The organism is Serratia sp. CY84636 (genome assembly GCF_052166245.1).
In the GTDB taxonomy this organism is placed as follows: Bacteria; Pseudomonadota; Gammaproteobacteria; order Enterobacterales; family Enterobacteriaceae; genus Serratia; species Serratia nevei.
In genome coordinates this window covers 170,219-285,561 of record NZ_JBJNOX010000004.1, presented here as the reverse complement: position 1 = coordinate 285,561, position 115,343 = coordinate 170,219, and the positions used below count along the sequence as shown (strand labels likewise).

General features: G+C 58.5%; 104 protein-coding genes, 1 tRNA gene and 1 CRISPR repeat array (1 of these 106 cut by a window edge). Of the genes, 63 read left to right on the top strand and 42 right to left on the bottom strand.

Going from position 1 to position 115,343, the window contains the following annotated elements:
* Together ACJ8QI_RS15615 and ACJ8QI_RS15610 are read right to left on the bottom strand one after the other, a co-directional pair.
* Positions 1-401 carry the 5' portion of a CoA transferase subunit B gene (locus tag ACJ8QI_RS15615; RefSeq protein ID WP_025305151.1) on the bottom strand. 253 nt of this gene lie to the left of the window's left edge, so only the first 401 of its 654 coding nucleotides appear in the window; its start codon is at positions 399-401; the stop codon falls past the left edge of the window.
* An 11-nt stretch (positions 402-412) separates the two neighbouring features.
* Complete coding sequence (locus ACJ8QI_RS15610) at positions 413-1,111, bottom strand: CoA transferase subunit A (protein WP_049212496.1); 699 nt, start codon at positions 1,109-1,111, stop codon at positions 413-415.
* A gap of 168 nt (positions 1,112-1,279) precedes the next feature.
* Between ACJ8QI_RS15610 and ACJ8QI_RS15605 the strand changes: the two genes are divergently transcribed.
* Positions 1,280-2,197, top strand: coding sequence for a LysR family transcriptional regulator (locus tag ACJ8QI_RS15605; protein ID WP_063991524.1), 918 nt, complete (start codon positions 1,280-1,282; stop codon positions 2,195-2,197).
* On the opposite strand, the gene ACJ8QI_RS15600 is transcribed toward ACJ8QI_RS15605, so the two are convergent.
* Both ACJ8QI_RS15600 and ACJ8QI_RS15595 read right to left on the bottom strand, forming a co-directional pair.
* The gene (locus ACJ8QI_RS15600; protein WP_019453270.1) at positions 2,187-2,486 is read right to left on the bottom strand and encodes a helix-turn-helix domain-containing protein; all 300 of its coding nucleotides are present in this window, start codon (positions 2,484-2,486) and stop codon (positions 2,187-2,189) included. The genes ACJ8QI_RS15605 and ACJ8QI_RS15600 overlap by 11 nt on opposite strands.
* A gap of 3 nt (positions 2,487-2,489) precedes the next feature.
* Positions 2,490-2,840 carry a type II toxin-antitoxin system RelE/ParE family toxin gene (locus tag ACJ8QI_RS15595; protein WP_060440839.1) on the bottom strand — a complete coding sequence of 117 codons (351 nt, stop codon included), beginning with the start codon at positions 2,838-2,840 and terminating at the stop codon, positions 2,490-2,492.
* Between the two features lie 406 nt (positions 2,841-3,246).
* Here ACJ8QI_RS15595 and ACJ8QI_RS15590 point away from each other — a divergent pair, with 406 nt between their 5' ends.
* The 5 genes from ACJ8QI_RS15590 (at position 3,247) to ACJ8QI_RS15570 (ending at position 6,033) form a co-directional block, all read left to right on the top strand.
* Positions 3,247-3,699, top strand: coding sequence for a putative T6SS immunity periplasmic lipoprotein (locus tag ACJ8QI_RS15590; RefSeq protein WP_442532784.1), 453 nt, complete (start codon positions 3,247-3,249; stop codon positions 3,697-3,699).
* 111 nt (positions 3,700-3,810) lie between these two features.
* On the top strand, positions 3,811-4,815 hold the full coding sequence (locus tag ACJ8QI_RS15585) for a hypothetical protein (RefSeq protein ID WP_442532783.1): 1,005 nt from the start codon (positions 3,811-3,813) through the stop codon (positions 4,813-4,815).
* The gene (locus ACJ8QI_RS15580; protein WP_084826902.1) at positions 4,815-5,204 is read left to right on the top strand and encodes a hypothetical protein; all 390 of its coding nucleotides are present in this window, start codon (positions 4,815-4,817) and stop codon (positions 5,202-5,204) included. Before ACJ8QI_RS15585 ends, ACJ8QI_RS15580 begins: the two co-directional genes overlap by 1 nt.
* Before the next feature lie 27 nt (positions 5,205-5,231).
* Positions 5,232-5,624 (top strand): hypothetical protein, encoded by a 393-nt coding sequence (locus ACJ8QI_RS15575; protein WP_123893274.1) that lies wholly within the window; start codon positions 5,232-5,234, stop codon positions 5,622-5,624.
* 13 nt (positions 5,625-5,637) lie between these two features.
* A complete protein-coding gene (locus ACJ8QI_RS15570; RefSeq protein WP_442532782.1) occupies positions 5,638-6,033 on the top strand; it encodes a hypothetical protein in 396 nt (131 codons plus the stop codon).
* On the opposite strand, the gene ACJ8QI_RS15565 is transcribed toward ACJ8QI_RS15570, so the two are convergent.
* Positions 6,024-6,341: a hypothetical protein gene (locus ACJ8QI_RS15565; protein WP_089186802.1), complete on the bottom strand. Its 318-nt coding sequence runs from the start codon at positions 6,339-6,341 to the stop codon at positions 6,024-6,026. The genes ACJ8QI_RS15570 and ACJ8QI_RS15565 overlap by 10 nt on opposite strands.
* A gap of 245 nt (positions 6,342-6,586) precedes the next feature.
* Here ACJ8QI_RS15565 and ACJ8QI_RS15560 point away from each other — a divergent pair, with 245 nt between their 5' ends.
* The 9 genes from ACJ8QI_RS15560 to ACJ8QI_RS15520 all read left to right on the top strand — a co-directional run bounded on the left by ACJ8QI_RS15560 (position 6,587) and on the right by ACJ8QI_RS15520 (position 16,309).
* Complete coding sequence (locus ACJ8QI_RS15560; RefSeq protein ID WP_197762754.1) at positions 6,587-7,957, top strand: glutamine synthetase family protein; 1,371 nt, start codon at positions 6,587-6,589, stop codon at positions 7,955-7,957.
* Positions 7,958-7,986: 29 nt separating this feature from the next.
* On the top strand, positions 7,987-8,397 hold the full coding sequence (locus ACJ8QI_RS15555) for a GNAT family N-acetyltransferase (protein WP_060440842.1): 411 nt from the start codon (positions 7,987-7,989) through the stop codon (positions 8,395-8,397).
* Between the two features lie 13 nt (positions 8,398-8,410).
* Positions 8,411-9,100, top strand: a complete 690-nt coding sequence (locus ACJ8QI_RS15550; RefSeq protein ID WP_087762978.1) for a trehalose-6-phosphate synthase — start codon at positions 8,411-8,413, stop codon at positions 9,098-9,100.
* Between the two features lie 595 nt (positions 9,101-9,695).
* Positions 9,696-11,306: an ABC transporter permease gene (locus ACJ8QI_RS15545; protein WP_204275924.1), complete on the top strand. Its 1,611-nt coding sequence runs from the start codon at positions 9,696-9,698 to the stop codon at positions 11,304-11,306.
* 15 nt (positions 11,307-11,321) lie between these two features.
* A complete protein-coding gene (locus ACJ8QI_RS15540; RefSeq protein ID WP_060435450.1) occupies positions 11,322-12,113 on the top strand; it encodes an ABC transporter ATP-binding protein in 792 nt (263 codons plus the stop codon).
* A gap of 32 nt (positions 12,114-12,145) precedes the next feature.
* A complete protein-coding gene (locus ACJ8QI_RS15535) occupies positions 12,146-13,228 on the top strand; it encodes a porin (protein ID WP_070915075.1) in 1,083 nt (360 codons plus the stop codon).
* 584 nt (positions 13,229-13,812) lie between these two features.
* Entirely contained in the window at positions 13,813-14,592 is a 780-nt protein-coding gene (locus tag ACJ8QI_RS15530) for an ATP-binding cassette domain-containing protein (protein ID WP_197786113.1), read from the top strand.
* Between the two features lie 112 nt (positions 14,593-14,704).
* A complete protein-coding gene (locus tag ACJ8QI_RS15525) occupies positions 14,705-15,397 on the top strand; it encodes an MgtC/SapB family protein (RefSeq protein WP_060440845.1) in 693 nt (230 codons plus the stop codon).
* Between the two features lie 27 nt (positions 15,398-15,424).
* The gene (locus ACJ8QI_RS15520) at positions 15,425-16,309 is read left to right on the top strand and encodes a LysR family transcriptional regulator (RefSeq protein ID WP_442532781.1); all 885 of its coding nucleotides are present in this window, start codon (positions 15,425-15,427) and stop codon (positions 16,307-16,309) included.
* A 186-nt stretch (positions 16,310-16,495) separates the two neighbouring features.
* On the opposite strand, the gene ACJ8QI_RS15515 is transcribed toward ACJ8QI_RS15520, so the two are convergent.
* On the bottom strand, positions 16,496-17,287 hold the full coding sequence (locus ACJ8QI_RS15515) for a nucleotidyltransferase domain-containing protein (RefSeq protein WP_060422081.1): 792 nt from the start codon (positions 17,285-17,287) through the stop codon (positions 16,496-16,498).
* Between the two features lie 313 nt (positions 17,288-17,600).
* Here ACJ8QI_RS15515 and ACJ8QI_RS15510 point away from each other — a divergent pair, with 313 nt between their 5' ends.
* The 3 genes from ACJ8QI_RS15510 (at position 17,601) to yjiA (ending at position 21,186) form a co-directional block, all read left to right on the top strand.
* Positions 17,601-19,781 (top strand): carbon starvation CstA family protein, encoded by a 2,181-nt coding sequence (locus ACJ8QI_RS15510; RefSeq protein ID WP_060448212.1) that lies wholly within the window; start codon positions 17,601-17,603, stop codon positions 19,779-19,781.
* A 217-nt stretch (positions 19,782-19,998) separates the two neighbouring features.
* A complete protein-coding gene (locus tag ACJ8QI_RS15505) occupies positions 19,999-20,202 on the top strand; it encodes a YbdD/YjiX family protein (RefSeq protein WP_004953088.1) in 204 nt (67 codons plus the stop codon).
* A gap of 21 nt (positions 20,203-20,223) precedes the next feature.
* On the top strand, positions 20,224-21,186 hold the full coding sequence (gene yjiA, locus ACJ8QI_RS15500; RefSeq protein WP_442532780.1) for a GTPase: 963 nt from the start codon (positions 20,224-20,226) through the stop codon (positions 21,184-21,186).
* A gap of 42 nt (positions 21,187-21,228) precedes the next feature.
* Here yjiA and ACJ8QI_RS15495 read toward each other — a convergent pair whose 3' ends face one another.
* The 5 genes from ACJ8QI_RS15495 to ACJ8QI_RS15475 form a co-directional block, all read right to left on the bottom strand.
* Positions 21,229-21,561, bottom strand: coding sequence for a contact-dependent growth inhibition system immunity protein (locus ACJ8QI_RS15495; RefSeq protein WP_442532779.1), 333 nt, complete (start codon positions 21,559-21,561; stop codon positions 21,229-21,231).
* Positions 21,558-21,845, bottom strand: a complete 288-nt coding sequence (locus ACJ8QI_RS15490) for a contact-dependent growth inhibition system immunity protein (protein ID WP_197783628.1) — start codon at positions 21,843-21,845, stop codon at positions 21,558-21,560. Before ACJ8QI_RS15490 ends, ACJ8QI_RS15495 begins: the two co-directional genes overlap by 4 nt.
* 115 nt (positions 21,846-21,960) lie before the next feature.
* Complete coding sequence (locus ACJ8QI_RS15485) at positions 21,961-22,281, bottom strand: contact-dependent growth inhibition system immunity protein (protein WP_126192066.1); 321 nt, start codon at positions 22,279-22,281, stop codon at positions 21,961-21,963.
* A 4-nt stretch (positions 22,282-22,285) separates the two neighbouring features.
* Entirely contained in the window at positions 22,286-23,110 is an 825-nt protein-coding gene (locus ACJ8QI_RS15480) for an RNase A-like domain-containing protein (RefSeq protein ID WP_169318006.1), read from the bottom strand.
* Between the two features lie 149 nt (positions 23,111-23,259).
* Positions 23,260-23,673, bottom strand: a complete 414-nt coding sequence (locus tag ACJ8QI_RS15475; RefSeq protein WP_442532853.1) for a putative T6SS immunity periplasmic lipoprotein — start codon at positions 23,671-23,673, stop codon at positions 23,260-23,262.
* Positions 23,674-24,080: 407 nt separating this feature from the next.
* Here ACJ8QI_RS15475 and ACJ8QI_RS15470 point away from each other — a divergent pair, with 407 nt between their 5' ends.
* Complete coding sequence (locus ACJ8QI_RS15470; protein ID WP_442532778.1) at positions 24,081-24,398, top strand: hypothetical protein; 318 nt, start codon at positions 24,081-24,083, stop codon at positions 24,396-24,398.
* A 230-nt stretch (positions 24,399-24,628) separates the two neighbouring features.
* Entirely contained in the window at positions 24,629-25,747 is a 1,119-nt protein-coding gene (locus ACJ8QI_RS15465; protein WP_442532777.1) for an HNH endonuclease, read from the top strand.
* A gap of 436 nt (positions 25,748-26,183) precedes the next feature.
* Here the strand turns inward: ACJ8QI_RS15465 and ACJ8QI_RS15460 are convergent, their stop codons facing one another.
* The 9 genes from ACJ8QI_RS15460 to ACJ8QI_RS15420 all read right to left on the bottom strand — a co-directional run bounded on the left by ACJ8QI_RS15460 (position 26,184) and on the right by ACJ8QI_RS15420 (position 36,842).
* Positions 26,184-27,560 carry a restriction endonuclease subunit S gene (locus tag ACJ8QI_RS15460; RefSeq protein WP_442532776.1) on the bottom strand — a complete coding sequence of 459 codons (1,377 nt, stop codon included), beginning with the start codon at positions 27,558-27,560 and terminating at the stop codon, positions 26,184-26,186.
* Positions 27,557-29,146 carry a type I restriction-modification system methyltransferase gene (hsdM, locus tag ACJ8QI_RS15455; RefSeq protein WP_080491048.1) on the bottom strand — a complete coding sequence of 530 codons (1,590 nt, stop codon included), beginning with the start codon at positions 29,144-29,146 and terminating at the stop codon, positions 27,557-27,559. The genes ACJ8QI_RS15460 and hsdM overlap by 4 nt, the downstream gene beginning before the upstream one ends.
* 71 nt (positions 29,147-29,217) lie before the next feature.
* Complete coding sequence (gene hsdR, locus ACJ8QI_RS15450) at positions 29,218-32,730, bottom strand: type I restriction-modification system endonuclease (protein WP_337660809.1); 3,513 nt, start codon at positions 32,728-32,730, stop codon at positions 29,218-29,220.
* 468 nt (positions 32,731-33,198) lie between these two features.
* On the bottom strand, positions 33,199-34,521 hold the full coding sequence (locus ACJ8QI_RS15445; protein ID WP_442532775.1) for a type II toxin-antitoxin system HipA family toxin: 1,323 nt from the start codon (positions 34,519-34,521) through the stop codon (positions 33,199-33,201).
* 4 nt (positions 34,522-34,525) lie between these two features.
* Positions 34,526-34,822: a helix-turn-helix domain-containing protein gene (locus ACJ8QI_RS15440; RefSeq protein ID WP_182074793.1), complete on the bottom strand. Its 297-nt coding sequence runs from the start codon at positions 34,820-34,822 to the stop codon at positions 34,526-34,528.
* A gap of 343 nt (positions 34,823-35,165) precedes the next feature.
* The gene (locus tag ACJ8QI_RS15435) at positions 35,166-35,546 is read right to left on the bottom strand and encodes a putative T6SS immunity periplasmic lipoprotein (protein WP_060426772.1); all 381 of its coding nucleotides are present in this window, start codon (positions 35,544-35,546) and stop codon (positions 35,166-35,168) included.
* A gap of 96 nt (positions 35,547-35,642) precedes the next feature.
* Positions 35,643-36,023, bottom strand: coding sequence for a putative T6SS immunity periplasmic lipoprotein (locus ACJ8QI_RS15430; RefSeq protein WP_442532774.1), 381 nt, complete (start codon positions 36,021-36,023; stop codon positions 35,643-35,645).
* Positions 36,020-36,544: a type IV secretion protein Rhs gene (locus tag ACJ8QI_RS15425; protein ID WP_442532773.1), complete on the bottom strand. Its 525-nt coding sequence runs from the start codon at positions 36,542-36,544 to the stop codon at positions 36,020-36,022. Before ACJ8QI_RS15425 ends, ACJ8QI_RS15430 begins: the two co-directional genes overlap by 4 nt.
* A 213-nt stretch (positions 36,545-36,757) precedes the next feature.
* Positions 36,758-36,842, bottom strand: a tRNA-Leu gene (locus tag ACJ8QI_RS15420).
* Between the two features lie 279 nt (positions 36,843-37,121).
* On the opposite strand from ACJ8QI_RS15420, the gene deoC reads away from it, so the two are divergent.
* From deoC to ACJ8QI_RS15395, 5 genes are all read left to right on the top strand, one after another.
* Positions 37,122-37,835 (top strand): deoxyribose-phosphate aldolase, encoded by a 714-nt coding sequence (deoC, locus tag ACJ8QI_RS15415; protein WP_442532772.1) that lies wholly within the window; start codon positions 37,122-37,124, stop codon positions 37,833-37,835.
* 65 nt (positions 37,836-37,900) lie between these two features.
* Complete coding sequence (locus ACJ8QI_RS15410) at positions 37,901-39,430, top strand: xylulokinase (protein ID WP_442532771.1); 1,530 nt, start codon at positions 37,901-37,903, stop codon at positions 39,428-39,430.
* A complete protein-coding gene (fucP, locus tag ACJ8QI_RS15405) occupies positions 39,427-40,758 on the top strand; it encodes an L-fucose:H+ symporter permease (RefSeq protein WP_049271155.1) in 1,332 nt (443 codons plus the stop codon). The genes ACJ8QI_RS15410 and fucP overlap by 4 nt, the downstream gene beginning before the upstream one ends.
* Position 40,759: 1 nt before the next feature.
* On the top strand, positions 40,760-41,152 hold the full coding sequence (locus ACJ8QI_RS15400) for a VOC family protein (protein ID WP_084826917.1): 393 nt from the start codon (positions 40,760-40,762) through the stop codon (positions 41,150-41,152).
* Positions 41,153-42,400: 1,248 nt separating this feature from the next.
* Positions 42,401-43,045: an acyl-homoserine-lactone synthase gene (locus tag ACJ8QI_RS15395; protein WP_049187813.1), complete on the top strand. Its 645-nt coding sequence runs from the start codon at positions 42,401-42,403 to the stop codon at positions 43,043-43,045.
* Here ACJ8QI_RS15395 and ACJ8QI_RS15390 read toward each other — a convergent pair whose 3' ends face one another.
* On the bottom strand, positions 43,046-43,762 hold the full coding sequence (locus ACJ8QI_RS15390; protein ID WP_033636878.1) for a helix-turn-helix transcriptional regulator: 717 nt from the start codon (positions 43,760-43,762) through the stop codon (positions 43,046-43,048).
* 189 nt (positions 43,763-43,951) lie between these two features.
* On the opposite strand from ACJ8QI_RS15390, the gene ACJ8QI_RS15385 reads away from it, so the two are divergent.
* Entirely contained in the window at positions 43,952-44,710 is a 759-nt protein-coding gene (locus tag ACJ8QI_RS15385) for a DeoR/GlpR family DNA-binding transcription regulator (RefSeq protein WP_442532852.1), read from the top strand.
* A gap of 61 nt (positions 44,711-44,771) precedes the next feature.
* On the opposite strand, the gene lptG is transcribed toward ACJ8QI_RS15385, so the two are convergent.
* Both lptG and lptF read right to left on the bottom strand, forming a co-directional pair.
* Positions 44,772-45,842: an LPS export ABC transporter permease LptG gene (gene lptG, locus ACJ8QI_RS15380; protein ID WP_019453290.1), complete on the bottom strand. Its 1,071-nt coding sequence runs from the start codon at positions 45,840-45,842 to the stop codon at positions 44,772-44,774.
* The gene (gene lptF / locus ACJ8QI_RS15375) at positions 45,842-46,936 is read right to left on the bottom strand and encodes an LPS export ABC transporter permease LptF (protein ID WP_019453291.1); all 1,095 of its coding nucleotides are present in this window, start codon (positions 46,934-46,936) and stop codon (positions 45,842-45,844) included. The genes lptG and lptF overlap by 1 nt, the downstream gene beginning before the upstream one ends.
* A gap of 282 nt (positions 46,937-47,218) precedes the next feature.
* Between lptF and pepA the strand changes: the two genes are divergently transcribed.
* The 5 genes from pepA (at position 47,219) to ACJ8QI_RS15350 (ending at position 54,838) form a co-directional block, all read left to right on the top strand.
* Positions 47,219-48,730, top strand: coding sequence for a leucyl aminopeptidase (gene pepA / locus ACJ8QI_RS15370; RefSeq protein WP_033636874.1), 1,512 nt, complete (start codon positions 47,219-47,221; stop codon positions 48,728-48,730).
* 231 nt (positions 48,731-48,961) lie between these two features.
* On the top strand, positions 48,962-49,411 hold the full coding sequence (locus ACJ8QI_RS15365; RefSeq protein ID WP_442532770.1) for a DNA polymerase III subunit chi: 450 nt from the start codon (positions 48,962-48,964) through the stop codon (positions 49,409-49,411).
* Positions 49,412-49,423: 12 nt separating this feature from the next.
* Positions 49,424-52,300, top strand: coding sequence for a valine--tRNA ligase (locus tag ACJ8QI_RS15360; RefSeq protein ID WP_060426754.1), 2,877 nt, complete (start codon positions 49,424-49,426; stop codon positions 52,298-52,300).
* 199 nt (positions 52,301-52,499) lie between these two features.
* Positions 52,500-53,003: a GNAT family N-acetyltransferase gene (locus ACJ8QI_RS15355; protein WP_004933360.1), complete on the top strand. Its 504-nt coding sequence runs from the start codon at positions 52,500-52,502 to the stop codon at positions 53,001-53,003.
* Positions 53,004-53,230: 227 nt separating this feature from the next.
* A complete protein-coding gene (locus ACJ8QI_RS15350; RefSeq protein WP_442532769.1) occupies positions 53,231-54,838 on the top strand; it encodes a GMC family oxidoreductase in 1,608 nt (535 codons plus the stop codon).
* A 15-nt stretch (positions 54,839-54,853) separates the two neighbouring features.
* Here ACJ8QI_RS15350 and miaE read toward each other — a convergent pair whose 3' ends face one another.
* Both miaE and rraB read right to left on the bottom strand, forming a co-directional pair.
* Positions 54,854-55,618, bottom strand: a complete 765-nt coding sequence (gene miaE / locus ACJ8QI_RS15345; protein ID WP_063991571.1) for a tRNA isopentenyl-2-thiomethyl-A-37 hydroxylase MiaE — start codon at positions 55,616-55,618, stop codon at positions 54,854-54,856.
* Between the two features lie 52 nt (positions 55,619-55,670).
* A complete protein-coding gene (gene rraB, locus ACJ8QI_RS15340; RefSeq protein ID WP_025305115.1) occupies positions 55,671-56,096 on the bottom strand; it encodes a ribonuclease E inhibitor RraB in 426 nt (141 codons plus the stop codon).
* 162 nt (positions 56,097-56,258) lie between these two features.
* Between rraB and argF the strand changes: the two genes are divergently transcribed.
* The 6 genes from argF (at position 56,259) to ACJ8QI_RS15310 (ending at position 64,480) form a co-directional block, all read left to right on the top strand.
* The gene (gene argF, locus ACJ8QI_RS15335) at positions 56,259-57,278 is read left to right on the top strand and encodes an ornithine carbamoyltransferase (protein ID WP_197658034.1); all 1,020 of its coding nucleotides are present in this window, start codon (positions 56,259-56,261) and stop codon (positions 57,276-57,278) included.
* 195 nt (positions 57,279-57,473) lie between these two features.
* Positions 57,474-59,042: an ABC transporter substrate-binding protein gene (locus tag ACJ8QI_RS15330; protein ID WP_442532768.1), complete on the top strand. Its 1,569-nt coding sequence runs from the start codon at positions 57,474-57,476 to the stop codon at positions 59,040-59,042.
* A gap of 298 nt (positions 59,043-59,340) precedes the next feature.
* Positions 59,341-60,276, top strand: a complete 936-nt coding sequence (gene pyrB, locus ACJ8QI_RS15325; protein WP_102985531.1) for an aspartate carbamoyltransferase — start codon at positions 59,341-59,343, stop codon at positions 60,274-60,276.
* A 12-nt stretch (positions 60,277-60,288) separates the two neighbouring features.
* Entirely contained in the window at positions 60,289-60,753 is a 465-nt protein-coding gene (pyrI, locus tag ACJ8QI_RS15320) for an aspartate carbamoyltransferase regulatory subunit (protein WP_038879023.1), read from the top strand.
* 157 nt (positions 60,754-60,910) lie between these two features.
* Positions 60,911-61,297 (top strand): 2-iminobutanoate/2-iminopropanoate deaminase, encoded by a 387-nt coding sequence (gene ridA / locus ACJ8QI_RS15315; RefSeq protein WP_004933379.1) that lies wholly within the window; start codon positions 60,911-60,913, stop codon positions 61,295-61,297.
* A 204-nt stretch (positions 61,298-61,501) separates the two neighbouring features.
* Entirely contained in the window at positions 61,502-64,480 is a 2,979-nt protein-coding gene (locus ACJ8QI_RS15310; protein ID WP_442532767.1) for an amino acid adenylation domain-containing protein, read from the top strand.
* A 36-nt stretch (positions 64,481-64,516) separates the two neighbouring features.
* Here ACJ8QI_RS15310 and ACJ8QI_RS15305 read toward each other — a convergent pair whose 3' ends face one another.
* Together ACJ8QI_RS15305 and mgtA are read right to left on the bottom strand one after the other, a co-directional pair.
* Positions 64,517-66,910 (bottom strand): beta-N-acetylhexosaminidase, encoded by a 2,394-nt coding sequence (locus ACJ8QI_RS15305; protein ID WP_442532766.1) that lies wholly within the window; start codon positions 66,908-66,910, stop codon positions 64,517-64,519.
* Positions 66,911-67,121: 211 nt separating this feature from the next.
* Positions 67,122-69,830, bottom strand: coding sequence for a magnesium-translocating P-type ATPase (gene mgtA, locus ACJ8QI_RS15300; RefSeq protein WP_442532765.1), 2,709 nt, complete (start codon positions 69,828-69,830; stop codon positions 67,122-67,124).
* Between the two features lie 423 nt (positions 69,831-70,253).
* Here mgtA and treR point away from each other — a divergent pair, with 423 nt between their 5' ends.
* The 3 genes from treR (at position 70,254) to treC (ending at position 74,486) form a co-directional block, all read left to right on the top strand.
* Positions 70,254-71,201, top strand: a complete 948-nt coding sequence (treR, locus tag ACJ8QI_RS15295) for a trehalose operon repressor TreR (RefSeq protein WP_442532764.1) — start codon at positions 70,254-70,256, stop codon at positions 71,199-71,201.
* A 137-nt stretch (positions 71,202-71,338) separates the two neighbouring features.
* Positions 71,339-72,754: a PTS trehalose transporter subunit IIBC gene (treB, locus tag ACJ8QI_RS15290; protein WP_049198760.1), complete on the top strand. Its 1,416-nt coding sequence runs from the start codon at positions 71,339-71,341 to the stop codon at positions 72,752-72,754.
* A gap of 67 nt (positions 72,755-72,821) precedes the next feature.
* Positions 72,822-74,486 carry an alpha,alpha-phosphotrehalase gene (gene treC / locus ACJ8QI_RS15285; protein WP_049232432.1) on the top strand — a complete coding sequence of 555 codons (1,665 nt, stop codon included), beginning with the start codon at positions 72,822-72,824 and terminating at the stop codon, positions 74,484-74,486.
* Positions 74,487-74,514: 28 nt separating this feature from the next.
* On the opposite strand, the gene ACJ8QI_RS15280 is transcribed toward treC, so the two are convergent.
* Positions 74,515-75,039 carry an NAD(P)H-dependent oxidoreductase gene (locus tag ACJ8QI_RS15280; protein WP_060427301.1) on the bottom strand — a complete coding sequence of 175 codons (525 nt, stop codon included), beginning with the start codon at positions 75,037-75,039 and terminating at the stop codon, positions 74,515-74,517.
* 106 nt (positions 75,040-75,145) lie between these two features.
* Between ACJ8QI_RS15280 and ACJ8QI_RS15275 the strand changes: the two genes are divergently transcribed.
* The 4 genes from ACJ8QI_RS15275 (at position 75,146) to ACJ8QI_RS15260 (ending at position 80,899) form a co-directional block, all read left to right on the top strand.
* Positions 75,146-76,060, top strand: a complete 915-nt coding sequence (locus tag ACJ8QI_RS15275; protein WP_060431034.1) for a LysR family transcriptional regulator — start codon at positions 75,146-75,148, stop codon at positions 76,058-76,060.
* A 244-nt stretch (positions 76,061-76,304) separates the two neighbouring features.
* Positions 76,305-78,443, top strand: a complete 2,139-nt coding sequence (gene nrdD, locus ACJ8QI_RS15270; RefSeq protein ID WP_442532763.1) for an anaerobic ribonucleoside-triphosphate reductase — start codon at positions 76,305-76,307, stop codon at positions 78,441-78,443.
* A gap of 169 nt (positions 78,444-78,612) precedes the next feature.
* Positions 78,613-79,077, top strand: a complete 465-nt coding sequence (nrdG, locus tag ACJ8QI_RS15265; protein WP_442532762.1) for an anaerobic ribonucleoside-triphosphate reductase-activating protein — start codon at positions 78,613-78,615, stop codon at positions 79,075-79,077.
* Between the two features lie 463 nt (positions 79,078-79,540).
* The gene (locus tag ACJ8QI_RS15260) at positions 79,541-80,899 is read left to right on the top strand and encodes a hypothetical protein (RefSeq protein WP_226908220.1); all 1,359 of its coding nucleotides are present in this window, start codon (positions 79,541-79,543) and stop codon (positions 80,897-80,899) included.
* A 463-nt stretch (positions 80,900-81,362) separates the two neighbouring features.
* Here the strand turns inward: ACJ8QI_RS15260 and ACJ8QI_RS15255 are convergent, their stop codons facing one another.
* The gene (locus ACJ8QI_RS15255; RefSeq protein ID WP_442532761.1) at positions 81,363-82,418 is read right to left on the bottom strand and encodes a permease; all 1,056 of its coding nucleotides are present in this window, start codon (positions 82,416-82,418) and stop codon (positions 81,363-81,365) included.
* A gap of 227 nt (positions 82,419-82,645) precedes the next feature.
* On the opposite strand from ACJ8QI_RS15255, the gene phnF reads away from it, so the two are divergent.
* From phnF to phnP, 11 genes are read left to right on the top strand one after another with little or no spacing between them, the layout of a single operon-like run.
* Positions 82,646-83,374, top strand: coding sequence for a phosphonate metabolism transcriptional regulator PhnF (gene phnF / locus ACJ8QI_RS15250; RefSeq protein ID WP_015376439.1), 729 nt, complete (start codon positions 82,646-82,648; stop codon positions 83,372-83,374).
* A complete protein-coding gene (gene phnG / locus ACJ8QI_RS15245; protein ID WP_019453314.1) occupies positions 83,375-83,818 on the top strand; it encodes a phosphonate C-P lyase system protein PhnG in 444 nt (147 codons plus the stop codon).
* A gap of 3 nt (positions 83,819-83,821) precedes the next feature.
* Positions 83,822-84,403 carry a phosphonate C-P lyase system protein PhnH gene (phnH, locus tag ACJ8QI_RS15240; protein ID WP_442532760.1) on the top strand — a complete coding sequence of 194 codons (582 nt, stop codon included), beginning with the start codon at positions 83,822-83,824 and terminating at the stop codon, positions 84,401-84,403.
* Entirely contained in the window at positions 84,403-85,488 is a 1,086-nt protein-coding gene (locus ACJ8QI_RS15235) for a carbon-phosphorus lyase complex subunit PhnI (protein WP_442532759.1), read from the top strand. Before phnH ends, ACJ8QI_RS15235 begins: the two co-directional genes overlap by 1 nt.
* Positions 85,481-86,341: an alpha-D-ribose 1-methylphosphonate 5-phosphate C-P-lyase PhnJ gene (locus ACJ8QI_RS15230; protein ID WP_016929301.1), complete on the top strand. Its 861-nt coding sequence runs from the start codon at positions 85,481-85,483 to the stop codon at positions 86,339-86,341. The genes ACJ8QI_RS15235 and ACJ8QI_RS15230 overlap by 8 nt, the downstream gene beginning before the upstream one ends.
* Entirely contained in the window at positions 86,341-87,129 is a 789-nt protein-coding gene (gene phnK / locus ACJ8QI_RS15225; protein ID WP_038879071.1) for a phosphonate C-P lyase system protein PhnK, read from the top strand. The genes ACJ8QI_RS15230 and phnK overlap by 1 nt, the downstream gene beginning before the upstream one ends.
* 16 nt (positions 87,130-87,145) lie before the next feature.
* Entirely contained in the window at positions 87,146-87,850 is a 705-nt protein-coding gene (gene phnL / locus ACJ8QI_RS15220) for a phosphonate C-P lyase system protein PhnL (RefSeq protein WP_063991586.1), read from the top strand.
* Positions 87,850-88,986, top strand: a complete 1,137-nt coding sequence (gene phnM / locus ACJ8QI_RS15215) for an alpha-D-ribose 1-methylphosphonate 5-triphosphate diphosphatase (protein WP_015376433.1) — start codon at positions 87,850-87,852, stop codon at positions 88,984-88,986. Before phnL ends, phnM begins: the two co-directional genes overlap by 1 nt.
* Complete coding sequence (phnN, locus tag ACJ8QI_RS15210; protein ID WP_043148232.1) at positions 88,986-89,555, top strand: ribose 1,5-bisphosphokinase; 570 nt, start codon at positions 88,986-88,988, stop codon at positions 89,553-89,555. Before phnM ends, phnN begins: the two co-directional genes overlap by 1 nt.
* A complete protein-coding gene (locus tag ACJ8QI_RS15205; RefSeq protein ID WP_225529150.1) occupies positions 89,552-90,154 on the top strand; it encodes a DapH/DapD/GlmU-related protein in 603 nt (200 codons plus the stop codon). Before phnN ends, ACJ8QI_RS15205 begins: the two co-directional genes overlap by 4 nt.
* Before the next feature lie 12 nt (positions 90,155-90,166).
* Positions 90,167-90,949: a phosphonate metabolism protein PhnP gene (phnP, locus tag ACJ8QI_RS15200; RefSeq protein WP_442532758.1), complete on the top strand. Its 783-nt coding sequence runs from the start codon at positions 90,167-90,169 to the stop codon at positions 90,947-90,949.
* Here phnP and ACJ8QI_RS15195 read toward each other — a convergent pair.
* On the bottom strand, positions 90,906-91,538 hold the full coding sequence (locus ACJ8QI_RS15195; protein ID WP_164134811.1) for an NAD(P)H-binding protein: 633 nt from the start codon (positions 91,536-91,538) through the stop codon (positions 90,906-90,908). The genes phnP and ACJ8QI_RS15195 overlap by 44 nt on opposite strands.
* Before the next feature lie 30 nt (positions 91,539-91,568).
* Positions 91,569-92,009, bottom strand: a complete 441-nt coding sequence (locus tag ACJ8QI_RS15190) for a YhbP family protein (protein ID WP_015376428.1) — start codon at positions 92,007-92,009, stop codon at positions 91,569-91,571.
* 433 nt (positions 92,010-92,442) lie between these two features.
* Between ACJ8QI_RS15190 and speFL the strand changes: the two genes are divergently transcribed.
* From speFL to ACJ8QI_RS15170, 4 genes are all read left to right on the top strand, one after another.
* Positions 92,443-92,547, top strand: coding sequence for a leader peptide SpeFL (gene speFL, locus ACJ8QI_RS15185; protein WP_004933443.1), 105 nt, complete (start codon positions 92,443-92,445; stop codon positions 92,545-92,547).
* Between the two features lie 274 nt (positions 92,548-92,821).
* On the top strand, positions 92,822-94,984 hold the full coding sequence (speF, locus tag ACJ8QI_RS15180; protein WP_048232506.1) for an ornithine decarboxylase SpeF: 2,163 nt from the start codon (positions 92,822-92,824) through the stop codon (positions 94,982-94,984).
* Positions 94,985-95,046: 62 nt separating this feature from the next.
* Complete coding sequence (gene potE, locus ACJ8QI_RS15175) at positions 95,047-96,363, top strand: putrescine-ornithine antiporter (protein ID WP_047571695.1); 1,317 nt, start codon at positions 95,047-95,049, stop codon at positions 96,361-96,363.
* 86 nt (positions 96,364-96,449) lie between these two features.
* Positions 96,450-96,743 carry a GIY-YIG nuclease family protein gene (locus ACJ8QI_RS15170; protein WP_148045842.1) on the top strand — a complete coding sequence of 98 codons (294 nt, stop codon included), beginning with the start codon at positions 96,450-96,452 and terminating at the stop codon, positions 96,741-96,743.
* A gap of 88 nt (positions 96,744-96,831) precedes the next feature.
* A CRISPR array of direct repeats spans positions 96,832-97,099; the repeat unit is 28 nt; unit sequence TTTCTAAGCTGCCTATACGGCAGTGAAC.
* Between the two features lie 335 nt (positions 97,100-97,434).
* On the opposite strand, the gene ACJ8QI_RS15165 is transcribed toward ACJ8QI_RS15170, so the two are convergent.
* Positions 97,435-97,938: a GNAT family N-acetyltransferase gene (locus ACJ8QI_RS15165; protein WP_063918031.1), complete on the bottom strand. Its 504-nt coding sequence runs from the start codon at positions 97,936-97,938 to the stop codon at positions 97,435-97,437.
* The gene (gene ubiT, locus ACJ8QI_RS15160; protein WP_039567957.1) at positions 97,932-98,453 is read right to left on the bottom strand and encodes a ubiquinone anaerobic biosynthesis accessory factor UbiT; all 522 of its coding nucleotides are present in this window, start codon (positions 98,451-98,453) and stop codon (positions 97,932-97,934) included. The genes ACJ8QI_RS15165 and ubiT overlap by 7 nt, the downstream gene beginning before the upstream one ends.
* A gap of 258 nt (positions 98,454-98,711) precedes the next feature.
* Between ubiT and ubiU the strand changes: the two genes are divergently transcribed.
* The 3 genes from ubiU (at position 98,712) to ACJ8QI_RS15145 (ending at position 102,552) form a co-directional block, all read left to right on the top strand.
* Entirely contained in the window at positions 98,712-99,707 is a 996-nt protein-coding gene (gene ubiU, locus ACJ8QI_RS15155; protein WP_015376422.1) for a ubiquinone anaerobic biosynthesis protein UbiU, read from the top strand.
* Positions 99,708-99,718: 11 nt separating this feature from the next.
* Positions 99,719-100,597, top strand: a complete 879-nt coding sequence (locus tag ACJ8QI_RS15150; RefSeq protein WP_442532757.1) for a U32 family peptidase — start codon at positions 99,719-99,721, stop codon at positions 100,595-100,597.
* Positions 100,598-101,310: 713 nt separating this feature from the next.
* Positions 101,311-102,552, top strand: a complete 1,242-nt coding sequence (locus ACJ8QI_RS15145) for a hypothetical protein (protein ID WP_442532756.1) — start codon at positions 101,311-101,313, stop codon at positions 102,550-102,552.
* A gap of 1,198 nt (positions 102,553-103,750) precedes the next feature.
* Here the strand turns inward: ACJ8QI_RS15145 and ACJ8QI_RS15140 are convergent.
* Genes ACJ8QI_RS15140 through ACJ8QI_RS15130 form a run of 3 tightly spaced genes read right to left on the bottom strand, consistent with a single transcriptional unit; the run spans position 103,751 to position 106,994 of the window.
* Positions 103,751-104,890 (bottom strand): ABC transporter permease, encoded by a 1,140-nt coding sequence (locus ACJ8QI_RS15140; protein WP_442532755.1) that lies wholly within the window; start codon positions 104,888-104,890, stop codon positions 103,751-103,753.
* Entirely contained in the window at positions 104,887-106,041 is a 1,155-nt protein-coding gene (locus ACJ8QI_RS15135; protein WP_087763015.1) for an ABC transporter permease, read from the bottom strand. The genes ACJ8QI_RS15140 and ACJ8QI_RS15135 overlap by 4 nt, the downstream gene beginning before the upstream one ends.
* On the bottom strand, positions 106,023-106,994 hold the full coding sequence (locus ACJ8QI_RS15130; protein WP_060440881.1) for an HlyD family secretion protein: 972 nt from the start codon (positions 106,992-106,994) through the stop codon (positions 106,023-106,025). The genes ACJ8QI_RS15135 and ACJ8QI_RS15130 overlap by 19 nt, the downstream gene beginning before the upstream one ends.
* 231 nt (positions 106,995-107,225) lie before the next feature.
* On the opposite strand from ACJ8QI_RS15130, the gene ACJ8QI_RS15125 reads away from it, so the two are divergent.
* Entirely contained in the window at positions 107,226-108,239 is a 1,014-nt protein-coding gene (locus ACJ8QI_RS15125) for a luciferase-like monooxygenase (RefSeq protein WP_442532754.1), read from the top strand.
* A 38-nt stretch (positions 108,240-108,277) separates the two neighbouring features.
* On the opposite strand, the gene yedF is transcribed toward ACJ8QI_RS15125, so the two are convergent.
* The 6 genes from yedF to pnp form a co-directional block, all read right to left on the bottom strand.
* Positions 108,278-108,517, bottom strand: a complete 240-nt coding sequence (gene yedF, locus ACJ8QI_RS15120) for a sulfurtransferase-like selenium metabolism protein YedF (RefSeq protein WP_004933486.1) — start codon at positions 108,515-108,517, stop codon at positions 108,278-108,280.
* On the bottom strand, positions 108,514-109,728 hold the full coding sequence (gene yedE / locus ACJ8QI_RS15115) for a selenium metabolism membrane protein YedE/FdhT (protein WP_033648664.1): 1,215 nt from the start codon (positions 109,726-109,728) through the stop codon (positions 108,514-108,516). The genes yedF and yedE overlap by 4 nt, the downstream gene beginning before the upstream one ends.
* Positions 109,729-109,874: 146 nt before the next feature.
* On the bottom strand, positions 109,875-111,803 hold the full coding sequence (locus tag ACJ8QI_RS15110) for a DEAD/DEAH family ATP-dependent RNA helicase (RefSeq protein WP_442532753.1): 1,929 nt from the start codon (positions 111,801-111,803) through the stop codon (positions 109,875-109,877).
* On the bottom strand, positions 111,793-111,867 hold the full coding sequence (gene yrbN / locus ACJ8QI_RS15105; protein WP_223182019.1) for a protein YrbN: 75 nt from the start codon (positions 111,865-111,867) through the stop codon (positions 111,793-111,795). Before yrbN ends, ACJ8QI_RS15110 begins: the two co-directional genes overlap by 11 nt.
* A gap of 122 nt (positions 111,868-111,989) precedes the next feature.
* Positions 111,990-112,874 (bottom strand): lipoprotein NlpI, encoded by an 885-nt coding sequence (gene nlpI / locus ACJ8QI_RS15100; protein ID WP_004933495.1) that lies wholly within the window; start codon positions 112,872-112,874, stop codon positions 111,990-111,992.
* A 128-nt stretch (positions 112,875-113,002) separates the two neighbouring features.
* Positions 113,003-115,120, bottom strand: a complete 2,118-nt coding sequence (pnp, locus tag ACJ8QI_RS15095) for a polyribonucleotide nucleotidyltransferase (RefSeq protein ID WP_047729246.1) — start codon at positions 115,118-115,120, stop codon at positions 113,003-113,005.
* Between the last annotated feature and the right edge of the window lie 223 nt (positions 115,121-115,343).

Sequence of the window (115,343 nt, the reverse complement as noted above, 5' to 3'; positions counted from 1 at the left end):
CCCGCCACCAGATCCATCGCACCGCCCATGCCCTTGACCATCTTGCCGGGGATCATCCACGAGGCGATGTTGCCCTCGACGTCCACTTCAAACGCCCCCAGCACGGTCAGATCGACGTGGCCGCCGCGGATCATGGCGAACGACTGCGCCGAATCGAAGATCGACGCGCCGAGGCGTGCGGTGACCGTCTGCTTGCCGGCATTGATCATGTCTGCGTCCAGCTGCTGCTCGGTCGGGAACTCGCCCATCCCCAGCAGGCCGTTTTCCGACTGCAGCATCACGTCCATGCCCGCCGGCACGTAGTTGGCCACCAGCGTCGGGATGCCGATGCCCAGGTTGACGTAGTAACCATCCCTCAGCTCTTGCGCCACGCGCTGCGCCATTTGTTCACGGGTAAGCATGCGAATTCTCCTTATGCCCGCAGGGTGCGTTGTTCGATACGCTTCTCGAAGGTGCCCTGGATCAGCCGATCGACGTAGATGCCGGGGGTGTGGATCGCCGCCGGATCCAGCTCGCCCGGCGCGACGATCTCTTCCACTTCCACCACCGTGATGCGCCCGGCGGTCGCCATCAGCGGATTGAAGTTCTGTGCGGTGTGGCGGTAGATGACGTTGCCGAAGTGATCGGCCTTCCAGCCTTTAACGATGGCGAAATCGCCGGTGATGGCGGTTTCCATGATGTAAGGGCGGCCGTTGAACTCGCGCACCTCTTTGCCTTCGGCGATCGGCGTGCCGTAACCGGTGGCGGTGAAGAACGCCGGGATACCGGCGCCGCCGGCGCGGATCTTCTCCGCCAGCGTGCCCTGCGGCGTGAGATCCACCTCCAGTTCGCCGCTGAGCGCCTGCTGCTCGAACAGCGCGTTTTCGCCGACGTAAGATCCCACCACCTTGCGGATCTGCTGGGTTTCCAGCAGCCGCCCGAGGCCGAACCCGTCGACGCCGCAGTTATTGGAGACCACCGTCAACCCGCGCACGCCGCGCCGGCGGATCTCTTCGATCAGGTTTTCCGGAATGCCGCACAGGCCAAAGCCGCCCGCCAGCACCGTCATGTTGTCCGTCAGGCCTGCCAGCGCTTCCTGGTAGCTGCCGACGCGTTTGTCGAGCCCTGCCATATCGTTGCCCCTGCATGTTGCGGCGCAGGGCGAAATGCCCTGGCTTGCGTGAGGGCATCTTCAGGTCACAAAAATGATTTGTTAATTTTGTTTTTATGCCGCATTCATTTAGAATTTTTATTAATCAGTCGTTAGCCGACAATTAACAAAGAGTTAACGCCAGCCAAAATGAAAATGAGCATCAAACAGTTACGCGCGTTTTTAGCGGTAGCTCACACTCTGAACTTCGCCCAGGCCAGCGAGCGGCTGAATATTTCTCAGCCGGCGCTCAGCCTGGCGATCCGTGGGCTGGAAGACGCGCTGGGCGGGCCGCTGCTGCTGCGCACCACCCGCCGGGTGACGCTGACGCCGGAGGGCGAAACCTTCTTCCCGATGGCGCGCCAGCTGCTGGCGGATTGGGATAACGCGGAAGAGGCAATGCGCCAGCGCTTCACCCTGCAGATGGGCAAGGTGGCGATCGCCGCCATGCCGTCGTTCGCCGGCAACCCGCTGCCGCCGATCCTCAAGGCGTTTCGCGATCGTTACGCCGGCATCAACGTGGCGGTGCACGACGTCATCAACGAGCAGGTGTTTGAAATGATCCGCGAAGGGCGGGTGGAGATGGGCATCGCCTTCGAACCGGAGCCGAGCGACACCCTGCACTTCACCCCGCTGTGCCGCGATCGCTTTCTGGCGGTGGTGCCGAAGGATTCGGCGCTGGCGCGCAAGGCGCAGGTAAGCTGGAAAGAGCTGCTGACGCTGGATTTCATCACCCTGCAGCGGCCATCGGCGGTGCGGCTGCTGCTGGAGCAGGAGCTGGCCCGCAGCGGGCGAACGCTGGAGGTGGCGTTTGAAAGTCACCAGCTGGTGACGGTCGGGCGCATGGTGGCCAACGGCCTCGGCGCAAGCGCGGTGCCGGCGCTGTGCGAGAAACAGATGGATGAGCTGGGGGCGGTCTGCGTGCCGCTGATCGGCCCGATCATCGAACGGCGCGTGGGCCTGATCCGCCTGGCGCAGCACCAACTCTCATCCGCCGCGCAGGCGCTGGCGACGGTGATCGAACGGGAAATGGCGGGGAGTGGCGCACAGCCTGCGCTTAAACCGTAAACCCGACGTGCTTGCCGCCCGGCAGCTCAACGTCCAGGCGCAGCGTGCCGCCCATCGCTTCCACGTAGCGTTTCAGGGTCGAAATCTTCAGCTCATTGCCGCGCCCTTCGATGGCCGCGACAGAAGGCTGGGAAATGCCCAGCGTTTTCGCCAGTTCCTGTTGGGAAATATTCAGCGCTTCCCGCAGCTGGTGCAGGTGCGCTTCAAACAGCATCTCTTCGGCCATTTCCTCGATGCGCCGGCGGCTCTCCGGGGTGCGGGAGGCCAGCAGTTGCTTTAAGGTGCTCATGGGTTACTCCTTGAAATAACACATCAAATATTGGGTGAACTGCGCATCCGCGATGGGCAGCATCACTTTATAAAACCGCTTCTCATTACCCGTTTTGTCGCCCGCACACAGCACAATCGCCTGCCGCGCCGGATCAAAGGCGAAAAAAGCGCGAATCGGCCGCCCTTTGTGCTGAATACGCAGCTCTTTCATGTTGGAATGCAGCGAGCCTTTCAGCACGTCGACAAAAGGCCGCCGAAGAGAAGGCCCTGCACGCTCGAGCATCACCAGCGCGGCCAACACCTTTTCCTGCGTCGATTCATCCTGTTCACAGAGCCACCGATCAAACTCTTCCGTTGTCATTACCGTCCACATGGCATCTCCTGATTATAGAGTACAATCTATGACAAGACGATAGACCGGAATATATAATTTTCTCCAGACCGCCGTTGGCGTTTTGCCTGGCAGCTCGAAAAAACAGTGGTGATTGCCTTGCGGCTTGAGCATGGAATGCGACGAGATACGGGAACAGCGGAATCAGTATCGGCCAGAGAAGAAAACATGCGGATTTGACGAGGCATTAAAGCACGCAACCCGGCGTTTTTATTTTTGAATATATATAAAAGAAATAAAATAATTTTTCATATCAATCAATAGATTGCACCCAGCATCCATTTGCCTTTCCATCTTGTGAGCGAACGCAAAAGATTGTGACAAAGTGGGTTAATCATGTCTGAACTTTCGCTATGGTGTTTTTTTCATGTTTTAACGGATTAAAACCATGGCCACAACTCAAGGAAACGCCAGAAAAATTACGGCCGATGAACACCGATTTTATCTCTCTTTGCTATGCGCACTGCTACTGAACGGCTGTCAATCCACTCACCCCTGGTACCGTCCGTTGGATGTCTCGCTCAAAGACAATCAACCTTGCTTTGCAGTGCCTATCAACAGCGTTCGCAGCGGCGACAGCCTGCAAAACCGGGGAATGATCGTCTCACGACAGGAACAACAGCAATGGCATATCGTCTGGACCTCACCAGAAGTCACTCCGTTGCCTGACCTGAAACCAGGACAATGCGTCACTTATCCGCAGGTAAACTGGGCTGCGGGAGAATACTCGGTCTTGCTCGGCGTCTCGATGAATAACGATACGGAAAGGCGTAAATACATGAGAACATTTACTTTAAGCATCGAGCGTAATGGAAAGACACTATTACGTAGCGATCATTAAGCTACCCATCGTTGCATTTTCAGATGATTCTCCGATCGAGAGCGTGAGCCAGAACCTGTTACCACCCTGTAGAAAATGTTAAGTTTCCTAAAAATAAGGAGGCTTTTCGACATGGAACAGAAGTCCAGCAGCATCGCACCGGGCTATTGCATCGCCCAACAAACCGGCCCGCTCGCCTTCCACGCTAACTACCTGTTCGGTGGCAAGCCATCGGAAGCGGCACGCTTTTTTATGCAGCTCAATGCCGATACGCCGCTGGTTCAACCGGGGCAAATGCTGATCGTCGCCGATCCGCGCAATCATCATCAATCTACGCAGATCGCCGCCCTGATGCAGGCCAAGAGCCGCACCAGCAAAGCGGTGAAAGCCGGTGACAGCGATTTCTCTACCTTCTTGCATCGCAATTACGCCGCTATCGCCGCCTTCACCAGCTATGGGGAAACGGTCGTCGGGCTGGCTTCGGATGCCGGAGAACGCTACTTCAGTCAGATCAAAAATATCCTGGTCGAAATTGAAAAAACCTACCAAAATCAGTTCCGCACGAGTGGCGCTTTGATTGGCACTCAGTTTCAGGTGGAACGAGCGCGGCTGTTCGGTACATTAAAACCGTTACTGAATCGCCTTACTCGTGCTCAACTCAATATGAAAGAGTATGCGCAAATCAAACACGCGCTGGGGCTCTCCAGTAAATCGCTGGTGCATGAATGGAGTACCGCTGGCGTCGGTGCCATCAAGGGCTATTCGAACTACGTCGACAGCGCCAGCCGTGCGGCCAAGTTTATGAAAGCCGGCGGCTGGATCGGCATCGGATTGAGCGGGCTGAATACCACCAACGACGTCTACAATGCCTGCACCACCGGCCGCGAACAGGAGTGCGCCAAGATCGCGGTGAAGGGGTACAGTCATTTTGCGGCAAGTACTGCGGCGGGGATTTTGGGGGGTGAAGGTGGTGCGATGTTAGCAATGACAGCTTGTAGTATCGTCTTAGGCGCCTCCACATTTGGTACCGGTATTTTAGCTTGTGGTATAGCAGGCGCTGCTCTGGGTGGCGCAGCTGGCAGTTGGGGTGGCGGTGCAGCCGCCGACAGCATTACTGGTTTCATTTTTGGTGAATAATGAAAATCGCTATCGTTCTGTTCTTCACTCTGACATTGATTAGTGCCCTGGTTCAGTACTTTTACTATCGGCGCTATAAAGACGAATTTTCTAAATTCTATCAACGCTATGTGCAAAGCACCCACCCCCTGCCTCCATTTGTCATCTTCGCGGATAACCTTGGTTTGCTCGGTGTATCTATCAAAGCGCAATGGTTCCGTTGGATATTGAATGGCAGAAAAATAAAGATAGGGAAAAACGCTTTTCTGAGCCCAAAAACCTACGAATTCGTGAATGAAAACACATCTCAACGCCTCAAAAACTGGCTTCGAAAAGACTTCATCTTAAGCGTGCTGAAAATGGGGTGTTTAGCGTTGATGTGTATCTTTGCTTTTTTGAGTAAGGCATAACGCCCCTTGAACCTTAGCCGGTGGCTTATGAAAACAGCATCACTTATTGCAGCCGTGCTGCTCTTACTTTGTTGGCTTGTTCAATATATTTACTCTCGTCGCTATAAACGTGAGTTCGATGTTTTTTATCAACGCTATACCCAACAGGGCCACTTTGTCCCTGCTCACGTCGCGATTGCCGATGGCCTTGGCTCTTTAGGTACTTCCATCAAAGTCCAATGGTTCAGATGGATCCTTTGCGGCAAGAAAATCAAGGTGAAGAAAAACCAATATCTTCCCGCCAAGACCTATGAATTTGTTCGTCTTTCATCATCTGAACGCTTGCAGACCTGGATGAAAAACAACGGCACGCTTTTGGCGCTGGAAGGCGTGCTCTTCATCATGGCATTGATCTTTATGATGATAGCGAGAATATCGTGATTCAGGCTACTCAATGAAAACCCTTGTCATATTATGCTTAACGCTGCTGGTTTTAAGCGCCTTCATCCAGTTCATTGGTTACCGTCGCCATAAAAAAGAGTTTGACGCTTTCTATCAACGTTACGCCGGCAGCGGACATTTTATTCCGCCCTACGTCGCCTTTGCCGATAGCCTCGGCATGCTTGGAACCTCATTGAAAGCACAGTGGTTTCTTTGGATTCTGAAAAGGAAAAAAATAAAAATAAAGGATCAAGTTTGGCTCGATGCGAAAACCTACGATTTCGTGCAAAAAACAGCCTCTCCTGAGCTACAGAAGTGGCTGGCGATGGATTTTATACTTTTGCTCGTAGAGGCCGTTATTATCGCCGTGGGCTGTATTTTTATTTACCTCATCAAGCATCAAGGTTGAGCAGACGCGTTGCTCCCCTCCACCGCCTGCACCGCCGCCTTCTGCGTGGCGCGCTGATATAAGCACAGCTCCCTGCCCGGCTTGTTTTTCATAAACGGCTGCGGGTAGCGCCCGCCGATAAACAGCGCCGAATAGCCGACGTCATCGCCGTAGTGAACGATCGCCCCTTCCACCCTGGCGTTTTTTAGCCCGCTGGCTTTCAGGCAGGCGGCGCGCATCGCCCGCTCGCTCTCGGCCCACGCCTGTGGGGAAGACGCGGTGGCGTTGAACGCGGCCAGCGCGGCGATAAGCAGCCCTATTTTCTTCATCGTTATCTCTCCTTCCACGGCCCGTCTCGCCAGTATAGACCGTGCCGGCGCGGCCAACCCGCCAACGCCGCCGTACTCTTTACGGCATTTTTATTCCGCGCCCCGTTAACGTTACGGCGTTTTTACAGACAGTTTTTGCCGCCGCAGATACCCTTTTCACATCGCCGCTATGGCCTCACAAGAGAGTTGTCCCATGCGTTTATCCCTGCCTCTGGCCGTGATCGGTCGCCGTTCTGGAGCGCGCCATGCATGCTAATATCATCGGCTTCAATCCGCTGCTGGCGGAGCTACCCGTTTCGCCAACGCGCGCCTTCCACAAAGAGCTGGAACACTACCTGCAGCGCTATCCGCAGACCGAACAGCTGGATATTTATCTGCACGATCTGAACGGCCAGCTGCGCGGCAAGCGGCTGCCGATCGCCGAAGCCTTTGGGCTGGAGAAAGGCTGCTACTTCCCGCTGTCGATCTACGCCCTGGATCTGCACGGCCGGGTGATTGAAGAAAGCGGGCTGGGGCAACGGGCGGGCGAGCCGGACCGTCTGTGCCTGCCGGTGCCCGGCACGCTGCGCCCCTGCGCGCGCGATCCCGAACGCCACGCCCAACTGCTGCTGACGATGCAAAACGCCGACGGCGGCGCCTGCGAGCTGGAGCCGCGCGTGGTGCTGCAACGGGTGCTGAAGCGCCTGCACGAGCGCAACTGCTTCCCGGTGGTGGCGGCCGAACTGGAGTTCTACCTGCAGGATCCGCAGCATCCCGCCGAGGCGGAAACCTGCCCAACGCAGAGCTTCGCGGTGGATGCGCCGGAACGTCACCATGCGCTGCTGAGCGACATCGAACGGCACGCCCGCCTGCAAAACCTGCCGTTGACCGGCGTGGTGGCCGAAGCCGCCTCTGGCCAGTACGAGCTGAATCTGCATCACAGTCGGCGTGTGCTGGAAGCCTGCGACCAGATCATGGCGCTGAAACGCCTGACGCGGCAGATTGCCGAGCAACATCACCAGCACGCCTGCTTTATGGCCAAGCCCTGCGCCCACGCCGCCGGCAGCGGGCTGCATTTCCACATCAGCCTGCAGGACGAGCACGGCGAGAACCTGCTGACCGGCGCGCCGGGCGAACTGAGCGACAACATGCAGCAGGCGATGGCAGGCATGCTGGCGCTGATGCCGGCGTCGATGGCGATCCTGGCGCCCAACATCAACGCGTTTCGCCGCTTCCGCCCTGGCATGCACGTGCCGCTGCGCGCTTCCTGGGGCCACAACAACCGCACGGTGGCGCTGCGCCTGCCCTGCGCCGACAGCGCCAACCAGCGCATCGAATACCGCCTGGCCGGCGCCGACGCCAACCCCTACCTGGCGCTGGCGGTGATGCTCGGCGGCCTGCTGCACGGGCTGGAACACCCGCTGCCGCTGCCACCCGCCGCCAACGGCTGCGAGAGCGACAACGCCGCGCCCTTGCCGCTCGGCCAACAGGAGGCGCTGGCGCTGTTCCGCCACAGCGATCCGCTGCGTGAGCTGCTCGGCCCGGCGTTTTGCACCCTGTGGCACACCTGCAAAAGCGCCGAACTGCGCCGCTTCGAGGAACAGGTCACCGCCGCCGAACTCGGCTGGATGCTGTAACCACCCGGTTCATTAACCTAAGGATAATCATGAATATGCAATCGCAACGGGCGCCCGTACAGCCGCTGCTCTGCTGGCGCAAAGGCGTTTTTCATATCAGCACCGATCGGCAGCTGTTGGATATCGAGGCGATCCAGCGTTTCCTCAGCCTGCCGGATCGGGCGGCGGCCGAGCGCCTGGTGCACCACGGCCTGTGCTTCGGGCTGTATCGCAAGCGCCACCTGCTCGGCTTCGCCCGCATGGTGACCGATTACGCCACCTTCGCGTCGGTGAGCGAACTGTTCGTCAGCGCCGAATACCGCGGCGTCGGGCTGGGAAGCTGGCTGACGCGCTGCTGCCTGGCGCATCCGGCCTTGCGCGGCCTGCGCGTCACGCTGCCCGCGCTGCAGGCGCCCTGGCGCGCCGATGGTTCCGCGCACGCCCTGCGCGCCCTTCACTGATAAGGAGGCCCCCATGTCTCGTTTGGTGCTGATTTCCAACAAGCAGTGCGACGGTAAGGATCTGGCCTGCGCCGGCCAGACGCTGGCGGCCGACGCCGAACCGGGACTGTGGCTCGGCTGGAACGGCGACGTGCAGAATTTCGCACAGCGCCCGATCAGTTGCCGTCAAGGCACCGGTTACGATCAGGTGACCTTTCCGCTGTCGATCGAGGAGTTTCGCCGTCACTATCAGGGCTATTACCACGACGGCCTGTGGCCGGTGTTCCACAACCAGCCGGAGAAGGCGCACTTCACGCCGGAAAACTACCGCGCCTACCGGCAGCTGAACCGCCGTTTTGCCGATATCGCCTGCGAGCACCTGTGCCCCGGCGACATCGTCTGCATCGACGACTACCAGCTGCTGCCCTGCGCCCAGGCGCTGAAGGAGCAAGGGCTGCTGAACGCCTGCGCGTTCTTCTTCCACCTGCCGTTCCCGTCGGCGGCGCTGCTGCGGCGCATCCCGGAACATCGCCAACTGATCGCTTCGCTGCTGTTCTACGATCTGATCGGCTTTACCACCACGGACGATCGCAACGCCTTTCTCAGCTGCCTGGCGGCCGAGTTCCCGCTGGAGATGCTGCCCGACGATCAGATCCAGGCCAACGGGCATCTGTTCGCCACCGGCATTTTCCCCGCCGGCATCAACGGCAGGCAGGTTTATTGATTTACGGCGGCGCGCCCCCTTCAGGCGCGCCGTTTTATTTCGCCGCGATTTATTTTTACCGCCTTTATTGCCATCACCATGCGTTATTTCATTTTCCGGATATAGCGATTAAAAAATGAATATTCATCCTGTTACATATCAACCGTAAAAACCCTATTCCACCAATTGCTTTTTATTAGTGAAACACATTACCCTCTCCCTGCCATATTTAAACCGAGGAGGGCCCCATGGGCGATGAAAGTTTTAGTTTTACGCTAATGCTATTGGGCGTCTTTCAGTAATGCCATCCAGGTTGCATTCTGAAAGACACGGAATGCGGCAACTGCTCCCCTTCTGACGGCCTTTCCCGCTCTGCCGGCCCACCCATCGCCCCGCTGCGAAAACAACGTCTGTCTCAACCGCTACGGCGGTATTTATCTGGTGTCGCCGGGCATATTCCCCGAGCGCCGACGGATTTCTTATGGGAAAAATAAGGTATTGCGTTATGCAAAATAACCGGGGTACATCTATTTTCAGAAAGTCTTATTTAAACGACTTTATCGTTATCGCCATCGGTGTTTTTTTCATTGCCTTTTTTATTCGTGCCTGGGGTGACATGCACGGTGACTTCAATGAACAAAACGTCTCTGCCATCAGTCTTGATGCCTGGAACCTGCTTTATTATTCGCTCAGAACCAGCATGCGCTTTCTCCTCGGCATGGCCTGGTCGCTGCTGTTTTCTGTGGTATTCGCCGTGCTGGCCGCGCGCTATACGCCGCTGCGCCGGGTGATCCTGCCCTTCGTCAACTTTATGGAGTCGGTGCCGCTGGTGGGGTTCCTGACCTTCACGACCGTGTATTTTCTCAACCTCTACCCGCACAGCGTGATGGGGCTGGAGTGCACAGCCATCTTCGCGGTGTTTACCGGCCAAGCCTGGAACATGATGCTGACGCTGTATCAGACGCTGCGCATCGTGCCCAAGGAGCTGGATGAAGCCGCCCGCAGCTTCAATTACAACCCGTGGCAACGCTTCTGGCGGCTGGAGTTCATCTATTCGGTGCCGGGCCTGCTGTGGAACGCCATGGTGTCGCAATCCGCCGCCTGGTTCGCCCTGGTGGCCTCCGAAGCCATTCCGGTCGGCGATCGCTCGGTCGAACTGCCCGGCGTCGGCTCCTACATCGCCGAAGCGCTGGCGCAGCAGAACGTGCCGGCGATCCTGTATGCGATCGTCGCGCTGGCCGCCAACATCGTGCTGCTCGATCAGCTGGTTTTCCGTCCGCTGGTGCGCTATACCGCGCGCTTCAAATACGAAGACGTCACCACCAGCCGGCCGCTCGGCAATCCGTGGTTCTACAACAGCCTGGCCTTCTCGCACGTCGGCGCGGCGCTCGGCCGCACGCTGCGCGCGCTGGCTGACCTGTGGCTGTTCAAGCTGCCGCGGCTGTGGTACGCCCTCGGCCTGCACCGCCTGTTCAGGCTCGCCGCCAAGGGGAACTGGCTGTGGCGCAGCCTGTGGTATCTCGGCGTGGTGCTGGCCTGCGTCTGGTTCGGTTACCGGCTGTGGGAATACTTCCCCAAACAGTACTTCGCGATGCTGCCGGAATGGATGCTGCTCACCACCGCGCGCGTGGCCGCGGCCATGCTGCTCAGCGTGGCGATCTTCACGCCGCTGGGGGTGTGGATCGGCATGAATCCGCGGCTGGTGAAGATCTTCCAGCCGATCATCCAGATCCTGGCGGCCATTCCGCCCAACATTTTCTACCCGCTGATCGCCGCCTTCATCGCCATTTATCATCAGGATCTCGGCTGGTGGGCCATCCCGATGATCATGCTGGGCACCCAGTGGTACGTGTTGTTTAACGTGATCGCCGGCGTTTCCGCCATTCCGACGCAGATCACCGAGGTCAGCGAAACCTTCGGACTGCGCCGCTTCCGCTGGTGGCGCTACTACATGCTGCCGGCGATCTTCCCCTACATCGTGACGGGCATCATCTCCGCCGCCGGCGGCGCCTGGAACAGCGCCATCGCCGCCGAGGTGATCCAGTGGGGCAGCACCACCCTCAGCGCCACCGGGCTGGGCGCGTTCATTTCCGTGGTCACCGACGCCGGCAAGAACCCGGAGTCTGCGCTGGGCTGCGCCGCCATGTGCGCGCTGGTAGCGCTGTGCATCATCTTCGTCTGGCAACCGCTGTATCGCATCGCGGAAACCAAATTCAAATATGACTGATCAAGGGGGAACCACATGGTGACTCAAGACGTGATTATCAGCGCCCGCCGGCTGAACAAGACGTTTATCGGCGAAAACAAGCGCCCCAAACCCGTGCTGCGCGACGTGACGCTGACCGTGCACGCCGGCGAGTTCGTCACCATTCTGGGGCAATCCGGCTCGGGCAAGTCCACGCTGCTGCGCATGCTGGCCGGGCTGATCCCAGCGGACAGCGGCACGCTCACGCTGGCGGGCAAACCGGTCGACGGCCCGAGCACCAACGTCGGCATGGTGTTTCAGTCGTACGCGCTCTATCCCTGGCTAACGGTGTACGACAACATCGCCTTCGGGCTGCTGGCGCAACGGCTGCCGCCGCAGACGATCGCCGAGCGGCTGGGAGCGCTGCTGCGCCTGGTGGGCCTGACCGGCTATGAGCACGCCTGGCCGCGCGAGCTCTCGGGCGGCATGCGTCAACGGGTGGGCTTCGCCCGGGCGTTGGCGGTAGAGCCCGACCTCTTGCTGCTGGACGAACCCTTCTCCGCCCTCGATATCTTTACCGCGCAAAAACTGCGGGGCGACCTGCTGGCGCTGTGGGGAGACAACCGGCTGCGCACGCGCGCCATGGTGATGGTGACGCACGACGTCGAAGAAGCGGTGCTGATGTCCGATCGGGTGCTGATCCTGGACGCAACCAGCAAACGGATCGACGACGAATTCAGCGTCAACCTCCCGCGTGCGGCGCGCAACCGGGAAAGCCTGCGGCACCTCACCGATCGGATCCGCAGCTGTCTGTACAAAAAAATCGCGCAAGCGCAATCGGCCGGTTAACGGCCCTGTTTTCATCCACTTGGGGAACTGAAATGAACCATAAAAGCGTGCTGATGACGCTGCTCATCCTGCTGCCGGCCGCCGCCAGCGGCGCGGAAATCGTCAATAAAGACGGCAATAAACTGGATCTGTACGGCCAGCTGAACGGCGTGCATTACTTCAGCAGCGACGCCGACAATAACGGCGACCGCTCCTATACCCGCTTCGGTTTCAAAGGCGAAACGCAGATCGGCGACGCGCTGACGGGGTATGGCCAATGGGAATATCAGGCCGGGCTCGATCAGCCGGAAAGCGCCGGACCGGGCGACAGCTATACCCGCCTGGGCTTTGCCGGATTGACGTTCGGCCCCTGGGGCAGCCTGGATTACGGCCGCAACTACGGCCTGCTGTATGACGTGGCCGGCTGGACGGACGTGCTGCCTGAATTCGGCAACGACAGCTACGAAGCGGCCGACAACTTTATGACCGGCCGCGCCAACGGCCTGCTGACCTACCACAACCGCAGCCTGGGCGGTCTGGTCGACGGCCTGGATCTCGGCCTGCAATATCAGGGGAAGAATCGGGGGGACGACGCTCAACGGGCGAAGGATATCCAGACGCAAAACGGCGATGGCTACGCCTTTTCCGCCACCTACGACACCGGCGTGGGGCTCAACGTTGGCGCCGCCTACGCCAACTCTGCGCGCACGCTGGCGCAACAGCGCTTCGGCCTGGCTGACGGCGATCGCGCCCGGGCCTGGACGCTGGGGCTGAAATACGACCAGGACAACCTCTACCTGGCGGCAAGCTACGCGCGCACCGAGAACATGACCTACGTCGACGGCGATCGCTACGCCGGCTTCGCCCCTCGCGCGGACGCTATTGAGGCGGTCGCGCAGTATCACTTCGATTCCGGCGTCACGCCCTCGCTGGCCTACCTGCAAACGCGCGGTCGCAACCTGCCCGGCATTGGCGACGCCGATCTGGTCAAATACCTGGATCTGGCACTGAATTACAGCTTCAACGCCAACATGTCGACCTACGTAGAGTACAAACTCAACCTGCTGCAACGGCAGAACGCCGTCGGCGCCGGCGCCGACGACATTGTCGAAACCGGCATCATGTATCAGTTCTGATCCCCATCCCGGCCGGAGGGCGCTCTCCGGCCGGTTCATGATTTAACTTTCGTCCGCCCCCTTATTCTCTCGTTTAACTCAGGTTTATATTTCCATAAAATGATGCCTATATTCATTCTGGCACTTTCTGTTTACGCCCCGTTTAATGAATAAAGAAAATCTTTCCCGCATTCATATTAAATTACATTTTGCCGCCATAATTCGGCGTAACCACATTGAATAACAGGCTATGGCACGCGTATTATGGCCACACGAAAAATAACGGGAGAATGATATGGACGGCGACAGTTGGTTGTTTATTTTATTGTTGGAATCGCTGAGGTCACAGGAGCAATAGTCATCCCATTGCATCCTGAAAGTGTCAGGATATGAGTCAGTTATAGCATCCCTTCGCTTTACCCTTCAGCCTCTGGCCTGCGCGCATGCCGCACCGGCACGCCCGATGGGCTACCCCCTCCAGCATAAGCGTATTAACAGTCCGATAACGGTCAGGCTTATTTGCACCCGCATTTATTTTACGCCTGCCCGGCGATAAATATCGGCCCTTTTTCCATGCTCATATTTTAATTGGGTGGAGACGGATCATGATGGTAAAAAAAACCACGCTGCTGACGGTGAATAACGTCAGCAAAAGCGTTCAGCCTACCGGTAAAGAAAAACGTCTGGTGCTGAATGAAATCAATTTGCGCATTTACGACAACGAGGTCGTCAGCATTTTGGGGCAGTCCGGCTCGGGCAAATCCACCCTGCTGCGCATGCTTTCAGGCCTGATCGCGCCGGATCTGGGCAGCGTGATGCTGGGGGATAAAAAAGTCTCGGGGCCGAATCCACAGATCAACATGGTGTTCCAGACCTTCGCCATTTTCCCGTGGCTGAACGTTTACCAAAATATCGCCTTCGGGCTGCAGGCGCAGGATCTGCCGCCTCAGGTGGTCGAAGCCCAGACGCTGAAAATGCTCGATCTGGTCGGGCTCACGCCCTACCGCGACGCTTACCCGCGCGAGCTTTCCGGCGGCATGCGCCAGCGGGTCGGCTTCGCGCGCGCGCTGGCGGTAGAACCGATGCTGCTGTTGCTGGACGAGCCGTTTTCCGCGCTGGACGTCTATACCGGCGAACACCTGCGCAGCGACCTGCTGCGTATCTGGAGCACGCGCCAGATCAAAACCCGCTCCATCGTGCTGGTCACCCACAGCGTAGAGGAGGCGGTGATGATGTCTGACCGCATCCTCCTGCTGGGCGCCGGCACCCTCGACGGCTGCTATCACATCACGCAGCGCCGCGAGGCGCGCACCCGCGAGGGGATGCAGCCGCTGACGGACAAAATCAGCGAGACGCTCAGCCGGCAGATCGCCGCCGCGCACTGAGCGCCGCCCTGGCCTGGCGGGACGGAACCCCGCCAACTTAACTACCTGTTTATCAAGAGTTACCCCACCACGGGTGGCTCATGATAAGCGGATAATACATCGAGTTATTATCATGCATTTCATTCATACACTGCTGACGCTGCTGACCGCGTCCATCCTGGGCGCGGCCATCGGCTACGAAAGACAGTTCCGCCAGCGCACCGCCGGGCTGCGCACCAACACGCTGGTGGCCACCAGCGCCGCGATCTTCGTCCATCTGGCCATGACCATCGACGGCAGCGGCGGCGCGGTGCGCGTCATCTCCTACGTGGTCTCCGGCGTCGGCTTTCTCGGTGCCGGGGCCATCATGAAGGAAGGGATGAACATCCGCGGCCTGAACACCGCCGCCACGCTCTGGGGCTCCGCGGCGGTCGGCGCCTGCGCCGGCTGCGGCCTGTACGGCGACGCGCTGGCCGCCACGCTGTTCGTGCTCGCCGCCAACACCCTGTTGCGCCCGCTGGTCAATATGGTCAACAAACAGCCCTTCAATGACCTTAACGGCGAGTCTACCTACCAGATTTGCGTCATTGCCTTCGAGCATGAGCAGCGTGAGGCGCTGGCCAAATTCAAACAGGTGCTGCAAGGGGAAAACTGCTTTATCTCGCATCTGGATATCGAACCCTTTGGCGACGACGACGTGGAGATCACCGCCACCTTGATGCCGGCCTCCGTCACCACGCCGGTGCTCGACCAGACCATCAATAAATTGCTGAACGACAGCATGATGAAACAGGCCTATTACAGCCGCATCGCCGGCTCCGGCTGATGCCTTTCACTTCCAGGGAGATCAACCATGAAAACCATGCCAAAGCTGGCGCATCTGACGATGTTCAAAGACATTGTCCACTGTGGAAGCTTGCACGAGGCCGCGAAAAAGCTGGCCATCTCGCAGCCGACGCTCAGCCGGGTGCTGAAAGAGCTGGAAATGACCGTCGGCGCGCGGCTGCTGGAGCGCAGCAACCGCGGCGTGCGCCTGACGGCGGTCGGCGAGCTGTTTTACCGGCGGATAGACGCCGCCACCAATCAGTTGCTCAACGCGTTTGACGAGCTGCGCGGCCTGAGCGCTGACGGCGAGAAGCGCCTGCGGGTGGGGATGAGCGTCGATCCGCTGCTGTGCTACCTGCCTCAGGTGCTCGAAGGCTTCAACCGCCGCTACCCGCATACCCGGGTGACGGTGGTGGAGGACGGCCCGGAAGGCCTGCTGGCCCGGCTGCGAAACTGCGAGCTGGATTTGGCGGTCAGCAGCCTGAACGGCGCGGCGGGCGGCGCCGATCTGGCGATGCAGGCGCTGAAAAGCGAGCGCTTCTCGCTCTATCAGGGAGGCGACCGTACCGCAACCGGGCAGCCGTCGGCCGAGGCCAAGTGGGTGGTGCCACGCTCCTGTTCGGTGGGGCATGCCGCCATCCGCGAGATCGCCGAACGCTACACGCCGCACGGCCAGATCGTCGAGACCGACTCCTTTCTGGCGACCTGGTGCCTGGTCAGGCAGCAGGGCTATATCGCGCTGCTGAGCGATCGGGTGGTCGCACACTACGCCCCGCAGCTGCACCTGCAGAAAATCCCGACGCAGGAGATCGACATCAGCGCGCGCTTTTACGTCTTTACCCGCCATGAGCCGGCCACGCCGCCGCTCAGCGCCGCGTTTATCCACCTGCTGCAGGCCATGCAGACGGCCTGAGAAGACAGGCTGCCGGAAACGTTCGGCACCCGGTAAGCGAACTGAAAAACAGGGGGTTAAAGCCGGCCGGTTATTCCGGGGTCTGCATTGACAACAGCGGCAGCCTGGCGGTGATTGCCAATGCAACAGCACAGAAAGGGATTATTACGCCCTCCTATGCCCCCTCATCGGCAACCCACACGACCATTACGCCATGACGGTTTTATAAAGCAATTCGTCGAGCGAGAAATCACTGCGCGCGCAGCTATCAGGTAATTCAGCCGGTTGTTCATGAGCCTTAAGCGCTTGCAGAATAAACGCGTGTATCAGCTCCCTACGGGGACCGTATTCTGCTTCTCCGGCTCTTTTTTTGACCGTCAACAAGGCATGAATTTCCGCTAACAACAATGGATCGCTCACCGTTCCAGCCAGCAGGTGATCGAAACGCATTGGCGGCACCCCTTTGCCCGCTTCTATCCAAAGGACGGCCAGCAGTGGCCGCAGAACGTAGAAATATTTTTTTAGGCGAACTTCCTCGCCTTGTAAGTAGCCGCGGAAATTTTTACGCGCCATGGAAAGATAATGCCAGCGTGCTCGCGTTGCGGAAAACCACTCAGGTACGACGCCTTTCAGCGCCTCTACACTTTCAGCATCCTGCCGATAAACCACCGGTGAATCCAGCCATTCGATCAACGTCGGGTTAGCTCGCTTTAACAGGCCGAGCGACTTGCGCCATTCCCACCCGCAGACGTCGAGCTCATCATCTATCGGCAGCTCGATCACGTCACGCTGCGTCTCAACGCGCAAATACCATTCAGGCCGATGCACATACAAGAAACGCACGTCGTAATCACTGTCCGGCGAGGCGAATCCCCATCCACGGCTGCCGGACTCGCAGGCATATAACACTCTTACGTCATATCGCGCTTCTATTTCGCGCAACACCTTTTTTATTTTGACGCGCATTTCACTGCTGACGCCTTCTGTTTGTTCTTCCATGTCTTTATCCTTTTCCATACGTTGCCTAACGCAGGGTATATACGATTCTCACCCGACACAACTGCGCCACTATATTCAAAACATGATGAAACCAGCCGCCAACCGCTCACCCCGTCAATCCAACCGTTCACCCGGCGGATCTGACCGCTGACCGAAATACGCCTGTCTTCCCCCTTTACCCCCCGGCGATGATGAGCTGTTCCTAAACCCGCCTTACCTCGGGAAAGACGCTACGGCTCACCGCGCCACTCTGACATCTCTTACAAGCGGATGAGTTCATTCATATTTTGCAGACTGGAATTAAGGATACCTCATGAAACGAGAGGGGATTTTAAAGCACATTCCGTGGATGCTGCTGGGGATACTCGGCGCAGCCTGCCTCGGCGTGGTGGCGCTGCGCCGCGGCGAACACATCAGCGCGCTGTGGATCGTCGTCGCTTCGGTGGCGGTGTATCTGGTGGCCTACCGCTACTACAGCCTGTACATCGCCACCAAGGTGATGAAGCTGGACGCCGGCCGCGCCACCCCGGCGGTGGTCAACAACGACGGCCTGAACTACGTGCCGACCAACAAGAACGTGCTGTTCGGCCACCACTTCGCCGCCATCGCCGGCGCCGGGCCGCTGGTGGGGCCGGTGCTGGCCGCGCAGGTCGGCTACCTGCCCGGCACGCTGTGGCTGCTGGGCGGCGTGGTGCTGGCGGGGGCAGTGCAGGACTTTATGGTGCTGTTCATCTCCTCGCGCCGCAACGGCGCCTCGCTCGGTGAGATCATCAAAAAAGAGATGGGGCCGATACCGGGCACCATCGCGCTGTTTGGCTGCTTCCTGATCATGATCATCATCCTGGCGGTGCTGGCGCTGATCGTGGTGAAAGCGCTGGCGGAAAGCCCGTGGGGGGTGTTCACCGTCTGCTCCACCGTGCCGATCGCGCTGTTTATGGGCATCTACATGCGCTATCTGCGCCCCGGCCGCGTGGGTGAAGTGTCAATCATCGGCATCGTGCTGCTGGTGGCCGCCATCTGGTTCGGCGGCGTGGTGGCGCACGACCCGTACTGGGGCCCGGCGCTGACCTTTAAAGACACCACCATCACCTTCACGCTGATCGGCTACGCCTTTGTCTCCGCCCTGCTGCCGGTATGGCTGATCCTGGCACCGCGCGACTACCTGGCCACCTTCCTGAAAATCGGCGTGATCGTCGGGCTGGCGATCGGCATCGTGATCCTCAACCCTGAGCTGAAAATGCCGGCGGTGACCCAGTTCGTCGACGGCACCGGCCCGGTGTGGAAAGGCACCCTGTTCCCATTCCTGTTCATCACCATCGCCTGCGGCGCGGTCTCCGGCTTCCATGCGCTGATCGCCTCCGGCACCACGCCGAAGCTGTTGGCCAATGAGACCGACGCGCGCTTTATCGGCTACGGCGCGATGCTGATGGAGTCCTTCGTCGCCATCATGGCGCTGGTGGCGGCGTCCATCATCGAGCCGGGCCTGTACTTCGCCATGAACACCCCGCCGGCGGCGCTGGGCATCACCATGCCGGACCTGCATCGCTTGGGCACCGAAGACGCGCCGATGATCATGGCTTCGCTGAAGGACGTGACCGTGCACGCGGCGGCGGCGGTCAGCTCCTGGGGCTTCGTCATCAGCCCGGAACAGATCCTGCAGACCGCCACCGACATCGGCGAACCTTCGGTGCTGAACCGCGCCGGCGGCGCGCCAACGCTGGCGGTGGGCATCGCCCACGTGTTCCACCAGATCATTCCGGGCGCCAACATGGGCTTCTGGTACCACTTCGGCATTCTGTTCGAGGCGCTGTTCATCCTGACCGCGCTGGACGCCGGCACCCGCTCCGGCCGCTTTATGCTGCAGGATCTGCTCGGCAACTTCGTGCCGTTCCTGAAGAAAACCGACTCGCTGGTGGCCGGCATCATCGGCACCGCCGGCTGCGTCGGGCTGTGGGGCTACCTGCTGTATCAGGGCGTGGTGGATCCGCTCGGCGGCGTGAAGAGCCTGTGGCCGCTGTTCGGCATCTCCAACCAGATGCTGGCCGCCGTGGCGCTGGTGCTCGGCACCGTGGTGCTGATTAAGATGAAGCGCACCCAATACATCTGGGTGACCGTACTGCCGGCGGTGTGGCTGCTGATCTGCACCACCTACGCGCTGGGGCTGAAGCTGTTCAGCGACAACCCGCAGCTGGAAGGCTTCTTCTTCCTGGCCGGCGAGTACAAGCGCAAGATCGCCGAAGGCGGCGCCGAGCTGAGCGCCCAGCAGATCGCCAACATGAACCACATCGTGGTGAACAACTACACCAACGCCGGGCTGAGTATTCTGTTCCTGCTGGTGGTGTACAGCATCATCTTCTATGGGGTGAAAACCGCAATGGCGGCGCACAAGAACCCGAAACGCACCGACCAGGAAACGCCTTACGTGCCGGTGCCGCAGGCCGCGCCCGCCGACGGCGTAACTGAGGGGGAGGTCAAAGTTTCGACCCAGCATTGATGTGATTTAACGGATACCCTGCATAATAAACGTTAAGCAGTACCCAAAGCCGCACGGCCTGCGTATCGCAAGATGCCAGGCGTGCGGCGCGATGCAATCGAGATACCCGGGGCGACCCGGAGGTGGGGCATCCCTGCGGGAACCCCATCCCCGGCTTCCCCTAATATCAGGCTTAAGCAAGCGCTGTAGTGATGCAGGGTAAAGTTGGAGAAGGCTTATGTTCGGAAATCTCGGCCAGGCAGGGAAGTACCTCGGGCAGGCAGCGCGCATGTTGGTGGGCGTGCCTGACTATGATACCTACGTCCAGCACATGAAAGACAACCACCCGGACAAGCCGGTGATGACCTATAAAGAATTTTTCCGCGAGCGCCAGCAAGCGCGCTACGGCGGCGACGGCAAAGGCGGCATGCGCTGCTGTTAACCCGCAGTCACAAGGACCCGTATGAAACCCATTGCAGTCACCATCCTGACCGGCTTTTTGGGCGCCGGCAAAACCACCCTGCTGCGCCACATCCTGAACGCCGAACACGGCTATAAGATCGCGGTCATCGAGAACGAATTCGGCGAAGTGCCGATCGACGACGCGCTGATTGGCGATCGCGCCAGCCGCATCACCACGTTGAGCAACGGCTGCATCTGCTGCAGCAAGTCCAACGAACTGGCAGACGCGCTGCTGGATCTGCTGGACGGCGTCGACAGCGGCCAGCTGGCGTTCGATCGGCTGATCATCGAATGCACCGGCATGGCCGATCCCGGCCCGATTACCCAGACCTTTTTCTCGCACGAAATCCTGTGCGAGCGCTTCCTGCTGGACGGCATCATCACCCTGGTGGACGCGGCGCACGCCGAGCAGCAGCTGAGCCAGTTCAGCATCGCCCAGGCGCAGGTGGGCTACGCCGACCGCCTCCTGTTGACCAAAACCGACGTGGCGCCGGACTGCGAGGCGCTGATCCAGCGACTGCAGCGGATGAACGCCCGCGCGCCGGTCTACAAGGTGACACACGGCGACATCGATCTGAGCGTGCTGTTCGACATCGAAGGCTTTACGCTGAACGACAAACTCAACCTGACGCCGCCCGCCCCGCTGTTCCGCCGCATCCCGCAGCCGCAGAGCGACATCCGCTCGATCGTGGTAACGCTGGAGCGCCCGCTGCCGCTGATGCAAATCTCCGACGTGATGGAAGGCCTGCTGCTGGAATACGCCGACAACCTGCTGCGCTACAAAGGCATACTGTCCATCGAAGACGAGCCGCGCCGCCTGCTGTTCCAGGGCGTACAGCACCTGTATAACGCCGACTGGGATCGGGAATGGCTGCCGGAGGAAGAGCGCAAGAGTACGCTGGTGTTTATCGGCGTGGATCTGCCCGAGGAGGAGATTCGGGGAAGGATTGGGGGGCTGGGGTAAGCGAGAGGTTGGATATGGGGGCCTGTGGGTGGGCTCCAACTCCTACGTTCGTTTGAGCTGTTCCAGCTTGTGTTCTGTTTTCCATTGCAGCATGGTAAAGAACGCTACCGCTGTAGTGCCCCAGCTCTCCGGAACAAACTCATCTGTAAAATGCTCCGCCATGCCCTCGTTTATACGCCCCGCATAGGTGGCCTGAAATTCTTTGGCTTCCTCGAGGATATCGCGGATGACCTGACTGCCGTTTTGCTCAAGGAAGCCGTCAATCACACCCTCGGCCGTTTCGGCATTAGTAAACAGATCATAATCCTGACCGAAGTAAATACTGAATAGGCTACTGAGCTCGCTAAAGTGATTGCGAATCACGATGGTGCTCAAAGCGCTTTCACCGCAGCGCTTCTGGCCTGTTGCAGGAATGCGGGAACGGTGGTTCCCCATAGCTCCGGGCTGAAGGTAAAGCCGAAACGCTGGTTGAATAATGGCTCCACATTATCCTGCGCCAATAACGCATCTATCTCCTCGATCAACGCCTCGCGCTGCTGATGAGTCGCCAGACGAATGTACTCTGCGATCAGCGCAGTAATATCGCCCTCTGCATTTATCAGGTCATAATCTTGACCAAAATAAACGACGATCAGGTTATCAAGTTCGCTGGTTTTCATCGGCTTATCTCGCAGGGAAAGCGCTAAGGATAAAGTAAGGTTTGCCACTACAGCGTGTGCGTTCAATCACAACGCCAGGCCGAGATCCAAGCTCGAATAACTCGGCATCTCTTCGTTAATTAAAGCTGCCTAGCTTTTGCTCTGCTTTTCGTTGCAACATGGCAAAGAATGCTACCGCGGTAGTGCCCCAGCTCTCCGGCACGAACTCATCTGAAAAATGCTCCGCCATGCCTTCGTTTATACGCCCTGCATAAGTAGCCTGAAACTCTTTAGTCTCCTCGAGGATATCACGGATGACTTGACTGCCGTTTTGCTCCAGGAAGCCGTCAATCACACCTTCGGCCGTTTCGGCATCAGTAAACAGATCATAATCCTGACCAAAGTAAATACTGAATAACTTACTGAGTTCGCTGAAGTCTCCGTGCAATCTCATCATTACCTCAAAAGTCGGGAAACGCTGTCAGTATGAAATAGGGTTTACCTTGAAACTGCTGATAGTGCAACACGACCTTTAATCGCGATGTTCTCACTAATTGCGTTGAATTTTTACTCAGGCCATAACCAATATCGCTGGACATAATATGGGTCAATTCAAGATTTGGCCTTCCCGCAGGATTCGTGGCCCATAGCTTTATCCACTCTTTATTTGCTTTTAACGCCGAGCTGACGGCGACCTCCGCGGCCCCTAATGATTTAAACGAAGAGGCCTTGTTCACTCGTGGATTTTTTAAACGCTCTAACAGTTGCTCTTTCGTCACCCCAACATGGCGTTTAATGGTATGCCCACCCGGTTTCATCCCCGTAGAGGACTCATGCTCAATCAGCTTTACCCGCCCCATACGCACGGATGCGACTCTGGCAGCGCCAACCGCTCCGGCAAAGACAAAAGGAACGGCAATATCGACCGTTAAACCGACGTTATAGGCCGTTTCCCGATCGGCACCCAGTGTTTGCGCCAATAAAACGGCAGACTGATAAGTATCAGTCGTCGTTGGGTGCCCGGTAATCATCTGATTGGAAGCGGCTTTGATGCTGTCCAGACTATGCGTTCCCACCACCACGCACCCGACCTTGGTGATAAACGTCGGATCCGGCGCATAGCACAACACCCCCGCCCCCATCAGCTCAACGACACCACCGGCAAGCCCCAAACCACCAAGCAGACGGTTACTGAGCGTTTCACCTTCAGTGACGCTTTCATCAGAAAGCACCGCCGCAAGCTGCACCGGCGACAGGGCAATACGCAACTCATCTTCATTCGCCATGTTCGTTCATCCGTGAATTAGCAAGGCCGTATGATTAGCATAAGCTCTAGAAAGGATAAATACTGGAACGGTTAACGCCGAATTAACCGGCACCTTATCTGCAAGGTTCGGACAATGCTGAAGCACTGTTATTTCAATAGAGCGCCTCGTTATTGGATGTTTTCGATAGCAAAGTGATTATTGACTCTTTTCACTTTGAAGTGAGCGATAAAGGCCCTGCCGTAGACATCCTGCAGATTTCTGCGCTTCTCAATCGGTACGAAATTTAGCCTCATGCTGTAGATATAATTTTCCTGAAACGGGTAATCTTTCTGCGTAACGCAAATGCCCTTTTTAAGATCCTGATTCCCCACCTCAATCAATTTCTCATCCGTATCACCGCTGATATAGAGCGTATCTTGCCTCTCGTTTTCCTTTGGTGACGGATAGATGCAGATGTCGCCATTCGCTTTAGCATGTGTGGCGATAGGGATGTCCGGCGCATAGCGCTGATCGAGACGATCGCCAGTACAGGCACTTAACAATATCGATCCTGCAATGGCCAGCAAGAAATTAGCTTTCATCATATTCTATTATTTATAAATATTAATGAATAAATATAACCCATGAATGGATGACTGATAATTCAACGCAAAGATGATATGCCGAATTGCGAGGTACATTCCAATCCTAAAAGTAAATAAACTGTAATTCCATACAGCTTATTTTTTCCTTTTACTGATAACGTTATAGTTTTTCCGCTGCGGCAAAATCCGCAGCCGGAGTTAGCGTTCCGAATCCCCCAACCCTGTTCGAATATGGTATAAATTCGAGCATGCCGATGCGCACCCAAACAATGGTGGCTCGGGCGGTGCTTCCTCCGGGAAGGCCGGTATCCGTTGGGGCCGGTACGCTAACGCCGTTCGAGCTACCACCCGAGTTTAGCGTCTCTTCTGGTAGCGGTATTTCTCTCCCAATGGAAATAGCCGATATGGAAAACACAAACTTACCCAACGCTTCTGAAACCATCCCCAACACCCTTACCCTCTATCGCCAACTGTTTAACCACCTCGAGCTTAGCGCTTTCAATCCCTCAGAACTTTTAGACTTAGCAGCACTCTCTGCCGAACAGGCGGAAGGGCTGTGCCACGGCCTGATGCTGTTTGGCCATTTACTGCAAAAGACCCCACAGCTAGATGCCGAAGGCTGGGAACAGTTGAATCGTTATCTCAACGCCACGGCACATCTGGTTCCTGCGTTGTGTAATCTTTATGGGCGGGCACTGCGAGAGATGGAAGCCTGCGGCTAACGTAAATGGCAATCAGGGCGATGCTCATCGCCCTTCCCAACCACGTTTTTCCAATAGATCTGACTGACATATCACAACAAAAGCATTCATCAAGGTAGGCATTTCCTCCCCTACCTGGCATAGTTAACGCATTCGGTAAATCGATGAGTTAACTGCTGGGTATTGATGCATACTGCTCTCGTCAGCAAGCACATTGCCCAGAGCCTACTCGGTAATATGAGGGAGTGGTTTTGGCAACTGCAATAGAGGCGTTATCTTCAAAAGAATCCGTTTTAAAAGCGATCGAAGAATATAAAAAAATTGGCCGAGATGAATTCTTAAAACAACATGAAATAAAACGATTTAAAAAACACACCCTTCTTTATAATGGCGAGAAGTACGACATCCGAGGCATTGCCGCTAGAGCATACAATGAACAGTATGGCTATCCGTTTAAGGGAATCAACGCCGATAGCGGAACGGAAAAAGCCATCCAGTATCTCAAAGATCTCGGTTTTGAGATCGTCGAAACGCCACATCCTTTTGACTATTTAACCGAAGGCAAGCTGTACACACGCAAAGCGCTTATCGAGCTCTACGGCGGGCAGTTGCAAGGTGGTATCTGGACCCCGCGGGAATTCCCGGTAATCTTTATCTTCACCGGAGAAAGCGGCGAAACCTACGGCTATAAAGATGGATGGACACCCGAAGGCAGCTTCTCTTATACGGGAGAAGGCCAAAAAGGTGATATGGAATTTATTCGAGGCAATAAATCCATCCGCGACCATAAAAAAGACGGAAAAGATATCTTCCTGTTTGAAGACAACAAGAAAGAAAAAGGCGTCCGCTATCTTGGCATGTTCGAGTGCGACTCTTGGGATCACATTCAGTGCTTAGACTTCGAAAATAACATGCGCCAAGGCATTACCTTTAACCTGTTCAAAGTCTCGTCACTGCATGCGGTCGAAGAAGAAGCAGAAACCGATGAAGCTGATACACAGACAGAGACGCTCGAACAGTTACGCAAGAAGGCACTGCAGTCCTCACAGCAATCTGGCCAGCGCCAACAGAACGACAGCAAAAAATCCTGGTTCAAACGCAGCGAAGACGTAAAAAAATACGTGCTCAAGCGCGCCAATGGCATCTGCGAAGCCTGCGACCAGCCGGCACCGTTCAAGAAAAGGAACGGCGAGCCCTACCTCGAACCTCACCACACCAAACGCTTAGCCGACGAAGGCCCCGATCACCCACAGTGGGTGGGCGCCATCTGCCCAACTTGCCATCGGCGGATTCATAGCGGGGTGGATGGGAAAGAAGTGAACAAGCAGCTAATGGTGAAGTTGGAGTTGAAAGAGGCTGGATTTATATAGTATGGCCTTATAAAAAACTCGCCTATCTTGATTACTTTAAGATGGGTGAGTTTTTTTAAAATAACTTCGCCCAGTTTTACTCCTGCTAGCATCCTTCTCATTGTTTTTCCTTCCTGGAGCCCTTACTCCAAAAAACGCAATGCAACTCAAACAACCTCAATGATATCAATAACATAAAACCATAAATAATATTCTAACACCTGATTATTACCGGAGTAGAAAATACATCAAGCTTGAGTGGAAATGGACGGGTCATTGCTCTGACCTTTCATCTCGGAAAAATAGCGAAAGACCGCCTTGAGGGTAAAGTCCTCAATAGCGAGGAAAACTGGGAAAAGGATCTGTTGGTAGAAGTAATACCGTCTTAATGGATTAGCGCTCCCAATAAGGGGGGAGCGCTAAAACGACTCGAATCAGCGACGTTCGATAATCATAACTACGCTTTTTTACGTGCGGTTTTTTTACCACCGCTGGCGGCGCGTTCGGCCTTAATCTTTTCCAGCAGAGCGGCGGCGCTGTTTTCACCGCTGATCAGATCAGGGTTTTCAGCACGCCACTGGGCGGTAAGCTCGCCGCGGAAGGCCTTCGCCAGGATCGACTGGGTAAGGCTGTTGACGCGGGTTAAGGCGCTGTTGACCTGCTTTTCGATGGTGTCGGCGTAGGCGAAGAGTTGTTCGACGCGGCGGACGATTTCGTGTTGTTCTTCTAATGGGGGAAGTAAAAAACTAAGTCCTTTGATTGATGTCTGGTTAATAGTATTTTGTCCTGCACTTGTTGATAAACTATTGCGCAGATAAAATCTACCCTCGCCTTCATTTGCAATATAAGTTAAAAATCTAGACATGATTTTATTCGAATCTAAGCGTAAACGTATAAAATGATCGCAGAATCCTTCAATATCACCAGTTGACTTATATTCAATAAATCGACCAGCTAAGTCCGCACTTCCATTCACTCTTATAACCAGAATATCATTATCGGCTAAGGAATATTTATTTTCTTCCTTAGTATCTAACTTTATTTTCCTTTCATTGCCAATTATACGTTGAGCATCTTTAAAATCGGCCAATCTCAAAATAGTAATTTCATTACCATTTAATCCTTGTCTTTTAGCCAGCCCATTACAGGAATCGACGATCAACGCCCCGAGATTTGTACTGTACCAGTCAATAAGACTATGGCTATTTCTAGAGGCATTTGTCAGTTTTCCACTCACTGCCGCCGCCAACACCGCCTGACGAAAACGTTTCAGGATTTGTGGGATTTGCTCAAGACGTGCTTTGGTGCTTTCTACCTGCGCCAGCAGCGTATCGAGTTTTTCAGCGATTATTTTTTGCTCACAGACAGACGCTAATGGTAAATTTAGTTTTTTAAGTTTGGAACCATTGACGTTTGGCTGCCCAATCCCTGCACTAAATTCCGTTATTTGATTCCAGTACGTAGGCGATAGGAAAAAATAAGAAAGATAATGGCTGTTTATTTTTTTGTTGCATCTAACTCTTATTAAGTAAGATGCAAATACAGTGTTCGATATATCTTCATTAATTAAGAAACTTTTACCAACAGTAGCCCCTGTTCGTGCGAACACAAGATCGCCGTTACAAAGTAAATATTTATCTTTTTGATTATCCTCAATCTTACAGAAAGGTACTGATTTCCAGTCCACTTTATTATCTTGAATATCGGTTATACGCAGCATTTTAGGACCGATATTCTCAGATGTTGATGAAGCAGTATAACCATAGTTAATATCAGTAGCGATCTCATCCAACTGGGGACCAACCCACCCCTCCGGCAATTTCCCCCCACTCATGCCTTCACCTCACCAAACGCTTCACTCAGCAACTGACGCTGCGCATCCGCTTCATCGCCCGCCCCCAGCTCGCGCATCAGCGCATCCAGCTCGCTCAGCGCCTGCACCAACTCCCCCATCGCCTCTGCCGCCAGCACATCCGGCTCCGGCAGGCTGTCGGCGTCGATGCTGTCCTTATCCTTCAGCCAGGAGATATCCAGCGAATCGGATTTGGCAGTGCGGATCCACTCGCGGCTGAACTTACGCCAGCGGCTGGTGGCCTGGTGCTGGTCGGTGTTTTTATTCTCTTCGCTGTCGGCGACTTCGCTCTCTTCGGCGTTAAAGCTCCACTCACCCTCGGTGCGCGGGCTTAAACCGTGCGGATCTTCACCGTAGACGGTTTCAAACGGCTGCAGATGCTGCTCGGTAAACGGCGTGCGCTTGCCGAAGCTCGGCATATTGGTGCGCAGGTCATACACCCACACGTCGTCGGTGCAGTTTTTATCCTGATTCGGATTGGCGACCGTGCCTTTGGTAAAGAACAGCACGTTGGTTTTAACTCCCTGAGCGTAAAAGATGCCGGTCGGCAGGCGCAGGATGGTGTGCAGATGGCATTTGTCCATCAGGTCGCGACGAATGTCGGTGCCCTTGCCGCCTTCAAACAGCACGTTATCCGGCACCACCACCGCCGCGCGGCCACCGGGGTGCAGGGTTTCAATAATATGCTGCATAAAGCACAGCTGTTTGTTGCTGGTTGGGTGGACGAAGGTGCGGGTAATGTTGGTGCCCGCGGCGCTGCCAAACGGGGGGTTGGTAGCGACGATATCGGCCTGCGGTAAATTCTCGCCGTCGCTGCCCAGCGTGTTGCCCAGACGGATGGCGCCGCCGTGGTCGAGGTTGCCTTCAATATCGTGCAGCAGACAGTTCATCAGCGCCAGACGACGGGTGCCGGGCACCAGTTCGAGGCCAATAAACGCGCGGTGGATCTGGAAATCCTGGGTGTCGCCATCAAGGTCATCCAGATCGTTAGTCTGCGACTTCACGTAACGGTCGGCTTCAATCAAAAAGCCCGCCGTTCCCGCTGCCGGGTCCTGCAACACTTCACGCGGCTGTGGCTTCAGCAGATGGATAATGGTTTTGATCAGCGGACGCGGAGTGAAGTATTGGCCCGCCCCGGATTTGGTTTCGTTGGCGTTCTTCTGCAGCAACCCTTCGTACATATCACCGAAGTCGTCGCGAGACTTACCGTGGCTACCGTTATACCAGTCCAGCGCGTCCATATAGCTGACCAGTTCAGTCAGCTGTTTGGGCTGCTCAATGGTGGTGCTGACATTATGGAATACTGCCTGCACCAGCTTTTTCTCATCTGAGCCTAACTGAACCAGCAGGTTACGGTAGAACTGCATCTGATCCTGGCCAATGCGCGATTTCAAATCATCCCAGCGATAGCCTTCCGGCAGGTAGTCCGCTTCCTGGCCGGTCTCTTTGCACATTTTCAAAAACAGCAGCGAGGCGAGTTCATTGACGTAGTTTTGATAGGAGACGCCGCCGTCGCGCAGGTTGTCGCACAGTTTCCACAGTTTGGCGACCAGATCGTTATTGTTCATTGAAGATCCCATGTAAAACAACGGCCCTTATCGGGGCCGCAGAAGAAGAAATTGCCGGGGATGATAACGCGTCAGGCAAGCTCATCCCAGATGTAATCGCTGAACTTATCCAGCACGCTGTCGAGGTTATCGTCAAAGGTGCGCTGTAACATTGGCTTACCGCCGCGGCGGTGGAAATTACCGGTTTTGAAGACATCGTCGTCGAGCACGACTTTCTCTTTTAGCGCCTGGGCTAAACGGTCAAGCCAACTTAACTGCTCAGAACTCCAGTCGTTCTCGCCTTTAATACGCGCCAACGCGTGATCGACACGTTCCTCAAATGGTTTGAGCGCATTCCCCACCGCCGCACGGCGGATATGGCCGATAAGTCGGGCAGCGATATCCTCATTGCGCGTCTCTTTCCAGGCACTGCGCAGGGAGGACTCTTCAAAATGCTGGCGGTCAAACCACTCCTGCAGCTCCACCAGGCCTTTGCGGGTGAGGTCTCGCGGGCGATTGATCACCGCCTGCAGCGCAGTCTGGGCATTAGGGGCGTGGTTGACCAAATCATCAAATGCTTCGAGAAAATCCTGCGGCGTGTCGTAATCGCCGTACAGCGATTTGACGCTCACCACCTCATCGTCAATATCGAGGAAGATCGGCGCGTCACGCAGGGCATTGATATCGGTTTTCAGCCTTTCCAAGCGGGCGATAAAGCCGGGAAGCTTATTGAAAATCTCAGCGCTCCAGTGCGGCCCTTTCTCACGCAGGCGTGAGGCCAGGCCGCCGAAGTTGACGCCCGCGGCATCCAGGCACAATTCGTCCAGGCGGCGGACCTGTTTATCCACCGCTTCGCTGCGGTCGCGGTTATAGGCCGCGAGGCCGATGATCCGCTGCAGTTTAGCGACCAGCTGTTCATGGCTGTGTTCGGCGAAGCTACGGCCATCCGCTTCGAGGGTTTTGTAGGTTTCCGAGTCGGTAATTTCGTTGACCAGCGTTTGCAGCTCCACCAGTGGACGCACAACCACCGGGCGCATGGTGTCGACGCTTTCCAGTGAGCTGTAGATATCCACGCAGTCGAAAATCTTAAAGCTGGTTTTCCCTACCGACGGGCACAGACGCGTGGCGCGGCCCTTCATCTGCTCGTAGAGAATGCGGCTTTTAACTTTGCGCAGGAACACGATATTACAGATAGATGGGATATCGACGCCGGTGGTCAGCAGGTCGACGGTGACCACGATATTAGGCAGCCGCTCTTTGTTGAAGCGAACGATCATGCTTTGCACTTTCTTCGCGTCTTTATCGGCATCACCGGTGATCTTAATAATGGCGTCGTGCTCAAGCTGCGGGTACTTTTTCTTAAATGCGGTGCGCAGCTCATCCACCACCATATCGGCATGGGCGTTAGTCACGCAGAACACCAGCGTTTTTTGCTGCCCGGTGGGATCAAGATATTTGGTGAGCTCACCGCATACCGCGCGGTTAAACGCCGGGATCACTAGGCCGCGGTTAAAATCGGCGACCTCAAAGTCCTGATCGTCGGCCAGCGTGTCGTTGATCAGCTCACCTTGCGGGTCCAGACGTTCCACCTGTTCACCCTCGGACAGATAGACCCCATCCTGCGCGTTGCGGGTCACGATCTGAATGGGTGGATCCTGGTCGATCAGGTAGCCATCGATCACCGCCGTACGGTAGGTGTAGCGGTAAACCGGTTCACCGAAAATATCTACCGTATGCAGTGCTGGCGTGGCGGTCAGGGCAATTTTTACCGCATCGAAGTGGTCGAGAATGCGACGGTAGGCGGAAACGTAATCCAGCTGGCTGCGGAACTGCAGCTCGCCTTCGGTCTGCTCTTTATCGAGAATGTAGCCGCGGTGCGCTTCATCGACGACGATACAGTCGTAGCGGCCGACCGGCATCGGTTCATCGGACTGCAGCGTGCGTTTGACCAGCGACTGCACCGTGGCAACGTGGATTTTGGTGCTGTCTTCCGGGAATTTATCGGTCAGGCCTTTGATATCGAAAATGCTGTTAAAGGTGTCGCCGTTAATCCGTGTGTCTTCAAACGATCCCAGTGCCTGCTCACCAAGCGAACGGCGATCGACCAGGAACAGGACGCGTTTGAAACGCTGCGACTGGATCAAGCGGAACATTAGGGCAATGGCGGTACGGGTTTTACCAGTTCCGGTCGCCATCGCCAGCAGGATTTCTTGCTGACCGTTAACTATCGCCTTCTCTACCGCGCGAACGGCGTCTTCCTGGTAATAGCGCAGACCCAGCTCGTTCATCCCGGGGTTTTCAGCAAACCACTGGTTTTGTTTCTGTGGGTCGCTGCCCAGCATATCCAGCAGCTCTTCCGGGCGATGCCACTCCGGCAGCGCTTTCGACATGTTGGTAGTGTGGCGGACGTCGCGATACCAGATGCCGCTTTTGGTCTTCATCGCCGCGCGGTATTCGCGCCCGTTGGTAGAGTAACAGAAGGGAATTTTAAAACGCTGTTCACCGCTGGTGTCCTGCCAGCTGATTTCATAGTTCGGTACGGCTTCGTGTACTTCATCAGGAGCGTAGTGCTCCAGCAGCGTGTCGCGTAAGAAGGCGTTATCGAAGTATTTGCTGTAGCGGTAAGATTCGTTGAGCTTGCTGGGTACATCGGTATTTTTGCGTTTTGCTTCAACGACGGCAATGGGCTTAAGGCCAACGAACAGCACGTAATCGGCAAAGCCTGTTTTCCCCGTTTCATCTGTACCCGTCGGCCATTCGGCAATTGCTTTATTGATACCGGGTTCCGGACGAGCGCCTTTGGCAAAGCGTAACGTTTTGCTGTCGGCCTGCCAGCCCGCTTTACGCAGCTGTGCGTCTATCAGGAAGCGGCTCTCTTCCTCACTGAGATTCAGGGTGCGCTTGATAGCCTGGTCGGTAATCTCTTTATGGTATGCCTTGCGTTCCTGTTCGGTCTGTTTTGCTAACTCGGCATTTTTGGCGGCGAGCTGCGCTTCCAGGGCGGCCACGCGGGCTTTGGCTTGTGCTTCGGTTTCCTGCTGTTTACCTTCGAGAACGGCAATGTAACCATTGAGGGCAATCAAACGTTGCTGTTGAGCTTCCAGCTCCGCCTGGCTCTGTACTTTTTCCTGTGACTGCTGTTCCAACTGCTGTTTCAGCGTGAGGACTTCGGCGTGGTAGCGAGCCTCACCGTGCTCAGGCAGCACAAAAACCGGCACCGGGAAATCGTAATCTTTGGTTACTAGCCGGTAGTACCAAACGGCAAGGCGGAATCCGAGGCGCAGGCACATCTGGGCATCATCCAGGTCATTATGGTATTCGTGTACCGCCTGGTTACCAACTCGGCGCAATTTGTGGAATACAGAAAGGATGTTGTCATCAATAAAGGCAATTTTGCCTAATTCACGCAGAAGATCGTGTTGATTCTCACAGAGGGGCATATCCAGTAGCAGGCCAAGATGTTTAGCCGTCGCTTCACCAAACATACGCATTTTAATCAACGTAGTGTTGGGATCATCCGGGTAGTTATTTTCCGCCGCACAGGCGATGGCATAGGTGAAATCGTTGACGCCCTTTAAGAACTCAAAATTAGATTTAGTCATCATTAAGTTTTAATCCATCGCTGTGCAAGCCTATCCATATAATTAAGGCTCATAACTATTTATCTTAACTTTCCGTATCTTTCCGAGCAATGACCAACGTCACAGCAATTGACTACTGGCATAGGGCAGCCCCACTCTGGCAACCACTAGAAAACTTCAGGGGATCTCTACAATACCAACATCTTCTCTTTGTCGCTAAGGTGATCCGGCAAGGCTATGTCTCCGCTTACGCTTCCGGCTTGGCGGTATGAACTTTCACATCACTCAGAACCATGATGACTAACCTTTCAAGGGTTCGATGTGGTTACAAACATTATCGAACCGGGATATCCCTGCAATTTTACCTACTTCAGTAGGTTGGTGCGGATTGAATAAAGTTGGCTTAAGTGGAATAAAAGATGTTTCCCCAATAATCAGAACCTAACAGCTCTGCCTCGGCAACGTGACCGGCATTCCTGCCCGCACCGCGCACTATCGCCCTGCCAACCGCGCGCACTGCTGCCTGATACCCTCAAAAATGCATTCCGCTAATTCGGCTGGGAACGAATCAGGTAGCAGTCCAATGACACGATCAATCACTCCCGGGGTTGCTGCCAGCAGCTCTTCAATAATGGATTCAACCTCCTGTTGGCCTAATCCGGTTATTTCACCGTGTTTTATCCAGTGGCGGCGTCGGATCTGGCTAAGCAGGTAATGGTTACTGCTCCCGCGAACGGCCATCGCCAGTTTGCACTTCTGCCAGGCTATCTGGTTATTGCCCGGGCCAATCAGCGGCCAGGCCGATAGCACATCGTACAGTGGCGTCAGGTGGTAACGATTTTGCGGTAAATGCGCAATACTGAAATTCTTTGCGTGGCCATCTGTCGCGGCCAGCAGCCAAAAAATAATCTGCGCTTTAAAGAAATGCCTGCGATCTGCTTCAGCCTGTTCCGAGCGACTCAGAATTTCCATAATATCGGTAATACCGGGGCCTCCGTCTGATTGATACTTCCTCAGCGGCGAAACGCCCAGAGCCTGGCACATATCCTCTTGCGGCAGGCGGATCCACCACTGTTTATCGCTTGATAATTTTCTGTCAAAACGCTCAACGATCAGTGCCTTTTGATCTTCAAACTGCGCAATATGGGTACTTGCTACCGGCACACCATAGTGTTCAACAATCAGGGAGCAGAGCCATTCATTTTCGATGGACGTGCGCATATCGGCCCGCATGTTTCCGACTAGGCCTAGCGCTAATTTGAAAATATGCGTGGTCGGCGTATTTCCCTCAGGTAAACACCACTGGTTGTCATGCCACAGCAGCGCCGTTTTTTCCTGGGCGCCGGCGATGGATAAACGCAGATCGTCGTCCTGCCCCTGTCGCCCCGGTAACGTCGTGGTAGTATTGCGGAGCATTTCGGCGATTTGCGCCTCTGCCAGCGGGCGTTGCCTGATGGAAAATATATCCGCAGGTTGCTCACCGATATCGAGAAGCTGTATGGCACCAACACAGTCGCGGCCCAGTTCGGCCAATAAGTCGAAAGGGTCCAGACTTTCGGCATGATAGCGCATAGCCAAACGTCGGCGGATCCCCTCGCTATCCGGCAGCAGGTTATCGAAATAATCGCGTACCACGCTACCGCGATAAGGCTGATTCCCCGGCGTGAAAGGCAAAGAAAGCGACAAAGGCCTCCCCTGACTATCGGCAATCCACTCAGGCAGATACTCCAGCCGATCTTCACCTCTACGCTTTTCCCAGTATCCCACCGGAATACCGTTCATCCAGATAGCTAACCGTTGTTGCGAACGACGCATCTCGTCACCACTGTTCCCGTCTTGCAGGCGAGTCTACATGAGTTGTAGAGGTTTCTTCCGTTTCACATCCCAGAGAGGCAAGCTCTGAGGAAAGCGCCATTTCAACCCCCAGCACATTAAACACCCTAAAAAGGCGCTCCAGACTGGCTGATGCAGGGTTTGACTCCAGGCGCGCATAGGTCTGCTGAGTGACACCCAGCCTCTCCGAAACGTCTTTTTGCGTCAGACCTTTTGCTTTACGAAAGCCCACCAGCAAAGGGCGTAGCTGGCTTAGTGTTTTTAACGGATAGACGGTATTCATAGATAGCGGCTCGCTGGCTTATCGCTGTGTACAGATTATAGGCTGTTTTGTCCACGTTACACCTTACAGACTGTAAATGCAAAATACAGCCTATAGGGCGTTTTATTATTAATACAGCTTATAAACTGTTATATGAAGAGTAAACCAGCTGCGGAACGGAGTGCTGACTATGCAGTAGCCCTGGCAAAATTTACTCCGGGGCATTGGCGATCTTCTCTGTTGCTCATCAGCGCGGGTCAATGCGGCAGTTATTGAAAAAGTAAGCCACTTTATGAAATCGTCAGTCCGTTCTCCAGTGCAACCAAAACTCCTGAGCGGCTAACTCGCATGATCACATTAAAACCTAATACGGCTCCAACATAACCTCTTCACCCCGTTTCCACACAATAAACCCGGCCTCATAAGGATGCAAAGGCGTACTAACAATAACACTGTATCCTTCACCAGGGATAAAATCATACTCACCGATGCCGGGCACACACTTCCCCGGTTCCAACGCGACAGGCGTGTTTGCATATGACTTTTCATAGACATAATTATCATTGCCATATTTCCATATAGCTACTTTCAGAATGGACTCTTCTCTTTCCATGTCATTCTTATCAACAAAAACGCAGATCTTGCTACCTACAGTCGTTGCTTTTGCCGGGCGTAAATTGACTTTATCCCCCATAGGACAACCAGAGATAAAAAGAGGAATAAAGAGTAAGAGGAATTTTTTCATAGTGGCAGCCCTGCTATTCCTATTACAGGTTGTAATTTCTATAGAATTAATAAATTACTCTCATGATAATCTTTAGTTAAAACATCTCATTGCAATCTAATCGGGCTTCAGCATCATGCTTCCACCTTTCTTCCACACAACAAAACTGCTCCGATATGAATTCAGCGGCGTTCTTACCAATACGGTGTATCCTTCACCGGCGATAAAATTAAACTCACCGATACCTGGAACACACTTGTTGGCCTCCAACGTTATCGGGCTGTAAGCATATGATTTTTCGTATACGTAGGTATCGCCCCCTTGCTTCCAGATGGCGATATTCAGTATGGATTCATTTTTTACGATATCGTTCTCATTAAAAAAGACGCAGACTTTACCGTCTACGATCTTACTTTGTACTTGATAGAGATTAAACTTGTCACCGGTTGGGCAACCCGAGATAAAAAGAGGAAGAAGAAGGAATAAATATTTTCTCATAGTGGCAGCCCTGCGCTTCTGATGATGGGGTGAAATTGTGACAATGTCCTTCTGTCCACTATCCCGATGAGTTTCCTGTTTGGCAAGCGGAAGAAGATTTTCGGCCCATATCTCTTGAGAATGAAATAGTCCGCAATTATCGATGCCTGCTGTTCCATGCTGTAGTGGCGCAGCAAAGGTTGATCAAGCCGATATTGATAACTTACCGCCCAACTGAGAAGCCCACGGGTGCGTACCCACATGCCCTTCTGATGCTGCCAAACGTGTGCCATCTCATGAATGAAAAGATGCTGAGCTTCAGGATCTTGGCTCGCATAATCTCTTTCATAAAGTGACCTACGAAAGTACAGCTCCCCATTCGGGCTCATCGCCGTGTACTGATTCTGTAACCCAAACGGCAGATAGCTGTCGCAGTGAACCAATACGGTCTGATAGAAAATGGTGCTGCCAAACACCGAACGCGCCAGATTGACTTCGCCCGGCGTTAACGCCCGCGTGATCCCTTCCTGTTGTGGCTCCATCCTGGAACTCCTTGATCCGAAAGGGTTCAATGAAACGCCATTTTAGCCTTTAAGGTCAATCAGATAGGCCTTAGGAAAGCATCAGGAAGATCCGGTTTTTACTGAAATGGGAAATACGTCAATACAGAGTAACGTGGGCAGGTAGAGGCGGAGGTCAAATTCCAGGCACAAAAAAACCACCTCTCGGTGGCTTCTTGTTCGCGCGGTACTTAATGGTGCCGAAGGCCGGACTCGAACCGGCACGTATCTCTACGGTTGATTTTGAATCAACTGCGTCTACCGATTTCGCCACTTCGGCACTGAAGTAGTATGCGGAAAACGGGTGCATTATACCTTCCCGCGATCGGTGCGCAAGAGTTATCAGGCATTCAATGAGTTAAATGTTGAAAAAAGCGTCACAATCCCCGTTTACCCTCTTATTGCGGCGTTTGCCGCATCTTCCTCCCACACTTTCACCCTCCTCGCAACAAAACCGCAGATCCGATCACAATTTCACCAAATGCTGATTTTAAAGCCATATGAAAGAGAATAAGGTGAATAAATAAAATTAAATGAAAATAAAAGAAGGATAAACGCAATGAATGAAACAGCCAGACGCATGGCCAGGTTAATCGATCTGAGCGCGGTGCAGGCCACCAATACCGAGGAAGACGTGCGCCACTGCGCCGTACTGGCCAGTCGCTATCGCATTATCTCGGTGCACGTGCTGCCGTGCTGGACGCGTTTCCTCAGCACTTTGCTGCCGGAGCGCGGCCAGGCGGACGTGATGATTGGCGGGCCGGTCGGCTTTCCCGGCGGCGGGCAAACCACCGATCTCAAGGTGCAGGAGGTGCGCCAGCTGATCGCCGAGGGCGCGCGCGAGGTCGATATGGTGGTGAACATCGGCAAGGTGCTGTCGGGGGATTACGACTATGTGCGCGAAGATCTGCGCCGGGTAGTCGAGGCCGCCGCACCGGTGCCGGCCAAAGTCATTCTGGAGACGCACTATCTGAACGAGCAGCAGATCCGTCGGGTGTGCGACATCGCTGTCGAGGTCGGCATGGCCTGGGTGAAAACCTCCACCGGCTGGGCACCGACCGGCGCCACGGTAGAGAAGGTAGCGATCATCGCCGATCAGTTGCGTGGCCGCATTCAAATCAAAGGGGCCGGCGGCATTCGCGATCTGGACACGGTGCGCGCGCTATATCGGCTGGGCGTGCGCCGCTTCGGCATGAGCGCGGCGGCCACCCAGCGTGTGCTGGAGCAGCTCGAACAGGATCCAGGCCTGTTCCCGGAACTGAACGATAACTAATCTTGCGCGATCCCAGCGCACGCTTCTGCGAGTGGCCCGCGCCATCCGCCACGGGAGTGATAACAATGAAAGATTTACTTCTTACCCTTGATATCGGCACCGGCAGCACCCGCGCCGGGCTGGTCACCAACACCGGGGAAATCCTTGGCTTCGCCCAGCGTGAGTACGAACAGATCACGCCGCAGGCCGGTTGGTCGGAACAACCGCCTTCACTGTGGTGGCAGAGTGTCTACCAGTGTACGCAGGAGCTGTACGCGCGCTACGCCGAATACTGGCCGCGTATCGCCGCCGTCGGCGCCTGCGGGCAGATGCACGGCACGGTCTTGCTCGATGCCGACGGCGAGCTGGTCGTCGATCGCGCCATGCTGTGGAACGACAAACGCGCGCAGCCGCAGGTGGCGCGCTTTAGCCACCAACAGCCGCCGCAGCCCTGGCTCGAACTGTTGAACAATCCCCCCACCGCCGCCTGGCCGGCGTTCAAACTGGCCTGGCTGCGTGAGCATCACCCATCGCAGTGGGAGCGCATCGCCACGGTGTTGATGCCTAAGGATTACGTCAATTTCCGGCTCTGCGGCGTACGCGCCACCGATTACAGCGAAGCCTCCTGCTATTACCTGATGGACAGCGCCACGCTGCAGTGGTCGCCAGAGGCACTGCGGCAGTTCGGGCTGCGCGCCGATCAGCTGCCCGCCATCCATCTTTCCAGCGAGGTGATTGGCCACATTACGCCCGCAGCGGCACGCGTGACCGGTCTGCCGCCGGGCGTGCCGGTGGTAGCGGGCACGGCGGATATGGCCGCTACCCTGCTCGGTTCCGGCGTCTATCAGGCCGGCATCGCCTCCGACAGCACCGGCACCTCCACGCTGCTCACCGTGGTCTCGGAACACCCGCTGCTCTCTGCCAGCGTCAACAACCTGCACCTGGCCAACTCGGCCTGGGGCGGTTTTACCCTGCTCGATGCCGGTGGCGACGCCATGCGCTGGGCGCGTTCGGCGCTGAGCGCCGGCCAACTCAGCCATCAGCAGATGCTCGATATGGCGGCCGAGGTGCCGCCGGGTGCCGAGGGGCTGCTGTTCCTGCCCTACCTGACCGGCGAGCGGTTGGCGGAACACACCAACTCGCGCGCGCAGTTCTTCGGCCTGCAGCGCAAGCATAGGCAGCCGCATCTCTACCGCGCGGTGCTGGAAGGCGTAGCGCTGGCCTCCCTGCGTAATCTCCAGCAGCTCAGGCGCCACGCACAGGAGCCGGAGGCAATGATCGCCTCCGGCGGCGGCGCACGCAGCCCGCTGTGGCTGCAGATCAAAGCCTCGGTCTATAACCTGCCGCTGCTGCAGACGCGCAATCAGGAGAACGGCACCACCGGCTGCGCGATCGTCGCCGGGGTCGGCGTCGGGCTGTTCAGCAGTTTTGCCCAGGGGGTGAGCCGCACCGTCAGCATCGAGCGCGAATTTACCCCCGATCCACGCCAGCACGAACACTACCTGCGCTGCTTCGAGCTGTTCGAACAGCTCTACCGCCAGGCGCAGCCCCTCTACGAACAGCTTGACGTTATTAGCTCGTTCTCTTTTTCTCCGGATGAAGGAACACCGCAATGAGCGACTCTCTGATTAACAAGGGCGACATCGCGCAGCACGCCGCGGCCGAAAGTATCGACCGCAGCGCCTATCTGCCCGCTACGCCCTGGCTGCAGCTGATGCTGGTCTGCTGCCTGTTCGCCCTGTGGGGCATGGCCGGCAACCTGAACGATATTCTGATCGCCCAGTTCAAAAAGGGGTTCGATCTGTCGGATACCCAAACCGCACTGGTGCAGTCGATCTTCTTCCTCGGCTACTTCGTGATGGCGCTGCCCGCCGCAGCGGTGATCAAACGCTACTCGTACAAGGTGGCGATCGTAATCGGCCTGTGTCTGTACGCGCTCGGCTGCTTCCTGTTTATCCCGGCAGCGCAGATCATGACCTACGGTGCCTTCCTGGCCTGCCTGGGGGTGATCGCCACCGGGCTGTCGTTCCTGGAAACCTCCGCCAATACTTACTCCAGCCTGCTGGGGCCGCTGGAAACCTCCACCCAGCGCATCAACTTCTCGCAGATCTTCAACTCGCTGGGGATCATTTTTGGCGTATTGATCGGCCAGCAGCTGGTGTTCGGCAAAAACGATCCCAGCCACGCCGAGCTGCTGCAGATGCCACCGGCGGCGGCCGAAGCGGCGCGCACCCAGATGGTGTCGCAGGTGGTCACGCCTTATCTGATCATCGGCAGCGTGCTGATCGTGCTGGCGCTGATCTTCGTGGCGGTGAAATTCCCCGCCTGCAAAACCCAACGCTCGCACCAGGGAGCGGGCAAGCCGCTGATGCAGTCGCTGAAGATCCTGCTGGCGCTGCCGCGCTTCCGGCTGGGAGTACTGTCGCAGTTCCTGTATGTCGGCGCGCAGGTAGGGCTGTGGAGTTTCACCATTCGTTTTGTGCAAATGATTGAACAGGGGGCAACCGAGCATTCGGCCACCTACTGGCTGCTGGCCACGCTGGTCTGTTACTCGGCCGGCAAGGTGGTCACCACCGCGCTGATGAAAAAGTTCAGCCCGGCGCGGTTGCTCGGCGTGTTCTGTTCGGTATGCGTGCTGCTGTTGCTGCTGGCCGTCAACATCCAAAGCCTGCTGGCGGTAGTGGCGATCATGGGCGTCAACTTCTGCATGGCGCTGTGCTGGCCAACCAACTTTGGCCTGACGATCAAAGGGCTGGGCGAAGAAACTCAGGTGGCCGGTTCGATCGTGGTGATGTCGATCATCGGCGGCGCGGTGGTGCCGTTAATCATGGGCATCATCTCCGATCTCAACGGCGGCGATATGCAGATCGCCTTCGCAGTACCGCTGGTCTGCTTCGCCTACGTCGCCTTCTATGGCTTCTACTGCGCGCGCAAGGGGATTTGATATGGCACACCGGATTAACGGGTTGATGCACATCGGTCTGCGCTGCGCCGATATCGAACGCGCCGCCGGCTTCTATCGTTCACTCGGTTTCGAACCCCGGCAAACGCTGGCGCTCGGCGGCCCCGTCGCCGTACAGTTTTTGCAGTTAGGTGAGCTAACGCTGGAGTTATACCAGCTACCTGACGAAGGGCAGACTCGCCCCGCCAGCGCCTATGGTATCGACCATATCGCTTTGCGGGTCACTGATCTGGCGGCTACGCAACGCTGGCTGGCTGAGCTGGGGTATCCGGTGATTGAAGGGCCGACGCTGCAGCCCAGCGGTGCCAACGGCGTGCGTTATCTGATGATCGCCGGGCCGGACGGTGAGCGGGTGGAGTTCAGCCAACCGCTGTAATGTTTCTTCCCACATAGCACAAGGCCCGATGGCGGTTATAAGCCATCGGGCCTCATTCGCATTTTTGTCAGCTCACGAGCCTTTACCGCCATAGACATGCACCTTATCGGCCATCGCCTACATTTCCTTAATCACCCTACCAGGCAGCACCAAATAATCCCCAACCTCAATGGCAATACTGCAAATAATTGCATAATAATGTGTCAGCCAATAAAAATGAGTTTACGTAACATTGCAGGAACAATATTTTTTCATTTATGGCAGTCATGGCTGGAATAAGCCAATGGGAACGGGGTTGTCAGGAGAGAGATGTTATTTGTTGAGAGGGGATTTTATCTGGAACCAACAGAAAATAGCGTGCATACGTAACAAAACAGCAACCCAAAGCTAAAAACCAGCAGAGAACACTTGCCTCTGCTGAGTTGATAGCTTTAAGATGGTGTAAGAAAATTTTCCCTGGTGTTGGCCGATCTTGGCAGCCTGACCCTACGAGGTCAGGTTTTTTTTATGTTTTTTTCATCAAAAATTGACTAGAAAAGTGTATCGCCTTAGGGAGTTAGAAGCTAGTTAGACTAAAGTATAGTACCCTACTAGACCTTCATCAGTTCAGTTGGGTTATTATTTCACATAGCGGAAATCGGCTGCCAGCACTATTTTTCACTCTGTATCTCAGCCGCCACGGCGTTCTACCACGACCACCACACGCTGCTCATTTCACACAAAAACCCAAAATACCCGCAGAACCATCACGAAATAGCACCGTTTCTGTCATCAAAATAATGTGATCTCTATCAGATATTTTTTAAGATGAATTTAACTTCTGTAGAAGTTCAGGCCCTGGGACATCACTCCAGCTGCCCTTTACACGCTTATTCCTCTGCCGGATGACAAAGTCATGCCTTATCGGGAAATCTCCAGTAATAAAATATCACCAATTCACTATTAAAATAATGAAAACACCATTCATTATAAAATAACCGGTTAATATTTCGCCACGAAAGATAACGCCGGGCAGCCAAGGAGCAAATTGAAATCCTCTCTTGCCTTATAGGCCAGGGCGTTCAATCTCGCTGACTTGCTTTGTTCACCGTCCCATTGCCCTGAAACTGTCTCGCCACACGGCATAATAAGGTTAGCGCCGATCGCTTAAAAAGCCTTATCATTCTCACGCACCGGCATGCTCGTAGTGAAACTTCGCTGATGTTACTGGATAAAGTTATTTCTCTTAATTTATTCAAAGGTAACATTATGTTTAATATTTACAGCACCAACTACGCATCAATGAGCACCGAAAAATCAGCAGATCTTTATGTTTTAAGGAAAAATGTCTTTAAAGACAGGCTGCAATGGGCCGTGAACTGTTCAGACGGCAAGGAGCTGGATGAGTTTGATAATGATAAGACAAACTATATATTTGGCGTAAAGGACAACATGATAGTTTGTGGTACCAGGATGATTGATATGAAACACAAGAATATGCTGAACAGCGCATTTTCCTCTTTCTTTCATGACATTGTCATTCCAGAAGGGAATTTCATCGAATCCACACGCTTTTTCGTCGATAAAGAAAGAACCCAGTCACTGCTGGGTCGCCGGTTCCCTGTGACTCTGGCGCTGTTCTTATCGCTGATCAACTATGCGCGGCAACACGGCTATGACGGCATACTGGCCGTCTCCAGCCATCCTATGTTGCATATCATCAAAAGCTCCGGCTGGAACGTCACGCTGCTGAAAACAGGCATATCGGAAAAGAACGAGCCCGTTCATTTGCTGTTGGGCCACGTTGATCGTCAGAGCCAGGAGGCATTAAAAAACAGAATATTCAAAAAGTTGAATACGCAAGACGAGCACATGCTAAACGCCTGGCCGTTGAGCGACGAACCTGCGTTCTAATCACCCCACCGGTTTAATCAGCTGAAGTTCCATCCCTAAACGGATAGCATGCCGGGCATTCGCCACCCCCAGCTTTTTGACAATGTTCCCCATATGAAACTTGATGGTGCAGGTTTTGATCCCCAGGATCATGCCCATTTCCTGGTAGGTTTTCCCTACGCTGGCCCAATAGAGGATCTCGTTTTCTCTCTCGGTAAAACGGGCGTTTTTTTCCTGGCGCGCGGTGTTTTTTTCGGACAGTGAAGTCAGCGTCAAATACATCTCATGGGTCGATGCCAGCAGCAACGAAATATCGCCTTTATGCTGATTCAGCATCTGCATGGTTTCCGCCTTGCGCTCGGCAGCGAGGGTAAAGGAAAGGGTCACTAGATTATTATTAAAATCATGCAACACGAAGGTATAGCCGTCGGCTACGCCGAATTCGCGTGCTTGCTCGAACAACTCAGAAAAGCGGAAGCCGGCGCCGGCCATCAGATTCTCATCCCAGGCAAAAGGCGTCAGGCGATTGAGCGCCGTAATGACTACCGGATCGGTATATTGTAGCCCCTGCTCTTTATATTGCTTTACCCATTCACCGGGATAATTGGTGACGCCAAAGATACATGACATATCTTTCTTGGATAACACCACGTAGGCCCAGATAAGCTCGCCGAAATCGCCTAATGCCGCTTCCAGATGCTTGCTGATAATGTGACTGATATTCTCTTCATATTCCATTAACTGCCTGCCCCGCTACCCAATACGCTGCTGGGTAGACTATACCAAAAAGGATCGACGCGCCGTAACCTTCACATTCTTCTACGGGCAGTCCGGCTGCGGTAGCCGGCAAGCCGCTTTGCCTGCGGACGATGTGCAAGGTATATTAGCCGCACATCCATTGTGCCGGTCAGGAGTGAATGAGTGAGCATGTTCGCAGAAGAGCGCCAGGAAAAACTCCTCGCCATTCTCAAGGAGAAGCGCAAGCTCTCCGTAGGGGAAATGAGCTCGCGCTTTAACGTCTCCGGCGCCACCATCCGCACCGATCTGCGCATTCTGGAAGACGCCGGTATGCTGACACGCACCCATGGCGGCGCCATTCTGCGCACCCGCGCCAGCTTTGAGGTCGGTTCCGATCAGCGTGAAGAGGTGAACCTCAACGCCAAGGAGCAAATCGGTCAACTGGCCGCCGGCCTGGTGGAAGACGGCGATATCATCGTGCTGGACACCGGCACCACCACCCTGCAGATCGCTCGCCATTTGCGCCAAAAGCGCAACCTGACTGTGGTTACCAACGATTTCATGATCGCCAAGAGTCTGGAGGACGTCGAGTCTATCCAAATCATCTTGCTGGGCGGCATCGTCAAAAAGGGCTATCACTGCGCAGTCGCCATCAACGGCCGTTCACTGCTGGATACGCTGAACATCGACAAGGCGTTTATGGGCACCAACGCGCTGTCGTTGAAACAGGGCGCCTGCGTGGCCGATATCATGCTGGCCGAAACCAAGCGCGCGATGGTGGAGCATGCCAATCAGGTGATCGTGGTGTGCGATCACTCCAAGCTGAGCAACACCTCGCTGGCGCAGTTCGCCTCCCCTGCCCAGATCGACACCCTGGTGCTGGATCGTCTGCCGGAAGACGCGCAAGCCTATCAGGATGCCGGCATCGCGCTGCTGAGCGTAAGCTAATCCCCCCAACAAAAAAGGCGCGGCCCCGCGGCCACGCCTTTCTTCACTACCGACCGCCCCGCTACTTGCGTTTGAGCAGCATATACACGCTGATCAGCAGGAACAGCATGCTCGGCAGCAGCGCGCCCAGCACCGGCGGCATGCTGTAGACCATGCTCAGCGGGCCGAAGATCTGATCCAGCACGTAGAACAGGAAGCCGAAGCTGATGCCGGTCACCACGCGGATACCCATCGGCACGCTGCGCAGCGGGCCGAAGATGAACGACAGCGCCATCAGCATCATCACCGCCACCGACAGCGGCGAGAAGATTTTGCTCCACATGTTGAGCTGGTAACGGTTGGATTCCTGGCCGCTCTGCTTCAGGTACTTCACGTAGTTGTGCAGCCCGCTGATGGAGAGCGAATCCGGATCCAGCGCCACTACGCCCAGCTTGTCCGGGGTCAGGTTGGTTTTCCATTCGCCGGTCAGCGTCTGGGTACCGGTCACCTGTTTCGGGTTGGTCAGATCCGAGGTGTCCACCTGCGAAAGCTGCCACAGGCCGTTCTCGAAGCTGGCGGTAGCGGCATAGCGCACCGTCTCCAGGCGACGCTGATCGTTGAAGTGGTAGATGTTCACGCCGGAGAGTTCTTTGTCGCCGGAGACGCGCTCGATGTAGATGAAGTCGTTGCCGTCCTTCGCCCACAGCCCGCTCTTGGTGGAGAGCAGCGAGCCGCCGTACATCTGCTGGGCGCGGTAGTTGCGCGCCATCTGCTCGCCCTGCGGCGCCACCCATTCGCCGATCGCCATGGTCAGCAGCACCAGCGGAATGGCGGTTTTCATCACCGAGCCGGCGATCTGCAGGCGGGTGAAGCCGGAAGCCTGCATCACCACCAGTTCACTGCGCGTCGCCAATTGGCCCAGGCCGAGCAGCGCGCCGAGCAGCGCCGCCATCGGGAAGAAGATCTCGATGTCTTTCGGCACGCTCAGCAGGGTGTACATGCCGGCGCTCAGCGCGGTGTACTCGCCCTGGCCGACCTTGCGCAGCTGATCGACGAACTTGATGATGCCGGACAGCGACACCAGCATGAACAGCGTCATGATGATGGTGTTGAAAATCGTTTTACCGATATACCGGTCTAATACGCCAAACATCAGGCCGCTCCTCTCAGGCGTGCGCGCAGCTTGCGCATCGGCACGGTATCCCACAGGTTCAGCGCCAGCGCGATCGCGAAGTAAACGCCGTTAACCAGCCACAGCCACAGCATCGGATCCAGCTTGCCCTTGCCGGCGTTGGAGCGCAGCGAGGTCTGCAGCAGGAAGAAGATCAGGTACAGCAGGATGGCCGGCAGCATGCTCAGCACGCGGCCCTGGCGCGGGTTCACCACGCTGAGCGGCACCACCAGCAGCGCCATCAGCGCCACCGAGACCACCAGCGTCAGGCGCCAGTGCAGCTCGGCGCGCGCGTCCGGATCGTCGGACTCCCACAGCGTCTGCATCGACATCTGTTCGGATTCGGTGTTGTCCGCCGCCACGGTGCGGTGGCCAATCACCGCTTTATAATCGGTGAAGTCGGTAATGCGGAAGTCGCGCAGCAGCGCGGTGCCTTCAAAGCGGGTGCCCTTGTCGAGCGTCACCACCTGCGAGCCGTCTTTCTGCTGCACGATGTTGCCGTGCTCGGCCACCACCACCGACGGGCGTTGGTTGCCGTTCGGCCGCAGCTGCGCCAGGAACACGTCGTTGAAGGTGCTGCCCTTCACGTTGCCGATAAACAGCACCGCGTTGCCATCCTGCGAGGGTTTGAACTGCCCTTCCGCCAGCCCGGCGATGCTCGGGTTGGCCTTGGCTTCGTTCACCACCACGTCCTGATAGCGCGAGGCCCAGGGGCCGGCCCAAAACACGTTCACCGCCGCGACCGCAGAGGTGAGCAGCGCCAGGATCATGGCGGCGATAATCAGGGTGCGTTTGCCCAGCCCGCAGGCGTGCATAACGGTGATTTCGCTCTCGGTATACAACCGCCCAAGCGTCATCAGCAAGCCGAGAAACAGGCTCAAAGGCAGGATGAGCTGCGCCATTTTCGGCACGCCCAACGCAAGCAGGGAGAGTACTAAGTTTGTCGGGATATTGCCGTCCACCGCGTCGCCCAACACCCTGACCAGGTTCTGACAAAAGAAGATCAGAAGCAGGATGAACAGGATGGCGATTTGGCTCTTGAGCGTTTCCCGTACCAGATATCTTATGATGATCACGCTTATTACGCCTGTGAAAACTTGTCTTTTTGCAGGAAAATCGATAATTTCATCGTTAATCCGCCATTTATTCTCATCATATGGCAACCTTCACAGCTAAAATAGTATTACAACATCAAGCCGTTTGGGTGTCCTATAGGAACTTGCTTATAGTCGCCAAAACAGAGCAATTTATGCCGTTCAGGTTAACATAATCCGTTAACTCAAATGGCAGGAGATCGTTACGGAGTCGGTTATTCTAGCCGTAGCGTCCGCCTTTGTCTTTAAGATTCAGGAGAGTGCATGGAGTTCAGTGTAAAAAGCGGTAGCCCGGAAAAACAGCGCAGTGCCTGTATTGTAGTCGGCGTTTTCGAACCGCGCCGCCTGTCCCCTATCGCAGAACAACTCGACAAAATCAGTGATGGTTATATCAGCGCATTGCTGCGCCGTGGCGAACTGGAAGGCAAGGTCGGGCAGACGCTGCTACTGCACCATGTGCCCAACATTCTCTCCGAGCGCATCCTGCTGATCGGCTGCGGCAAAGAGCGCGAGCTCGATGAGCGCCAATACAAGCAGGTGATCCAGAAAACCATCAATACCCTCAACGACACCGGCTCGATGGAAGCGGTCTGCTTCCTGACCGAACTGCACGTGAAAGGCCGCAATACCTACTGGAAAGTGCGTCAGGCGGTAGAAACCGCCAAAGAGACGCTCTACACCTTCGATCAGCTGAAAAGCAACAAGGTGGAGCCGCGCCGTCCGCTGCGCAAAATGGTGTTCAACGTGCCGACCCGCCGTGAGCTCACCAGCGGCGAGCGCGCCATCCAGCACGGTCTGGCGGTGGCTTCCGGCATCAAGGCGGCCAAGGATCTCGGCAACATGCCGCCGAACATCTGTAACGCCGGCTACCTGGCCTCGCAGGCCCGCCAGCTGGCGGACGCCTTCAGCACCCACATCACCACCCGCGTCATCGGCGAACAGCAGATGAAAGAGCTGGGCATGAACGCCTATCTGGCGGTCGGCGCCGGTTCGCAGAACGAATCATTGATGTCGGTGATGGAATATAAGGGCAACCCAAATCCGGACGCTAAGCCGATCGTGCTGGTAGGCAAAGGGCTGACCTTCGACTCCGGCGGCATCTCGATCAAACCGGCCGACGGCATGGACGAGATGAAATACGACATGTGTGGCGCGGCGACCGTGTACGGCGTGATGCGCGTGGTGGCGGAGCTGAACCTGCCGCTGAACGTGATCGGCGTGCTGGCCGGCTGTGAAAACATGCCGGGCGGCCGGGCGTACCGTCCGGGCGACGTGCTGACCACCATGTCCGGCCAGACCGTCGAGGTGCTCAACACCGACGCCGAAGGCCGTCTCGTGCTGTGCGACACCCTGACCTACGTCGAGCGCTTCGAGCCGGAGCTGGTGATCGACATCGCCACCCTGACCGGCGCCTGCGTGATCGCCTTGGGCCACCACATCACCGGCCTGATGTCGAACCACAACCCGCTGGCGCACGAGCTGCTGGGCGCTTCCGAGCAGGCCGGCGACCGCGCCTGGCGCCTGCCGATGGCCGACGAGTACTACGAGCAGCTGGACTCCAACTTCGCCGACATGGCGAACATCGGTGGCCGCCCTGGCGGTGCCATCACCGCCGCCTGCTTCCTGTCGCGCTTCACCCGCAAGTACACCTGGGCGCACCTGGATATCGCCGGCACCGCCTGGCGCTCCGGTAAAGCCAAGGGCGCGACCGGCCGCCCGGTGGCGCTGCTGTCGCAGTTCCTGCTCAACCGTGCAGGCCTGAACGGCGACGATTAAATACCCTTCATCTTTCAAGCTGCAGCGTTGTTGGCCGCATTCGTTCACCCCAGTCACTGACTTGATGTCAGCTCCTGGGGATGAACGAACTTGCCGCCTAGCTGCAACTTGAAATCTATTGGGTATATAATCCTCTCAGCAGCGAAGGGGTAGAGTTATCTGCTCCGTTCCCTAAAAGGGCGCAACCTACATGTTGTGCCCTGTTTTTTTATCGGCAGCGGTGGATCCTTAATGAAACAGGCGACGTTTTATTTGCTCGACAACGCGGAACCGTCTGGCGCGCTCAGCGCCCATGAGACCGTGGCCTGCGCCGTTGCCGCCGAACGCTGGCGTGCCGGCAAGCGGGTGCTGATCGCCTGCGAGAGCCAGGAGCAGGCCCAGCGGCTGGACGAAGCGCTGTGGCAGCGCGAGCCGCATGAATTCGTGCCGCACAACCTGGCCGGCGAAGGGCCGCACTACGGCGCGCCGGTGGAACTGTGCTGGCCCGGCAAGCGCGGCAATGCCCCGCGCGATCTGCTGATCGCCCTGCTGCCGCAGTTTGCCGATTTTGCTACCGCTTTCCATGAAGTGGTAGACTTCGTTCCTTACGAAGACACTCTGAAACAGTTGGCGCGCGACCGTTACAAGGCCTATCGCAGCGTCGGCTTCCATTTGACCACGGCTACGCCGCCAACTCACTGAATACGATAAAGAATGGAAAAGACAAACAGTCAGCTCGACACCGCATACGACCCAAAACAGATCGAACAGAAGCTGTACGATCATTGGGAGAATCAGGGTTACTTCAAGCCGAACGGCGACACCAGCCAGGAAAGCTTCTGCATCATGATCCCGCCGCCGAACGTTACCGGCAGCCTGCACATGGGCCACGCGTTCCAGCAGACCATCATGGACACCATGATTCGCTATCAGCGCATGCAGGGTAAAAACACCCTGTGGCAGGCGGGCACCGACCACGCCGGCATCGCCACCCAGATGGTGGTGGAGCGCAAGATCGCCGCGGAAGAAGGCAAAACCCGCCACGACTACGGCCGTGACGCGTTCATCGACAAAATCTGGCAGTGGAAGGCGGAGTCCGGCGGCACCATCACCCGCCAGATGCGCCGTCTGGGCAACTCCGTGGACTGGGAGCGCGAGCGCTTCACCATGGACGAAGGCCTGTCGAACGCGGTGCGCGAAGTGTTTGTCCGTCTGCACAAAGAAGACCTGATCTACCGCGGCAAGCGCCTGGTGAACTGGGATCCGAAGCTGCGCACCGCCATCTCCGATCTGGAAGTGGAAAACCGCGAGTCCAAAGGCTCCATGTGGCACCTGCGCTACCCGCTGGCCGACGGCGCGAAAACCGCCGAGGGCAAAGACTATCTGGTGGTCGCCACCACCCGTCCGGAAACCGTGCTGGGCGATACCGGCGTGGCGGTCAACCCGGAAGATCCGCGCTATAAAGACCTGATCGGTAAAGAGATCATTCTGCCGCTGGTCGGCCGCCGCATCCGCATCGTCGGCGACGAACACGCCGATATGGAAAAAGGCACCGGCTGCGTGAAGATCACCCCGGCGCACGATTTCAACGACTACGAAGTCGGCAAACGCCACGGCCTGCCGATGATCAACATTCTGACCTTCGACGGCGACATCCGCCAGGAAGCGGAAGTGTTCAACACCCTGGGCGAAGTCTGCACCGACTACTGCAACGAGATCCCGGCCGAGTTCCGCGGCCTGGAGCGCTTCGCGGCGCGTAAAGCGGTGGTTGCCGCCTTCGATCAGTTGGGCCTGCTGGACGAGATCAAACCGCACGACCTGACGGTGCCTTACGGCGACCGCGGCGGCGTGGTGATCGAGCCGATGCTGACCGACCAATGGTACGTGCGCACCGCGCCGCTGGCCAAAGTGGCGGTGGAAGCGGTCGAACAGGGCCAAATCGAGTTCGTGCCGAAGCAGTACGAAAACATGTACTTCAGCTGGATGCGTGACATTCAGGACTGGTGCATCTCGCGTCAGCTGTGGTGGGGCCACCGCATCCCGGCCTGGTATGACGTGAACGGCAAAGTCTACGTGGGCCGCAGCGAAGAAGAAGTGCGCAGCGAGAACAACCTGGGCGCCGACGTGGTGCTGACCCAGGACGAAGACGTGCTGGACACCTGGTTCTCGTCCGGCCTGTGGACCTTCTCCACCCTGGGCTGGCCGGAGCAGACCGACGCGCTGAAAACCTTCCACCCGACCAGTGTGATGGTCAGCGGCTTCGACATCATCTTCTTCTGGATCGCGCGCATGATCATGCTGACCATGCACTTCATCAAGGATGAAAACGGCAAGCCGCAGGTGCCGTTCAAGACCGTCTACATGACCGGTCTTATCCGCGACGACGAAGGCCAGAAGATGTCCAAGTCCAAAGGCAACGTGATCGATCCGCTGGACATGGTCGACGGCATCTCGCTGGAAGATCTGCTGGAAAAACGCACCGGCAACATGATGCAGCCGCAGCTGGCGGAGAAAATCCGCAAGCGCACCGAGAAGCAGTTCCCGAACGGCATCGAGCCGCACGGCACCGACGCCCTGCGCTTCACCCTGGCGGCGCTGGCCTCGACCGGCCGCGACATCAACTGGGACATGAAGCGCCTGGAAGGCTACCGCAACTTCTGTAACAAGCTGTGGAACGCCAGCCGCTTCGTGCTGATGAACACCGAAGCGCACGACTGCGGCTTCAACGGCGGCGAGAAAGTGCTGTCGCTGGCGGATCGCTGGATCCTGGCCGAATTCAACCGCACGGTGAAAGCCTACCGCGAAGCGCTGGACACCTACCGCTTCGATCTGGCGGCCAACATCCTGTACGAATTCACCTGGAACCAGTTCTGCGACTGGTATCTGGAGCTGACCAAGCCGGTGGTGAGCAACGGCAGCGAAGCGGAACAGCGCGGCACCCGCCACACGCTGATCACCGTGCTGGAAGCGCTGCTGCGCCTGGCGCACCCGATCATTCCGTTCATCACCGAAACCATCTGGCAGCGCGTGAAGCCGCTGACCGGCACGACCGCAGATACCATCATGCTGCAGCCGTTCCCGGCCTACGACGCCGCGCTGGAAGACGAGCAGGCGCTGAACGATCTGGAGTGGATCAAGCAAACCATCATCGCCGTGCGCAACATCCGCGCCGAGATGAACATCGCGCCAAGCAAAGCGCTCGACGTGCTGCTGCGCAACTGCAGCGCCGACGCCCAGCGCCGCGTGCAGGAGAACCAGAGCTTTATCGCCCGTCTGGCGCGTCTGGAATCCATCGCGCTGCTGCCGGCCGGTGAGAAAGGCCCGGTCTCCGTCACCAAGCTGGTGGACGGCGCCGAGCTGCTGATCCCGATGGCCGGTTTCATCGACAAGGACGCCGAGATCGCGCGTCTGGCGAAAGAGATGGGCAAGCTGGATGCGGAAATCGCCGCGATCGAAGGCAAGCTGGCGAACGAAGGCTTCGTGGCGCGCGCGCCGGAAGCGGTAGTTGCCAAAGAGCGCGATCGTCTGGCGGCCTGCAAAGAAGGCAAAGTGAAGCTGCAGGAACAGCAGGCGACCATCGCCGCGCTGTAATCCACCGGCTCACGCCAACGCCTGAAAAACAGCGGGGTCTTCCCCGCTGTTTTTTTATCGCCGTTGCATCCGGGCCGGGTTAGATGTTATTACAAGATATTACTGCCGCAAGGACGCCGCCGGGAAATAACCCCGGCGGGTTTCGCGCTGCGATAAAAATGAAAAACGAACGTGGTCTCTTTCAATGGCGAGTGTAAACATGACAACAGCAACCCCGGCGCGCCTGCTGGTGCGCCCCATCACGGCGGAAGACAATCCCGCCATTGCTCACGTCATTCGCGAAGTCTCCGCCGAGCACGGCCTGACGGCGGATAAAGGCTATACCGTCTCCGATCCCAACCTGGATGCCCTGTATCAGCTCTACAGCCTGCCGCGCAGCGCTTACTGGGTGATCGAGGTGGACGGCCAGGTCGCCGGCGGCGGCGGCATCGCGCCGCTGCAGGGTGGCGCAGACGATATTTGCGAATTGCAGAAAATGTATTTCCTGCCGGTGTTGCGCGGCAAGGGATTGGCGAAACGCCTGGCGCTGCAGGCGCTGGATTTCGCCCGCCAGCACGGCTTCCGCTGTTGTTACCTCGAGACCACCGCCAGCCTGACGCAGGCCGTTGCGCTGTACGAACACCTGGGCTTCGAACACATCGATCACGCGATGGGCGCAACCGGCCACGTCGATTGCGAAGTCACCATGCTGAAAACGCTGTAATCGCCCCCCCGCCTCTTCATCAGGGCGCAGCTTGCTGCGCCATTTTATTAATATCGCAATCAATCAGTAAAACTCGCTATAACCCCGTTTTTCAAGCAGGTAAACTGACGTTAAAAACCACGATGTAAATTTAATGTGAAGTTCGTTAATAAATTAACGATCGCAAATTGACCGCTTTCCCCCCCGCGTTACTCTGCCAGTATCCCAATCGCGCACGGAGAGCTGTCATGTCGGAAAATACCTTTGATTACATCATCGTCGGCGCCGGTTCCGCCGGCTGCGTGCTGGCGGCGCAGCTGATCCGCCGCACCCAGGCGCGGGTGCTGCTGCTGGAAGCCGGCGGCGACGACAATAACCTGTTCATCAAGATGCCGGCCGGGGTGGCCAAGATCATCGCCAAAAAGAGCTGGCCCTACGAGACGGAACCGGAACCGCACGCCAACAACCGCCGCATGCAGATCGCACAGGGTAAGGTGCTGGGCGGCAGCAGCTCGGTCAACGGCATGATCTACCTGCGCGGCCAGCCGCAGGACTACGACGACTGGGCCGAACGCTACGGCTGCACCGGCTGGAGCTACCGGGAGGTGCTGCCCTACTTCAAACGCGCCGAGGCCAACGAAAGCCTGTCGGACGACTACCACGGCACCGACGGGCTGCTGCCGGTCAGCGAAAACCGCTACCGCCACCCGCTCAGCATGGCATTTATCCGCGCCGGCCAGGAGCTGAACCTGCCCTATCGCAACGACTTCAACGGCGACAGCCAGCACGGCGTCGGTTTCTACCAAACCACCACCCACAACGGCGAACGCGCCAGCACCGCCCGCACCTACCTGAAGGCGGTGCGTGACGAACGACGGCTGGTGGTGAAACTGAACGCCCTGGCGCACCGGCTGACCTTCGAGGGCAACGTCGCCACCGGCGTGGTCTACAGCCAGAACGGCGGCGCGGAAGTCACCGCGCGCGCCACCAAAGAGGTGATCGTCAGCGCCGGCGCGGTCGGTTCGCCGAAGCTGCTGATGCTCTCCGGCATCGGCCCGCGCGACCACCTGCAACAGCTGGGCATTGAGGTGCGGGCGGATCTGCCGGTGGGCAAAAACTTCCACGACCACCTGCACATGTCGATCAACGTCAGCACCCGCGAGCCGATCAGCCTGTTCGGCGCCGATCGCGGCCTGCAGGCGCTGAGCCACGGCGCGCAGTGGCTGGCGTTTCGCAGCGGCGTGCTCTCGTCCAACGTGCTGGAAGGCGCCGCCTTCACCGACAGCCGGGGCGACGGCCGGCCGGACGTGCAAATCCACTTCCTGCCGCTGCTGGACAGCTGGGACGACGTGCCCGGCGAGCCGCTGCCGAACATTCACGGCTTCACGCTCAAGGTCGGCTACCTGCAGCCGAAGGCGCGCGGCGAAGTGCTGCTGCGCAGCAGCAACCCGCGCGATCCGGTCAAGCTGCACGCCAACTACCTCGGCCACCCGGACGATCTGGCCGGCAGCGTGCGCGCGGTGAAGTTCGGCCTGGGCTTCCTGCAAACCGCGGCGCTGAAGCCGCTGATCAAAGATCTGCTGATGCCGCAGCCGGAGTGGACGCGCGACGAGGCGCAGCTGGAAGAGTTCGTGCGCAACTTCTGCAAGACGGTGTATCACCCGGTGGGCAGTTGCCGCATGGGGCCGTCGCCACAGGACGCGGTGACCGATCCGCAGCTGCGGGTGCACGGTTTTGAACAGCTGCGGGTGATCGACTGCTCGGTGATGCCGCAGCTCACCAGCGGCAACACCAATGCGCCGACCATCATGCTGGCGGAAAAGGCGGTGGATCTGTTGCTGGGCGCGCCGCAGTAAGGGCGCGCCTCAACCTCAGGCGGCGGCGGGCACGCCGCTGTGAAAGCGCAGTTCGCTGTCCGGCGACAGGATCAGCTCAGCCTCGAGGCGGCCGAAATGCGCCACCCGTTCGCTGATGTCGCCGCCGGCGATCTGTTCGGCCAGCGTCAGGTAGTCCTGATAGTGGCGCGCTTCGGAGCGCAACAGCGAGACGTAAAAGCGGTTCAGCTCGTCGTCCAGATGCGGCGCCAGTTTGGCGAAGCGTTCGCAGGATCGCGCTTCGATGTAAGCGCCGCAGATCAGTTTGTCGATCAACGTCGCCGGATCGTGAGTGCGGATCTCGCGGATCATACCCTTGGCGTAGCGGCTGGCGGTGATCTTGCGATACGGGATCCCGCGCGCCTGCATGATCTCCAGCACCTGCGAGAAGTGGTGCAACTCTTCCTTAATCAACAGCACCATGCGATCCGCCAAATCCTGGCCGTAGGCCGAGCCGTTTTTCGGCAGGATCTTGCGGGTGAACTGGCCCTGGCGGAACAACGTGTCCGGCGCGCTCTGCGCCTCGTGCAGAAACGCCTCGTAGGGCCGCAGCAGCGCCAACAGCGCGTCGCCGCTCTCTTTGTCCGCCACGTAGCGGCGGATCAGCCACATGCCGGTCTGCGCGGCTTTCAGCTCGCACACCAGGTGGTCAGTCAGCAACAGCTGCAGGTTTTCCGGACGGCGCGCGGCGTCGATCCAGGCGTCGGGAGTTTCACAGTGCAGGAAGCTTAAAATCGGGGCTAACAGGGATTGGTATGTCATGGCGTTTATCAGGGGCCGGTGAGAACCGGCCCATGTGAATAAGCGGGGTTAATCAGTGGCGTTTGCCGTCGTCGTCTTCGTCGATGTAGTCGCCGTCTTCGTCATCCTCACCGTCTTCACCGTTCGGATCTTCGAAGTAGGTGCCCCAGCCGTCGTAGTTGACGCCGCAGCGCTCCGCCAGCGCCACCAGCTGCTCGACCTGAGCGTCGATCAGCTCGGCGTTCAGGCCGACTTCGCTGATCACGTCGCAGCACATCACCATCGAACCGTCTTCCACTTCCAGCTCTTCGGCGTCGGTCACTTCGTAGCCCAGCTTGAAGGCTTCAACGGCGGCCTGCTCCAGAACCTCAAATTTCTCGGCGGACAGATGGTGCTCGATGGTGTAGAGCGCGTCCGGATCGCTGCCGTCTTCCAGCAGTTCTTCGATGATCAGGCGGGTCTCTTCACGTTGTTCTTCCAGCAATTCGCGGTTTGCCATGCCTATATCCTCAAGTCAAATGGCCTTCATTCCTTCTATTTTCACACACCGCCGACATTGCTTCCACGATAAACGTGAAAGATTTCCTCGCCGGGGTTGAAATTGAATATTCATACATATAAAGTGAATTTTAATTCAATTACACAATCAGGGAATCGGACTATGAGCACCGGCAATGCGTTCTACCAACGTCACTTTCTGAGGTTAATGGATTTCACCCCCGCCGAGCTGCAGGCGCTGCTGCGGCTGTCGGCCGATCTGAAGCAGGCCAAGAAGCAGGGGCAGGAACAGCGCCGGCTGCAGGGCAAAAACATTGCGCTCATCTTCGAAAAAGACTCGACCCGCACGCGATGCTCTTTCGAAGTTGCCGCATTCGATCAGGGCGCCCAGGTCACTTACCTCGGCCCGAGCGGCAGCCAGATCGGCCATAAGGAGTCGATGAAAGACACCGCCCGGGTGCTGGGCCGCCTGTACGACGGTATTCAGTATCGCGGCTACGGCCAGGCGCTGGTGGAAACCCTGGCGGAATACGCCGGCGTGCCAGTATGGAACGGCCTGACCGACGAGTTCCACCCCACCCAACTGCTGGCGGATCTGCTCACCGTGCAGGAGCACCTGCCGGGCAAGGCGCTGAGTGAAGTGAAACTGGCGTACGTCGGCGACGCGCGCAACAACATGGGCAACACGCTGCTGGAAGCCGCCGCGCTGGCGGGCATGGATCTGCGGCTGGTGGCACCGAAGGCCTGCTGGCCGCAGCCGGAGCTGGTGGCCGAGTGCCAGGCGCTGGCGCAGCAAACCGGCGCGAAACTCACCCTGACCGAAGACATCGCCGAAGGGGTGCAAGACGCCGACTTCCTCTACACCGACGTCTGGGTCTCGATGGGCGAACCGAAAGAGACCTGGCAGGAGCGTATCGCGCTGCTGCGGCCATATCAGGTCAACATGGCGATGCTGAAGCTGACCGGCAACCCGAACGTGAAGTTCCTGCACTGCCTGCCGGCGTTCCACGACGACCAAACTACGCTCGGCAAGCAGATGGCGCAGCAGTACGATCTGCACGGCGGCATGGAAGTGACCGACGAAGTGTTCGAATCGGCGCACAGCGTGGTGTTCGATCAGGCGGAAAACCGGCTGCACACCATCAAAGCGGTGCTGGTCGCCACGCTGAGCGAAACCCTCTGACAGTCCTCCCCTCCGCCCTGGCGCCCCCGGCCAGGGCGGCTAATATATTCCAGGAATATCAAATAGCGGATTGACCTTTGCCCGACGCGGGCAAAGGTTCTACCGTGACAGGCCGACGGCACCCGCGCCGTAAAAACCAACGATAACAAACCGTTCTCAGCGCCGCCTGGCGGCGCCTTCAGGGGATACACACCGATGAAAGCCAAACTCTTGCCGCTGTTCCTGCTCGCCGCCCTGCCCGCCGCCGCGTTAGCCGCCACGCCGCCGAATACGCTGGTGGTGGTGCAATCGCTGGATGACATCGTCAGCCTCGATCCGGCGGAAGCCAACGAACTCTCCAGCATCCAGACGGTGCCCAGCCTGTATCAACGATTGGTGCAGGCGGATCGCGACGATCCGGCCAAGGTGGCGCCGGTGCTGGCGGAAAGCTGGCAGAGCGATGCGGCGGCCAAAACGCTGACGGTGAAACTGCGGCCGCAGGCGGCGTTCGCCTCCGGCAACCCGCTGACCGCCGACGACGTGATCTTCTCCTACAGCCGCGCGGTCAAGATGAACAAATCGCCGGCGTTCATCCTCAACGTGCTTGGCTGGCAGCCGGACAACATCGACGCGCAGCTGAAAAAGATCGACGAACATACCGTGCAGCTGCGCTGGACGGCGGACGTCAGCCCGGCGGTGGCGCTGAATATCCTCTCGACGCCGATCGCCTCAATCGTCGACAGCAAGGCGGCGCTGGCCAACGTTAAAGACGGCGACTTCGGCAACGCCTGGCTGAAAATGCACTCCGCCGGCAGCGGCCCGTTCAAGATGCGCGTCTATCAGCCGCATCAGGCGATCGTGCTGGACGCCAACCCCACCTCGCCGGGCGACAAGCCGCAGCTGAAAAATATCATCATTAAAAACGTGCCGGATCCGGCCACCCGCCGCCTGCTGATCCAGCAGGGCGACGCCGACATCGCCCGCGAACTGGGCGCCGATCAGACCGACACGCTGAAAAACCAGCCGGGCGTCAAGGTGCTGGAGATTCCGTCCGCCGAGCAAAACTACCTGGTATTCAACACCGGCAACGGCACCAATCCGCTGCTGAACAACCCGGCGTTCTGGGAAGCGGCGCGCTACCTGGTGGATTATCAAGGCATCACGAAGGATCTGCTGAAGGGCCAATACTTCGTGCACCAGAGCTTCCTGCCGGTCGGGCTGCCGGGCGCGCTGGAGACCAACCCGTTCAGCTACGATCCGGCCAAGGCGAAAGCCATCCTGGCCAAGGCGGGCATCACCCACGCCGCCTTTACGCTGGACGTGGAGAACAAGCCGCCGTTCATCACCATCGCGCAGGCGCTGCAGGGCAGCTTCGCCGCCGCCGGCGTGAAGGTAGAGCTGCTGCCGGCGGCGGGCAGCCAGGTTTACTCCCGCGTGCGCGCCAGGCAGCATCAGGCGGCGATCCGCCTGTGGATCCCGGATTACTTCGACGCCCACTCCAACGCCAGCGCCTTCGCCTATAACGACGGCAAAAGCAGCACGGTAGCCGGACTGAACGGCTGGCAGATCCCGCAGTTGAACCAGCAGACGCTGGCGGCGCTGGCCGAAGCCGATCCGGCCAAGCGCCGCGCGCTGTACACCGCCATGCAGCAGGAGCTGCAGCGCAGTTCGCCTTACGTGTTTATCGATCAGGCCAAAACCGAAGTGGTGCTGCGCGACAACGTCAAAGGCTACCAGCAGGGGCTGAACGCCGACATGGTCTACTACGATCGCGTCAGCAAATAGCCGGCGGGCGGCCATCGCCGGCCAATCGATTGCGGGGCGGCAAAAAACGGCGTTTTAGCGCTTGCAGTAGAGAAAAGCGCGAGTATAATGCGCCACAATTTGCCAGGAGAAAGCATGAAAAACGACGTTTGTTTTGTTAGCCACAATCGACAAAACCGACTGCCTATCGGCGGCCAGCTGCCGTTGTTTCTCCTGTTGCTAAACCGATCGTTTCAAGCCCCTCATTGAGGGGCTTTTTTTTGCCTTGAGAATATCCCAAAGTCCCGCGCCACGGGCACGCGTCGAGGAGGAGTGAAAAATGGCCAACCCGCTGTATCACAAACACATCATCTCTATTAACGATCTCAGCCGCGAGGATCTGGAGCTGGTGCTGCGCACCGCCGCCGGTCTGAAAGCCAACCCGCAGCCGGAACTGTTGAAACACAAGGTGATCGCCAGCTGCTTCTTCGAAGCCTCGACCCGTACCCGCCTGTCGTTCGAAACCTCGATGCACCGCCTCGGCGCCTCGGTGGTGGGCTTCGCCGACGGCAGCAACACCTCGCTCGGCAAGAAAGGCGAAACCCTGGCCGACACCATCTCGGTGATCAGCACCTACGTGGACGCCATCGTGATGCGCCACCCGCAGGAAGGCGCGGCGCGCATGGCCGCTGAATTCTCCGGCAACGTACCGGTGCTCAACGCCGGCGACGGCGCCAACCAGCACCCGACCCAGACCCTGCTGGATCTGTTCACCATCCAGGAAACCCAGGGCCGCCTGAGCAACCTCAGCATCGCCATGGTCGGCGACCTGAAGTACGGCCGCACCGTGCACTCGCTCACCCAGGCGCTGGCCAAGTTCGAAGGCAACCGCTTCTACTTCATCGCCCCGGACGCGCTGGCGATGCCGGCCTACATCCTGAAAATGCTGGAAGAGAAAGGCATCGAGTACAGCCTGCACAGCAGCATTGAAGAAGTGGTGCCGGAGCTGGATATTCTCTACATGACCCGGGTACAGAAAGAGCGCCTCGATCCGTCCGAGTACGCCAACGTGAAGGCGCAGTTCGTCCTGCGCGCCGCGGATCTGGCCGACGCGCGCGCCAACCTCAAGGTGCTGCACCCGCTGCCGCGCATCGACGAGATCGCCACCGACGTAGATAAAACGCCGTACGCTTACTACTTCCAGCAGGCGGGCAACGGCATCTTCGCCCGCCAGGCGCTGCTGGCGCTGGTGCTCAACGCAGATTTGGCTCTTTAAGGGGGAACCGCCATGACTCACGACAATAAACTGCAGGTCGAAGCGATCAAATGCGGCACGGTGATCGACCACATTCCGGCGCAGATCGGGTTCAAACTGCTGACGCTGTTCAAGCTGACCGCCACCGACCAGCGCATCACCATCGGCCTGAACCTGCCCTCCAACGAGCTGGGCCGCAAGGATCTGATCAAGATCGAGAACACCTTCCTGACCGAGCAGCAGGCCAACCAGCTGGCGATGTACGCGCCGAAGGCCACGGTAAACCGCATCGATAACTATGAAGTGGTGCGCAAACTGACCCTCAGCCTGCCTGACCACATCGACGGCGTGCTGACCTGCCCGAACAGCAACTGCATCAGCCGCAGCGAGCCGGTGGCGTCGAGCTTCAGCGTGAAGCCGCGCGACGGCGAAGTGCACCTGAAGTGCCGCTACTGCGAGAAAGAGTTCGAGCATCAGGTGGTGTTGCAGGCCGACTGAATTCTGCCCTTTTAGCGGGAGCGGCGCTGTTAATCTGCGCGTCACTCCCTATAATGGATGCCTGAAAATAACTCTACCCACGTTGCTACCCACCGAATTTTACGCTGCGGCCGACCGCGCGGCGGCGTGAAAGACAACGGGTCTATCAGGAGAAAACATGTCACGTAATATCAGCACTGAACTCGCCCCGGCAGCCATTGGTCCTTACGTGCAGGGCGTTGATCTGGGCAGCATGATCATCACTTCCGGCCAGATCCCGGTCGATCCGAAAACCGGCGCCGTTGCCGACGACGTGGCCGCTCAGGCGCGCCAGTCGCTGGAAAACGTCAAAGCGATCGTCGAAGCCGCCGGCCTGATCGTTGCCGACATCGTGAAAACCACCGTGTTCGTGAAAGACCTGAACGACTTCGCCACCGTCAACGCCGCGTACGAAGCCTTCTTCACCGAGCACAGCGCGCCGTTCCCGGCCCGCTCCTGCGTGGAAGTGGCGCGTCTGCCAAAAGACGTGAAGATCGAAATCGAAGCCATCGCCGTGCGTCGTTAATCGACGCTCACGCGAATCACGGCCAGTGCAGACTGGCCGTTTTTATTGATAAGAATTTTATTAATTCAATTAATTTATAGCGATAGCGTAATATCGCCCACATTTACAATCCCACAATAAAAATACGCCTATAATTGTTTTTCACCCGGCCGGGTCATTGCTGTTTCATTTCGTTCACCCCGTGAATAATGACAGGAGATAACCATGGCACCTAGCGTATTGGATTATTTTATCCAACAAGTTTCCCGTTATCCGGAAAAAACCGCCGTCGTTGGCGATAATAAACACCTGACCTACCGTCAATTGGATGAAGCCAGCAGCGCGCTGTGCGCGCTGTTGCTACGACGGGGCGTGGCGCCCGGCAGCTATGTACCGCTCGTCACGCTGCGCACGCCGGAAATGCCGATCGGTATGTTGGCGATCGTCAAAGCCGGCGCAGGCTATATTCCCATCGACGCGCGTTACCCGGAAAAAAGAATACAGGATATCGTTACGCAGAGCGGCTCCCCTTTAATACTCGCCAGCAACGCGACGATAGCGTTATCGGAAAATAACTTCCGCGAGGACGTTATTTATATTGATAACGTATCACTTTCGCCGCAGGAAAATATAACGTTAATCTCCCCGCCTCCCGATGCCATCGTTTACCTCATTTTCACTTCAGGCACCACCGGCAAACCGAAAGGCGTGCTGATCGAACATCAGTCGCTGCTGAATTTAATTCTCTGGCATAACAAGCAATTCGCTATGGATGCCGAGAGTCGTTCTACGCTGATCGCCGGCTTGAGTTTCGACGTCGCGCAATGGGAGATCTGGTCGCCTCTGACCAGCGGCGGCACATTGTATCTGCCGCCGGAAAACGCTCGCCTGCAGCCGGAAGTGCTGCTGGCCTATTTTGCCGAACAGGGTATCACTCACGCCAGCCTGCCCGCAGTGCTGGTCGCCGAAGTGGTCGGCGCGCCGCAGCCGGCCAATCTGGCGCTGCGGTATCTGTTCAGCTCGGGGGAAAAACTTCATCCGGTCGATCTGCGCGGCATCGATTATCCCCTGATCGATTACTACGGCCCGACAGAAGCCACCATATTCGTCACCTGCAACCGGGTGGCTTGCGCCACGCAACACCAGCCCGCCAGCATTGGGCGGCCCATCGGCGATACCGAAATATTCATCCTCGATGACCGACTGCAGCCCGTGATCGGCGATCGCCCCGGCGAGCTGTATATCAGCGGTCGTTGTCTGGCACGCGGCTACCTGAACAATCCGGCGTTGACCGCCGAGCGCTTTATCACCCCGCCTCACTTCGCCGGGTTACGTCTGTACCGCAGCGGCGATCGGGCTCGCTGGCTGGCGGATGGCCGCATTCAATATCTGGGCCGTATCGACGATCAGGTCAAAATCCGCGGCAATCGCATTGAACTGGGCGAAATCGAAAACGCCATGCTGCAGGTGGCGGGCGTCCGTAAAGCGGTGGCCGCCGTGGCGATGGCAGACGATCCGCTGGGCAAGAAAATCGTGGCGTTTCTGATTGCAGAGAGTGACGGCGAAAGCGTGATCGCACGCGTCCGACAGAAACTGAAAGAAACGCTGCCCAGCGCATTTCTGCCCGCCGATTATCGTTTACTGCAACACATGCCGCTGAACAACAACGGCAAGATAGACAAAGCGGCTCTGTTGGCGCATTACCAACCGGTCAGCGCCGGCGTTGCGCAGCCGCTGACGGCCGACCAGCGCGTCGTTGCCGATCTGTGGCGCTCGCTGCTGAAAGTGGAACAGCCCGCAACCGACGATGACTTTTTCTCGCTGGGCGGCCATTCGCTGTTGGCGGCCAAGCTGATGGCGTTGCTGGCCAAGGCGTTTGCCGTCGAGACCTCGGTGCACGACATCTATGAATATGCTACTTTGGGCGCCCTGGCGCAGGCCCTGGCACAACGCAAAGACCGGCAACCGACACAGCGGCAAGGCGAAACGCATGCCTTGCAGGATGACGTGTATTTGCCGTCGGATCTCGTCATCGATCCGACGTTCGATGCGCGGCAAATCAGCGCGCCGCGCGCCATTTTGCTGACCGGCGCCACCGGCTTCGTCGGCGCGCATCTGTTGGCCGATCTGCTGCGCACCACCGACGCCGAGCTGTATTGTCTGGTGCGCGACGGCGCCAAACTGCCGCCGAGACAGCGGCTGGAGGCGGTGCTGCAGCGCTATCGGATCGCGCTGAACGCCGGCCAGCACGCGCGCATTCATATCGTGCCTGGCAACGTCGCGGAACACGACTTTTCGCTGACGCCTGCGGCCTACAGGGCGTTAAGCCGAGATATCGACCTGGTTTACCATTCGGCCAGCGCGGTGAATTTTATCCAGCCTTACGCCTACATGAAGCGCGACAACGTGCAGGGCCTGCGGGAAATCATTCGCTTCGCGGCGCATAGCCGCACCAAGCCGCTGATGCTGCTGTCGACCATCTCCGTTTACAGCTGGGGGCATCTGCACACCGGCAAACGGGTGATGCGGGAAAACGACGATATCGATCAAAACCTGCCGGCGGTCAGCCGCGATATCGGCTACGTGCGCAGCAAATGGGTGATGGAGAAAATCGCCGATCTGGCGGCGAAACAGGGCCTGCCGCTGATGACCTTCCGCCTGGGCTACGCCACCTGCCACAGCCGCACCGGCGTCAACGCCGATTACCAATGGTGGGGGCGGCTGGTGAAAACCTGCATCAGCAGCGGCACGGTGCCGGATTTACGGGAGATGCGCGAAGGGTTAACCACGGTGGATTACATGACCCAGGCCATCGCCCACGTCTCTCGCAACCCGCAGGCGCTGGGGCAGAAATTCAACCTGATCCATCAAGGTGACAATAATCTGACGCTGCGTGAATTTTTCAGCCTGCTGGAGCGCGAGTTCGGTTATCGCTTTCGCCCTCTACCCTTCGCACAGTGGCGGGCCCAATGGGAAAACGACAGCGACGCGCCGCTGTACCCGCTGCTCAGCCTGTTCAAGGATCCTATGGTGGACGAACTATCGACGGTGGAACTCTATCAAGACACCTATCGGTGGGACTGCAGCAACCTGCAACGCTTCCTGCAGGGCAGCGGTATCGATGAGCCGCGCTTCACCCGCCGGCTGCTGCTGAATTACCTGCAGCACGCCATCGGGTATGCGCCGCTGTCGCTACGGGCGTAACAAGACCGGGGCTCAGCTCGCCGAGCCCCGTCACCCTCACTCCGTTTTAAGGCCGCGCAGCAGCGCCTCCAGCGGGTAAACCGCCGCAATCACCACTTCGTCGCGCGTCTGCGCCGCCGCATCCAGCTGGCGCTGCGCTTGCTCGGCCTCGGCCCGGCTCAGCGGTTTGCCCTGCTGATGGCGATCCAGCAGCGTTAAGCCCAGCGTGGCCAAAGCATCGACGTCCTGCGCCACCGGCGCCAGATCGCGCAGCGTGCGGTTGCTCGCGATCGCCGTCTGCAATGCCGCGCCGTTCGCCTGCCAGCGCTGCAGCCGTTCGCGCAGCGCCTGCGCCGCCGCCTTATCGCGTTTATCCTGCAACAAGGCCGCGACCTGGGCATGCATGTCGCGCACCGCGCCGCTCTCCGGCGGCAGCGCATCGGCAAAGCGGTTCAGCGGTTCGAACTGGTGATAGTTGCCGGCCTGGAACTTCAGGTGCTGGCGGGTGTAATACTGCGCCGGCTCCACCGCCTCGGCCAGGATCTGCAGCGGCAGGATCTGCACGCTGTTGCTCAGCCGGGTGAATTCGCGCGCCGTTTCCGCGTGCTGCTGCAGGCCGACCGACACCACCGACCAGGCGTCGATCGCCGCCAGCCGCCGGTACATGTTGCTTTCGTCGGTGACGTCCTGCGCCGACCACAGCCGCTCCGCCACCGCGAAGGCCCGCGGCCACAGCTTAAGATCGAGAAGCGGCGCGCGCACGTTTTCCGCCCACAGCGCCGCTTCACCGCCGAGAATGTTGGCCTGCCCTTTCTCGTCCGGCACCACCGGCATCTTGCCCGCCGGCACCGCCGCCAGCTTGTCGCCGCGGGTGGGGTAACGCACGTTGCCGACCAGCGTATAGCCGCTGAGCTTGTCCTGCCGCAGCGTGAACACCGGCCGCGTGTCGCCCATCCAGGTATCGACGCGGAACGTCACCTGCTGCGGCGTGCGCCAGACGATGTCGTGCACCGCGCGGCGCGATTTGCCGTTGAAATCGATAAAGCCGCGCCAGCCCTGCTTGCCCTCGATCAGCGTGAAGCTGCCCTCCACCGCGCTGCCCTTCAGGCGCGGCATGCTGAAGCGCCAGCTTTGTGCCTGCTCGCCGGGCTGCACCGCCGTCTCGATCCCCAGCGGCTGCGGCAGAATTTCATTGCGGTAGTGATAGGCGGTGCTTTGCGGCTGATCGAGATAGAAACCGGTGGAGAGAATGCCCTGATAACCATCCTGGGCGCTGGCACCCAGCGAGTCTTGCCCCTGCCAGGACTGAATGACGATCGAACGCGGCAGCGACGGGTGGTAGATCTCGTCCCAGCCGACCATCTGTCGCTGGTGCTTCTCGAGGATCTTTTCCAGCTTCTGGTTGAAGTAGGCCTGCAGCACATGGGTATCCGCCAGCCCGTTCTTCTGCATAAACGCCTGAATCGACGGCGACGCCCGCCACTGGCTGGCGTCCACCTCGTCACCGCCGATGTGCAGATAAGGATCGGGGAAGATCGCCGCCAGCTCGCCGACGATCGTGTCGACAAACTGATATACCTCGTCGCGGGTCGGATCGAGCGTCGGCTTATGCACGCCCCACTCGCGCTCCATGCGATACGGCCCCGGCGCGCTCATCAGGTCGGGATAGGCCACCGCGATGCTGGAGGCGTGCCCCGGCATGTCGATCTCCGGCACCACGCGAATGCCGCGCGCCGTGGCGTAAGCCACTACCTGCCGCATCTGCTCGCGGGTGTAGAACTGGCCGTCGCTGGCCTGCTGTTGCAGTTTGGGGTAATGCTCGGAGGCGAAGCGCCAGCCCTGATCGTCGGTCAGGTGCCAGTGGAACACGTTAAGCTTGGCCGCCGCCATCCCGTCGAGCTGGCGGAGAATGTCCGGCAGCGGCAGGAAATGGCGCGCCGAATCCAACAAGACGCCGCGCCACGGGAAGCGCGGCACGTCGCGGATATCCACCAGCGGCAGGAAGGTGTTTTGCCCGTCGGTCTGCAGCAGCTGCAGCAGGGTCTCCATGCCGCGCAGCGCGCCGAAGCGAGTGTTGGCGGTCAGCGTGGCGCCCTGCGGCGTGACCGCCAGCCGGTAACTTTCGTCGCTGCCCGGCAGCGGCAGCGCCGCCACCCGGTCCTTGATCACCACCTTGATCGCCGCGCCGCCCTTCGCTTCAACCGCCGGTGCCAGCGTCCAGCCGGTCTGCAGTTCGATGCGCTGGCGCCAGCGCGGCAGCACGTCGCCCAAGTCGTCACCCTGGACGCTTAACGACAACTGGTGATCCAAAATCAGCTTGCCCGCCGGTTGCGTCACGTCCACCTGCTGCGGCCAGGGCATCAGCGGCAGATCGCCGGCCGGCTGCGCCAACGCGCCGCAAGAAAACCATAACGATGAAGCCAGTAGCGTATAACGGAAAGGTCTGTGCATCGGAAATTCCTCAGAGGAAAAAAACAAAATATCCCCAATGAATTTCAAACCACCGCTAGGCGATAAACAACAACGCGCGGGCTTGAAAGGCGCAGGGGAAAACAGCCAACGCTGTAGATAAAGACGCAGCACAGAACAGATGTCCAACCGTTGCGGTGAAAAAGCGGACGGGATCACAGTTGCCCCCTCCCGGCCGGAGGGGGCGAACGGGTTATTGCCAGCCGTAGCGGCGCACGAACCAGCCTTTCACGCACTGGGTCAGCACCATATAACCGGCGAGGATCAGCACCAGCCACGGGAAGTAGCCGAGCGGCAGCGCCTGCAGCTGCAGGAAGCCTGCCAGCGGCGAGAACACCAGGCCGATGCCGGTGGCGATCACCGCCAGCGTCATGATGCACAGCGGCCAGGATGGGCGGCTCTGGATAAACGGAATTTTGCGCGTGCGGATCATGTGCACGATCAGCGTTTGCGACAACAGCCCTTCCACGAACCAGCCGGACTGGAACAGCGTCTGCATTTCCGGCGTATTGGCCTTGAACACCCACCACATCAGGCAGAAGGTCAGCACGTCGAAGATCGAGCTGATCGGCCCAAAGAACACCATAAACCGCCCCAGATCGGCGGAGTTCCAGCGCTGCGGCTGGGTGATCTGATCGTCGTCGACGTTATCGAACGGGATGGCGATCTGCGAGATGTCGTACATCAGGTTCTGAATCAACAGGTGCAGCGGCAGCATCGGCAGGAACGGCAGGAAGGCGCTGGCGATCAGCACGCTGAACACGTTACCGAAGTTGGAGCTGGCGGTCATCTTGATGTATTTCAGCATGTTGGCGAAGGTACGGCGCCCTTCGATCACCCCCTGCTCCAGCACCATCAGGCTTTTTTCCAGCAGGATGATGTCCGCCGCTTCCTTGGCGATGTCCACCGCCGAATCGACGGAGATGCCGATATCGGCCGCGCGCAGCGCCGGCGCGTCGTTGATGCCGTCGCCCATAAAGCCCACCACATGCCCCTGACGGCGCAGCAGTTTGACGATGCGCTCTTTGTGCAGCGGCGTCAGCTTGGCGAACACCGTGGTGCGCGCCGCCGCCTGCGCCAGCTGCTCGTCGTCCATCTGCTCGATCTCGCTGCCCCGCAGCAGGTGCTCGGCCGCCAGCCCGACGTCCCGGCACACTTTGGCGGCCACCAGCTCGTTGTCGCCGGTGAGGATCTTCACCGTGACGCCGTTCTGTTTCAGCGCCGCCAGCGCCGGCGCGGTGCTCTCCTTCGGCGGATCGAGGAAGGCGACGTAGCCTTCGAGGATCAGATCCGACTCGTCCGCCACGCCGTATTCATGGGTTTGTGCCGGCAGGATCTTGTTGGCCACCGCCACCACCCGCAGCCCCTGCTGGTTGAGATCGTCGGTGATGCGGCGAATGCGCGTCAGCAGCGCCTCGCTGAGCGGGATCACCTCGTCTTCGTGGCGCACGTGGCTGCAAATCGCCAGCATCTCTTCCAGCGCGCCCTTGCACACCAGCTCGTGATACTCGTTGTCTTTCGCCACCACCACCGACATGCGGCGGCGCACAAAGTCGAACGGGATCTCATCCACCTTGCGATAGTGTTGCAGCGCTTCCGGCTGCTGATTTTGCTCCGCGCAGCTCAGCACCGCCACGTCGAGCAGGTTTTTCAACCCGGTCTGGTAGAAGCTGTTCAGCCAGGCGTAGCGCAGCACCCGCTCGCTGCTGGCGCCGAACACGTCGGTGTGGCGCTCCAGCACGATCTTGTCCTGGGTCAGGGTGCCGGTCTTGTCGGTGCACAGAATATCCATGGCGCCGAAGTTTTGGATGGCGTCCAGGCGTTTGACGATCACCTTCTGGCGCGACAGTTTCACCGCCCCTTTAGCCAGCGTCGAGGTGACGATCATCGGCAGCATTTCCGGCGTCAGCCCGACCGCCACCGACAGCGCGAACAGCGCCGCTTCCCACCAGTCGCCCTTGGTGTAGCCGTTGATCAGCAGCACGATCGGCGTCATTACCAGCATAAAGCGGATCAGCAGCCAGCTGACCTTGCTGATACCGCTCTGGAAGGCGTTCGGCTGTTCATCCTGGCTGGTGACGCGCTGCGCCAGCTGGCCAAAATAGGTGTTGCCGCCGGTGCCGATCACCATCGCCAGCGCGGTGCCGCTGACCACGTTGGTGCCCATGAAGCACAGGTTCTGGCAGTCGAGCGGATCGGCCGCCAACGCCTGCGGCGCCGCGGATTTCTCCACCGGCAGCGATTCACCGGTCAGCGCCGCCTGGCTGATGAACAGATCCTTGGCCGACAGCACGCGCAGATCCGCCGGGATCATGTCGCCGGCCGCCAGCTTGATGATATCGCCCGGCACCAGCTGCGCGATCGGCAGCTCCACGTGTTCGCTCTTGCCGGTGAGCGCATCGCTGCGGATCACCGTGGCGGTGTTGCTCACCATGGCCTTCAGCGCGTCGGCCGCCCGGTTGGAGCGCGCCTCCTGGATGAAGTTCAGCAGCGTGGAGATCAGCACCATCAGTGCGATCACCAAGGCGCCGGTCAGATCCTCGGTGGCATAAGAAATCATGCCGAGCGCGGTCAGCAGCAGGTTGAACGGGTTGCGGTAACAGTGCCAGAGGTGCTGCCACCAGGCCTCTTTCTGCTGATCGTCGATGACGTTCTCGCCGCAGCGCTGGCGCACCTGTTCCGCCTCATGGGCGGTGATGCCTTCCGGGTGGCTGTGGAAGCGCTCAAACAGCTGCATCGTCTCTGCGGCGGCGCATTCCAGCCGCTGCTGCGCCAGGCCGGCCGGCATATCGCGCGCAGCGCCGCCGACGCTGTCCAGCAGGCTGTCGCGGCGCACCAAACGGCGCGGAAGGCCGCGGGCGAACAGGCTCAGCAGCTGACGGGGGAGTTTTTTCAGTTTCATGGTTCGCACCTCGTCGCCCGGTGCCTCACGGCAGCGGGTAAACGGGGATCGTCATCGGCCGGGCGGATGGCGGGCACGCCAAAAAGCCTCTGCCAATGCAGATCCTTATTCTTTTTTTCAGCAGCAGGAGCGAACGACGAAGCGCGCGCCACCGGTTACCGTGATGTACTTCACCGGTAAAACAGCAGCGCCAGGCGGAGAGGTTTTACCGGAGAACCGAGTGAGTGTCTAAAGCAGTCGGGTCGGGGTCCATATGGGGTATAACCTCCGGTAAAGGGAAAAACAGAGCGGCAGGAGCGGCCGTTCATCGCAATGTCACAATCCCGTTTTGCATCAAGATCCGCGTCGGAAAATGAGCTATGCTGACGGGCATTCATTATTGGCCGTCAATTTACGCCTTACAACCTAAACGACAAGTAAACCATGCAAAACCGGCTGACCATCAAGGACATCGCACGCCTGAGCGGCGTAGGCAAATCCACCGTCTCACGCGTGCTGAACAATGAAGGCAGCGTGAGCCCGCAAACCCGCGAACGGGTGGAAGCGGTGATCCGTCAGCAGGGGTTTACCCCCTCCAAGTCGGCGCGCGCCATGCGCGGCCAGAGCGACAAGGTGGTGGGCATCATCGTTTCCCGTCTCGATTCGCCGTCGGAAAACCAGGCGGTGCGCACCATGCTGCCGTTGCTGTATCAGCAAGGCTTCGACCCGATCGTGATGGAGAGCCAGTTCGAAACCCGCCTGGTGCAGGAGCACCTGCACGTGCTGCGCCAGCGCAACGTCGACGGGGTGATCCTGTTCGGCTTCACCGGCCTGACCGCGGCGATGCTCAAACCGTGGCAGGAAAAAATGGTGGTGATGGTGCGTGAATACGACGGCTTCTCGTCCGTCTGCTACGACGACGCCGGCGCGGTGAACCTGCTGATGGATCGCCTGCACCGGCAAGGGCACCGGCATATCGGCTATCTGGGGGTGCAGCTCAGCGATGCCACCACCGGCCAGCGCCGCTATCAGGCCTACCTCGACGCCTGTGAACGCCTCAAGCTCACGCCGCGCGCCACGCTGGGCGAGCTGAGCTACCAGAGCGGTTTCCAGCACGCCGCCGAAGTGATCGACTCGCACACCAGCGCGCTGATCTGCGCCTCCGACAGCATCGCCCTGGGGGCGATTAAATATCTGCAGCAGCAGTCGGCGCACGCCATTCAGGTGTGCGCCATCGGCAACACCCCGCTGCTCAGCTTCCTGTTCCCCGATACCCTGTCGGTCGAGTTCGGCTACGGCAGCGCCGGCCTGCTGGCGGCGCAGCAGCTGCTGGCGCAGCTCAGCGGCGAACAGGGGATCCGCCGCCTGGTGGTGCCCAGCAAACTTTCCTGACGATCTGCTTAGAAGTTGACCATTTTTTGTCATTTTGTGATCCTCGCCCCAAACCGGGAACGTTCCCATTTCATTCAAAAAGCCGAGTGGCTAAGCTTTGATCATTACTCAGTCAACACCTCTGCAGGTATCCCATAATGAGCAAAGTAAAACAGCAGGATATTGATCGCCTGATTGTTTTGGTCGGCGGCCGCGAGAACATCGCCACCGTCAGCCATTGCATTACCCGGCTGCGTTTCGTCCTCAATGACCCCAGCAAGGCCAGCCCCAAAGAAATCGAAGAGCTGCCGATGGTCAAAGGTTGCTTCACCAACGCCGGGCAGTTCCAGGTGGTGATCGGCACCGACGTCGGCGACTACTATCAGGCGCTGATCGCCAGCACCGGCGTCAACGAGGCCGACAAGGAACAGGCCAAGGTCGCCGCGCGCCAGAACATGACCTGGACCGAGCGCACCATCTCTCACTTCGCCGAGATCTTCTTCCCGCTGCTGCCGGCGCTGATCAGCGGCGGTCTGATCCTCGGCTTCCGCAACGTGATCGGCGACATCCCGATGTCCGACGGCCAAACGCTGGCGCAGATGCACCCGGCGTGGAAAACCGTTTACGACTTCCTGTGGCTGCTGGGTGAAGCGATCTTCATGTTCCTGCCGGTGGCCATCTGCTGGTCGACGGTGAAAAAGATGGGCGGCACGCCGGTGCTCGGCATCGTGCTGGGCGTCACCCTGGTGTCGCCGCAGCTGATGAACTCCTACCTGCTCGGCCAGCAAACGCCGGAAGTGTGGAACTTCGGCTGGTTCGTGATCCAGAAAGTCGGCTATCAGGCGCAGGTGATCCCGTCGATCCTGGCAGGCATGGCGCTGGGCTGGATCGAAACCCGGCTGAAAAAGATCGTCCCCGACTATCTCTATCTGGTGGTGGTGCCGGTGGTTTCGCTGCTGCTGGCGGTGTTCCTGGCGCACGCGCTGATCGGGCCGTTCGGCCGCATGATCGGCGACGGCGTCGCCTGGGCGGTGAAAGCGGTGATGACCGGCAGCTTCGCCCCGGTGGGCGCCGCGCTGTTCGGCTTCCTGTATGCACCGCTGGTGATCACCGGCGTGCACCAGACCACGCTGGCCATCGACATGCAGATGATCCAGAGCATGGGCGGCACCCCGGTATGGCCGCTGATTGCGCTGTCCAACATCGCGCAGGCCTCGGCGGTGCTCGGCATCATCATCATCAGCCGCAAGGCCAACGAGCGTGAAATATCTGTGCCGGCCGCGATCTCCGCCTACCTCGGCGTGACCGAACCGGCGATGTACGGCATCAACCTCAAATACCGCTTCCCGATGCTGTGCGCGATGATCGGCTCCGCCATCGCGGGCCTTATCTGCGGCCTGGACGGCGTAATGGCCAACGGCATCGGCGTCGGCGGCCTGCCGGGCATCCTGTCTATCAAGCCGCAGTTCTGGCTGATTTACTCGCTGGCGATTCTGGTGGCGATCGTCATCCCGCTGGTGCTGACCATCATGGTCTACAAACGCAAGGCCGCCCGCGGCGAGCTGCCGGTTTAATTGACGCAAGATGAATGTAGGGGCCTGCTTGCGCAGGCCCGTTGTCACGATTCAAAGGTATTGATCTATGAGCAACCCAACCCCCTGGTGGCAGAACGGCGTCATCTACCAAATTTATCCGAAGAGTTTTCAAGACAGCACCGGCAACGGCTACGGCGATTTGGCCGGCGTGACCCGGCGGCTGGACTATCTGCAGGAGCTGGGCGTCGACGCCATCTGGCTGACGCCGGTCTACGTCTCACCCCAGGTGGACAACGGCTATGACGTGGCGGACTACTGCGCCATCGATCCGGCTTACGGCACCATGGCGGACTTCGAGCAGCTGATCGCCGCCGCCCACCGGCGCGGCATCCGCATCGTGATGGACATGGTGTTCAACCACACCTCGACCGAGCATCCGTGGTTCAAGGCCGCGCAGGATCGCCACAGCCCGTATCGTCAGTTCTACGTCTGGCGCGACGGCGAGGGGGATACGCCGCCGAACAACTGGCGCTCCAAGTTCGGCGGCAACGCCTGGCAGTGGCACGCCGACAGTGGCCAGTACTACCTGCACCTGTTCGCCGCCGAGCAGGCGGATCTCAACTGGGAACACCCGCCGGTGCGCGAAGAGCTGAAGAAAGTGTGTCAGTTCTGGGCGGACAAAGGCGTCGACGGCCTGCGCCTCGACGTGATCAACCTGGTGTCCAAACAGCAGGACTTCCCGTCCGACAGCCAGGGCGACGGCCGCCGCTTCTACACCGACGGCCCGCGCATTCACGAGTTCCTGCAGGAAATGAGCCGTGACGTGTTCCAGCCACGCGGCCTGATGACGGTGGGCGAGATGTCTTCCACCACGCTTGAGCATTGCCAGCAGTACGCGGCGCAGAGCGGCGAAGAGCTGTCGATGACCTTCAACTTCCACCACCTGAAGGTAGACTACGCCGGCGGCGAAAAATGGACGCGGGCGGCGCCGGATTACGTGGAGTTAAAGCAGATCTTCCGCCACTGGCAGCAAGGGATGCATAACCGCGCCTGGAACGCACTGTTCTGGTGTAACCACGATCAGCCGCGCATCGTGTCGCGCTTCGGCGATGAAGGCGCACTGCGGGTGCCGGCCGCCAAAATGCTGGCGATGGTGCTGCACGGCATGCAGGGCACGCCTTATATCTACCAGGGTGAAGAGATCGGCATGACCAACCCCGGCTTCCGCGCCATCGAGCAGTACCGCGACGTGGAAAGCCTGAACATGTACGCCGAGCTGAGCGCCCAGGGCCGCGGCGACGCCGAACTGCTGGCGATCCTGGCGGACAAATCGCGCGACAACGGCCGCACACCGATGCAGTGGAGCGCCGCGCCGCACGCCGGTTTCACCACCGGCACGCCGTGGATCGGCTGCGCCGAGAACTACCCGCAGATCAACGCCGACGCGGCGCTGGCCGATCTCGACTCGGTGTTTTACGCCTACCGCCAGCTGATCATCCTGCGCAAGCAGTATCCGCTGCTAACCCACGGCGACTATCAGGATCTGGCGCCGGATCACCCGGCGCTGTGGTGCTATCAGCGCAGCTGGAACGGCCAGCGCCTGCTGGTGGTAGCCAACCTGAGCCGCGAACCGCTGGCCTGGGCGGCGGAAGGCGTGGAAGCCTCCGCGCAATGGCGCCCGCTGATGAGCAACTACAGCGACTCGGCGGATCAGCCGCAGGCGCTGACGCTGCGGCCGTTCGAAGCGGTGTGGTGGCTGCTCGAAGACTGACCCCGCAGGGCGCGGCGAGCGCTGCGCCCTACAATGTCCCCATCAGCGCCACCACCCCGGCGGCCGCTTGCGCCAACTGCTCATCGCTCATGTCGCTCACGCCCTGCACCAGATGCGGCGGCAGATAATCCATGCCGGTCAGGTTAGCCAGCGCGTGGAACGGCAGCAGCAGATCCTGCACCGGATAGCGGTTGTAGCCTGCCGGCGTGTAGGCCTGCGCGTTGCCGCCGGTGCTCACCACCAGCTGCAGCGGCTTGCCGTGCAGTTTGGTGCCTTCGCTGCCGTAGGCGAAACCATAAGTTAATACCGCGTCCTGCCATTCGCGCAGGATCGCCGGCGAGCTGTACCAGAAAAACGGGAACATCATCACCACCGCATCGTGGCTTTCCAGCAGTGCCTGTTCGCGCGCCACGTCGATGCGGTAATCCGGGTAAGCGCGGATCAGCTCGTGCACGGTCACGTTAGGCAGCGGGCGCACGGCCTCGATCAGCGCCTGGTTGATGCGCGACTCGTCGGGGGTACGGTGGGCGGTTAACACTAAAATGCGTGACATAAAGGATTCCTTGAACGTAAAGAAGATGAGGCATTTTTCCATTTCTGCCGCTTCGGGTGTAGGCTGTTCAAGGTCACTTCAATTTCAACCGAAAGTATCAACCACTATGTCGCTGCCCTTTGACGTGCACCGCCTGCTGCCGGCCTTCCTCGCCGCCGCGCAGGCGCAAAATTTCTCCGCCGCCGCCCGCCAGCTGGGCGTCACGCCGGCGGCGGTCAGCAAAAATATCCGCGCGCTGGAAGAGAAGCTGGCGCTGCGGCTGTTTCAGCGCAACACCCATAACGTGCTGCTGACCGACGAAGGCAAAGCGCTGCTGGCGCAGGTGGCGCCGCTGTGGCAGGCGTTGGCGGCGACGCTGGAAAGCGCCGGCGGCGAGCGGCAGGCGCCGGCCGGGGTGGTGCGCGTCACGATGATCCCCGGCTTCGGCCGCCAGATGCTGATGCCGTTGATCCCGCAATTTCTGGCGCGCTACCCGCAGATCGATCTCGATCTGTCGCTGGACGCCCGGGTGGTGAATCTGGTGGGCGAAGGCTTCGACGTCGGCATCGGCAGCCGGGTCGATCCCGACAGCCGGCTGGTGGCGCGCCCGCTCTACCCGATGCATATGGCGCTGGCGGCGTCGCCCGACTATCTGGCGCGGCGCGGTGAACCGCAAACGCCGCACGACCTGCTGCGGCACGACTGCCTGCTGCACCGCAACCCCAGCAACGGCCGCCACGTCAAATGGCAGCTGCGCCATCAGGGCGAAACGCTGGCGCTGGATCTGAACGGCCGATTGGTGGTGAGCCGCCCGGAAATGTTGCTGGATGCGGCGCTGGCCGGGCTGGGCATCGTCAACCTGGCGCGCTGGTACCTCGAAAAGCACTTTGAGCAGGGCACGCTGCGGCCGGTGCTGGCGGAGTGCTGGCCGCGCCCGGTGCAGCTGTGGCTCTATTACGCCTCGGCGGATCTGCCGCCGCGGGTGCGCGTCTGGGTCGACTTTCTGCTGGAACATTTTCGCGATCGGCCAGTGAGCGATTGACGACTGTTCAGCTTGCGCACGCTCTTCCGTTTTCCTTGTTCTATATCAAAAGAATCTCGTCAATATCTATATATAGTGCATTAAGAATTGTGAACACCTATATATAGTAGTTATCCACAAAATCATCCACACGCCGCCACAGCCCTTGCGCGCTGCGGCTTTGCCCTGTGGATAAGCGAAATTTGACGGTTGCTCGCCACGCCAGGCGGGTATGAACGCTCCCTCGGGGAACAAGGAGTACAACGTGAAACCAGTAGTGATTAAGCGGGACGGTTGCCAGGTACATTTTGACGAAGCGCGCATCGCGCAGGCCATCGAGCGCGCCGCGCTGGCGGTGGGCGTGGTCGACGCCGACTACTGCGCCACCGTCGCCCGCGTGGTCGCTCAGCGCATGGAGCAGCAGCCGCGCGTCGATATCCACGAGATCCAGCAGGCGGTGGAAAACCAGCTGATGGCCGGCGAGTACAAACAGCTGGCGCGCGCCTATATCGAATACCGCCACGATCGCGACGTGGCGCGCGAGCTGCGCGGCCGCCTGAACCAGGAGATTCGCGGCCTGGTCGAGCAGAGCAACCGCGCGCTGCTGAACGAGAACGCCAACAAGGACAGCAAGGTGATCCCCACCCAGCGCGACCTGCTGGCGGGCATCGTCGCCAAACACTACGCCAAGCAGCACATCCTGCCACGCGACGTGGTGCTGGCCCATGAACGCGGCGAAATTCACTATCACGATCTCGACTACTCGCCGTTCTTCCCGATGTTCAACTGCATGCTGATCGATCTGAAAGGCATGCTGACCAACGGCTTCAAGATGGGCAACGCCGAAATCGAGCCGCCGAAGTCGATCTCCACCGCCACCGCCGTGACCGCGCAGATCATCGCCCAGGTCGCCAGCCATATCTATGGCGGCACCACCATCAACCGCATCGATGAAATCCTGGCGCCGTTCGTCGACGAGAGCTTCCGCAAACACCTGCAGGTGGCGGAAGAATGGCAGATCCCGGACGCCAAAGGCTATGCCATGGCGCGCACCGAGAAAGAGTGTTACGACGCCTTCCAGTCGCTGGAGTACGAGGTCAACACCCTGCACACCGCCAACGGCCAGACGCCGTTCGTCACCTTCGGCTTCGGTCTCGGCACCAGCTGGGAGTCGCGCCTGATCCAGCGCTCGATCCTGAAAAACCGCATCGCCGGGCTGGGCAAAAACCGCAAGACCGCCGTGTTCCCCAAACTGGTGTTCGCCATCCGCGACGGCCTCAACCACCAGTACGGCGATCCGAACTACGACATCAAACAACTGGCGCTGGAGTGCGCCAGCAAGCGCATGTACCCGGACATCCTCAACTACGATCAGGTAGTGAAGGTCACCGGCTCGTTCAAAACGCCGATGGGCTGCCGCAGCTTCCTCGGCACCTACGAGCAGGACGGCGAACTGGTGCACGACGGCCGCAACAACATCGGCGTCATCAGCCTCAACCTGCCGCGCATCGCGCTGGAGGCGATGCGCGATGAGTCGCGCTTCTGGGCGCTGCTGGATCAGCGCCTGCAGCTGGCGAAAAAGGCCCTGATGACGCGCATCGCCCGGCTGGAAGGCATCAAGGCGCGGGTGGCACCAATCTTGTACATGGAAGGCGCCTGCGGCGTGCGGCTCAAGGCCGACGACAACATCGCCGATATCTTCAAGAACGGCCGCGCCTCGATTTCGCTGGGCTATATCGGCCTGCACGAGACCATCAATGCGCTGTTTGGCGGCGAAAACCACGTGTATGACGACGAGGCGCTGCGCGCCAAAGCGGTGGCGATCGTCGCGCGTCTGCGCGCCGCCGTCGACGCCTGGAAAGACGAGACCGGCTACGGCTTCAGCCTCTACAGCACGCCGAGCGAGAACCTGTGCGATCGCTTCTGCCGGCTGGACACCGCCGATTTCGGCGTGGTGCCGGGCGTCACCGACAAGGGCTATTACACCAATAGCTTCCACCTTGACGTGGAGAAGAAGGTCAATCCGTACGACAAGCTGGACTTCGAAGCGCCCTACCCGCCGTTGGCCAGCGGCGGCTTCATCTGCTACGGCGAGTACCCGAACCTGCAGCACAACCTGAAGGCGCTGGAAGACGTGTGGGACTACAGCTACAGCCGGGTGCCTTACTACGGCACCAACACGCCGATCGACGAGTGCTACGAGTGCGGCTTCACCGGTGAATTCTCCTGCACCAGCAAAGGCTTCACCTGCCCGAAATGCGGCAACCACGACTCGGCCAAGGTCTCGGTCACCCGCCGGGTGTGCGGCTATCTCGGCAGCCCCGATGCCCGGCCGTTCAACGCCGGCAAGCAGGAAGAGGTGAAACGCCGGGTGAAACACCTCGGTAATGGGCAGCTCGGCTGAAAAAGCGCCGCGCAGCCTATGCAGAAGCCTGTTCATCAGGCGTGATTGTCGCAGCCAGTTTGCCTTCGGCCAGCGCACACCAACCGGAGCGTACACGCAGTACGTGAGGAGTGGCAGCACTGCCCGGAGGCAAAATGGCCAGTAAAATAGCCTGATGGGCAGGCCTCACATGAATTATCACCAGTACTACCCGATCGACGTCGTCAACGGCCCCGGCACCCGCTGCACGCTGTTTGTCGCCGGCTGCGTGCACCAGTGCCCCGGCTGCTACAACAAGAGCACCTGGCGGCTCAACTCCGGCCAGCCGTTTACCCCGGCGCTGGAAGACCGCATCATCGCCGATCTGAACGATACGCGCGTGCCGCGCCAGGGGCTGTCGCTCTCCGGCGGCGATCCGCTGCACCCGGCCAACGTGCCGAGCATCTTGCAGTTGGTGAAACGGGTGCGCGCCGAGTGCCCCGGCAAGGATATCTGGCTGTGGACCGGCTACCGGCTGGCGGAGCTGAACGCACAGCAAATGCAGGTGGTGGACAGGATCAACGTGTTGATCGACGGCAAGTTCGTGCAGGATTTGAAAGACCCGGCGCTGATCTGGCGCGGCAGCAGTAACCAGGTGGTGCATAGGTTGCGATGAGCTGGCAGCACAGACTTGATCTGGCACAATTACGGCATAGAGCCAATCTGACGGGCGGGTTTGTGCCAGGAGCGGATGTTGCGAACATTACGACACATTCAGTCAAGATATCTAAAATCGCATGGCACGGTTATACGGGGTGTTTACATTACCTTGATGAAAGGAAGGCAATGATGCAAGAATGGTCCGAACAGTTGGAAAAGTGGTCTTCTAATCAAGAATAGGTCAAATGAAGACCAATCAGCGTCATATCTGAACAAGGATGCTAAAAGAATAAATGCTATTTGAGTATGCCCTCCATAAAAATACAAACAAGATTGTTCACGTTGATTCCGTTCCTAACGGAAAACGCTGTGAATGCATCTGTAAGAACTGTGGAGACGCTCTGGTAGCAAAGAACAACGGTAGGGTAGTCAGACACCATTTCTCGCATACAACTAAAGAAGAAAGCCGAGACTGTCAAATGACACAGTTGCACATCGGGATGCAGCAACACTTCTTATCGATATCCAAGTTTACCCTCCCCCAAAATTCGTTGTCTTTAGATGATACTGACATCTTTGTTCCTGAATTTTCCACAGACATTAGTAAATCAACCCTTGAGTACAAGATCGGAAAATACTGGGCAGATGTGTACTTAGAAACAGGCGTTGGTGATGTAGCAATCGAAGTCTGGGTTACCCATGAATGTGAAGAAGAGAAGAGACAATATTACATCGACCACCAGATTGATTCGATTGAGTACCGTTTTCCACCGAATGAAAACAGGAGCATTGACGAATGGGTCGCTCTACTAAAAGTTAACAACGTAGACTACAAATGGATCTACCACTCAGCTCTGGAGAAAAAGAAGCTCAAGCACTTGGAAAAGGTTGAACAAGAAAAGCAGCGAGCCAAAGCTGAAAGAGAATCTAAAGTACACGAACTCGTTAAGCGTTCTATGAAAGATAAAACGCTGTATCTCCCCTGCATACGCCAAGACATAGAACTCGAACACAATGGTGAGACGCATAACATAAATCGAGAGGTATTTACTGCTCGCACTGTTATATGTCAAAAAGTCTCGCTGACGTTTGAGTCTGATGAATGTGTCATTCTCGATATAGTTACGGGAGGCAGAACGATCAGAGTTGCTTATTCATACTCAAGCTGTATTCCTGAATTGCTGCCTCTTACTGATAAATACGCAATATGTAACTACTTTGACGATGAGTCTAACGTCATTAATTGCTTGTGGTTGAAACATCCTTCTGTAGAGGCAAGCATTCATAAAAGAAGGAGCCAATATATACTAGAATTAATTAACATCGACAAATTGCGTCATATAAAAGAAAAGGTTGAAACTTTAGCCTCAGAATACTCAAACGGACACGACACATTCTTCAAGAAAAACTATTCGCTTTGGAAAAAATGGATGATTAAGAGACATCTTTTTACACCAGTATTAGACAAGAAAGCCCCCTCTTTTCCACGGCACCTGAAAATGAATCGAAAACATGAACAACTATGGCCTTTTCAGATGTTTCACATTCTTGTTTTAAGTACCCTTGCCGAAATCGTCGATTCATACCCGATTAAAAAACCAATATATTATCGGGATTTATTCATAGAAATAGCGCAGCATTATGGTTTATCAGAGCAATATCAAACTATATTAAAAGAATTTAAATCCTTAAAGAGGCCTTCCTCCTTTGATGAGCTTATCGATGAAGAGAGCATTATAAAAAAGTCTCTTGAACCCTATGCAGTGCTTGAACTTGTGTTATTGCGAAAAGATCATGCTATAAGGAAAGACTCTCTGGTATCCTCATTGAAAGTTTAATTAGTGAAAAATTATATGCTTGTCAAGAATTAACGCAGTATAGGCATTATGATATCCTGCTTTTGATCAACTTCACCATCTATGTCTATGTAGGTTGATCAGATTAACCTTCCTAATAAACAAGTTTTTAATTCACGACCTGAATGTCCGCTTTTCGCTCAAAGCCGCCTGGCAGTTCTATTCGTAGAAACTACCAGCCCAGCCCTGAACGAATCCCCCTCCCACCCTCACCGATAACGCTCCCGGATTCTCACTTTAATTAAATATAGCCATTCGTTTTTCTACCTCCGAATGGCTGAGATAAACCGCGGTGCCGTTTCTTAAGCGTTCAAGGTCGGCATCCCCCCTTCACGCAGCGCCTGCTCCAGCAACATCACCTCTAAGTCCATTTCAGGTTTATTCCGCTGTTCCATTTCCATCTCCTCCTTGAGACAGCATCGGGCCACTCAGCAACAGCGGTAAGTTACACCAACCCCATCCCCACTACGCCAGTCAGTGCGCCGCACAGCGCCACCAGCGCCGCCGTCAGGCACAGCGCCCGGGCGGAGAAGGCCTTGTTGAGCATCAGCAGCGAAGGCAGGCTGACCGCCGGTAGGGTCATCAGCAGCGCCAGCGCCGGGCCTGCGCCCATGCCCGCCAGCATCATGGTCTGCACGATCGGGATTTCCGCCGCGGTGGGGATAACGAACAGGCAGCCGACGATCGCCAGGCCGATGATCCACAGCAGGCTATTGTCGACGGCGCCGTCGGCGTGCGGGAACAGCCAGACGCGCGCCGCCCCCAGCGCCAGTACCGCCAGCACGTAGATCGGGATGGTCGACCAAAACAGCGCCCACAGCGCTTTGCCCCAGCGGGCGAGGAACGGCTGCTCGTCGTTCTGCGCCGTCAGCACCGGCGGGTGCGGCGCGGCGGGCTGCGGATCGTTGGCGGTCACGCGCTGCACCAGCCAGGCGATGCCCAGCACCATCACTACACCCGCCACCAGGCGGATGGCGGCGAACGGCCAACCGAGCACAAACCCCATGAACACCAGCGTCGCCGGGTTCAATACCGGGTTGGCGAGCCAAAAGGCCAGCGCGGCACCGCTGGACACCGACTGGCGGCGCATGCCGGCGGCGACCGGCGCGGCGCAGCAGGTGCACATCATGCCCGGCAGCGCGATCAGCGCCCCCAGCACGGTGCCGGAAAAACGCCGGTGGCCGAGCGTGCGCGCCAGCCAATCGCGCGGGATCAGCACCTGCACCAGCGAACCTAATAGCACCCCGAGCAGCGCCGCCTTCCACACCGCGGTGAAGTAGACCAGCGCGTACTGCCAGGCCGCCAGCCAGGGGCTCGCGGCGCCGTCGGCCAGGATCGATTTGCCGATCGAGTGGCTGTCCGCCGCCACGAACGCCTTGCCGTAGTAAGGCTGCCATTTGACGTAGTAGAGGCCGACGGCCACCACCAGCAGAAACAGGATCGGTTTCCACAGCGGCCAGGCGCGTGGGGCGTGTTCAGGGGCGTTCAGAGGTTGCGGCATGGTAGCGGCCAGAGTCAGTCAACAGTGGCGCCAGCATAGCGCGCCGCCGCCGCCCGTGCACGCCTGGGCTGTCCTAAATAGTTCATCTGTTCGCCACCGAGGCGTAACGCGATTGTCATCTGCGCCCGTCACCATGATGCCAACTTGAAAACCACAGGGTAGACGCCCGATGAAACGCACCGCTTCCGCCTTCATCGCACAGCCATCGGTATAACGAGGTTTTTATTATGATGGAGTTATCTAGACATCCGACCACTTACCCCACCCGCTATCAGCAGATCGCCGCACAGCTGGAACAAGAGCTGCGCACGCAGTACCGCTGCGGCGACTACCTGCCTTCGGAACAGCAGCTGGCCGAGCGTTATCAGGTCAATCGCCACACCCTGCGCCGCGCGGTGGATCAACTGGTGGAACGCGGCTGGCTGCAGCGCCGCCACGGCGTCGGCATTCTGGTGCTGATGCGGCCTTACGACTACCCGCTGCACGCCAACACCCGCTTCAGCCAGAATCTGTTCGAGCAGGGCAGCCATCCCACCAGTGAGCGCTTACTCGCCGTCTTGCGCCCGTGCAATGGGCATGTTGCCAGCGCGCTCTCGCGTGAGGAAGGCGAAATGGTGATCCACCTGCGCACTCTGCGCCGGGTCAACGGCGTACCGATGAGCGTCATCGACCACTATCTGCCCGATCTGGACTGGTGGCCGGCGCTGCAGCAGTTCCACAGCGGTTCTCTGCACCAGTTTATCGAGCAGCACCTGCAGCAGCCGCTGACCCGCCGCCAGACGCGCATCAGCGCGCGCCGCGCGCAGGCCAAAGAGAGCCGGCTGCTGGAGATCGCCACCCACGCGCCGCTGCTGTGCGTGCGCACCCTTAACGTCCGCAGCGGCGGCGAAGACGTGGCGGAATACTCCGTCAGCCTGGCCCGCGCCGACATGATTGAACTGACGATGGAGCACTGAATGCAAGCCTTAGAGTCGAGACAACGCTGGATGTCGGTGCTGGCGCACAGCCGGCCCGAGCAGCTGCGCAGCCACTGGCAGGCGCTGAACCTCAGCCCGGGTTACCGCAGCATCCGCGCGCCGGAGATCGGCCTGGCCCAGCTGCAGGGGCGCATGGGCGCCACCGGCCGCCGCTTCGTGCTGGGGGACATGACCGTCACCCGCGCGGTGGTGCAGCTGGACAACGGCGGCTACGGCTACAGCTATATCGCCGGGCGCGACAAGGCGCACGCCGAGCTGTGCGCGCTGGCCGATGCGCTGCTGCAACAGCCGGAACACGGCGAACGCCTGCAACAACAGCTGATCGCGCCGCTGGCCGCGCTGCAGCACGAACAGCGCCAGCTGCGCGCCCGGGCGATCGCCGCCAGCCGGGTGGACTTCTTTACGCTGGTGCGAGGGGATTAAGCCATGAGTTTATTGACCGGTTTTGAACAACCGATAGACCAATCGCAGCACGCTTTCCGTTTGATTCTTAAAGCCTTGAGCGAACCGGGCCACCGGGTGACGCTGCCGAACGGCCCGGCCTGGGCGCCGCTGAACGCCGCCAGCACCGCCGCCCTGCTGACGCTGGCCGATCAGGAAACGCCGCTGCAACTGTGCCCAGAGTTAAATAGTGAGCAAGTGCTAACCAACATTCGTTTTCACAGCGGCGCGCCGCTGGCCGCCACGGCTCAGGAGGTCTGCTTTGCCCTGTTCGATGAGCACGTTCAGGCCGTCGATCTGCAGGCGTTGCCGCACGGCAGCGAAATCTCGCCGGAATGCGGCGCCACGGTGGTGGTGCAGCTCGCCGAGCTGGAGAACGGCGCCGCGCTGCGCCTGACCGGCCCCGGCATCGAGAGCCAACGCCTGATAGCACCGCGCCTGCCGCCGGCGCTGCTGGATTACCTGGTCAACCGCCCGCAGCGCTTCCCGCTGGGGCTGGATATTTTACTGACCTGCGGCGATCGCCTGCTGGCGATCCCGCGGACCACCCGCGTGGAGGTGTGCTGATGTACGTAGCGGTAAAAGGGGGCGAAAAAGCCATTGAGGCCGCCCATCAGCTGCAGGAACAGCTGCGGCGCGGCGACGAGGCGCTGCCGGCGCTCGGCGCGGAACACATCGAACAGCAACTGGGGCTGGCGGTGGATCGGGTGATGACCGAAGGCGGCATCTACGATCGCGAGCTGGCGGCGCTGGCCATCAAACAGGCCAGCGGCGATCTGGTGGAGGCGATCTTCCTGCTGCGCGCCTATCGCACCACCCTGCCGCGCCTGGCGGTCAGCGAGCCGCTGGCCAGCGAAAACATGCGGCTGGAGCGGCGCATCTCGGCGGTTTACAAGGATTTGCCCGGCGGGCAGGTGCTGGGGCCGACCTACGACTACACCCACCGGCTGCTGGACTTCGCGCTGCTGGCGGAAGGCGAGGCGCCGCGTGCGCCGCAGGCCGACGAACCGCTGCCGGACAACTGCAGCCACGTGTTCGATCTATTGTGTCGCCAGCAGCTGGCGCGGGAGGAACAGGACGACGGCAGCACGCCGGACGACATCACCCGCAACCCGCCGGTTTACCCCTGCTCGCGCTCGGCGCGCCTGCAGCAGCTGGTGCGCGGCGACGAAGGTTTTCTGCTGGCGCTCGGCTACGCCACCCAGCGCGGCTACGGCCGCAACCACCCGTTCGCCGGCGAGATCCGCACCGGCCACGTTTCGGTGGAGATCGTGCCTGAAGAGCTCGGTTTCGCCATCGACATCGGCGAAATCCTGCTGACCGAGTGCGAAATGGTCAACGGCTTCGTCGATCCAAAGGACCACCCGCCGCACTTCACCCGCGGTTACGGGCTGGTGTTCGGCCGCGCCGAACGCAAGGCGATGGCGATGGCGCTGGTAGATCGCGCATTGCAAAGCCCCGACTACGGCGAAGGCGTCGCCGGCCCGGCGCAGGACGAAGAGTTCGTGCTGGCCCACGCCGACAACGTCGAGGCCGCCGGCTTCGTCTCCCATCTCAAGCTGCCGCACTACGTCGACTTCCAGGCCGAACTGGAGCTGCTCAAGCGGCTGCGACAGGAATACAGCGAGCGTCAGGAGGCCCGCGATGAGTGAAGTATTGACCGGCTATAACCTCGGTTATCTGGACGAGCAGACCAAGCGCATGATCCGCCGCGCCATCCTGAAGGCGGTGGCAATCCCCGGCTATCAGGTGCCGTTCGGCGGCCGCGAGATGCCGATGCCCTACGGCTGGGGCACCGGCGGCATTCAGCTCACCGCCAGCGTTATCGGCCGCGCCGACGTGCTGAAGGTGATCGACCAGGGCGCCGACGACACCACCAACGCGGTGTCGATCCGCCGCTTCTTCCAGCGCGTCGCCGGGGTGGCCACCACCGAACGCACGCCGGAGGCCACGCTGATCCAAACCCGTCACCGCATTCCGGAAACCGCGCTGCGCGAAGACCAGATCCTGATCTATCAGGTGCCGATCCCGGAGCCGCTGCGCTTTATCGAACCGCGCGAAACCGAGACCCGCAAGATGCACGCGCTGGAGGAGTACGGCGTGATGCAGGTGAAGCTGTATGAAGACATCGCGCGCTACGGCCATATCGCCACCACCTACGCCTACCCGGTGAAGGTCAACGATCGCTACGTGATGGATCCTTCGCCGATCCCGAAATTCGACAACCCGAAAATGCACATGATGCCGGCGCTGCAGCTGTTCGGCGCCGGGCGCGAGAAACGCATCTACGCCCTGCCGCCGTTCACCAAGGTGGAGAGCCTGGACTTCGACGACCATCCGTTCAGCGTGCAGCAGTGGGACGAACCCTGTGCGCTGTGCGGCTCGCGCCACAGCTACCTGGACGAGGTGGTGCTCGACGATCGGGGCAACCGCATGTTCGTCTGTTCGGACACCGACTACTGCCGGCAGCAGCTGGCGCAATCTTCGCAAGAGGCGCAGCACTGATGACTTCCACCCCTTTGAGCACCACCCCGCTGCTGTCGGTGAACCGGCTCACCCACCTGTACGCCCCCGGCAAGGGTTTCAGCGATGTGTCGTTCGACATCTACCCCGGCGAAGTGCTGGGCATCGTCGGCGAATCCGGCTCCGGTAAAACCACGCTGCTGAAGTCGATCTCGGCGCGGCTGGCGCCGCAGCGCGGGCAGATCCTTTACCGCCCGCAGGCGGGCCAGGAACAGGATCTGTACGCCATGGCGGAGAGCGATCGCCGCCGCCTGCTGCGCACCGACTGGGGTGTGGTGCACCAGCACCCGCTCGACGGGCTGCGGCCGCAGGTCTCTGCCGGCGGCAACATCGGCGAGCGGCTGATGGCCATCGGCCAGCGCCACTATGGCGACATTCGCCGTCAGGCCGGCCAGTGGCTGGAAGACGTCGAAATCCCGCTGTCGCGCCTCGACGATCTGCCGACCACCTTCTCCGGCGGCATGCAGCAGCGGCTGCAGATCGCCCGCAATCTGGTCACCCACCCCAAGCTGGTGTTTATGGATGAGCCGACCGGCGGGCTGGACGTGTCGGTGCAGGCGCGCCTGCTCGATCTGCTGCGCAACCTGGTGGTGGAAATGCAGCTGGCGGCGGTGATCGTCACCCACGATCTCGGCGTGGCGCGGCTGCTGGCCCACCGCCTGCTGGTGATGAAACAGGGCGAAGTGGTGGAGAGCGGCCTGACCGACCGGGTGCTGGACGATCCGCACCATCCTTATACCCAGCTGCTGGTTTCTTCGGTGCTGTCGTAACCCAAGGCGATAACAGATGACTATGCAAATCCGAGTTGAACATCTCAGTAAAACCTTTGTGCTGCACCAGCAGTACGGCACCCGCCTGCCGGTGCTGCACGACGCCAACCTGACGGTCCACGGCGGCGAATGCGTGGTACTGCACGGCCACTCCGGCAGCGGCAAATCCACCCTGCTGCGCTCGCTGTACGCCAACTACCTGCCGGACAGCGGCCATATCTGGATCAACCACCAGGGCGACTGGCTGGACATGGTCAGCGCCGATGCGCGTCAGATTCTGGCGGTGCGCCGCCATACGCTGGGCTGGGTCAGCCAGTTCCTGCGGGTGATCCCGCGCATCAGCGCGCTGGAGGTGGTGATGCAGCCGCTGCTGGAACAGGGCGTCGAGCGCGCCGAGTGCCGTGAACGCGCCGAAGCGCTGCTCACGGCGCTCAACGTGCCGCAGCGCCTGTGGCCGCTGGCGCCGTCCACCTTCTCCGGCGGCGAGCAGCAGCGGGTGAACATCGCGCGCGGCTTTATCGTCGATTACCCCATTCTGTTGCTGGACGAACCGACCGCCTCGCTCGACAGCCGCAACAGCGCGGCGGTGGTGCAGCTTATCGAACGCGCCAAGGCGCGCGGCGCGGCGATCGTCGGCATTTTTCACGATGAAGGCGTCCGCCAACAGGTCGCCGACCGGCTTTATGACATGCAGGCGCCGCAGGCGCTGGAGGCCCTCTGATGATCGTCAATAACGTTAAGCTGGTGCTGGATGACCAGGTGGTGCAAGGCTCGCTGGAGATGCAGGACGGCGTGATCCGCAGCTTCGCCGACGGCCCGAGCCGGCTGCCGCAGGCGCTGGACGGCGACGGCGGCTGGCTGCTGCCGGGGCTGATCGAACTGCATACCGACAACCTGGACAAGTTCTTTACCCCGCGCCCGAACGTTGACTGGCCGGCCCATTCGGCGATGAGCAGCCACGACGCGCTGATGGTGGCCAACGGCATCACCACGGTACTGGACGCGGTGGCGATCGGCGACGTGCGCGACGGCGGCCACCGGCTGGAAAACCTGCAGAAGATGATCGACGCGGTGATCCACAGCCAGCGCGCCGGGGTGAACCGCGCCGAGCACCGGCTGCACCTGCGCTGCGAGCTGCCGCACGAGAGCACGCTGCCGCTGTTCGAACAGCTGATGGACAAGCCGGGCGTGTCGCTGGTGTCGCTGATGGACCATTCGCCGGGCCAGCGCCAGTTCGCCTCGCGCGAAAAATACCGCGAATACTATCAGGGCAAATATCACCTCAACGACCAGCAGATGAGCGAGTACGAGGAGCAGCAGGTCGCCCTGTCCGCCCGCTGGGCCGCGCCGAACCGCGAGGCGATCGCCGCCCACTGCCGCGCGCGCCGCATCTCGCTGGCCAGCCATGACGACGCCACCGCCGCGCACGTGGCCGAGTCCTGCGCGCTGGGCAGCGCCATTGCCGAGTTCCCCACCACCGAGGCGGCCGCCCGCGCCTCGCACCAGCAGGGCCTGCAGGTGCTGATGGGCGCGCCGAACATCGTGCGCGGCGGTTCTCACTCCGGCAACGTGGCGGCGCACCACCTGGCGGCGCTGGGGGTGCTGGATATTCTCTCTTCCGATTATTACCCGGCCAGCCTGCTGGACGCGGCGTTTCGCCTCGCGGCGGACGAGCGCAACGCCTACGACCTGCCCCAGGCGGTGCGCATGATCACCCGCAACCCGGCGCGGGCGCTGGATCTGCAGGATCGCGGCACCCTCGCCGAAGGACTGCGGGCGGATCTGGTGCTGGCACGGCCGCACGGCGAGCACGTTTACGTGCAGAACGTGTGGCGCCAGGGCAGGCAGGTGTTCTGATGGCGCGGCTCATCTATCTGATGGGGCCTTCCGGCGCAGGCAAGGACAGCCTGCTGGCCGCGCTGCGGGCCGACGCCGACCGCGCGCCGCTGGTGGCACACCGTTACATCACCCGGCCGGCGGACGCCGGCTGCGAGAATCACATCGCGCTGAGCGAACCGGAATTTCTGCGCCGCCGCGCCAAGGGGCTGTTCGCGCTCGACTGGCAGGCCCACCAGCAGCGCTACGCGTTCGGGATCGAGGTGGATCTTTGGCTGCTGCAGGGGATCGACGTGGCGGTCAACGGTTCGCGCGCCCACCTGCCGCAGGCGCAGCAGCGCTATGGTGCGCAGCTGCTGCCGGTGTGCCTGCAGGTCAGCGCCGGGATTCTGCGCCGGCGCCTGCAGGATCGCGGGCGAGAAAGCGCCGAACAGATCGAGCAGCGGCTGGCGCGGGCGGCGGAATATCAGCAGAGTCTGCCCGCCGGCTGCCGGGTGCTGCACAACGATGGCCCACTCGACGACACCCTGGCGGCGCTGCTGGCGCTGCTGCCTACCGCCACCCGACAAGCTCAGGACGCGACGCCATGAACGACTTTGCCCAGCCGAAAATCGGCGACAACGTGACCCTTAACCGCACCCGGCTCGGCCAGTATGTGCATCTGGCCGACGATGCGATCCTGGAAGAGGTGGAGATGGGGGACTACTCCTACACCGCCGGGCACAACCAGATCTTTTACGCCACCATCGGCAAGTTCGTCTCCATCGCCTCCTATGCGCGCATCAATCCCGGCAACCACCCGACCTACCAGCGCATCGCGCAGCACCACTTTACCTACCGCGCCTCTGAATACGGGCTGGGGGAAGACGACGCGGCGTTCTTCGACTGGCGGCGCGAGCACCACGTCACCGTCGGCCACGACGTGTGGATCGGCCATAACGCCATTCTGATGCCGGGCGTCAGCGTCGGCAACGGCGCGGTGATCGGCAGCGCGGCGGTGGTCACCAAGGACGTGGAGTCTTACAGCATCGTCGCCGGCGTGGCGGCCAAGAAGATCGGCATGCGCTTTGACGACGCGCTGATAGAACGCATCGAACGCAGCCAGTGGTGGCACTGGGATCACGCCACGCTGCAGGCGCGGCTGGCAGATTTTCGCGACATCAACCGCTTTGCCCAGAAGTACCTTTAACGGAGGGGAGCGATGCAACTGACCTTTCTCGGCACCGGCGGCGCGCAGCAGGTGCCGGTGTTCGGCTGCGACTGCCCTATCTGCCAACGGGCGCGGCGCGAGCCGGCATTTCGGCGGCGAGCGTGCAGCGCCATGCTTAACTATCAGGGGGAAACGACCTTATTGGATGCGGGATTGCCGGCTTTGGAGCGGCGATTTTCGGCGGGGCAAATTCAACGTTTTTTACTGACACATTACCACATGGATCACGTTCAGGGGTTATTTCCTTTGCGTTGGGGGTGCGGAAATTCCATTCCGGTGTATGGCCCGCCGGATGAACAGGGCTGCGACGACCTGTTCAAACACCCCGGCATTCTGGTGTTTCAGCCGCCGCTGGCGCCCTTTGCCACCGTCGAGCTGGGCGGCATTCGCATCACCCCGCTGCCGCTGCAACACTCCAAACTGACCCACGGCTATCTGATCCAGGCGGCGGGCGCTGCGCTGGCCTACCTGACCGACACCGTCGGCCTGCCGCCGGCCACCGCAGACTATCTGCAAAACGTGGCGCTGGATCTGCTGGTGCTCGATTGCAGCCTGCCGCCGCAGCCGCAGGCGCCGCGCAACCACAACGATCTGACCCGCGCGCAGGAGACGCAGCGGTTGCTGCAGCCCAAACGCACGCTGCTGACGCACATCAGCCATCATCTCGATCGGTGGCTGCTGGACAACGAACTGCCCGCCGGGCTGGAGCTGGCGTTCGATCACCTCAGCGTCAACCTCGGTAGCAGTGCAGCCGATCCGACTCCAGCACCCTGACCCCTTCGCCCGGCGTGAACGCCTGCTGCAGCAGCGTTTGCGCCACGTCTTTGGCGGAGACGGCGCGCCATTTGCCGGGCAGCAGCCTGAACAGCGGCAGCGTGAGGCGCTCCATCAGGCGCGGCGCGGGGCGATCCCCCACCAGCATGGAAGGCCGCACCAGCGTCAGGCGCGGCCAGTGCTGTTCGCGCAGCGCCTGCTCCATCTCGCCTTTGGTGCGGTTATACAGGAAGGTGGAATCCGCGTTGGCGCCCAGCGCGCTCACCACCAGACAGTGCTGCGCCCCCAAGCGGCGGCCGGTCAGCGCGCTCTCCACCACCAGTTGATAATCGACGTAGCGGAAGGCATCGGCGCTGCCCGCCGCCCGGCGGGTGGTGCCCAGGCAGCAGAACACCAGATCGACCGGCTGCTGCAGGCTACTCAGCAGCTCGAACAGCGCATCGCCGACCGGGTTGGTCAGCTTGCCGTGCGGCGGCAGCGGCGTGCGCGTCGGCGCCACGATGGACGTTATCTGCGGATCGCTTTGCAACAGCTGCAACAACTCGCGCCCCACCAGCCCGGTTGCGCCGACTAACAGTGCTCGCGCCATGCAATCTCCCGTTGTAATCAATACGTCAACTTAAAGTATAGACCGCGCCCAGTGCAGCTTCTTGCCGAAGCCGAGGGTGTTGTCGGTCATCTTCACCTCGTGCAGATCCAGCCGCCAAACCGAGGCCTTCATCGCCCTGGCGATCGGGAAGCGCTTGCAGTAACGCGCGCGCGCCGCCTCGGCTTCTTCGCCGCTCAGCAGCACCGCCTCGGCGCGGTACTGCACGCCGCGGATCAGCGCGATGCTTTTCGGCTTCGGCGCGATGGTGCCGACCACCCGGCCGTTGTTCAGCATCAGCCCGCCGTGGCGGGTGTGCGGTTCAGTCATCAGCCACAGCGCCATCGTCGCGGCGTCGAACACGTAAAAACAGTTGGCGCACCACATGTCGAGGCCGTCGCCGGCGCACAGCGTCAAGACGTGTTGTTTGCCGATGAAATCCGCAATCTGCTGCCGTTGTTCTGGGGTATTCAAGGTTACTCGCCTCCCTGTTCACTCACTTCATCTTACCCTGCGTTGTTGAGGCGAGTCACAAATAACGATAATCATCAAAATCCCAAAGTGAATATAAAAACACAATAAATGCATTTTTATTAATTTAAGCCCGAAGCGGATTTATAACATAAAAAATACAAGACGGATTTATTTGATCGTTATGCAACCGGTTAATCGCGCGATTTTATTTTTCCTATCCTGACGGCATGCAAAATTAACGCACCGCCCCGGTACCGATTAGCAATTCGTTTACATGCCCGTTAGCTCGCCTGAACGCTGTTTATGCAATCTACTGCATAACAGGTGAATAGTTATTTATAAACACCGGCATTTATGTGACTTTCATCACGATTTTTAGCCCACCTTGCGTTAAAATAGCGCCATCTTTTCACTCAGCAAGGTGGATTAGAAAATGGAAAACAATAACCGAAAAATGGCGCATATCAGGCGCACAACCCATATTATGATGATGGCTCATCGCAGCTGCTTTAGCTTCGCATTCTTCAACTACAGATAACCCTCCCCCCTCGCTCTTACGCCGTTGATAAGAGTGTCATTGCGTTTTTATTTATTCTCCGCACGCCGGTGATAATATCTCTTTCTCGCTAACCGGGAAGGACACGCAATTCATTATTAATTTCGGCCAAGCGCATCCAAGCTAAATAAAACAGCGAACACAGTTAATGCCATTCGGCATCGCTGGGTTCTCGCACACCTTTATTTTCGTGAAGGCGTTAACGGCAAATGGAATTATTTGCCGGCGGACTGCCTTTGCCTGAAGAATGAGAAAAATGAAAAAATTAAAAATTGCCGCCAACACCCAAACCCTCGGCTGCTTTGAAACTGAACGCGACATCGTCGATGTGCATCATAGCGATTTCAATGACGTCGCCGCCATCGTGCTGTCGGTAGACGACGTCACGCAAGGTATGTTGGCGCGCATCGAAGAGCACGGCCTGAACATTCCACTGTTCGTCGCCGTGTGCTGCGAAGAAGAGCTGGATAACGCCGTATTGCCGGCGCTGCACGGCGTGTTTGAGCTGTGCGGCAAGAATACCCAGTTCTACGGCAAACAGCTGGAGGCCGCCGCCGCCAAATATGAGAGCGAGCTGCTGCCACCGTTCTTCAACACGCTGACGCAATACGTAGAAATGGGCAACGCCACCTTCGCCTGCCCCGGCCACCAGGGCGGCGAGTTCTTCCGCAAACACCCGGCGGGCCGCCAGTTCTTCGACTTCTACGGCGAAACGCTTTTCCGCTCCGACATGTGCAACGCCGACGTCAAACTGGGCGATCTGTTGATCCACGAAGGCGCGCCTTGCGCCGCGCAGCAGCACGCCGCCAAGGTGTTCAACGCCGACAAGACCTACTTCGTGCTCAACGGCACCTCGGCCTCGAACAAGGTGGCGACCAACGCCCTGCTGACGCGCGGCGATCTGGTGCTGTTCGACCGCAACAACCATAAATCCAACCACCACGGCGCGTTGATCCAGGCCGGTGCCACGCCGGTTTACCTGGAAACCGCCCGCAACCCGTTCGGCTTTATCGGCGGCATCGACGCGCACTGCTTCGACGAACGCTACCTGCGCCAACAGATCCGCGAAGTGGCGCCGGAACGCGCCAACGAAGCCCGCCCGTTCCGCCTGGCGATCATCCAGCTCGGCACCTACGACGGCACCATCTACAACGCCCGCCAGGTGGTCGACAAGATTGGCCACCTGTGCGATTACATCCTGTTCGACTCCGCCTGGGTGGGCTATGAGCAGTTCATTCCGATGATGAAAGACTGCTCGCCGCTGCTGCTGGAGCTGAACGAAAACGATCCCGGCATCATCGTCACCCAGTCGGTGCACAAACAGCAGGCCGGTTTCTCGCAGACCTCGCAGATCCACAAAAAAGATAAGCACATCAAGGGCCAGAGCCGCTACTGCAACCACAAGCGCTTCAACAACGCCTTTATGCTGCACGCCTCCACCAGCCCGTTCTATCCGCTGTTCGCCGCGCTGGACGTCAATGCCAAGATGCACGAGGGCAAAAGCGGCCAGCGCCTGTGGCAGGAGTGCGTGCGCGTGGGGATCGAAGCGCGCAAAATGCTGCTGGACACCTGCACGATGATCAAACCGTTCGTGCCGGATCAGATCGACGGCAAACCGTGGCAGGCCTATGACACCGCGGCGATGGCCAACGATCTGCGCTTCTTCAACTTCGTGCCCGGCGAGAAATGGCACGCCTTTGAGGGCTATGCCGAATCGCAGTACTTCGTCGATCCGTGCAAACTGCTGCTCACCACGCCGGGCATCGATACCGCCACCGGCAGCTACAGCGAATTCGGCATCCCGGCGACCATTCTGGCCAACTACCTGCGCGAAAACGGCATCGTGCCGGAAAAATGCGATCTCAACTCGATCCTGTTCCTGCTGACGCCGGCGGAAGACATCGCCAAGATGCAGCATCTGGTGGCCCTGATCGCCCGCTTCGAGAAGCACATCGAGCAGAACTCCCTGCTCAGCGAGGTGCTGCCTGCGGTCTATAAAAACCACCAGCAGCGCTACAAAAACTACACCATCCGCCAGCTGTGCCAGGAAATGCACGACCTTTACGTCAGCTACGACGTTAAAGAGCTGCAAAAAGAGATGTTCCGCAAAAGTTATTTCCCGCGCGTGGTGATGAATCCGCAGGACGCCAATACCGAGTTCGTGCGCGGCAATGTGGAATTGGTCTCGCTGGCTAAAGCCGAGGGCCGCATCGCCGCCGAAGGCGCCCTGCCTTACCCGCCGGGCGTGCTGTGCGTCGTGCCCGGTGAAATTTGGGGCGGCGCCGCGCAGCGTTATTTCCTGGCATTGGAAGAAGGCATCAACTTATTGCCGGGATTCGCGCCGGAATTGCAGGGCGTTTATATCCAACAGGATGAGGACGGCTGGAACCGCGCTTATGGCTACGTCATGAAAAATTAATCACCTTACGGGGCGGCGATGATTCTCGCCGCCCGGATCGCATCCTAAAAGAGAAAATGATCATGAGTAAGTCCAATAATAAAATGGGGGTCGTGCAATTAACGATCCTGACCGCCGTGAATATGATGGGTTCCGGCATAATTATGCTGCCAACCAAGCTGGCCGAAGTGGGCACGATTTCGATCGTTTCCTGGCTGGTGACCGCCGTCGGCTCGATGGCGCTGGCCTACGCGTTCGCCAAATGCGGCATGTTCAGCCGTAAATCCGGCGGCATGGGCGGCTACGCCGAATACGCCTTCGGCAAATCAGGCAACTTTATGGCGAACTACACCTACGGCGTTTCGCTGCTGATCGCCAACATCGCCATCGCCATTTCCGCCGTCGGCTACGGCACCGAGCTGTTTGGCGCTACGCTCAGCCCGCTCGGGATCTGTATCGCCACCATCGGCGTGCTGTGGCTTGCGACCGTCGCCAACTTCGGCGGTGCGCGCATCACCGGTAAAATCAGCGGCATCACCGTCTGGGGCGTGATCATTCCGGTGGTGGGCATCTCGGTCATCGGCTGGTACTGGTTCAGCGGCAGCGCCTACGTCGCCGCCTGGAACCCGCATCAGGTGCCGACCTTCGAAGCCATCGGCGCCTCCATCTCAATGACCCTGTGGGCGTTTCTGGGGCTGGAATCCGCCTGCGCCAACACCGACGTGGTGGAAAATCCGGAGCGCAACGTGCCGATCGCCGTACTGGGCGGCACCCTCAGCGCGGCGGTGATCTATATCATTTCGACCAACGTGATCGCCGGCATCGTGCCGAACATGGATCTGGCCAACTCCACCGCCCCGTTCGGGCTGGCGTTCTCCCACATGTTCAACCCAACGGTCGGCAAGATCATCATGGCGTTGATGGTGATGTCCTGCGTCGGCTCGCTGCTCGGCTGGCAGTTCACCATCGCTCAGGTGTTCAAATCCTCCGCCGACAGCGGCTTCTTTCCGAAAATCTTCTCCAAGCTGAGCAAAGCCGACGCGCCGGTTAAAGGCATGCTGACCATCGTCGTCATTCAGAGCGGTTTGTCGCTGATGACCATCAGCCCATCGCTGAACAAGCAGTTCAACGTGCTGGTGAACCTGGCGGTGGTGACCAACATCATCCCTTACATCCTGTCGATGGCGGCGCTGGTCATTATTCAGAAAGTGGCGAAGGTGCCGGACAACAAGGCCCGCATCGCCAATATCATCGCCGGCATCGGCGCGCTGTACAGCTTCTATGCGCTCTACAGCTCCGGTGAGGAAGCGATGATGTGGGGCGCCATCGCCACCTTCCTCGGCTGGACGCTGTACGGCATCGTCTCGCCGCGCTTCGAGCTGGCGGGAAAAAAGGGGTAAAGCGGTAAGGCACCGGCGGCCGGGGATGGGATTGTGATGGCGAACATGCCATCATACGCCGACCCTGGCCACCGAAACGGCGTACGATGACCGACACTTCCCCCACTCTCTGGCACCTCTACATGCTGCGTTTACCGAGCGGCATGCTGTATACCGGCATCACCACCGACGTGGCGCGCCGCCTGGCGCAGCATCAGGCCGGCAAAGGCGCCAAGGCGCTGCGCGGCAAAGGGGAATTAACGCTGGCGTTTCACTGCCAGGTGGGGGATCGCTCAACGGCGCTGAAGCTGGAATACCGCGTCAAACAGCTGAGCAAAATACAAAAAGAGCGGCTGGTGAATCACCCGCCGCTGTCGTTGGAATATTTGCTTCCTGGTTAACAGGTGTCGGTAAAGTTTTATCCCTTCTATTTCAAACTGCTTGTACAGCAGTGAACTGATGGCTAGACGCTCGCGGCCGGCCGCCGAATTTCTAAGCTGCCTATACGGCAGTGAACGAGCCGAATGCCCCTGCGCAGAAAGTCGCGATTTTCTAAGCTGCCTATACGGCAGTGAACTCCGAGCTTCAGAACGTAACCCCATTTATTTGTTTCTAAGCTGCCTATACGGCAGTGAACCTGGATTACTTCGACGTGCCGAAAACCTTAACTTTCTAAGCTGCCTATACGGCAGTGCACTATACGGCGAACGGGTGTTAAAAATGCGCAATTTTCTAAGCTGCCTGTACGGCAGTGCACCGTTGCATATTAGCGCTAATCAGCTGATTGATGGAGGAAAATCGAAATTTCCGTTCAAAAAGCCTTTTTTAAAGAGTTTAAAAATATGACTTTAAATCAATCAATTAAAAGTGGCGCTCAAAAAAGGGTTCGGCAACCCAGAACGGAGTAAGGTGGCGTATCTGCATTTTTAGGGGGGAATTATTGGGTTCCCTGTTCAGTATCACCATCCGCTTCTCTCAGACGCATAGACACCACAGAAGACCTGAATTGCCAGCTCAAACAGCTGAGCAAAATACAAAAAGAGCGGCTGGTGAATCACCCGCCGCTGTCGCTTGAGTATTTGTTGCCGGTGGTTAAAAGCGATTAAACGGCGCCGAAAAAGCCACTTCGCCGCTGACGCCATTCAGGGCGTCTTCCGCCAGCGGATACACCTGGAACGCGTTTTCCGTGCCCGGCCAGCGGCAGTTCAGGCCATAGGCGGCGGCCGGTTTAAAGCCGAAGCGGCCGTAGTAGGCCGGATCGCCCAGCACCACCACCGCGGCGTAGCTGAATTCGTTCAGCGAATCCAAGCCTTCGTACACCAGCTTTTCAGCCAGCCCCTGACGGCGCAGGCTTTCGTCTACCGCCAGCGGCGCCAGCGCCACCCATTGGCGATCTTCGCCGGCCACATCCACCGGGCTGAACGCGGCGTAACCCACTACGCCACCTTCGTCGTCAGTGGCGACCACGCCCAGCGTCAGCAGGCCGTCTTCGCGCAGCTGCTGCACCAGATCGGCTTCGTCGTCGCGGCCAAAGGCGCGGCGCAGCAAGGCGTCGATGCCCGCCGCATCTACCGGGATCTCTACGCGGATCAGCATGATACCGCCACACGGGAAGCCGACGCCGTGCCCTCCTGCAACCCTGCTTCGACAAAATCAGCCAACTGCAACAGCCCCATGCGCAGCGGCGCGGGCATGCTTTCCAGCTCGATGGCGTCCATCAAATTTTTCACATACAGACCCAATTCGGTATCCCCTTCAATCTGCAGCCGACGCTGAAAGAACAGCGTATCCGGATCTTGCTTGCGCGCCGCGATCAGGATCAGATCGTTGGCGTCGCCGCTGAAGCTGACGTCCGCTTCGGCGTGCTGGCTGACCACCAGTTTGTCGTTTTCTACCGTCATAAACCATTGTAGCGCCAGATCGCGAACTTCGATCTTCAACCAGCGCGATTCGAGAAATTCCAGATCCCCATCCGCCAACGCCTGGCGGAACTGCCAGCTCAGCACCTGTTGCAGCAGCTGGCGCTGCAGGGCGAACGGCGTGAATTTCAGCGGGATGCGCAGCAGCGACGGCCCCTGGCGCACAAGGCGTGCTCGTAGTTGTTCCAACACGGTCATCCACTCCTTTCAATACGGACTACCGCTATTTTGCCACACTGGCGCGCGGCTTCAGCGGTCTATATCAACAAATAGTGCATTTCACCGCCATGTTTATCAATACGCCATAAGCTGCCCCAAATCAAAACCTGTGTGCGCCCCTTTGCCTAAAATGGCCTCCCCGATTCGCGTTTGCCGGCGGAACACCGCCGTCGGCAACCTTTAAAGACAGCGTGCGCCCGGCCGGGCGCACGGCTAAGCCAGGATAAATCTATGGAGCTGCTTTGTCCCGCCGGCAACCTGCCGGCCCTGAAGGCCGCGGTGGATAACGGCGCCGACGCCGTTTACATCGGTCTGAAAGACGATACCAACGCGCGCCACTTCGCCGGCCTCAACTTCACCGAGAAAAAGCTGCAGGAAGCGGTCGATTACGTGCATCGCCACGGCCGCAAGCTGCATATCGCCATCAACACCTTCGCCCATCCCGACGGCTACGCCCGCTGGCAGCGCGCGGTGGATATGGCGGCCCAGCTGGGCGCCGACGCGCTGATTCTGGCGGATCTGGCGATGCTGGAATATGCCGCCCAACGCTACCCGCAGCTGGAGCGCCATGTTTCGGTGCAGGCCTCCGCCACCAACGAAGAGGCGATCCGTTTCTACCAGCGTAACTTCGAGGTGGGCCGGGTGGTGCTGCCGCGCGTGCTGTCGATGCATCAGGTGAAACAGCTGGCGCGCACCAGCCCGGTGCCGCTGGAAGTGTTCGCCTTCGGCAGCCTGTGCATCATGGCCGAGGGGCGCTGCTATCTCTCTTCCTACCTGACCGGCGAGTCGCCGAACACCGTCGGTGCCTGTTCGCCGGCGCGTTTCGTGCGCTGGCAGCAAACCCCGCAGGGCATGGAGTCGCGCCTGAACGATGTGCTGATCGACCGCTATCAGGATCATGAAAACGCCGGTTACCCGACGCTGTGCAAGGGCCGCTATCTGGTGGACGACGTGCGCTACCACGCGCTGGAAGAGCCCACCAGCCTCAATACGTTGGAGCTGCTGCCGGAGCTGCTGGCCGCCAACATCGCCTCGGTGAAGATCGAAGGCCGCCAGCGCAGCCCGGCTTACGTCAGCCAGGTGGCGCGCGTCTGGCGCCAGGCGATCGACCGCTGCCAGGCCGATCCGGCCGCCTACCGCGCCGACGCCGCCTGGATGGAGACGCTGGGCGCGATGTCCGAGGGCACCCAAACCACGCTGGGCGCCTATCACCGCAAATGGCAGTAGCCGGAGGAAACATGAAATACGCACTGGGGCCGGTACTCTACTACTGGCCGAAAAACGACATCGCGGCGTTCTATCAACAGGCGGCGGAGAGCAGCGCCGACATCATTTACCTCGGCGAGAGCGTTTGCACCAAGCGGCGCGAGATGAAGGTCGGCGATTGGCTGGCGCTGGCGCGCGAGATCGCCCGCAGCGGCAAGCAGGTGGTGATCTCCACGCTGGCGCTGTTGCAGGCGCCGTCCGAGCTGAATGAGCTGAAACGCTATGTGGAAAACGGCGAGTTCCTGTTTGAAGCCAACGATCTGGGCGCGGTGAACATGGCGGCGGAACGCGGTCTGCCGTTCGTCGCCGGCCATGCGCTGAACTGCTACAACGCCTATACCCTGCGCCTGCTGCGCCGCCAGGGCATGATGCGCTGGTGCATGCCGGTCGAACTTTCACGCGATTGGCTGGCCAACCTGCTGACGCAGTGCGACGAGCTGGGCTTCCGCCACGATTTCGAGGTGGAGGTGCTGAGCTACGGCCACCTGCCGCTGGCCTACTCGGCGCGCTGCTTCACCGCCCGCTCGGAGAACCGCGGCAAAGACGAGTGCGAAACCTGCTGCATCAAGTATCCGCAGGGCCGCATGATGCGCTCGCAGGAACAGCAGCAGGTGTTCGTGCTCAACGGCATCCAGACCATGAGCGGCTACTGCTACAACCTCGGCAACGAGCTACCGAACATGCAGGGGCTGGTAGACATCGTGCGGCTGTCACCGCAGGGCACCGAGACGCTGGCGCAAATCGACGCCTTCCGCGCCAACGAGCATGGCGAGCAGCCGCTGTCCTTGACCGATCACGCCGACTGCAACGGCTACTGGCGCCGCGTGGCGGGGCTGGCGTTGGTGTCTTAGCGTGGTAAGCGCCGGCGGCGCTCTGCCGCCGGTATTGCGCCACACACTTTTTCCCCGTTTTCTTTCCACCTTCGCTCACTTTGCCGCTCTCGTTACCTGCACTGTAAGCCGTTAGCTGAGTTGTTCTGGGTGCATTTAGAACCCGCGAAGTTGGCAAGCCATATACGCCGAGGGAGATCGTCAGCTCCTGATACTGAGCAGCATCTAGATAGCAGATGTCCACGTTGGCTTCGTATAGTGGATTGTTCAGCTAATATTTAGCTCCTGAAAATGGCGGGCATAACGGATGGTTCTGCTGATATATTGTACGCATAAACGCATTATGTTAAATATGCTGGGCTTTAGTGCATTATTCTCCTACCTCGGTGGCACGCGCTCCCCTGGTCTTACATCTCTGTTCATCCTTTGAACGTTGATAACCACCCTACCGTATCCGCTTCTCGCAAGTAGTAAGGCAGTTATCGAGTGCCCGGTACCGTATTGGCTCACGTTTGAACCCCCCATTTAACCGAGTAGACCGATACGCCTCACCTCAACCTTAACGCTCAAGCTCTGAATTGAGGAAAGTTAGCTATTTAGATTCAATCGGTTATCTAATACATGTAAATGAAAATCATTATCACTTGATCTGATGGATAAGTTCGGTTAATCTCATTACTGTACATTTATACAGTTGTTTGTGTGACTCATATTCCATTACTTGAGGGTTCATCATGGCTAACAAACCGTACATTGTTGTAAACCAATTCCACGGCAACATCCTGGTTGGCGATCCAGCACGTGACTTCACACCTGGTCACGTTAATCTGTCCTATTACGATAAAGACGGAAAATATCTTGGCACTTATGGTGCCAACCACGACAACAGCTGGAGTGGTATTCTGGAGGAAACAGAGACTAACAAAGCACGAATGTCCAAGGGACAAGCGTGGTATAACCAGTCTTATATTTATCCTGAAGAAAATTCCTTTCTAAAATCGTGGGATTACGTGCGACAGGGTTCAATAAAAACCAAAAACAAGGAGAAGGAATACGAGCTATGGGGGGGGAACTGTGTTGATTTTGCTACCCAAGCTTTGTGTTTGGTTAATGAAAACTTAGGTGACTATCTTAAGGATGGTTCTGTTCTTAAAGCCTACTCTAAACTTAGAGACACCGCATGTCCTATTGATAATTCACATCGACAACGTCGTAGTTTGCAAAGTAATATTGATGACTTCGAAAGGATTTATGGCGTGAAAATCCTCAGGGTTATTCCTGCAAATATTGGTAGCCCGTTAAAACTTTATCGCGACTCAAAATTCGTTAACGACAGCTATTCAATTCCTAGACGTCGGGTAAATGGAGCTCCTGCTGCCGAGCCTTCAAACTATGCATGGGATAACGTGAAAGAGTTTCTCGTTACTCGAGGAACCAACTGCCCTTCTAGTAAGAACTATTTGGTCGCATATTTAACGCTTGTGTCACCCATTGTCATCAATCTAGACGGACTTGGCATTAAAACCACTTCTGTAGTCGGGGCAAAAGCCATGTTTGACATAGCTGGTTCTGGCGATCGATGTTACACAGGCTGGATCACACCTGGCTCTGGCTTCCTGATTTGTGATAATGAAGGCACCGGCCAGGTTGATAGCATCAACGATATGTTTGGTGGGATGGAACGGGGTGAAGGATTCTTTAAACTGGCCCGACTCGACAGTAACAATGATGGGGTTATTGATCAATCAGACCCTGCTTTCTCAAAACTGAAAGTCTGGATCGATAAAAATGGAGATGGTATTGTCGATGATGGAGAAATCTTTTCGTTAACCGAACTTGGGATTGAATCTCTCTGTGTCGAATTTGACAATGTAGATGAAGAAGACGATAACGGCAATATGATCGGCGAAAGAGCATATGCCGTCATTAATGGGAAGAAACACGAGATGTCTGACGTGTATTTTAAATACTTCTAATACCGATGTGTCCACCTCGCGTTTCTATTACGCGAGGTTTTTCTTGTTGCAGTAAAGCACCCAGCAGACATAGAGACCGAGCAGGGATGACAGAATGAATGTGGCGATAGTAATACTGTCGTTCTTATAAAAATAGTGGTATGCAAATGGAAAACTCACTGCATTAGCTATCAATGTTGCAGCCATTATTACAGTCATTGCTGTTGATGAGTGCCATTTGTTCTTTCGATAATTGAAAATGCTGACCACGTACAGAACCAACATGATTGGAGTAATAAATATTGAGAACAAATAAAAGCTATATTTCAATTCATGAAATTTAGAGAGATCTAACGATAATATTACGCTCGAAGAATAAAGTATTATCATGTTAATCAACAGTATCAATGGGCTTGACCACACTATGACTTTGTTTAACTTCTTCATATACATTCCTTTTGATAATGATTTTCATTATCAACAATGACAAGCAAGAAGTAAAGAAAATCGACTTACTCAGTTTTTTGCCACGCAGATCCGATTTCTGGCAGTTTCGGATCACCCGATCGTCCCCCTTCTCCGCAGCCCCCGTCAACACAACATGTGGCACTTGTTCAGCTGAGTTTTCTTCTAGATGCTGTGTTTGACCGGCCTGATCGTTAACTGCGGCTCCGGGCCGAAAACCACGGTATGATTATTTTCCCGCCGTGGAACATTTCCGGAAAGTTGCCATAATCCAGAAAGTCGGATCAACCAGATACGGGCGCCAGGTAATTTAATAGAGTGGTTATATGGATGCTTATTATCAGGTGAGTGATGTTTACGGCAGGAAACTGCGGAGAACCATCACTGTCGTGAAGGTTAGGAAGATTGCGGAGAGGTAATAATTTTCAGACGCACTTTTGTCGGCACAGTGAACGGCTGGCATATCATCGAGAAAGCTAAATTCCCGCAAAATGCCTGCCTAGTGAATGGCAATCCCCCTGCCGAGTACTAGTGCCGCTCGGTACAACAAATTCTCGGTTTATCCCCGCTCTCGCGGGGAACACTCTAAACGTATCTAGTTGAATTAAATGAATTTTCAACATCTACGAGATTTCACAGCGATTTAAGCATCCGGGCAGTCACATAACTCTTTGAAATCTAATAAATAAAAAAACATCTATAGCAATAAAGCAGAATCACCGAATTTTCACACTATAACAACAAGATACATCCCCTACACTCGCCGCTTCCTGAACATCCCGCGCAGCGCCACGCTGTTGCGCAAGAAACCCACGCCGAAGCCCAGCAGGGTATAGACCACGCCGAGTATCAACATCATCACCACGTCGCCCCACACTTCATTCAGCGACAGCCCCATCTGGTTGACGCCGGCGATCGCCTTGGTACCCCAGGTGGAGGGAATGCTGTACGAGATGGCGCGCACCCAGGCCGGCATCGACTGCAGCGGCCAGATAGTGCCGGACAGATAGAAGATCGGCGTGGTGATGAACGCCAGCGTCAGGTAGATCATCTCGACGCTGCGCAGGCACTCGGTCACCAGCTTGCCCAGCCCCAGTACCGCCAGCAGGAACGGGAAGGTCAGCAGCAGCAGTTCGGCGATGTTCGCCGTCTGCCTGTAGCCCAATACCCACGGCCACAGCACGAACAGCACGATAGACAGGAACAGCCAGATCGGCAGCAGCGCCGTCAGCCCGCCGAGGTGCGCCGCCAGCGGCGCCTTGCCGCCGGGCATGCTCTTCATGGCGATATTGACGCGGATACAGGCGATCAATAGCGAGTGCTGTAACAGCATCACCAGCAGGCCCGGGAAGATGATCGCCGCGAAGCTGATGCCGGGGTTAAACACGTCCAGCGTTTGTCCCAGTATCGGCGTCAACAGTATCTGCGCCTGCCGTTCGCTGAAGCCGCTGCGCAGCAGCAGCCCGTTGTTGTACTCCGTCAGCAGCTGCTGGTAGGCCGCCACCACGTCTTGTTGGATCTGGCCGTTGGCCAGGCGGTTGGTGGCGTCGCCGTACACCGGCACCACGATGTTCTGCCCGCTGAGGATCTTCTTCTCCAGATCCACCGGCATGATGATCACCGCAAACAGCTTGCGCCAGCCGAGATCGCGCTGCGCCTGTTCCAGGCTGTCGTAGGTTTCAATCGCTATCTTGGAGGTGGCGTCCAGCTGACGGATCAGCTTCCGGCTGGCGGTGCTGTGGTCCTGATCGACCACCCCCACCGGCAGATCCCACACCGTGCGGTTGGCGTACACCATGCTCATGATGCACAGCGACAGGATCAGCATCAGCCACACCGGCCGCTCCAGCATGCCGAGCAGTACCTTAACGAAGGTTTGCCAATAGAGCTTCATCCGGCGTTCCCCTCTTTTGCCAGCCGCGCCGGCAGGCGGTTGCGCACCAGCAGCGCGGCCACCAGCGGATAGACCGCCAGCAGCGCACACACGCTGAAAATGGCGCTGGCGTGCACCTGCCGCAGGAACACGTCGAACATCGCGTACAGCGCGTGAGTCAGCGGTTCGATGTTGGAAATGATGCGCGCCGGCAGCGGCATCGACAGCTCAGGCACCGCCATGCCGGAGAAGGTCATCGCGATACTGACCAAAATACCGATCAGGCTGTACGCGGTGATGGTGCTGCCGGTAAAGGTGTACAGCAACAGGCCGATGCTCTGCGCCGCCATCACGTAAAACAGGCCGATCATCAACATAAACAGCGGGTTGCCGCTGACGCGGGCGTCAAAGATGCCCACCAGCGCCGCGATCTCCACCATCAGCAGGGTGGTGAAACACAGCGTGTAAGGCGCCAGCTTGCCGAGCAGCGCCAGGCTGAACGGCTTGGCCTGCAGCAGCGATTTGCTGCGCGCCAGCACGTAGATCATGCAGGTCACCACGAACAGCTGCAGCAGGTGAATGGTGGCGGCAAACTGCTGATAATAGATATAGCTGCCGCTGGCGTTGAACAGGCTGCCGTAAGAGAGCGTTACGTCCGCCAGCGGCGGCAGCGATTTGCCCATCTCGGTGGCGATGATGCTGCGGGTGCTGGCGTTGATTTCGTTCATCAGGCCGCCGAAGTCCTGGGTGGAGTACAGCCCGGCGCCGTAGAACAGCGCGTTGTAATACATCACCACGCTCGGCTGCTTGCCCGACAGCGCGTTAGCCTCAAAGTCCGGCGGGATGTACAGCAACGCGTAATCTTGCGCGCTGCGCAGGCGGTTCAGCGACTCCGGCAGCCCGCCGCCGTAGGCCTCGACGTGGGCGTGCGACCCGGCGTCCAACCGCCGCGTCAGCGACTTGGACAGCGGGCTGTGATCGCTGTCCACCACCGAGACCGGCAGATCGAGCAGCGTGCCTTCGGAGAAGTTGCTGCTGATCAGCCCAAACAGGATCAGCGGAAAGATCCAGCTCAGCCAGTGCACCACCGGGCTGCGAAAGGCGACGCGACACTCTTTGTCGAACGCGTGACTGAAGCAGCGCCAGCCGGCCCTTACTCTTTCCATTGCCATAAGGTGCTCATCCCCGGACGCAGGCCGTCCACCGGCTGTGACGGATACAGGCGCACTTCGAAGGTTTTCAGGTCGAAGTCGCCGGTGGCGCGGGTGGCGCGTTTGGTGGCGTAATCCCCCAGCGGCGCGATGTAGCGCACCTCGGTGTCGATCATTTTGTCCTTCAGCGCCGGCACCCGCAGCTTGACCTTGTCGCCTTTGCGCACGTGGGCCAGAATGTCTTCGCGCAGGTTAAACACGAAGTAGGCGTCCGGTACCCGGATCAGCGTCACCAGCGGGCTGCCGGCGTTCAGCAATTCGCCCACTTCGGCCGGGATCGGCCCCACTTCGCCGTCTACCGGCGCTTTCACCTGCAGATCGTCGCTCTGCGCCTGGATCTGCAGCAGGTTCTCTTCCGCCGCCCGCAGCGCCGCCGCGTATTGTTGCCGCAGCTCGACGCGGTCGCCGTTGATACCTTCGTCCAGGTTGGCCTTGGCCGCCTGCACCTGCTGGAAGGCGGTATCGCGCGACCGGCGCGAAGCGTCCAGCTCGGACTTCGAGATATAACCCTTGCCGGACACGCTCAGGTTGCGGTTGTAGTCGTTTTGCGCGTTGCGGTACTGCGCCTCGGCCTGCGCCAGGTTGGCTCGCAGGTTGCGGATGCTCTCTTCACGGGTGCCGTGCAGCGACTGATCGAGCTGCGCCTTGGCTTCGTCGCGCGTCGCCTGCGCGGAACGCAGCTGCGCCATCAGTTCGGGGCTGTCGAGCTGAATAATCAGCTGGCCGCTTTTCACGTCGTCGCCGCGTTCGATCAGGCGTTCAACCACCCGGCCTTTCGCTTTGGAAGCGACGATCACTTCGGGGGCGTCCACTTCACCCTGCAGTAACAGATCCTGATTATGCGCGCGGAACAGGATCGCCAATGCGATCGCCACCATCATCAGCAACAGGGTAAACAGCGTCTTTTTTTTCATTATATCGGCTCCCGGAACGGTAAGCGGCGGGCGGGGATCATCATTTCCATATCTCAAATTGCTCCAAAAAACACCATTGCTCTCATGAGGATATCACAAGCACATATCTCCTCTTTTATAACTATAAATTGGATTATGCTTTTAACACTAAAAAGCATCTTTTTGCGGCCTTTTAGTATGCAGATTCCTGCAATCGCCCTTTAAGCGATCCACTCTCTGATGGACGATGTCATGACTGAACACACTGCCGTACCGCTTTCGGTACTGGATTTATCGCCAATCCCGCAAGGGGCCAAGGCGCGCGACGCTTTCCACTGTTCGCTGGATCTGGCACAGCACGCCGAACGCTGGGGTTACCGGCGCTACTGGCTGGCCGAGCACCACAACATGACCGGCATCGGCAGCGCCGCCACCTCGGTGCTGCTGGGCTATCTGGCCGCCGGCACCCAGAGCATTCGCCTCGGCTCCGGAGGCGTGATGCTGCCGAACCATGCGCCGCTGGTGATCGCCGAACAGTTCGGCACGCTGGAGTCGCTTTACCCCGGCCGCATTGACCTGGGGCTGGGCCGCGCGCCCGGCACCGATCAGCGCACCATGATGGCGTTGCGTCGCCATCTGTCCGGCGATGTGGATACCTTCCCGCGCGACGTGCAGGAGCTGCAAAACTACTTCTGCGACGCGCAGCCCGGCCAGCCGGTGCAGGCGGTGCCGGGCCAGGGGCTGCACGTGCCGCTCTGGCTGCTCGGCTCCAGCCTCTATAGCGCGCAGCTGGCGGCGCAGCTCGGCCTGCCGTTCGCCTTCGCCTCGCACTTCGCCCCGGATATGCTGTTCCAGGCGCTGCAGCTGTACCGCGAGAACTTCAAACCGTCCAAACAGCTGGCGCAGCCGCACGCCATGGTGTGCGTCAACGTGATCGCCGCTGAGAGCGATAGCGATGCGCGCTTCCTGTTCAGCTCGATGCAGCAGCAGTTCATCAATCTGCGCCGCGGTTCGCCCGGCCCGCTGCCGCCGCCGGTGGATAACATCCACGCGCTGTGGACCGCCGGTGAGCAATACGGCGTCGAGCAGGCGCTGCGGATGTCGATCGTCGGCGATGAAAAAACCGTGCGTCACGGGCTGCAAACGCTGCTGCGTGAAACCGATGCCGACGAGATCATGGTCAACGGCCAGATCTTCGATCATCAGGCGCGGCTGCGTTCGTTCGAGATTGTTGCCGGAGTGAAAGGCGACGTCGTGAAGGGATAAAACGCGAAAAGGCGGTGGGGAACCCCACCGCCTCGGCGTTAACGCTGGATCAGATAGCGGATGGTCGGCCCGTCCTGCTGGATATCCAGCACCTTGTAGCCGTGGTTGCGCGCATCGAGCGGGATGTTGTTGATCGACTGCGGGCAATCGCTGATCACCTCCAGAATTTCCCCTGGCTTCAGCTGCGGCATCGCCTCCAGCGTCGCCACCGCCGGGTACGGGCAAGGCTCGCCCAGCATGTCCAGCCGGTAGTCCGGCACTATCGTCGTCTCTTTCATGGCAGGCTCCTCAAATTCACCACCTGCGCCTCAGGCCGGGCGCGGAAAAAGCGTTTCTCCCACCACAGCATGGCGGCGAAGGCCAGCGCCAGCAGCAGGTAGGTCACCAGCAGGCCGCCGATCGGGCCGAAGGTGTCGAGCAGGTTGATCTTGTCGTAGTCGGTCGCCAGCGCCGGCGCCAGATCGTCCCAGTAATAGGCCAGCAGCGTGGCGCCGATGATGTTGCCCAGCCCCACCCACCAGTAGTGCACCTGCCCTTCCACCGCGCGGTACATCCAGCCGGTCTCGCAACCGCCGGCCAGCACGATGCCGAAGCCGAACAGCAAGCCGCCCAGCACCGCATTCGGGCCGGCCCACATGATTTTCGGCGCCACGCCGAGCTGCACGTAGCTGAAGATGCCGATAGCGCTCACCGCCATGCCGATGATGATGGCTTTCGCCATGTGGGTGCGGCCGGTGATCCACAGATCGCGGAACGCCGAGGTGAAGCAGATCTGCGCGCGTTCGATCAGCAGACCGAAGCCGATGCCGAACAGCATGGCGATGCCGAGTTTCGGCGCATCGAACAGCGTCCACAGCGACCAGGCCACCGCCAGGCCGAAGACCGCCATGCCCAACCGGAAGCGGCGGCGCGCCTGCTCAGGTTTCTGCGTCAGCGGCGCGGCGGCCTTCACCTTTTGCAATTTGACCGGGATGCGGAACATCGGCAGCAGCGTGAATTTGGCACCGAAGTACGAACCCGCGGCGGTCGCCAGCGCGAAGAACCAGGCGTGCAGCGAGAACTGCGGAATGCCGGTGAAGAACGCCGCCAGGTTACAGCCCATCGCCAGGCGCGCGCCGAAACCGGCGATAATGCCGCCCAGCAGCGCCTGCACGATGCGAATGCGGTGCTGCGGCTGGCGCAGCTTGATGTTGTTAGCCCACAGCGCGGCGGCGATGCAGCCGGCGAACATACCGATGATCATGCGCCCGTCGATGCGCTCCAGCGGCGTGCCCTGCAGGCCGATAACCTTGAAATAGCCCCACTGCTCAGGGTGCAGGCCGAACCACTGCAGCACATGGCCGCCCCAGCGAGTGAATTCGCCGGTCACCGCCCAGAAGGTGCCGGTCATGCCGAAGTAGTAGGTAGAAAGGATCCCGGCGGCGATCACCGCCGGCAGCGGCGCCCAAAAGCGCACCAGGTATTGAGATTTGAACTGCTGCCAACTCATGGCATCTCCCGTGCATATCATCCGTAAGAAAAAACCTTATGAATGATACGCCATTCGGGGACGTTTGACGGCAACTTTCAGGCATAAAAAAACCAGCCCGCAGGCTGGTTTTTCAGAGCGCTTCACCGCGAACGGTGAATCAGCGATTACGCGTCGCCGAAACGACGACGTGGTGCGGCAGGTGCTGCGTCATCACGGCGTGGCGCTGGCTTACCGTCACGGTTGAAGTTACCGCCACGACGCTCGCCGCCGTTACCGCCTTCACGACGTTCGCCGAAGGAACGACGTGGGCCGCCTTCGCGACGTTCGCCGTTGAACGGACGACCGTTGCCGTTGCCACGACGCTCGCCGCCGTTGCCACCGTCACGACGCTCGCGACGTTCGAACGGCTGTGCATCGCCCAGCAGCTGCATGTTCATCGGCTTGTTCAGGATGCGGGTGCGAGTGAAGTGATTCAGGATCTCGCCCGGCATGCCTTTTGGCAGCTCGATGGTGGAGTGGGAAGCGAACAGCTTGATGTTACCGATGTAACGGCTGCTGATGTCGCCTTCGTTAGCGATAGCGCCAACGATGTGACGGACTTCTACGCCATCGTCACGGCCCACTTCGATGCGGTACAGCTGCATTTCGCCAACGTCACGACGTTCGCGACGCGGACGGTCGCCGTCACGGCTATCGCGGCTGTCGCGACGATCACCGCGACGATCGTCACGGTCGTTGAACTCGCGACGCTGACGCGGCTTGAAGACCGGATCCGGCGGCAGGATCAGCGGACGTTCGCCCTGTGCCATTTTCAGCAGCGCTGCGGCCAGGGTTTCCATATCCAGCTCTTCTTCCGGCTGCAGTTTGGTCAGCAGTGCGCGGTACAGATCCAGATCGCTGCTTTCCAGCTGCTGCTGAACTTTTGCGGCGAACTTGGCCAGACGACGCTCGCCCAGCAGTTCTGCGTTCGGCAGTTCCACTTCCGGGATGGTCAGCTTCATGGTGCGTTCAATGTTGCGCAGCAGGCGGCGTTCGCGGTTTTCCACGAACAGCAGCGCGCGGCCGGCGCGGCCCGCACGACCGGTACGGCCGATACGGTGAACGTAAGACTCGGAGTCCATCGGGATGTCGTAGTTGACAACCAGGCTGATGCGCTCAACGTCCAGGCCACGGGCCGCAACGTCGGTCGCGATCAGGATATCCAGACGACCGTCTTTCAGACGCTCCAGAGTCTGCTCACGCAGCGCCTGGTTCATGTCGCCGTTCAGCGCGGCGCTGCTGTAACCGCTGCGCTCCAGCGCTTCGGCCACTTCCAGGGTCGCGTTCTTGGTACGAACGAAGATGATCGCCGCGTCAAAGTCTTCGGCTTCCAGGAAGCGCACCAGCGCTTCGTTTTTACGCATGCCGTAGACCGACCAGTAGCTCTGGCTGATGTCCGGACGGGTGGTCACGCTGGACTGGATGCGCACTTCCTGCGGCTCTTTCATGAAGCGGCGGGTGATGCGACGGATCGCTTCCGGCATGGTGGCGGAGAACAGCGCGGTCTGATGTTCAGCCGGGATCTCAGCCATGATGGTTTCTACGTCTTCGATAAAGCCCATGCGCAGCATTTCGTCGGCTTCATCCAGCACCAGACCGCTCAGGTTAGAGAGGTTCAGGGTGCCGCGCTTCAGGTGGTCCAGCAGGCGGCCTGGGGTACCCACAACGATTTGCGGGCCCTGGCGCAGAGCGCGCAGCTGCACGTCGTAACGCTGGCCGCCGTACAGGGCTACCACGTTGACGCCGTTCATGTGTTTGGAGAAATCGGTCATCGCTTCAGCAACCTGAACCGCCAGTTCGCGGGTCGGTGCCAGCACCAGGATCTGAGGTGCTTTCAGGTCTGCCTGCAGGTTGTGCAGCAGCGGCAGCGAGAACGCTGCAGTTTTACCACTACCGGTCTGTGCCATGCCCAGCACGTCGCGGCCGTTCAACAGGTGAGGAATACACTCAGCCTGGATCGGAGATGGTTTTTCATAGCCCAGATCGTTCAGGGCGGAAATGATTGGAGCAGACAGCCCCAGATCAGCAAAAGAGGTTTCAAACTCAGTCGTCATGTACACGTGCCTCATTAATAATGGCAGCCAGTCTACATAACTCGTCGAGAAAATTTTCAGTCATTTTCATTGAAAAGTGTGAACCGGCTCAAATTAGATTATAAAACGAACAAAAAAGCCCTCGCCCGTGAAGGCGATAACTTTGGTTAAAAACCAATGTCCATCAGGCTGATAGGTGTTCGTCAGCTATTGCTGGTCCGATTCCGATAGGTCGTCTTGCTCTTGGCCCAAAAGCGCCAATTCCAACAATGCATAGCGGTGCTCAACAAAGTTGTGAACGTTGTTAGACACCGTCAGTTTGAACAGCGCCGAAGCGGTGTCCTTGTCCCCCAGACTCAGGTAGTGTTTACCCAAATAGAAGTCAGTTTCACTGAGATGCTCAGCGAGCGAAGTGTTATCCGTTGCATCTGCCTTGAGGCGTTCCATCAGCGTTTTTTCGCTGATCTTGCCCAGGTAGAATTCGACAATATTCCATCCCCATTGCCCTCTGTCCGCTTTGTCATAGCGCTGCTGAAGCGCTACCTCGGCCTTCTTGGGATCGATTTCTCGCTCCACTAGATACAGCCATAACGAACGGAAGGGATCGTTTGGGTCGTCTTGATAAAACGCCTGCAGATCATCCTGCGCCAACGGGAAGCGGCCGCCATAATACAGTGCGATGCCCCGGTTTAAACGCGCGTAATTGTAAGTTGGATCAAGCTCTAGTACAGAATCAAACGCTTCATAGGCAGCATCAAAATTGCCTGCCTGCGTTAAGTAAATGCCCAGGTAGTTGAAAACTTCCGGCATGTCGGGACGTATCGCCAGCGCCTGCGAGAAATCATTGCGCGCTAATGCACGTAACCCGAGGCTATCATACAGCACACCGCGCTCATATAAAAGCTGTGCGCGTTCGTCGTCCGTCAGTGCCCGGCTGGCAAGAATTTGTTCCATGCGCGCCAGGATCACTTCCTGCTGCAACGTTGGCTGCAACGGGATTGCCAAAACTTCGTCTTTACGCCAATCATGGTTGCTGCATCCTGCCAGCATGAGTGCTGTCGCAACGTAACACCAGCGCAAGAAAGGCTTCATTTCCCACTCCCGAAGACAAACATTGGATGAACGTCCTGTCCTCCGTTTGCTAAAACGCGGGCATCCTACCCGCGCGATACGAACAGCTCCCAACCCCATGGTGGGGAGCTGTAAAACTATCTATACAGTTATTCTGCTTCAGGCGCAGGTGAACCCGCTTCCGGCGCCATCGCTTCTTTGATGCTCAGACGCACGCGGCCCTGACGGTCAACTTCCAGCACCTTAACCGGCACTTCCTGACCCATCTGCAGATAGTCGGTCACTTTCTCGACGCGCTTGTCGGCGATCTGAGAAATGTGTACCAGACCTTCTTTACCACCGCCGATAGCGACGAACGCGCCGAAATCAACGATACGGGTCACTTTACCCTGATAGATACGGCCCACTTCGATCTCTGCCGTGATCTCTTCGATACGACGGATAGCGAATTTCGCCTTCTCACCGTCGGTCGCAGCGATTTTAACTGTACCATCATCTTCGATTTCGATGGTAGTGCCAGTCTCTTCGGTCAGTGCGCGGATAACGGAACCGCCCTTACCGATCACGTCTTTGATTTTATCCGGGTTGATGCGGATAGTATGAATACGCGGTGCGAATTCGGAGATATCGCCGCGCGGGGTGCTGATAGCCTGTTCCATCACGCCCAGGATGTGCAGACGCGCGCCCTTGGCCTGGTTCAGAGCCACCTGCATGATTTCGCGGGTGATGCCTTCGATTTTGATGTCCATCTGCAGCGCGGTGATACCGTCGCGGCTACCGGCCACTTTGAAGTCCATGTCGCCCAGGTGATCTTCGTCACCCAGAATGTCGGACAGAACCACAAAGTTATCGGCTTCTTTCACCAGGCCCATCGCGATACCCGCAACGGCAGCCTTGATTGGCACACCGGCGTCCATCAGCGCCAGAGACGCGCCGCACACGGAAGCCATGGAAGAAGAACCGTTGGATTCGGTGATTTCAGACACCACGCGAACGGTGTACGGGAAATCTTCTGGTTTAGGCATCATAGCCAATACGCCGCGTTTCGCCAGGCGACCGTGACCGATTTCACGACGCTTAGGTGAACCGACCATGCCGGTTTCGCCCACGGAGTACGGAGGGAAGTTGTAGTGGAACAGGAAGCTGTCGGTCTTTTCGCCCATCAGCTCGTCCAGGTTCTGTGCGTCACGCGCGGTGCCCAGGGTCGCGGTAACCAGCGCCTGAGTTTCACCACGGGTGAACAGCGCGGAACCGTGGGTGCGCGGCAGTACGCCGGTGCGCACGTCCAGGCCACGGATCATGTCTTTTTCACGGCCGTCGATACGCGGCTCGCCACGCAGTACGCGGCTGCGCACCACGTTTTTCTCGACGTTGCCCAGGATGTCTTGAATTTCAGAGGCATCCAGAGTCTCGTCCTGCGCCAGCAGGGTTTCAACGACGCTGTCTTTGATCGCGTCAACCTGAGCGTAGCGCTCTTGTTTTTCGGTGATGTGGTAAGCGTCGCCCAGGCGAGCTTCGGCCAGTTCAGCCACGCGCGCGTGCAGCGCTTCGTTGACCGCAGGCGCCTGCCAATCCCACTTCGGCTTGCCGGCTTCGGCAACCAGCGCGTTGATGTTTTCGATAACCACTTGCTGCTGGTCGTGGCCGAACACCACGGCGCCCAGCATCTGGTCTTCGCTCAGCACGTCCGCTTCGGATTCAACCATCAGCACCGCACCCGCAGTACCGGCAACCACCAGATCCAGACGGCTTTCTTTCAGTTCGTCAGTCGTTGGGTTCAGTACGTACTGGTCGTTGATGTAACCCACGCGCGCTGCGCCGATTGGGCCGTTGAACGGGATACCGGACAGGCTCAGGGCCGCGGAAGCACCGATCATCGCAACGATGTCCGGGTTCACCTGCGGGTTAACGGAAACCACGGTCGCGATCACCTGAACTTCGTTCAGGAAGCTGTCCGGGAACAGTGGGCGGATCGGACGGTCAATCAGACGGGAAGTCAGCGTCTCGCCTTCGCTCGGACGGCCTTCGCGACGGAAGAAGCTGCCCGGGATACGGCCGGCGGCGTAGGTACGCTCTTGGTAGTTAACGGTCAGCGGGAAGAAGCTCTGGCCCGGCTTGGCTTTTTTCTGGCCAACGACGGTAACGAAGACGGCGGTGTCATCCATGCTCACCATAACGGCGGCGGTGGCCTGACGAGCCATCATCCCGGTTTCGATGGTGACGGTATGCTGGCCATACTGGAATTTGCGAATGATCGGTGTCAGCAAAATTATATCCTTGATTAGCGGCGCGCAATCGCATTGACGACTCGACACGCCTGTGACTCGATTTGCCTTCTCACTACATCCTCGCGACTAATGACAATCCTTATCTCAGGCGGGAGATAAAGCCTCTCATTAGCCGCGCGAACCTCTGTAACGGAAGAGCCTGTTTGGAAACATCAGTAATACATTAACCTGATTTGCTTATGCTTCCTAGAAGAAAGGGGCC

Coding starts and splice junctions, on each gene's coding strand:
- ACJ8QI_RS15610 (WP_049212496.1), bottom strand. CDS start 1,111: ATGGCAGGGCTCGACAAACGCGTCGGCAGCTACCAGGAAGCGCTGGCA.
- ACJ8QI_RS15605 (WP_063991524.1), top strand. CDS start 1,280: ATGAAAATGAGCATCAAACAGTTACGCGCGTTTTTAGCGGTAGCTCAC.
- ACJ8QI_RS15600 (WP_019453270.1), bottom strand. CDS start 2,486: ATGAGCACCTTAAAGCAACTGCTGGCCTCCCGCACCCCGGAGAGCCGC.
- ACJ8QI_RS15595 (WP_060440839.1), bottom strand. CDS start 2,840: ATGTGGACGGTAATGACAACGGAAGAGTTTGATCGGTGGCTCTGTGAA.
- ACJ8QI_RS15590 (WP_442532784.1), top strand. CDS start 3,247: ATGGCCACAACTCAAGGAAACGCCAGAAAAATTACGGCCGATGAACAC.
- ACJ8QI_RS15585 (WP_442532783.1), top strand. CDS start 3,811: ATGGAACAGAAGTCCAGCAGCATCGCACCGGGCTATTGCATCGCCCAA.
- ACJ8QI_RS15580 (WP_084826902.1), top strand. CDS start 4,815: ATGAAAATCGCTATCGTTCTGTTCTTCACTCTGACATTGATTAGTGCC.
- ACJ8QI_RS15575 (WP_123893274.1), top strand. CDS start 5,232: ATGAAAACAGCATCACTTATTGCAGCCGTGCTGCTCTTACTTTGTTGG.
- ACJ8QI_RS15570 (WP_442532782.1), top strand. CDS start 5,638: ATGAAAACCCTTGTCATATTATGCTTAACGCTGCTGGTTTTAAGCGCC.
- ACJ8QI_RS15565 (WP_089186802.1), bottom strand. CDS start 6,341: ATGAAGAAAATAGGGCTGCTTATCGCCGCGCTGGCCGCGTTCAACGCC.
- ACJ8QI_RS15560 (WP_197762754.1), top strand. CDS start 6,587: ATGCATGCTAATATCATCGGCTTCAATCCGCTGCTGGCGGAGCTACCC.
- ACJ8QI_RS15555 (WP_060440842.1), top strand. CDS start 7,987: ATGAATATGCAATCGCAACGGGCGCCCGTACAGCCGCTGCTCTGCTGG.
- ACJ8QI_RS15550 (WP_087762978.1), top strand. CDS start 8,411: ATGTCTCGTTTGGTGCTGATTTCCAACAAGCAGTGCGACGGTAAGGAT.
- ACJ8QI_RS15545 (WP_204275924.1), top strand. CDS start 9,696: ATGCACGGTGACTTCAATGAACAAAACGTCTCTGCCATCAGTCTTGAT.
- ACJ8QI_RS15540 (WP_060435450.1), top strand. CDS start 11,322: ATGGTGACTCAAGACGTGATTATCAGCGCCCGCCGGCTGAACAAGACG.
- ACJ8QI_RS15535 (WP_070915075.1), top strand. CDS start 12,146: ATGAACCATAAAAGCGTGCTGATGACGCTGCTCATCCTGCTGCCGGCC.
- ACJ8QI_RS15530 (WP_197786113.1), top strand. CDS start 13,813: ATGATGGTAAAAAAAACCACGCTGCTGACGGTGAATAACGTCAGCAAA.
- ACJ8QI_RS15525 (WP_060440845.1), top strand. CDS start 14,705: ATGCATTTCATTCATACACTGCTGACGCTGCTGACCGCGTCCATCCTG.
- ACJ8QI_RS15520 (WP_442532781.1), top strand. CDS start 15,425: ATGAAAACCATGCCAAAGCTGGCGCATCTGACGATGTTCAAAGACATT.
- ACJ8QI_RS15515 (WP_060422081.1), bottom strand. CDS start 17,287: ATGGAAGAACAAACAGAAGGCGTCAGCAGTGAAATGCGCGTCAAAATA.
- ACJ8QI_RS15510 (WP_060448212.1), top strand. CDS start 17,601: ATGAAACGAGAGGGGATTTTAAAGCACATTCCGTGGATGCTGCTGGGG.
- ACJ8QI_RS15505 (WP_004953088.1), top strand. CDS start 19,999: ATGTTCGGAAATCTCGGCCAGGCAGGGAAGTACCTCGGGCAGGCAGCG.
- yjiA (WP_442532780.1), top strand. CDS start 20,224: ATGAAACCCATTGCAGTCACCATCCTGACCGGCTTTTTGGGCGCCGGC.
- ACJ8QI_RS15490 (WP_197783628.1), bottom strand. CDS start 21,845: ATGAAAACCAGCGAACTTGATAACCTGATCGTCGTTTATTTTGGTCAA.
- ACJ8QI_RS15485 (WP_126192066.1), bottom strand. CDS start 22,281: ATGATGAGATTGCACGGAGACTTCAGCGAACTCAGTAAGTTATTCAGT.
- ACJ8QI_RS15480 (WP_169318006.1), bottom strand. CDS start 23,110: ATGGCGAATGAAGATGAGTTGCGTATTGCCCTGTCGCCGGTGCAGCTT.
- ACJ8QI_RS15475 (WP_442532853.1), bottom strand. CDS start 23,673: ATGAAAGCTAATTTCTTGCTGGCCATTGCAGGATCGATATTGTTAAGT.
- ACJ8QI_RS15470 (WP_442532778.1), top strand. CDS start 24,081: ATGGAAAACACAAACTTACCCAACGCTTCTGAAACCATCCCCAACACC.
- ACJ8QI_RS15460 (WP_442532776.1), bottom strand. CDS start 27,560: ATGAGTGGGGGGAAATTGCCGGAGGGGTGGGTTGGTCCCCAGTTGGAT.
- hsdM (WP_080491048.1), bottom strand. CDS start 29,146: ATGAACAATAACGATCTGGTCGCCAAACTGTGGAAACTGTGCGACAAC.
- hsdR (WP_337660809.1), bottom strand. CDS start 32,730: ATGATGACTAAATCTAATTTTGAGTTCTTAAAGGGCGTCAACGATTTC.
- ACJ8QI_RS15445 (WP_442532775.1), bottom strand. CDS start 34,521: ATGCGTCGTTCGCAACAACGGTTAGCTATCTGGATGAACGGTATTCCG.
- ACJ8QI_RS15440 (WP_182074793.1), bottom strand. CDS start 34,822: ATGAATACCGTCTATCCGTTAAAAACACTAAGCCAGCTACGCCCTTTG.
- ACJ8QI_RS15435 (WP_060426772.1), bottom strand. CDS start 35,546: ATGAAAAAATTCCTCTTACTCTTTATTCCTCTTTTTATCTCTGGTTGT.
- ACJ8QI_RS15430 (WP_442532774.1), bottom strand. CDS start 36,023: ATGAGAAAATATTTATTCCTTCTTCTTCCTCTTTTTATCTCGGGTTGC.
- ACJ8QI_RS15425 (WP_442532773.1), bottom strand. CDS start 36,544: ATGGAGCCACAACAGGAAGGGATCACGCGGGCGTTAACGCCGGGCGAA.
- deoC (WP_442532772.1), top strand. CDS start 37,122: ATGAATGAAACAGCCAGACGCATGGCCAGGTTAATCGATCTGAGCGCG.
- ACJ8QI_RS15410 (WP_442532771.1), top strand. CDS start 37,901: ATGAAAGATTTACTTCTTACCCTTGATATCGGCACCGGCAGCACCCGC.
- fucP (WP_049271155.1), top strand. CDS start 39,427: ATGAGCGACTCTCTGATTAACAAGGGCGACATCGCGCAGCACGCCGCG.
- ACJ8QI_RS15400 (WP_084826917.1), top strand. CDS start 40,760: ATGGCACACCGGATTAACGGGTTGATGCACATCGGTCTGCGCTGCGCC.
- ACJ8QI_RS15395 (WP_049187813.1), top strand. CDS start 42,401: ATGTTTAATATTTACAGCACCAACTACGCATCAATGAGCACCGAAAAA.
- ACJ8QI_RS15390 (WP_033636878.1), bottom strand. CDS start 43,762: ATGGAATATGAAGAGAATATCAGTCACATTATCAGCAAGCATCTGGAA.
- ACJ8QI_RS15385 (WP_442532852.1), top strand. CDS start 43,952: ATGTTCGCAGAAGAGCGCCAGGAAAAACTCCTCGCCATTCTCAAGGAG.
- lptG (WP_019453290.1), bottom strand. CDS start 45,842: ATGTTTGGCGTATTAGACCGGTATATCGGTAAAACGATTTTCAACACC.
- pepA (WP_033636874.1), top strand. CDS start 47,219: ATGGAGTTCAGTGTAAAAAGCGGTAGCCCGGAAAAACAGCGCAGTGCC.
- ACJ8QI_RS15365 (WP_442532770.1), top strand. CDS start 48,962: ATGAAACAGGCGACGTTTTATTTGCTCGACAACGCGGAACCGTCTGGC.
- ACJ8QI_RS15360 (WP_060426754.1), top strand. CDS start 49,424: ATGGAAAAGACAAACAGTCAGCTCGACACCGCATACGACCCAAAACAG.
- ACJ8QI_RS15355 (WP_004933360.1), top strand. CDS start 52,500: ATGACAACAGCAACCCCGGCGCGCCTGCTGGTGCGCCCCATCACGGCG.
- ACJ8QI_RS15350 (WP_442532769.1), top strand. CDS start 53,231: ATGTCGGAAAATACCTTTGATTACATCATCGTCGGCGCCGGTTCCGCC.
- miaE (WP_063991571.1), bottom strand. CDS start 55,618: ATGACATACCAATCCCTGTTAGCCCCGATTTTAAGCTTCCTGCACTGT.
- rraB (WP_025305115.1), bottom strand. CDS start 56,096: ATGGCAAACCGCGAATTGCTGGAAGAACAACGTGAAGAGACCCGCCTG.
- argF (WP_197658034.1), top strand. CDS start 56,259: ATGAGCACCGGCAATGCGTTCTACCAACGTCACTTTCTGAGGTTAATG.
- ACJ8QI_RS15330 (WP_442532768.1), top strand. CDS start 57,474: ATGAAAGCCAAACTCTTGCCGCTGTTCCTGCTCGCCGCCCTGCCCGCC.
- pyrB (WP_102985531.1), top strand. CDS start 59,341: ATGGCCAACCCGCTGTATCACAAACACATCATCTCTATTAACGATCTC.
- pyrI (WP_038879023.1), top strand. CDS start 60,289: ATGACTCACGACAATAAACTGCAGGTCGAAGCGATCAAATGCGGCACG.
- ridA (WP_004933379.1), top strand. CDS start 60,911: ATGTCACGTAATATCAGCACTGAACTCGCCCCGGCAGCCATTGGTCCT.
- ACJ8QI_RS15310 (WP_442532767.1), top strand. CDS start 61,502: ATGGCACCTAGCGTATTGGATTATTTTATCCAACAAGTTTCCCGTTAT.
- ACJ8QI_RS15305 (WP_442532766.1), bottom strand. CDS start 66,910: ATGCACAGACCTTTCCGTTATACGCTACTGGCTTCATCGTTATGGTTT.
- mgtA (WP_442532765.1), bottom strand. CDS start 69,830: ATGAAACTGAAAAAACTCCCCCGTCAGCTGCTGAGCCTGTTCGCCCGC.
- treR (WP_442532764.1), top strand. CDS start 70,254: ATGCAAAACCGGCTGACCATCAAGGACATCGCACGCCTGAGCGGCGTA.
- treB (WP_049198760.1), top strand. CDS start 71,339: ATGAGCAAAGTAAAACAGCAGGATATTGATCGCCTGATTGTTTTGGTC.
- treC (WP_049232432.1), top strand. CDS start 72,822: ATGAGCAACCCAACCCCCTGGTGGCAGAACGGCGTCATCTACCAAATT.
- ACJ8QI_RS15280 (WP_060427301.1), bottom strand. CDS start 75,039: ATGTCACGCATTTTAGTGTTAACCGCCCACCGTACCCCCGACGAGTCG.
- ACJ8QI_RS15275 (WP_060431034.1), top strand. CDS start 75,146: ATGTCGCTGCCCTTTGACGTGCACCGCCTGCTGCCGGCCTTCCTCGCC.
- nrdG (WP_442532762.1), top strand. CDS start 78,613: ATGAATTATCACCAGTACTACCCGATCGACGTCGTCAACGGCCCCGGC.
- ACJ8QI_RS15260 (WP_226908220.1), top strand. CDS start 79,541: ATGACACAGTTGCACATCGGGATGCAGCAACACTTCTTATCGATATCC.
- ACJ8QI_RS15255 (WP_442532761.1), bottom strand. CDS start 82,418: ATGCCGCAACCTCTGAACGCCCCTGAACACGCCCCACGCGCCTGGCCG.
- phnF (WP_015376439.1), top strand. CDS start 82,646: ATGATGGAGTTATCTAGACATCCGACCACTTACCCCACCCGCTATCAG.
- phnG (WP_019453314.1), top strand. CDS start 83,375: ATGCAAGCCTTAGAGTCGAGACAACGCTGGATGTCGGTGCTGGCGCAC.
- phnH (WP_442532760.1), top strand. CDS start 83,822: ATGAGTTTATTGACCGGTTTTGAACAACCGATAGACCAATCGCAGCAC.
- ACJ8QI_RS15235 (WP_442532759.1), top strand. CDS start 84,403: ATGTACGTAGCGGTAAAAGGGGGCGAAAAAGCCATTGAGGCCGCCCAT.
- ACJ8QI_RS15230 (WP_016929301.1), top strand. CDS start 85,481: ATGAGTGAAGTATTGACCGGCTATAACCTCGGTTATCTGGACGAGCAG.
- phnK (WP_038879071.1), top strand. CDS start 86,341: ATGACTTCCACCCCTTTGAGCACCACCCCGCTGCTGTCGGTGAACCGG.
- phnL (WP_063991586.1), top strand. CDS start 87,146: ATGACTATGCAAATCCGAGTTGAACATCTCAGTAAAACCTTTGTGCTG.
- phnM (WP_015376433.1), top strand. CDS start 87,850: ATGATCGTCAATAACGTTAAGCTGGTGCTGGATGACCAGGTGGTGCAA.
- phnN (WP_043148232.1), top strand. CDS start 88,986: ATGGCGCGGCTCATCTATCTGATGGGGCCTTCCGGCGCAGGCAAGGAC.
- ACJ8QI_RS15205 (WP_225529150.1), top strand. CDS start 89,552: ATGAACGACTTTGCCCAGCCGAAAATCGGCGACAACGTGACCCTTAAC.
- phnP (WP_442532758.1), top strand. CDS start 90,167: ATGCAACTGACCTTTCTCGGCACCGGCGGCGCGCAGCAGGTGCCGGTG.
- ACJ8QI_RS15195 (WP_164134811.1), bottom strand. CDS start 91,538: ATGGCGCGAGCACTGTTAGTCGGCGCAACCGGGCTGGTGGGGCGCGAG.
- speFL (WP_004933443.1), top strand. CDS start 92,443: ATGGAAAACAATAACCGAAAAATGGCGCATATCAGGCGCACAACCCAT.
- speF (WP_048232506.1), top strand. CDS start 92,822: ATGAAAAAATTAAAAATTGCCGCCAACACCCAAACCCTCGGCTGCTTT.
- potE (WP_047571695.1), top strand. CDS start 95,047: ATGAGTAAGTCCAATAATAAAATGGGGGTCGTGCAATTAACGATCCTG.
- ACJ8QI_RS15170 (WP_148045842.1), top strand. CDS start 96,450: ATGACCGACACTTCCCCCACTCTCTGGCACCTCTACATGCTGCGTTTA.
- ACJ8QI_RS15165 (WP_063918031.1), bottom strand. CDS start 97,938: ATGCTGATCCGCGTAGAGATCCCGGTAGATGCGGCGGGCATCGACGCC.
- ubiU (WP_015376422.1), top strand. CDS start 98,712: ATGGAGCTGCTTTGTCCCGCCGGCAACCTGCCGGCCCTGAAGGCCGCG.
- ACJ8QI_RS15150 (WP_442532757.1), top strand. CDS start 99,719: ATGAAATACGCACTGGGGCCGGTACTCTACTACTGGCCGAAAAACGAC.
- ACJ8QI_RS15145 (WP_442532756.1), top strand. CDS start 101,311: ATGGCTAACAAACCGTACATTGTTGTAAACCAATTCCACGGCAACATC.
- ACJ8QI_RS15140 (WP_442532755.1), bottom strand. CDS start 104,890: ATGAAGCTCTATTGGCAAACCTTCGTTAAGGTACTGCTCGGCATGCTG.
- ACJ8QI_RS15135 (WP_087763015.1), bottom strand. CDS start 106,041: ATGGCAATGGAAAGAGTAAGGGCCGGCTGGCGCTGCTTCAGTCACGCG.
- ACJ8QI_RS15130 (WP_060440881.1), bottom strand. CDS start 106,994: ATGAAAAAAAAGACGCTGTTTACCCTGTTGCTGATGATGGTGGCGATC.
- ACJ8QI_RS15125 (WP_442532754.1), top strand. CDS start 107,226: ATGACTGAACACACTGCCGTACCGCTTTCGGTACTGGATTTATCGCCA.
- yedF (WP_004933486.1), bottom strand. CDS start 108,517: ATGAAAGAGACGACGATAGTGCCGGACTACCGGCTGGACATGCTGGGC.
- yedE (WP_033648664.1), bottom strand. CDS start 109,728: ATGAGTTGGCAGCAGTTCAAATCTCAATACCTGGTGCGCTTTTGGGCG.
- ACJ8QI_RS15110 (WP_442532753.1), bottom strand. CDS start 111,803: ATGACGACTGAGTTTGAAACCTCTTTTGCTGATCTGGGGCTGTCTGCT.
- nlpI (WP_004933495.1), bottom strand. CDS start 112,874: ATGAAGCCTTTCTTGCGCTGGTGTTACGTTGCGACAGCACTCATGCTG.